Source organism: Sphingobium sp. CFD-1 (assembly GCF_024611115.1).
Taxonomy (GTDB): domain Bacteria; phylum Pseudomonadota; class Alphaproteobacteria; order Sphingomonadales; family Sphingomonadaceae; genus Sphingobium; species Sphingobium baderi_A.
Genome location: NZ_CP084398.1, coordinates 3247314 through 3360352, shown reverse-complemented (window position 1 = coordinate 3360352; position 113039 = coordinate 3247314). Strand labels below are relative to the sequence as shown.

General features: G+C 62.5%; 110 protein-coding genes, 1 tRNA gene, 2 riboswitches and 1 other annotated feature (2 of these 114 cut by a window edge). Of the genes, 59 read left to right on the top strand and 52 right to left on the bottom strand.

Annotated features, from left to right (window positions below; all coding sequences use genetic code 11):
• The 3 genes in view from LDB26_RS16890 to hemC are tightly spaced (at most 28 nt apart) and all read right to left on the bottom strand, a layout consistent with a single transcriptional unit that may run on beyond the window.
• Positions 1-838: the 5' portion of a hypothetical protein gene (locus LDB26_RS16890; protein WP_062068320.1), read on the bottom strand. The gene continues 44 nt to the left of window position 1, outside the view; only the first 838 of its 882 coding nucleotides appear in the window; the start codon lies at positions 836-838; its stop codon lies off the left edge, out of view.
• Between the two features lie 28 nt (positions 839-866).
• Positions 867-1535 (bottom strand): uroporphyrinogen-III synthase, encoded by a 669-nt coding sequence (locus LDB26_RS16885; protein ID WP_257539286.1) that lies wholly within the window; start codon positions 1533-1535, stop codon positions 867-869.
• Entirely contained in the window at positions 1532-2458 is a 927-nt protein-coding gene (gene hemC, locus LDB26_RS16880) for a hydroxymethylbilane synthase (protein ID WP_257539285.1), read from the bottom strand. The genes LDB26_RS16885 and hemC overlap by 4 nt, the downstream gene beginning before the upstream one ends.
• 44 nt (positions 2459-2502) lie before the next feature.
• On the opposite strand from hemC, the gene tsaD reads away from it, so the two are divergent.
• The 3 genes from tsaD (at position 2503) to LDB26_RS16865 (ending at position 6065) form a co-directional block, all read left to right on the top strand.
• Complete coding sequence (gene tsaD / locus LDB26_RS16875; protein ID WP_062061866.1) at positions 2503-3537, top strand: tRNA (adenosine(37)-N6)-threonylcarbamoyltransferase complex transferase subunit TsaD; 1035 nt, start codon at positions 2503-2505, stop codon at positions 3535-3537.
• Complete coding sequence (locus LDB26_RS16870; protein ID WP_257539284.1) at positions 3534-4505, top strand: NAD(P)H-dependent glycerol-3-phosphate dehydrogenase; 972 nt, start codon at positions 3534-3536, stop codon at positions 4503-4505. The genes tsaD and LDB26_RS16870 overlap by 4 nt, the downstream gene beginning before the upstream one ends.
• A gap of 69 nt (positions 4506-4574) precedes the next feature.
• The gene (locus LDB26_RS16865; RefSeq protein WP_257539283.1) at positions 4575-6065 is read left to right on the top strand and encodes a lipopolysaccharide biosynthesis protein; all 1491 of its coding nucleotides are present in this window, start codon (positions 4575-4577) and stop codon (positions 6063-6065) included.
• A 1-nt stretch (position 6066) separates the two neighbouring features.
• On the opposite strand, the gene LDB26_RS16860 is transcribed toward LDB26_RS16865, so the two are convergent.
• Positions 6067-7068: an adenosine kinase gene (locus LDB26_RS16860; RefSeq protein ID WP_257539282.1), complete on the bottom strand. Its 1002-nt coding sequence runs from the start codon at positions 7066-7068 to the stop codon at positions 6067-6069.
• A 122-nt stretch (positions 7069-7190) separates the two neighbouring features.
• Between LDB26_RS16860 and LDB26_RS16855 the strand changes: the two genes are divergently transcribed.
• Entirely contained in the window at positions 7191-7859 is a 669-nt protein-coding gene (locus LDB26_RS16855; RefSeq protein WP_062061855.1) for an EI24 domain-containing protein, read from the top strand.
• The gene (locus LDB26_RS16850; protein ID WP_257539281.1) at positions 7856-8230 is read left to right on the top strand and encodes a hypothetical protein; all 375 of its coding nucleotides are present in this window, start codon (positions 7856-7858) and stop codon (positions 8228-8230) included. The genes LDB26_RS16855 and LDB26_RS16850 overlap by 4 nt, the downstream gene beginning before the upstream one ends.
• Positions 8231-8356: 126 nt before the next feature.
• On the opposite strand, the gene queG is transcribed toward LDB26_RS16850, so the two are convergent.
• The gene (gene queG, locus LDB26_RS16845; protein WP_257539280.1) at positions 8357-9403 is read right to left on the bottom strand and encodes a tRNA epoxyqueuosine(34) reductase QueG; all 1047 of its coding nucleotides are present in this window, start codon (positions 9401-9403) and stop codon (positions 8357-8359) included.
• Positions 9404-9427: 24 nt separating this feature from the next.
• Between queG and LDB26_RS16840 the strand changes: the two genes are divergently transcribed.
• From LDB26_RS16840 to msrB, 3 genes are read left to right on the top strand one after another with little or no spacing between them, the layout of a single operon-like run.
• Positions 9428-10393, top strand: a complete 966-nt coding sequence (locus tag LDB26_RS16840) for an ABC transporter ATP-binding protein (protein WP_062061846.1) — start codon at positions 9428-9430, stop codon at positions 10391-10393.
• A complete protein-coding gene (locus LDB26_RS16835; protein ID WP_062061843.1) occupies positions 10390-11583 on the top strand; it encodes an ABC transporter permease in 1194 nt (397 codons plus the stop codon). The genes LDB26_RS16840 and LDB26_RS16835 overlap by 4 nt, the downstream gene beginning before the upstream one ends.
• 9 nt (positions 11584-11592) lie before the next feature.
• Positions 11593-12069 (top strand): peptide-methionine (R)-S-oxide reductase MsrB, encoded by a 477-nt coding sequence (msrB, locus tag LDB26_RS16830; RefSeq protein WP_257539279.1) that lies wholly within the window; start codon positions 11593-11595, stop codon positions 12067-12069.
• A 122-nt stretch (positions 12070-12191) separates the two neighbouring features.
• On the opposite strand, the gene purH is transcribed toward msrB, so the two are convergent.
• The gene (gene purH / locus LDB26_RS16825) at positions 12192-13793 is read right to left on the bottom strand and encodes a bifunctional phosphoribosylaminoimidazolecarboxamide formyltransferase/IMP cyclohydrolase (protein WP_257539277.1); all 1602 of its coding nucleotides are present in this window, start codon (positions 13791-13793) and stop codon (positions 12192-12194) included.
• 129 nt (positions 13794-13922) lie between these two features.
• On the opposite strand from purH, the gene LDB26_RS16820 reads away from it, so the two are divergent.
• A complete protein-coding gene (locus tag LDB26_RS16820) occupies positions 13923-14381 on the top strand; it encodes an acetyltransferase (protein WP_062061834.1) in 459 nt (152 codons plus the stop codon).
• Here the strand turns inward: LDB26_RS16820 and LDB26_RS16815 are convergent.
• The 5 genes from LDB26_RS16815 to htpX all read right to left on the bottom strand — a co-directional run bounded on the left by LDB26_RS16815 (position 14365) and on the right by htpX (position 19720).
• Positions 14365-16149: a heparinase II/III family protein gene (locus LDB26_RS16815; RefSeq protein WP_257539275.1), complete on the bottom strand. Its 1785-nt coding sequence runs from the start codon at positions 16147-16149 to the stop codon at positions 14365-14367. The two genes, LDB26_RS16820 and LDB26_RS16815, sit on opposite strands and share 17 nt — an antisense overlap.
• Positions 16146-16808, bottom strand: a complete 663-nt coding sequence (gene rpe / locus LDB26_RS16810) for a ribulose-phosphate 3-epimerase (protein WP_062061828.1) — start codon at positions 16806-16808, stop codon at positions 16146-16148. Before rpe ends, LDB26_RS16815 begins: the two co-directional genes overlap by 4 nt.
• A gap of 78 nt (positions 16809-16886) precedes the next feature.
• On the bottom strand, positions 16887-17372 hold the full coding sequence (locus LDB26_RS16805; protein ID WP_257539274.1) for a diguanylate cyclase: 486 nt from the start codon (positions 17370-17372) through the stop codon (positions 16887-16889).
• Between the two features lie 23 nt (positions 17373-17395).
• Positions 17396-18688, bottom strand: coding sequence for an RsmB/NOP family class I SAM-dependent RNA methyltransferase (locus LDB26_RS16800; RefSeq protein ID WP_062068318.1), 1293 nt, complete (start codon positions 18686-18688; stop codon positions 17396-17398).
• A 96-nt stretch (positions 18689-18784) separates the two neighbouring features.
• The gene (htpX, locus tag LDB26_RS16795; protein ID WP_257539273.1) at positions 18785-19720 is read right to left on the bottom strand and encodes a zinc metalloprotease HtpX; all 936 of its coding nucleotides are present in this window, start codon (positions 19718-19720) and stop codon (positions 18785-18787) included.
• 87 nt (positions 19721-19807) lie between these two features.
• On the opposite strand from htpX, the gene LDB26_RS16790 reads away from it, so the two are divergent.
• The 3 genes from LDB26_RS16790 to LDB26_RS16780 all read left to right on the top strand — a co-directional run bounded on the left by LDB26_RS16790 (position 19808) and on the right by LDB26_RS16780 (position 21584).
• Positions 19808-19981 (top strand): DUF1674 domain-containing protein, encoded by a 174-nt coding sequence (locus LDB26_RS16790; RefSeq protein ID WP_082635075.1) that lies wholly within the window; start codon positions 19808-19810, stop codon positions 19979-19981.
• 173 nt (positions 19982-20154) lie between these two features.
• A complete protein-coding gene (locus LDB26_RS16785; RefSeq protein ID WP_257539272.1) occupies positions 20155-20592 on the top strand; it encodes a hypothetical protein in 438 nt (145 codons plus the stop codon).
• A gap of 92 nt (positions 20593-20684) precedes the next feature.
• Complete coding sequence (locus LDB26_RS16780) at positions 20685-21584, top strand: UTP--glucose-1-phosphate uridylyltransferase (protein WP_257539271.1); 900 nt, start codon at positions 20685-20687, stop codon at positions 21582-21584.
• Between the two features lie 290 nt (positions 21585-21874).
• On the opposite strand, the gene ssb is transcribed toward LDB26_RS16780, so the two are convergent.
• From ssb to LDB26_RS16755, 5 genes are all read right to left on the bottom strand, one after another.
• On the bottom strand, positions 21875-22456 hold the full coding sequence (gene ssb, locus LDB26_RS16775) for a single-stranded DNA-binding protein (protein WP_306812040.1): 582 nt from the start codon (positions 22454-22456) through the stop codon (positions 21875-21877).
• Between the two features lie 60 nt (positions 22457-22516).
• Positions 22517-24379, bottom strand: coding sequence for a ferrous iron transporter B (locus LDB26_RS16770; RefSeq protein WP_062061817.1), 1863 nt, complete (start codon positions 24377-24379; stop codon positions 22517-22519).
• A complete protein-coding gene (locus LDB26_RS16765) occupies positions 24376-24633 on the bottom strand; it encodes a FeoA family protein (RefSeq protein ID WP_062061814.1) in 258 nt (85 codons plus the stop codon). The genes LDB26_RS16770 and LDB26_RS16765 overlap by 4 nt, the downstream gene beginning before the upstream one ends.
• An 80-nt stretch (positions 24634-24713) precedes the next feature.
• Positions 24714-25370: a COQ9 family protein gene (locus LDB26_RS16760; protein WP_257539270.1), complete on the bottom strand. Its 657-nt coding sequence runs from the start codon at positions 25368-25370 to the stop codon at positions 24714-24716.
• Between the two features lie 47 nt (positions 25371-25417).
• A complete protein-coding gene (locus tag LDB26_RS16755) occupies positions 25418-26275 on the bottom strand; it encodes a DMT family transporter (RefSeq protein WP_257539269.1) in 858 nt (285 codons plus the stop codon).
• A gap of 146 nt (positions 26276-26421) precedes the next feature.
• Here LDB26_RS16755 and LDB26_RS16750 point away from each other — a divergent pair, with 146 nt between their 5' ends.
• Positions 26422-27465 (top strand): alkene reductase, encoded by a 1044-nt coding sequence (locus LDB26_RS16750; RefSeq protein ID WP_306812070.1) that lies wholly within the window; start codon positions 26422-26424, stop codon positions 27463-27465.
• Positions 27466-27468: 3 nt separating this feature from the next.
• Here the strand turns inward: LDB26_RS16750 and ribH are convergent, their stop codons facing one another.
• The 9 genes from ribH to LDB26_RS16705 form a co-directional block, all read right to left on the bottom strand.
• Positions 27469-27891 carry a 6,7-dimethyl-8-ribityllumazine synthase gene (ribH, locus tag LDB26_RS16745; protein ID WP_062061806.1) on the bottom strand — a complete coding sequence of 141 codons (423 nt, stop codon included), beginning with the start codon at positions 27889-27891 and terminating at the stop codon, positions 27469-27471.
• A 2-nt stretch (positions 27892-27893) separates the two neighbouring features.
• A complete protein-coding gene (ribB, locus tag LDB26_RS16740; RefSeq protein ID WP_257539267.1) occupies positions 27894-29195 on the bottom strand; it encodes a 3,4-dihydroxy-2-butanone-4-phosphate synthase in 1302 nt (433 codons plus the stop codon).
• 74 nt (positions 29196-29269) lie between these two features.
• Complete coding sequence (locus tag LDB26_RS16735) at positions 29270-29884, bottom strand: riboflavin synthase (protein ID WP_257539266.1); 615 nt, start codon at positions 29882-29884, stop codon at positions 29270-29272.
• A 210-nt stretch (positions 29885-30094) separates the two neighbouring features.
• A complete protein-coding gene (gene ribD, locus LDB26_RS16730; RefSeq protein ID WP_257542175.1) occupies positions 30095-31048 on the bottom strand; it encodes a bifunctional diaminohydroxyphosphoribosylaminopyrimidine deaminase/5-amino-6-(5-phosphoribosylamino)uracil reductase RibD in 954 nt (317 codons plus the stop codon).
• Between the two features lie 56 nt (positions 31049-31104).
• Positions 31105-31560: a hypothetical protein gene (locus tag LDB26_RS16725; protein ID WP_231746370.1), complete on the bottom strand. Its 456-nt coding sequence runs from the start codon at positions 31558-31560 to the stop codon at positions 31105-31107.
• An 81-nt stretch (positions 31561-31641) separates the two neighbouring features.
• Positions 31642-32334: an energy transducer TonB gene (locus tag LDB26_RS16720; RefSeq protein ID WP_062061797.1), complete on the bottom strand. Its 693-nt coding sequence runs from the start codon at positions 32332-32334 to the stop codon at positions 31642-31644.
• A 154-nt stretch (positions 32335-32488) separates the two neighbouring features.
• Positions 32489-33754, bottom strand: coding sequence for a DUF445 domain-containing protein (locus tag LDB26_RS16715; RefSeq protein WP_257539264.1), 1266 nt, complete (start codon positions 33752-33754; stop codon positions 32489-32491).
• A 58-nt stretch (positions 33755-33812) separates the two neighbouring features.
• Positions 33813-36977: an efflux RND transporter permease subunit gene (locus LDB26_RS16710; protein WP_062061779.1), complete on the bottom strand. Its 3165-nt coding sequence runs from the start codon at positions 36975-36977 to the stop codon at positions 33813-33815.
• A gap of 64 nt (positions 36978-37041) precedes the next feature.
• Positions 37042-38214 carry an efflux RND transporter periplasmic adaptor subunit gene (locus LDB26_RS16705; protein WP_062061776.1) on the bottom strand — a complete coding sequence of 391 codons (1173 nt, stop codon included), beginning with the start codon at positions 38212-38214 and terminating at the stop codon, positions 37042-37044.
• A gap of 193 nt (positions 38215-38407) precedes the next feature.
• Here LDB26_RS16705 and LDB26_RS16700 point away from each other — a divergent pair, with 193 nt between their 5' ends.
• Positions 38408-38656: a GlsB/YeaQ/YmgE family stress response membrane protein gene (locus LDB26_RS16700; RefSeq protein ID WP_062061773.1), complete on the top strand. Its 249-nt coding sequence runs from the start codon at positions 38408-38410 to the stop codon at positions 38654-38656.
• Between the two features lie 92 nt (positions 38657-38748).
• Here LDB26_RS16700 and LDB26_RS16695 read toward each other — a convergent pair whose 3' ends face one another.
• The 3 genes from LDB26_RS16695 to LDB26_RS16685 all read right to left on the bottom strand — a co-directional run bounded on the left by LDB26_RS16695 (position 38749) and on the right by LDB26_RS16685 (position 39885).
• Entirely contained in the window at positions 38749-39003 is a 255-nt protein-coding gene (locus LDB26_RS16695) for a GlsB/YeaQ/YmgE family stress response membrane protein (RefSeq protein WP_062061769.1), read from the bottom strand.
• A gap of 185 nt (positions 39004-39188) precedes the next feature.
• Positions 39189-39488, bottom strand: a complete 300-nt coding sequence (locus LDB26_RS16690) for a DUF1153 domain-containing protein (protein WP_062061767.1) — start codon at positions 39486-39488, stop codon at positions 39189-39191.
• A gap of 61 nt (positions 39489-39549) precedes the next feature.
• Positions 39550-39885: a hypothetical protein gene (locus LDB26_RS16685; protein ID WP_373886127.1), complete on the bottom strand. Its 336-nt coding sequence runs from the start codon at positions 39883-39885 to the stop codon at positions 39550-39552.
• Positions 39886-40030: 145 nt separating this feature from the next.
• On the opposite strand from LDB26_RS16685, the gene mnmA reads away from it, so the two are divergent.
• The 19 genes from mnmA (at position 40031) to LDB26_RS16590 (ending at position 58882) form a co-directional block, all read left to right on the top strand.
• Entirely contained in the window at positions 40031-41137 is a 1107-nt protein-coding gene (gene mnmA / locus LDB26_RS16680; RefSeq protein ID WP_257539260.1) for a tRNA 2-thiouridine(34) synthase MnmA, read from the top strand.
• A 41-nt stretch (positions 41138-41178) separates the two neighbouring features.
• Positions 41179-41841: an ATP phosphoribosyltransferase gene (gene hisG, locus LDB26_RS16675; RefSeq protein WP_062061758.1), complete on the top strand. Its 663-nt coding sequence runs from the start codon at positions 41179-41181 to the stop codon at positions 41839-41841.
• Positions 41831-43120: a histidinol dehydrogenase gene (gene hisD / locus LDB26_RS16670; protein ID WP_062061755.1), complete on the top strand. Its 1290-nt coding sequence runs from the start codon at positions 41831-41833 to the stop codon at positions 43118-43120. Before hisG ends, hisD begins: the two co-directional genes overlap by 11 nt.
• A gap of 33 nt (positions 43121-43153) precedes the next feature.
• The gene (gene nusB / locus LDB26_RS16665) at positions 43154-43600 is read left to right on the top strand and encodes a transcription antitermination factor NusB (protein WP_062061752.1); all 447 of its coding nucleotides are present in this window, start codon (positions 43154-43156) and stop codon (positions 43598-43600) included.
• Positions 43601-43654: 54 nt separating this feature from the next.
• A complete protein-coding gene (thiL, locus tag LDB26_RS16660; protein ID WP_257539258.1) occupies positions 43655-44569 on the top strand; it encodes a thiamine-phosphate kinase in 915 nt (304 codons plus the stop codon).
• Between the two features lie 229 nt (positions 44570-44798).
• The gene (locus LDB26_RS16655; protein ID WP_257539256.1) at positions 44799-46922 is read left to right on the top strand and encodes a sodium-translocating pyrophosphatase; all 2124 of its coding nucleotides are present in this window, start codon (positions 44799-44801) and stop codon (positions 46920-46922) included.
• A 129-nt stretch (positions 46923-47051) separates the two neighbouring features.
• The gene (locus LDB26_RS16650) at positions 47052-48176 is read left to right on the top strand and encodes an 8-amino-7-oxononanoate synthase (protein ID WP_062061744.1); all 1125 of its coding nucleotides are present in this window, start codon (positions 47052-47054) and stop codon (positions 48174-48176) included.
• On the top strand, positions 48173-48793 hold the full coding sequence (bioD, locus tag LDB26_RS16645) for a dethiobiotin synthase (RefSeq protein WP_062061741.1): 621 nt from the start codon (positions 48173-48175) through the stop codon (positions 48791-48793). The genes LDB26_RS16650 and bioD overlap by 4 nt, the downstream gene beginning before the upstream one ends.
• A 130-nt stretch (positions 48794-48923) precedes the next feature.
• Positions 48924-50978 (top strand): M13 family metallopeptidase, encoded by a 2055-nt coding sequence (locus LDB26_RS16640; protein ID WP_257539254.1) that lies wholly within the window; start codon positions 48924-48926, stop codon positions 50976-50978.
• Positions 50979-51082: 104 nt separating this feature from the next.
• Positions 51083-52903: a sodium:proton antiporter gene (locus tag LDB26_RS16635; RefSeq protein ID WP_257539252.1), complete on the top strand. Its 1821-nt coding sequence runs from the start codon at positions 51083-51085 to the stop codon at positions 52901-52903.
• On the top strand, positions 52900-53523 hold the full coding sequence (locus tag LDB26_RS16630) for an OmpA family protein (protein WP_257539251.1): 624 nt from the start codon (positions 52900-52902) through the stop codon (positions 53521-53523). Before LDB26_RS16635 ends, LDB26_RS16630 begins: the two co-directional genes overlap by 4 nt.
• A gap of 32 nt (positions 53524-53555) precedes the next feature.
• Positions 53556-54851 (top strand): adenosylmethionine--8-amino-7-oxononanoate transaminase, encoded by a 1296-nt coding sequence (locus LDB26_RS16625; RefSeq protein ID WP_062061734.1) that lies wholly within the window; start codon positions 53556-53558, stop codon positions 54849-54851.
• 57 nt (positions 54852-54908) lie between these two features.
• Positions 54909-55127, top strand: coding sequence for a translation initiation factor IF-1 (gene infA / locus LDB26_RS16620; protein ID WP_003049127.1), 219 nt, complete (start codon positions 54909-54911; stop codon positions 55125-55127).
• 6 nt (positions 55128-55133) lie between these two features.
• Complete coding sequence (locus LDB26_RS16615) at positions 55134-55706, top strand: nucleoside triphosphate pyrophosphatase (RefSeq protein WP_062061731.1); 573 nt, start codon at positions 55134-55136, stop codon at positions 55704-55706.
• An 8-nt stretch (positions 55707-55714) separates the two neighbouring features.
• Positions 55715-56704, top strand: coding sequence for a hypothetical protein (locus LDB26_RS16610; RefSeq protein ID WP_062061728.1), 990 nt, complete (start codon positions 55715-55717; stop codon positions 56702-56704).
• Positions 56694-56888 (top strand): DNA gyrase inhibitor YacG, encoded by a 195-nt coding sequence (locus LDB26_RS16605; RefSeq protein ID WP_082635074.1) that lies wholly within the window; start codon positions 56694-56696, stop codon positions 56886-56888. The genes LDB26_RS16610 and LDB26_RS16605 overlap by 11 nt, the downstream gene beginning before the upstream one ends.
• A 53-nt stretch (positions 56889-56941) precedes the next feature.
• A tRNA-Phe gene (locus LDB26_RS16600) sits at positions 56942-57017 on the top strand.
• Positions 57018-57211: 194 nt separating this feature from the next.
• Positions 57212-58462: an integrase arm-type DNA-binding domain-containing protein gene (locus LDB26_RS16595; RefSeq protein ID WP_257539250.1), complete on the top strand. Its 1251-nt coding sequence runs from the start codon at positions 57212-57214 to the stop codon at positions 58460-58462.
• A 246-nt stretch (positions 58463-58708) separates the two neighbouring features.
• Positions 58709-58882: a hypothetical protein gene (locus LDB26_RS16590; protein WP_257539249.1), complete on the top strand. Its 174-nt coding sequence runs from the start codon at positions 58709-58711 to the stop codon at positions 58880-58882.
• Positions 58883-58929: 47 nt separating this feature from the next.
• Here LDB26_RS16590 and LDB26_RS16585 read toward each other — a convergent pair whose 3' ends face one another.
• On the bottom strand, positions 58930-59550 hold the full coding sequence (locus LDB26_RS16585) for a DUF4145 domain-containing protein (protein ID WP_257539248.1): 621 nt from the start codon (positions 59548-59550) through the stop codon (positions 58930-58932).
• Positions 59551-59564: 14 nt separating this feature from the next.
• Positions 59565-60398: a hypothetical protein gene (locus LDB26_RS16580; RefSeq protein WP_257539247.1), complete on the bottom strand. Its 834-nt coding sequence runs from the start codon at positions 60396-60398 to the stop codon at positions 59565-59567.
• Positions 60399-60526: 128 nt separating this feature from the next.
• Here LDB26_RS16580 and istA point away from each other — a divergent pair, with 128 nt between their 5' ends.
• Both istA and istB read left to right on the top strand, forming a co-directional pair.
• Positions 60527-62020 carry an IS21 family transposase gene (istA, locus tag LDB26_RS16575; protein WP_257541944.1) on the top strand — a complete coding sequence of 498 codons (1494 nt, stop codon included), beginning with the start codon at positions 60527-60529 and terminating at the stop codon, positions 62018-62020.
• Positions 62017-62784, top strand: a complete 768-nt coding sequence (gene istB, locus LDB26_RS16570; RefSeq protein WP_213500153.1) for an IS21-like element helper ATPase IstB — start codon at positions 62017-62019, stop codon at positions 62782-62784. The genes istA and istB overlap by 4 nt, the downstream gene beginning before the upstream one ends.
• A gap of 745 nt (positions 62785-63529) precedes the next feature.
• On the opposite strand, the gene LDB26_RS16565 is transcribed toward istB, so the two are convergent.
• The 4 genes from LDB26_RS16565 to LDB26_RS16550 form a co-directional block, all read right to left on the bottom strand.
• Positions 63530-64348, bottom strand: coding sequence for an SDR family NAD(P)-dependent oxidoreductase (locus tag LDB26_RS16565; RefSeq protein WP_257539246.1), 819 nt, complete (start codon positions 64346-64348; stop codon positions 63530-63532).
• 83 nt (positions 64349-64431) lie between these two features.
• Complete coding sequence (locus LDB26_RS16560; RefSeq protein WP_257539245.1) at positions 64432-66804, bottom strand: TonB-dependent receptor; 2373 nt, start codon at positions 66802-66804, stop codon at positions 64432-64434.
• Between the two features lie 62 nt (positions 66805-66866).
• The gene (locus LDB26_RS16555; RefSeq protein ID WP_257539242.1) at positions 66867-67979 is read right to left on the bottom strand and encodes a DUF1214 domain-containing protein; all 1113 of its coding nucleotides are present in this window, start codon (positions 67977-67979) and stop codon (positions 66867-66869) included.
• A gap of 59 nt (positions 67980-68038) precedes the next feature.
• On the bottom strand, positions 68039-69319 hold the full coding sequence (locus LDB26_RS16550; RefSeq protein WP_257539241.1) for a sulfotransferase: 1281 nt from the start codon (positions 69317-69319) through the stop codon (positions 68039-68041).
• Positions 69320-69437: 118 nt separating this feature from the next.
• Here LDB26_RS16550 and LDB26_RS16545 point away from each other — a divergent pair, with 118 nt between their 5' ends.
• Complete coding sequence (locus tag LDB26_RS16545; protein WP_197413654.1) at positions 69438-70073, top strand: TetR/AcrR family transcriptional regulator; 636 nt, start codon at positions 69438-69440, stop codon at positions 70071-70073.
• A gap of 45 nt (positions 70074-70118) precedes the next feature.
• On the opposite strand, the gene LDB26_RS16540 is transcribed toward LDB26_RS16545, so the two are convergent.
• The 3 genes from LDB26_RS16540 to LDB26_RS16530 form a co-directional block, all read right to left on the bottom strand.
• Complete coding sequence (locus tag LDB26_RS16540; RefSeq protein ID WP_257539240.1) at positions 70119-71330, bottom strand: cytochrome P450; 1212 nt, start codon at positions 71328-71330, stop codon at positions 70119-70121.
• 147 nt (positions 71331-71477) lie between these two features.
• Entirely contained in the window at positions 71478-71849 is a 372-nt protein-coding gene (locus tag LDB26_RS16535) for a carboxymuconolactone decarboxylase family protein (RefSeq protein WP_062061707.1), read from the bottom strand.
• Between the two features lie 88 nt (positions 71850-71937).
• Entirely contained in the window at positions 71938-73077 is a 1140-nt protein-coding gene (locus tag LDB26_RS16530) for an aromatic ring-hydroxylating dioxygenase subunit alpha (protein ID WP_257539239.1), read from the bottom strand.
• A 417-nt stretch (positions 73078-73494) separates the two neighbouring features.
• Here LDB26_RS16530 and LDB26_RS16525 point away from each other — a divergent pair, with 417 nt between their 5' ends.
• Together LDB26_RS16525 and LDB26_RS16520 are read left to right on the top strand one after the other, a co-directional pair.
• Positions 73495-74289, top strand: a complete 795-nt coding sequence (locus LDB26_RS16525) for an SDR family NAD(P)-dependent oxidoreductase (RefSeq protein ID WP_373886126.1) — start codon at positions 73495-73497, stop codon at positions 74287-74289.
• A gap of 89 nt (positions 74290-74378) precedes the next feature.
• Positions 74379-75071 (top strand): TetR/AcrR family transcriptional regulator, encoded by a 693-nt coding sequence (locus tag LDB26_RS16520; RefSeq protein ID WP_257539238.1) that lies wholly within the window; start codon positions 74379-74381, stop codon positions 75069-75071.
• A 75-nt stretch (positions 75072-75146) separates the two neighbouring features.
• Here the strand turns inward: LDB26_RS16520 and LDB26_RS16515 are convergent, their stop codons facing one another.
• From LDB26_RS16515 to LDB26_RS16505, 3 genes are all read right to left on the bottom strand, one after another.
• Positions 75147-77612 (bottom strand): TonB-dependent receptor, encoded by a 2466-nt coding sequence (locus tag LDB26_RS16515; protein ID WP_257539237.1) that lies wholly within the window; start codon positions 77610-77612, stop codon positions 75147-75149.
• A 116-nt stretch (positions 77613-77728) separates the two neighbouring features.
• Complete coding sequence (locus LDB26_RS16510; protein ID WP_257539236.1) at positions 77729-78289, bottom strand: VOC family protein; 561 nt, start codon at positions 78287-78289, stop codon at positions 77729-77731.
• 13 nt (positions 78290-78302) lie between these two features.
• Positions 78303-78731, bottom strand: coding sequence for a nuclear transport factor 2 family protein (locus LDB26_RS16505; RefSeq protein WP_257539235.1), 429 nt, complete (start codon positions 78729-78731; stop codon positions 78303-78305).
• A gap of 520 nt (positions 78732-79251) precedes the next feature.
• Between LDB26_RS16505 and LDB26_RS16500 the strand changes: the two genes are divergently transcribed.
• The 3 genes from LDB26_RS16500 to LDB26_RS16490 are packed head-to-tail and all read left to right on the top strand — an operon-like array spanning position 79252 to position 81652.
• Positions 79252-80532 (top strand): aromatic ring-hydroxylating dioxygenase subunit alpha, encoded by a 1281-nt coding sequence (locus LDB26_RS16500; RefSeq protein ID WP_257539233.1) that lies wholly within the window; start codon positions 79252-79254, stop codon positions 80530-80532.
• Between the two features lie 11 nt (positions 80533-80543).
• Positions 80544-80897 (top strand): hypothetical protein, encoded by a 354-nt coding sequence (locus tag LDB26_RS16495; protein WP_257539231.1) that lies wholly within the window; start codon positions 80544-80546, stop codon positions 80895-80897.
• A 50-nt stretch (positions 80898-80947) separates the two neighbouring features.
• Positions 80948-81652: an EthD domain-containing protein gene (locus LDB26_RS16490; RefSeq protein WP_257539229.1), complete on the top strand. Its 705-nt coding sequence runs from the start codon at positions 80948-80950 to the stop codon at positions 81650-81652.
• A gap of 55 nt (positions 81653-81707) precedes the next feature.
• Here the strand turns inward: LDB26_RS16490 and LDB26_RS16485 are convergent, their stop codons facing one another.
• Positions 81708-83189, bottom strand: coding sequence for a SulP family inorganic anion transporter (locus LDB26_RS16485; RefSeq protein WP_257539227.1), 1482 nt, complete (start codon positions 83187-83189; stop codon positions 81708-81710).
• A gap of 73 nt (positions 83190-83262) precedes the next feature.
• Positions 83263-83318, bottom strand: a sequence feature (sul1 is cis-regulatory element that is thought to sense ions involved in sulfur or methionine metabolism; They are found in Alphaproteobacteria).
• A gap of 307 nt (positions 83319-83625) precedes the next feature.
• Between LDB26_RS16485 and LDB26_RS16480 the strand changes: the two genes are divergently transcribed.
• Both LDB26_RS16480 and LDB26_RS16475 read left to right on the top strand, forming a co-directional pair.
• Positions 83626-83817 (top strand): hypothetical protein, encoded by a 192-nt coding sequence (locus tag LDB26_RS16480; protein ID WP_257539225.1) that lies wholly within the window; start codon positions 83626-83628, stop codon positions 83815-83817.
• 120 nt (positions 83818-83937) lie between these two features.
• On the top strand, positions 83938-84954 hold the full coding sequence (locus LDB26_RS16475) for an alcohol dehydrogenase catalytic domain-containing protein (protein ID WP_062061661.1): 1017 nt from the start codon (positions 83938-83940) through the stop codon (positions 84952-84954).
• A gap of 69 nt (positions 84955-85023) precedes the next feature.
• Here LDB26_RS16475 and LDB26_RS16470 read toward each other — a convergent pair whose 3' ends face one another.
• The 5 genes from LDB26_RS16470 to LDB26_RS16450 form a co-directional block, all read right to left on the bottom strand.
• The gene (locus LDB26_RS16470; protein ID WP_062061658.1) at positions 85024-86097 is read right to left on the bottom strand and encodes an LLM class flavin-dependent oxidoreductase; all 1074 of its coding nucleotides are present in this window, start codon (positions 86095-86097) and stop codon (positions 85024-85026) included.
• Between the two features lie 89 nt (positions 86098-86186).
• Positions 86187-87269, bottom strand: coding sequence for a phosphotransferase family protein (locus tag LDB26_RS16465; protein ID WP_257539224.1), 1083 nt, complete (start codon positions 87267-87269; stop codon positions 86187-86189).
• A gap of 26 nt (positions 87270-87295) precedes the next feature.
• Positions 87296-88213, bottom strand: a complete 918-nt coding sequence (locus LDB26_RS16460) for an NADP-dependent oxidoreductase (protein WP_257539223.1) — start codon at positions 88211-88213, stop codon at positions 87296-87298.
• Between the two features lie 145 nt (positions 88214-88358).
• Positions 88359-89123: a GntR family transcriptional regulator gene (locus LDB26_RS16455; protein ID WP_257539222.1), complete on the bottom strand. Its 765-nt coding sequence runs from the start codon at positions 89121-89123 to the stop codon at positions 88359-88361.
• Positions 89124-89235: 112 nt separating this feature from the next.
• Positions 89236-90048: an SDR family NAD(P)-dependent oxidoreductase gene (locus LDB26_RS16450; RefSeq protein WP_062061646.1), complete on the bottom strand. Its 813-nt coding sequence runs from the start codon at positions 90046-90048 to the stop codon at positions 89236-89238.
• Between the two features lie 313 nt (positions 90049-90361).
• Between LDB26_RS16450 and LDB26_RS16445 the strand changes: the two genes are divergently transcribed.
• From LDB26_RS16445 to LDB26_RS16435, 3 genes are read left to right on the top strand one after another with little or no spacing between them, the layout of a single operon-like run.
• A complete protein-coding gene (locus tag LDB26_RS16445) occupies positions 90362-90796 on the top strand; it encodes a nuclear transport factor 2 family protein (RefSeq protein ID WP_257539221.1) in 435 nt (144 codons plus the stop codon).
• A 37-nt stretch (positions 90797-90833) separates the two neighbouring features.
• A complete protein-coding gene (locus LDB26_RS16440) occupies positions 90834-91283 on the top strand; it encodes a nuclear transport factor 2 family protein (RefSeq protein WP_062061639.1) in 450 nt (149 codons plus the stop codon).
• Between the two features lie 60 nt (positions 91284-91343).
• Positions 91344-92441, top strand: a complete 1098-nt coding sequence (locus LDB26_RS16435; protein WP_019052766.1) for an IS630 family transposase — start codon at positions 91344-91346, stop codon at positions 92439-92441.
• A 91-nt stretch (positions 92442-92532) separates the two neighbouring features.
• Here the strand turns inward: LDB26_RS16435 and LDB26_RS16430 are convergent, their stop codons facing one another.
• From LDB26_RS16430 to LDB26_RS16415, 4 genes are all read right to left on the bottom strand, one after another.
• The gene (locus tag LDB26_RS16430; protein WP_257539220.1) at positions 92533-93345 is read right to left on the bottom strand and encodes a hypothetical protein; all 813 of its coding nucleotides are present in this window, start codon (positions 93343-93345) and stop codon (positions 92533-92535) included.
• A 134-nt stretch (positions 93346-93479) separates the two neighbouring features.
• Positions 93480-94205, bottom strand: a complete 726-nt coding sequence (locus LDB26_RS16425) for an EthD domain-containing protein (RefSeq protein WP_062061633.1) — start codon at positions 94203-94205, stop codon at positions 93480-93482.
• 11 nt (positions 94206-94216) lie between these two features.
• Entirely contained in the window at positions 94217-95041 is an 825-nt protein-coding gene (locus tag LDB26_RS16420; RefSeq protein ID WP_257539219.1) for an SDR family NAD(P)-dependent oxidoreductase, read from the bottom strand.
• A gap of 403 nt (positions 95042-95444) precedes the next feature.
• The gene (locus LDB26_RS16415) at positions 95445-96128 is read right to left on the bottom strand and encodes a CbtA family protein (protein WP_257542173.1); all 684 of its coding nucleotides are present in this window, start codon (positions 96126-96128) and stop codon (positions 95445-95447) included.
• Between LDB26_RS16415 and LDB26_RS16410 the strand changes: the two genes are divergently transcribed.
• A complete protein-coding gene (locus LDB26_RS16410) occupies positions 96039-96251 on the top strand; it encodes a hypothetical protein (RefSeq protein ID WP_257542232.1) in 213 nt (70 codons plus the stop codon). The two genes, LDB26_RS16415 and LDB26_RS16410, sit on opposite strands and share 90 nt — an antisense overlap.
• Before the next feature lie 44 nt (positions 96252-96295).
• Here the strand turns inward: LDB26_RS16410 and LDB26_RS16405 are convergent, their stop codons facing one another.
• Positions 96296-96523: a CbtB domain-containing protein gene (locus LDB26_RS16405; RefSeq protein ID WP_062061625.1), complete on the bottom strand. Its 228-nt coding sequence runs from the start codon at positions 96521-96523 to the stop codon at positions 96296-96298.
• A 31-nt stretch (positions 96524-96554) separates the two neighbouring features.
• Positions 96555-96718, bottom strand: a riboswitch (cobalamin riboswitch).
• A 60-nt stretch (positions 96719-96778) separates the two neighbouring features.
• Between LDB26_RS16405 and LDB26_RS16400 the strand changes: the two genes are divergently transcribed.
• The 5 genes from LDB26_RS16400 to cobO all read left to right on the top strand — a co-directional run bounded on the left by LDB26_RS16400 (position 96779) and on the right by cobO (position 105358).
• Positions 96779-97288 (top strand): histidine phosphatase family protein, encoded by a 510-nt coding sequence (locus tag LDB26_RS16400; protein ID WP_257539218.1) that lies wholly within the window; start codon positions 96779-96781, stop codon positions 97286-97288.
• Positions 97289-97370: 82 nt separating this feature from the next.
• A riboswitch (cobalamin riboswitch) is annotated at positions 97371-97622 on the top strand.
• Positions 97623-97809: 187 nt separating this feature from the next.
• Entirely contained in the window at positions 97810-99786 is a 1977-nt protein-coding gene (locus LDB26_RS16395) for a TonB-dependent receptor plug domain-containing protein (protein WP_373886212.1), read from the top strand.
• A gap of 210 nt (positions 99787-99996) precedes the next feature.
• Positions 99997-101031: a cobalamin biosynthesis protein CobW gene (gene cobW, locus LDB26_RS16390; RefSeq protein WP_257539214.1), complete on the top strand. Its 1035-nt coding sequence runs from the start codon at positions 99997-99999 to the stop codon at positions 101029-101031.
• Entirely contained in the window at positions 101031-104750 is a 3720-nt protein-coding gene (gene cobN / locus LDB26_RS16385; protein WP_257539212.1) for a cobaltochelatase subunit CobN, read from the top strand. The genes cobW and cobN overlap by 1 nt, the downstream gene beginning before the upstream one ends.
• A 2-nt stretch (positions 104751-104752) precedes the next feature.
• Positions 104753-105358 carry a cob(I)yrinic acid a,c-diamide adenosyltransferase gene (gene cobO / locus LDB26_RS16380; RefSeq protein ID WP_062061612.1) on the top strand — a complete coding sequence of 202 codons (606 nt, stop codon included), beginning with the start codon at positions 104753-104755 and terminating at the stop codon, positions 105356-105358.
• Between the two features lie 40 nt (positions 105359-105398).
• Here the strand turns inward: cobO and LDB26_RS16375 are convergent, their stop codons facing one another.
• The gene (locus LDB26_RS16375; protein ID WP_062061609.1) at positions 105399-106229 is read right to left on the bottom strand and encodes an ABC transporter substrate-binding protein; all 831 of its coding nucleotides are present in this window, start codon (positions 106227-106229) and stop codon (positions 105399-105401) included.
• A gap of 556 nt (positions 106230-106785) precedes the next feature.
• On the opposite strand from LDB26_RS16375, the gene LDB26_RS16370 reads away from it, so the two are divergent.
• The 7 genes in view from LDB26_RS16370 to uca are tightly spaced (at most 39 nt apart) and all read left to right on the top strand, a layout consistent with a single transcriptional unit that may run on beyond the window.
• Complete coding sequence (locus LDB26_RS16370; RefSeq protein ID WP_257539211.1) at positions 106786-107868, top strand: putative urea ABC transporter substrate-binding protein; 1083 nt, start codon at positions 106786-106788, stop codon at positions 107866-107868.
• A gap of 39 nt (positions 107869-107907) precedes the next feature.
• On the top strand, positions 107908-108723 hold the full coding sequence (locus LDB26_RS16365) for an ABC transporter permease (protein WP_062061600.1): 816 nt from the start codon (positions 107908-107910) through the stop codon (positions 108721-108723).
• Positions 108720-109517, top strand: a complete 798-nt coding sequence (locus LDB26_RS16360) for an ABC transporter ATP-binding protein (protein ID WP_062061597.1) — start codon at positions 108720-108722, stop codon at positions 109515-109517. Before LDB26_RS16365 ends, LDB26_RS16360 begins: the two co-directional genes overlap by 4 nt.
• Positions 109514-109966, top strand: a complete 453-nt coding sequence (locus tag LDB26_RS16355; RefSeq protein ID WP_062061594.1) for a CopG family ribbon-helix-helix protein — start codon at positions 109514-109516, stop codon at positions 109964-109966. The genes LDB26_RS16360 and LDB26_RS16355 overlap by 4 nt, the downstream gene beginning before the upstream one ends.
• Positions 109963-110787 carry an urea amidolyase associated protein UAAP1 gene (locus tag LDB26_RS16350; protein ID WP_257539210.1) on the top strand — a complete coding sequence of 275 codons (825 nt, stop codon included), beginning with the start codon at positions 109963-109965 and terminating at the stop codon, positions 110785-110787. The genes LDB26_RS16355 and LDB26_RS16350 overlap by 4 nt, the downstream gene beginning before the upstream one ends.
• A gap of 17 nt (positions 110788-110804) precedes the next feature.
• Positions 110805-111440: an urea amidolyase associated protein UAAP2 gene (locus LDB26_RS16345; RefSeq protein WP_062061588.1), complete on the top strand. Its 636-nt coding sequence runs from the start codon at positions 110805-110807 to the stop codon at positions 111438-111440.
• Positions 111437-113039, top strand: partial view of an urea carboxylase gene (uca, locus tag LDB26_RS16340; protein ID WP_257539208.1) — the start only. Its footprint extends 1994 nt past the window's final position; the window shows 1603 of its 3597 coding nt (coding positions 1-1603); it begins with the start codon at positions 111437-111439; its stop codon lies beyond the right edge, outside the window. Before LDB26_RS16345 ends, uca begins: the two co-directional genes overlap by 4 nt.

Sequence of the window (113039 nt, the reverse complement as noted above, 5' to 3'; positions counted from 1 at the left end):
TTCCACGCAACTGGCGCGGTTCCAATATGGCCGCCGTTTCGATAAGATCGAGCGCCCGGCGCGCCTCCAGATAACGTCGCGCCAGTTCGATCCACCGATCCGCGGTGGCGCGGTCGGGCATGCGCTGCACTTCCAGCAGCGCCGCGTCGACGCGGCCCGCATCCATATCGTGAATGGCGCGATCCATCGCCGCCTGCGGACGCGGCGAAGGCGTGGATGCCTTGCGAATGGTGATCAGTTCGCGCGCTTCATGTTCCAATGCCTGCCACCAGCTTGCGTCGCGCGGCGGGGATGTCACCTCGCCAGCGATGCTGGTCAGGCCGCCGCGCAGGTCGCCCAGCGTCACCGGCTCCCGCGCGGCATTGATGATCGTGGCGACGGCGCGCGGTTGCGCCTGTCCGAAACGCAGGCGCAACTGGCCCTCGATATAGCCGAGCGGCGCGCCGTTATCGAGCGCCCGCCGCGCCGCGAAGGCGACCAGCAGCCCCTCCGCGCGGGTCGCATTGCCGGACGCGGCCTGCGCTTCCACGGTAATGCGGTTCAGCCTTTCTTCCAGTTGCACCACGCGGCTGTCGAGCATCTGGGCGGCATCCGCGCTCAAGGGCCCCATGGCGGTCGCGGAGGACAGGGCCGGGCCGCCCGGCAGCGATGCGGCCGCCTGAAGCTGCGCGGTTGGCGTCATCCAGCGTTTCTGGATCAGCGGCATCGTCCAGATGGTCAGCGCGACGCCAATGGCGAAGGCCAGCAGCAAAAGGATCAGCATCAGCCATGGAACCCGACCACGCGCCTGCGGCGGGGGTGGCGGAGGGGCGATCACGACGCTTTCCGGTTCGCTCATCGGCGGCTTTTCTTCCATGTCGGGCAGTTCATTCGCACAATCGGCGGGCAAGAGCCAGCATCCTGTCATCATCGGGCCGCTCGGCCGCCTGAACGCTGGCCCAGCCCTCGCCGCAGGCTGCCAGCGCCGCGTCACTGATGGCGACAATATGCAGCCTTCCGCGCCGCTCTTCCGCGATCAGCGCGGACAGCCGCTTTCCCGCGCGCGGTGAATGGACCATCAGAACCGCTTCTCCGCCGGTAAGCCCGTTCAGCCCGTCCGCCGCCGTTTCGATCATGGCATAGACGGCGATCGCGTGAAGGGTGAGCGGCCCCGGCTCTATGGACGCGGTGTCGACCCCACCGGGATGGAGCACGGTTCGATAGCCATCCGCCGCGATCCGCGCGGCAATGGCGCTGCCATCGGTTTCGCCCGCCGTCACGGCGTCGAAGCCCGCCGCCTCCATCGCCGTCGCCGTTGCGCCGCCCACGGCATAAGCGGGCAGGGCGCGATACTGGTCCAGTTGCGGACCGGCCATCCGCACGGTTTGCGCGCTGGTCAGCAGCAAGGCGTCGAACCGCCCCGGCGACGGCGCCGCCCAATCCAGCGCCCGCGCCTCGAAAAGAGGGCAGGGATGAGCGGTCAGGCCCATGCGCGCGGCTCGCGCCGCCGTCCTGCCCGCCCCCGGTTCGGGCCGCAGGATGATGAGCGGCCTCACGCTTCGAACAGGGCGCGCAGGGTGGGGCTGGCGCGATCCAGCAGCGCCCGGCCCATCGCTTCCCCCGCTTCCTGGTCGCCGCGTGCGATCCGTGCTTCTTCGGCCACCCTTTCCTGCCCGTCCGCGCTCAATATCTCGGCACGCAGGTGAAGGGCGGCTCCGTCCACCACGGCCAGCGCCGCGATGGGGGAATGACATGTGCCGCCCAGCCCTTTCAGCACAGCGCGTTCCGCCATCACGCAGTCGAATGTATCGCTATCGTTGATCGCGGCGAGCAGATCCAGCATCGCCCTGTTGTCGCTCAGCGTTTCGATCCCCACCGCGCCCTGCGAAGGGGCGGGCAGCATGATGTCGAGGGGAATGAGAGCGCCCACATCGCTCTGCCCCAGCCGGTCCAGCCCGGCGGCGGCCAGCAGCGTCGCATGGGCCTCCCCCGCCGCCAGCTTGCCAAGGCGCGTGGCGACATTGCCCCGGAACAATATGATCCGCGCATCGGGCCGCAATCGCCGGACCTGCGCGGCGCGGCGGGGGGAACTGGTGCCGATCACCGGACCGGCGGGCAGCGCGTCGAAACTCTCCGCGCCGATCAGCTTGTCGCGCACATCCGCGCGGGGCAGCATGGCGGCGATGCGGATGGCGCCGGGGCGGATCGTCTCCACATCCTTCATCGAATGGACGGCAAAGTCGATCTCGCCCTCCACCAGCGCCCGGTCCAGTTCCTTGGTCCACAGCGCCTTGCCGCCGATCTCCGCCAGCGCCCGATCCTGAATCCGGTCGCCGCTGGTCTGGACGATCACCGTTTCGATCGCCTGCTGCGGCCAGCCGGAATGGGCGCATAAAGCCTGCGCCGTCATGCGCGCCTGCGCCAGCGCGAGCGGGGAGCCTCTGGTGCCGAGGCGCAATGGTCGATCACTTCCTGTCATATGCGGCTTGCTCTAATGGCCGGGCGCATTAGATGGAAGCGGCAATGACGATCATCCTCGGTCTGGAATCAAGCTGCGACGAAACCGCGGCGGCGCTGGTGACGGCCGAGGGGAAGATCCTTGCCCACCGCCTCGCCACGCAGGAGGACGCACATCGTCCCTATGGCGGCGTCGTGCCCGAAATCGCGGCCCGCGCGCATGTGGAGGCGCTGGCCCCCCTGGTGGAGGCCGCGCTTGCCGATGCGGAACTGACGCTGGACGATGTGGACGTGATCGCGGCGACGGCGGGGCCGGGCCTCATCGGCGGGGTCATGGTCGGCCTCGTCACCGGCAAGGCGCTGGCCCATGCGGCGGGCAAGCCCCTGGTGGCGGTCAACCATCTGGAGGGTCACGCGCTCTCCCCGCGCCTTGCCGATCCGTCGCTGCAATTCCCCTATCTGCTGCTGCTGGTGTCGGGCGGCCATTGCCAGTTGCTCCATGTGCGCGGCCCCGGCGATTATGCGCGCCTTGCCACCACCATCGACGATGCGGCGGGCGAAGCCTTCGACAAGACGGCGAAGCTGCTCGGCCTGGGCTTTCCCGGCGGCCCGGCGGTGGAGAAGGCGGCGGCAAAGGGAAATCCCCGCGCCGTGCCGCTGCCGCGCCCGCTGCTGGGCACGGACGATCCGCATTTCTCCTTCGCGGGCCTCAAAAGCGCCGTCATGCGCGCCGCCCAATCGGGCCAGCACAATTCGGAGGATATCGCCGCCAGCTTCCAGCAGGCCGTGGTCGATTGCTTGATCGACCGCACCCGTCGCGCTTTGAAGGCCAGCCCCGGCATCACCGCTCTGGTCGTCGCGGGCGGGGTCGCCGCCAATCAGGCGGTGCGCGGCGCGCTGACCGCGCTGGCGGGCGAGTTCGACCTGCCCTTCGTCGCGCCGCCGCTCTGGCTTTGCACCGACAATGCGGCGATGATCGCCTGGGCCGGGGCGGAGCGTTATGCGGCGGGTTTGGTGGACGATCTTTCCATTCCGGCCCGGCCGCGCTGGCCGCTCGACCCGGATGCGGAAAAGGCGCGCGGCGCGGGGGTGAAAGCATGAAGGCAGGCGTGATCGGTGCGGGCGCATGGGGCACGGCGCTGGCGCAATTGCTGGCCGCCGATGGAGCGCATGTGCGGCTCTGGGCGCTGGAGCCGGAAGTCGTGGAGGCGGTGAACCGCGACCGTGCCAATCCGCTCTATTTGCCCGACATCCCGCTGAACGCCGGGATCGAGGCGACCCGCGACATGGCCGACATGGCCGACCGCGATCTGCTGCTCGTCGTCTGCCCCGCCCAGCATCTGCGGAGCGTCGTGGCGCAGGCGCCTGCGGGCGTGCCGCTGATCCTCTGTTCCAAGGGGATCGAAGCGGGCACCCATTTGCTGATGTCGGAGGTTGCGGCGCAGGCGCAGCCCCGATCGCCCATCGCCGTGCTCTCCGGCCCGACCTTCGCCAGCGAAGTGGCAAAAGGCCTGCCCACGGCGATCACCCTGGCCTGCGCGGATGCGGCGCTTGCCGCGCGCATCGCGGCGCGGATCGCGCGCCCGGCCTTCCGCCCCTATCTCTCGGACGATGTGATCGGCGCGGAGATCGGCGGCGCGGTCAAGAACGTCCTCGCCATCGCCTGCGGCGTCGCGGAAGGAGCGGGGCTGGGCCTTAACGCCCGCGCCGCGCTCATCAGCCGGGGCTTTGCGGAAATGACGCGCTTTGGCCTTGCGCGCGGCGCGCGGGCGGAAACGCTGGCGGGGCTTTCCGGGCTGGGCGATTTGGTGCTGACCTGTTCTTCTACCAACTCGCGCAACTTTTCTTTGGGCAAGGGATTGGGCGAGGGGCAGCCTGCCGCCGCACTGCTCGCCCATCGGCGCACCGTGGCGGAAGGGGCGTTCACCGCGCCCGTGTTGCGGGAAGCCGCCCGCGCATCGGGCGTCGAAATGCCGGTGGTGGAGGCGGTTTGCGCCCTGCTGGAGGATGCCGCGCCCTTGCCGCAGGTGATCGACGCGCTGCTCGCCCGCCCGATCCGCGCGGAATAAGTTCGCCGCGCTGCCTTTTATCTTTTATATCCGGCGCCAATGACAAGACGACAGGGGGATCATAATAATTTGGCGGCCGACGCAGCCCCTTCCGCACCGCAGGACGACATTGCGGCGCTTGCCAAGGGCGGGCGCACCAATATCTTCGGTTTTCTGCTGCGTCTGGCCGCGCGCCTGCCGTTCCTGTTCATCGCCGGGCGCTGGTATGGCGCGGATGCGCTGGGCCGCTTCGCTTATGCCGTGCTGGTGGTGGAGTTCATCGCGCAGCTTGCGACGCTGGGCCTGAAACGCGGCCTTGCGGGCGCACTGGCCCAGACCAAGCGGCCCCATTCCCATGTCGTGACCGACGCGATGGCAGTGACGTTGATCGCTTCCGTGGCGGGGGCGGGGCTGCTGGTCGTCTTTCCGCAGGCCATGTTTCCCAATAGCGGCATCAACGGCCTTGACCGGCTGCTGGCGTTGATCGTCATCGCGGTCGCCGGATCGGACGTGGCGCTGGCCGCCTGCGCCTATCGCTTCGACATCGGCGCGACCGTGCGCGCGCGATCCATCATAGAACCATGGGCGATCAGCATCGGGGCGTTCGCCTTCGCCTTCTATTCGACCCGCGACGGCCTCATCCTCTCCTATGTGGTGTCGATGATCGCCGCGCTGGTCGCTTCGATCATTCCCATGACCCGCCATTATGGCATTCCCTATGGCTGGCGGCCCGATGTGGGGCGCCTGTGGCGGCTCGCGCGCCGCAACCTGCCGCTGGCGGCGGCGGATGGCGTCGAATGGGGATCGCGGCGGCTGGACATGGCGATACTGGGCCTCTTCGTGAGCCCGGCGGTGATCGGTATCTATTATGTCGCGCAGCAGGTCGCCTCCCTGCCGCAAAAGCTCAAGACCAGCTTCGATCCGATCCTTGGCCCGGTCATCACCCGCAATCTGGCGGAAGGCAACCTGACCGCCATCGCAAAACAGGTGAGTCAGGTCGGCTTCTGGATCATCGCCGCGCAGGCGGGGATCGCCTTGGCGCTCGGCATCCCCGGCGAAGCGGTGATGGGCCTTGTCGGCCCGCATTTCGTCGGCGGCACCGGGGCGCTCGCCTTCCTGCTGCTGGCCGAAGTCGTCGCGGCCACCGCCGTGGTCAGCGAATCGGCGCTGGTCTATATCGCGCGACACCGGAACCTGATGATTTCCCTGTTCATGATCGCGCTTCAGGCGGGATTGAGCTTCATCCTCATCCTCGTGGCGCGGCGGATGGGATGGTCCGACATGGTCACCGCCGCCGCGCCCGCGCTGGCCCTGTGCATGGCGCTGGGCGTGGGCGCGCTGGTCAAGGCGCGGCTGCTCTCGCACCTGCTGAACGCCCCGATCAATGCATGGCGATGGCCGCTGCTGGGCGCATCCGCCATCGCCTGCATCGTGGGTGGAGCCTTCGTCGCGCTGCCGAGCCATTTCGAATGGGTCGAACTGCTGTTCGGCATCCCGGCGATATTGGGCGTCTACGGCCTCGTTATCTGGCGCTGGGGCTTCGGCCCGGACGACCGGGCCTTGTTCCGCAAGGCCGCCTGATTCAGCCGAACAGCTTCGCTCGGATCAGCTTCAGGTCTTCCTCCGGCCGCGCACCCCAGTGGGAAATCACTTCCGCCGCCGCCGCCGCGCCCAGACGCAGGCAGTCTTCCACGCCCATCCCGTCGATATGCGCGGCGAGGAAACCGGCGGCGAACAGGTCGCCCGCGCCCGTCGTGTCCACGATCTGCGACACCAGCGCGGCGGGCACTTCGTAACGCACGCCGTCGACCACCGCGATCGCGCCCTTTTCGCTGCGCGTCGACACCAGCACCGGCACCTTGGGCGCGATGGCGGCGACGGCTTTCTCGAAATCGTCGATCTGCGCGAGCGACTGAATCTCGCCCTCATTGGAAAAGAGGATGTCGATCTGTCCCGCGTCGATCAGAGCGGCGAAATCCGCCCGGTGCCGGTCGATCACGAACGTGTCGGACAAGGTGAACGCCACCTTGCGCCCCGCGCCCCGCGCCGCGTCGATGGCCGCGCGCATCGCCTTGCGCGGCTGTTCGGGATCCCACAGATAGCCTTCCAGATAAAGGATGCCCGCCGACCGGATCAGGTCCAGGTCCAGCGCCGATTCCGGCAGGAACTGCGATGCGCCCAGAAAGGTGTTCATCGTCCGCTGCGCGTCGGGCGTCACCAGGATCAGGCAGCGCGCCGTCGGCACATCGCCCTTCACCGGGGGCGTGTCGTAATGGATGCCCAGCGCGCGAACGTCATGGGTGAACACCGCGCCCAGCTGATCGTCGCACACCTGCCCGATGAAGCCGCATGTCTTGCCGAGCGCCGCGATGCCCGCCAGCGTGTTGGCGGCCGACCCGCCGCTGATTTCCTTGCCCGCGTCCATGTCGGCATAAAGCCGCTCTGCCATGTTCGCGTCGATCAGTTGCATCGCGCCCTTGGTCAGGCTGCGTTCGGCGAGGAAGCCGTCATCGCTGCGGGCGAGCACGTCGACAATCGCATTGCCGATGGCGATAATATCAAGCGCGGGGGCGGAAGCGGTCACGCGGAATCCTTGTCTGATGGAGGAGGAGGGAAAGGATGATTGTGCGTTCGTCTCTACCGGCGTGGCCGCCCGCGTGCAACGGCGCTGATTGACGGCGCGGCCGGGACGGGGGATAGCGGGCCATGGTCATAGTCGCCGCCCTGCGCGCCTTCCCGATCCTCTTTCACGCCGCGACCCGCAGGCTGCTCGCCAAATCGCTGGCGCTGACGCTGTTGATCTTCGTCGCGCTCGGTGTTGCGCTCTGGGCGGCCTTCCATGCGGTGCGCCTGCATTTCGGCTGGGGCGGCGGGGGGCTGGCCGAAGCGGCGGCCACGGCCATCGCCATGATCCCGACGGGCTGGCTGCTGTTCCGCGTCGTCGCCATGGCGGTCATGGGCTTTTACGCCGACGACATCGTGATGGCGGTCGAGCAGGGCAGCTACCCCGAAGCAGCGCGCGAAGCCCGCCCCGTCGGCCCGGCCCGCAGCCTGCGTTTCGCGTTGGCCTCGCTGGGCCGGACGCTGGGCTGGAACCTGATCGCCTTGCCCGCCTATATCGCCCTGCTGGCGGTGGGTTTCGGCACCATCGGCCTGTTCCTGTTGCTCAACACCTATTTGCTGGGCCGCGATCTGGCCGACCTGGTGGAGCCGCGTCACCCGGCGCGCCCGCCCATCCCGCGCGGCAGCCGGTGGCTGCTGGGCCTCGTTTCGACGCTTCTCTTCATCGTCCCCTTCGTCAACCTGCTTGCGCCGGTGTGGAGCGCGGCTATGGCGGTGCACATGCTGCATGGCGTCAGAAGGAAAAGCGCATGAACCCGACCCGTCTCTTGCTGACCGGCCTGCTGTCGCTGCCGCTCGCCGCCTGCGGGGCCGGGACGGTGGTGCCCCAGACGCGCCAGCCAGCCCCGCCTGCCGGTCCGCCCGCCAGCGCTTTCATGAAGACCGGCCCGCTCATGGGCATGGACGCGAAGCATCTGACCGGGATGTTCGGCACGCCGCGGCTCGACATTCGCGAAAGCAGCATGCGGAAGCTGCAATTCGGCAATGGCCGCTGCGTGCTGGACGCCTATCTCTATTCGCCGGGGCGGGGGAAGGAACCGGTCGTGACCCATGTCGACGCCCGCGCGCCTTCGGGCGCCGACGTCGATCCGGCGAGCTGCGCTACATCCTTGCAGGGACGTTAGGGCCGATCGCCAATTCAGTTCTGGCGGGCTGCAAATGCGGTCTTTCCGTGCTTCTGGTGTTCACGGACTTGGTGTCCGCTGCGCGCCGGGTCACGCAATTCCACCATCTCCTGAATGGCATTGGCCCTAGGCCGAAAGCCGCGCGATCGCCCATGTCGCCGCTTCGGCCACGACAGGATCGCCATCGCTCGTCAGCGGTCGCAGCTTTGCGATCAGGCGCGGCTCGCCGCTGTTCCCGGCGGCGACGGCGGCGTTGCGGACCATGCGGCCGCGCCCGATCCGCTTGATCGGCGAGCCGGAGAAAATCTCCCGGAACGCCGCATCGTCCAGCGCCAGCAGATCCTCTATCGCGGGCGCGGCCAGTTCCGCCCGGCCCAGAAAGGCGCGGTTCGCCGCGGCGGCATCGGCGAACTTGTTCCACGGGCACACCGCCAGGCAATCGTCGCAGCCATAGACGCGATTGCCGATGCCGGGGCGCAACGTTTCCGGGATCGGCCCCTTATGCTCGATGGTGAGGTAGGAAATGCATCGCCGCGCATCGACCACATAGGGCGATGGGAAGGCGTCGGTCGGACAAGCGGTCTGGCAGGCGGTGCAACTGCCGCAATGATCGTGTTCCCCTTCATCCGGCGTCAGCGCGATCTCGCTATAGATCGCGCCCAGGAACAGCCAGCTTCCATGGGTGCGGCTGACAAGATTGCTATGCTTGCCCTGCCATCCCAGCCCCGCCGCCATGGCAAGCGGTTTTTCCATGACCGGGGCGGTGTCGACGAAAACCTTGAGCGCGCTGTCCTGCTGTTCGACCAGCCAGCGCGCCAGCGCCTTCAGTCCCTTCTTGACGGTGTCGTGATAATCCTTGCCCTGCGCGTAGACCGAAATCCGCGCCCGGTCTCCCGCCTTCGCCAGCGCTAGCGGATCGCGCCCCGGCGCATAGCTCATTCCCAGCATGATGACGCTGCGGACATCGGGCCACAGTCCCCGAGGCGATCCGCGTTGCTCCGCGCGCTCCTCCATCCACAGCATGTCGCCATGATGCCCCGCGTTCAGCCAGTCGCGCAGCCGCCGTCCCGCCATGGGCGCGGCGTCCGCCGAGGCGATCGCGCAGGCGGCAAAGCCCAGTTGCGCGGCCTGTCTTTTCAGGCGCTGTTCCAAGGTTTCGATTTGCGTTGGCATCGGCTGTCACTATTTGGGGAGCATATGACCGCTGATATGCCAACCCCGCAACCCGCCTATGCCGTCGAAGCCCACGGGCTTGTCAAGACATTCGGCGATTTTCGGGCGGTGGACGGAATCGACATCGCGGTGCCCGCCGGGACGATCTACGGCGTGCTCGGTCCCAATGGCGCGGGCAAGACCACCTTGCTGCGGACGTTGCTCGGCATCGTCGATCCCGACGAAGGCGAACGCACATTGCTGGGCGATCCGCAACCGCTGCGGCAATCGCGCCTCATCGGTTATCTGCCGGAGGAGCGCGGCCTCTATCCGTCGATGAAGGCCTTTGATGCCATTGCCTTCATGGGCGCGCTGCGCGGCCTGCCGCTCAAGGTCGGGCGGGAACGCGCCCGCGCCATGCTGGAGGCGCACGGCATGGGTGCTTCCGCCGACAAGCCGATCCGCCAGCTTTCCAAGGGCATGGCGCAAACCGTTCAGCTTTTCGGCACCATCGTCCACGAACCGCGCCTGATCGTCCTCGACGAACCCTTTTCCGGTCTCGACGCCATCAATCAGGGCAAGCTGGAGGTGTTGATCCGCGAACAGGCGCGGGCCGGGGTGACGGTGTTGTTCTCCACCCATGTCATCGCCCATGCCGAACGATTGTGCGAGCGCATCGCCATTGTCGCGGGTGGCCGCATCCGTTTCGAAGGGTCGGTCGCCCGCGCGCGCGACCGGTTGCGCCCGCAGGTGACGCTCCGCACGCGAGCGAGCGACGGGCCATGGCGGCGCGCCTTGCCGCCCGAAACGTTGGCGCAGGACGGAAACTGGCATTTCGCGCTGCCCGATGGCGGGATAGAACCGCTGCTGCGCGCCTTGCTGGACGGCAATGCGGGGATTGAAAGCCTGTCGATCGAACGGCCCGGCCTGCATGACGCTTTCGTTGCCATCGCCGGGGAATCGGTCGCCCGCCAGATGACGGAAGATCGGACGCGGGAGGACGCGGCATGAAGGATATATTGCGCGCCGCCATGGTGATTGCGCGGCGGGATTTTTCGGCGGTCATCTTCACCCGGACCTTCCTCTTTTTCCTGCTGGGGCCGCTTCTTCCGATCCTGATCGGCATGGCGTTCGGCGGCCTCAGTGAAAAGATCAGCACGGACAGCCTGCGTCCGGCGGCGGGGCTGTCGATGTCGCCTGACGAAACCGCCCGGATGCTCGCCGCGCGCGAAGCCGTCGCCCGCCGGATCGGCGCGGATCACATTTCCGCGCTGGAAAAGGCGCCATGGCCGGTCGATCCGCGCAGCCTGCTGGCGCATAGCGACGCGGGCTATGTGGCGGTCGTTTCCGGCTCGGTCGACCGGCCGGTCCTGACGGGGCAGCCGTCCGATATCGACCGGCTGGAAGGCGATGTCCGGTTGATCGCCAGCGCTGCCAAGACCCGCGCCGTGCTGCCCGAAGTGGATGTCGAACGGCATCCGGTCGCGCAAAGCGTCAGCGGCCAGACGCAGGCGCGGCTGACCATGGGGCGGGCGGCGCAAATCCTGATATTCCTTCTCACCATGCTGTTGGCGGGCATGGTGCTGTCCAACATGGTGGAGGAAAAGAACAACAAGGTGATCGAGATACTGGCCGCTGCCGTCCCCATCGACGCCGTATTCCTGGGCAAGCTGATGGCGATGCTGTCGATGAGCTTCATCGGCATCATTTTCTGGGGCGGCTGCGCGGTGGCGGGCTTGGCGCTTCTCGCCGGGCCGGGCTTTGCGCTGCCCACGCCCGCGGTTGGCTGGCCGGTCTTCATCCTGCTTGCGGTGCTCTATTTCGCCATGGCTTATTGCCTGCTCGGCTCGCTGTTCCTCAGCATCGGGGCGCAGGCGGCGACGGTGCGGGAAGTGCAGACGCTCAACATGCCCGTCACCATGGCCCAGATGGTCATATTCTTCTTCGCGACCTATGCCGTCGATCATATGGGGTCCGCGCCGGAAATCGCGGCGGCGGTCTTTCCCCTCTCATCCCCCTTCGCGATGATAGCGCGGGCGGCGCAAGATGGCGCGATCTGGCCGCATGTTCTGGCGCTGCTGTGGCAGGCGATGTGGGTCGGGCTCATCATCCGCATGGGCGTGTGGCTGTTTCGCCGCCATGTGCTCAATTCCGGTGCGAAGCGCCCGCTGTTCAGGCGCCGCTCAGCTCCGCGCGCTTAGCTTCGCTGCATGAACCGGCGGCAGTTCCTGAGCGGCGGCGTGACAGGCGCCGTGGCGCTCGTGTTATGGCAGTTCGGTCCGGGCCGGGCGGAAGCCGCCTATCCCTTCACCCTGTCCGACGCGGAATGGCGCAAGCGGCTGTCCCCATGGGCCTATAAGGTGCTGCGCCAGCGGGCGACCGAGCCGCCCTTCTTCAGCCCTCTCGATCGCGAGCATCGCGCGGGCACTTTCGTCTGCGCGGGCTGCGCGCTGCCTCTGTTCAGTTCAAAGACCAAGTTCGACAGTGGCACCGGCTGGCCCAGTTTCTGGGCGCCGCTTCGCAAGGCGGTGGGCACGTCACGCGACTTCGATCTGGGCACGATCCGGACCGAAGTGCACTGCGCGCGCTGCGGCGGGCATCTGGGCCATGTCTTTGACGACGGCCCGCGACCCACCGGCAAACGCTATTGCATGAACGGCGTCGCGCTGCGCTTCCAGCCCGCCTGATTGGGCGAGCCGACCGGCTTCTTCGCTTACCCTGTTCGCCCTGAGTCTGCCGAAGGGCGCACGCTAATCGCCGATTCATGGGGAAGGAGCTTCCGCTTTCACGGCAGCACGGCCATGATTGCTCAATGCCGGAAGTGGCGCATCCCGGTGAACACCATCGCCAGCCCGGCTTCGTCCGCCGCCGCGATCACTTCCTCGTCCCGGATCGACCCGCCCGGCTGGATCACCGCGCTCGCGCCCGCCTCGACCGCCGCCAGCAGCCCGTCCGCGAAGGGGAAGAAAGCGTCCGAAGCCACCGCTGAACCGATCGTGCGCGGTTCGGCCCAACCGGCCTTGTCCGCCGCATCCTTTGCCTTCCACGCCGCGATGCGCGCGGATTCAAGGCGGTTCATCTGCCCCGCGCCGATGCCCGCTATGCTGCCGCCCTTGGCATAGACGATGGCGTTCGACTTCACATGCTTGGCAACGGTCCAGGCGAACAGGCAGTCGGCCAGTTCCTGCTCGGTCGGCGCGCGTTTGGTGACGACTTTCAGCATGTCGCGCGTCACCCGGCCATTGTCGCGGCTCTGCACCAGCAGCCCGCCCGCGATGCTCTTCATCATCAGTCCCTCGCGCGCCGGATCGGGCAGGTCGCCGGTCAGCAGCAGGCGCAGATTCTTCTTCTTCGCGAAGATCGCCTTGGCGTCCTCATCGGCGGAGGGGGCGGCGACGACTTCGGTGAAAATGCCGCTGATCGCCTCCGCCGTGGGGCCATCGAGCGGCCGGTTGACCGCAATAATCCCCCCGAACGCCGAAACGCTGTCGCAGGCGAGCGCCGCTTCATAGGCTTCGATCAGCGTCGCGCCCGTCGCCACGCCGCAGGGATTGGCGTGCTTCACGATCACCACGGTCGGCGGGCCATCGCGAAACTCGCTCACCAGTTCCAGCGCTGCGTCGGCGTCGTTATAATTATTGTAGCTCAGTTCCTTGCCCTGCACCTGGCTTGCCTGCGCGATGCCGTTCGCGGTCGGCCCCACCGGCAGGTAAAGCGCCGCCGACTGGTGCGGATTTTCGCCATAGCGCAGCGTCGCGCCCAGCTTGCTCGACACGGCCAGCGTTTCGGGAAATTGCACCCCTTGATCGGCAAAGGCGAACCAGCTCGCGATCATCGAATCATAGGCCGCCGTCGCCGCATAGGCCTTGGCCGCCAGCATCCGCCGGAAATCATAGCTGGTCGCGCCGCCCTTTTCCGCCATTTCGGCGATCAGGCGCGCATAGTCGGCGGGATCGGTGACGATGGCCACGCTTTCATGATTTTTCGCGGCGGAGCGCACCATGGACGGCCCGCCAATGTCGATATTCTCGATGATCTCGTCCCGGTCCGCGCCCCGCGCCACCGTCGCGGCAAAGGGATAGAGGTTGACGATCACCAGGTCGATCGCGCCGATCTCATGCTCCTGCATCGACGCCACATGCTCGGCATTGCCCCGCACCGCGAGCAGGCCGCCATGCACCTTGGGATGCAGCGTCTTGACCCGCCCGTCCATCATTTCGGGAAAGCCGGTGAGGTCGGAAATATCCTTCACCTCCAGCCCCGCGTCGCGCAGCGCCTTGGCCGTGCCGCCGGTCGACACCAGTTCCACCCCATGCTTCCCCAGCGCCTGCCCCAGTTCGATAAGGCCCGCCTTGTCGGACACGGACAGAAGGGCGCGCTTGATGGTGACGTCTGCGGGTGAAGGGTTCATGGAGATGGGCTTTCCTGCTTTTCGGACTCGTCGGGACGATTTTGCCCAGCGCCTTAGTGCGGAGCGGGAGAAAAATACAGCCCCGTGGGCACTCTTCCCCGCCAGGCGGCATCGGGCTATGCCCGGCCCATGGTGAGAATAAGGGAATCGAGGGCAGAAGATGGCGCGCGCATCATCGCTATCTGGCGCGAAGCGGTGGACGTCACGCATGATTTCCTGACGGCGGCCGACCGCGCCGCGATAGAAGAGGAAGTGCGGGCCTTCCTCCCGTCCGCGCCGCTCTGGCTGGCGGTGGACGGTCAGGATCGTCCTCTCGGCTTCATGCTGCTGGATGGCGCGCAGATGGAAGCGCTGTTCATCGATCCGGCTTGTCGCGGTCAGGGCATTGGGCGCGCGCTGGTGGATCATGCCCTGACGCTCCATTTAGCGGTCACGACCGATGTGAACGAACAGAATGGGCAGGCTGTCGGCTTCTACGAGCATCTGGGCTTTGTTGCGACGGGCCGGTCGGACCGGGACGGGCAGGGGCGACCCTATCCGCTCATCCATTTGCGGATGGATGGCCGGGGTCTCACCCCACCCGCTTGAACAGCCAGCCGATGCTCGATCCGCCCGGCAGCGCCTCGCCGGTCACGACAAGCTGTTGCGTGGAATGCGGGCGTCCATCGGCATCAACCCACAGGCTTTCCTCGACGCTCAGCTTCCCCGCGCTCGCGCGGAATTGCCACAGCGCCCCCATGTCGATCCGCAGCAGCGCGCCCATGCCGTCCGCTGTCGTCGTCGGCTCCACGCCCGGCGCCAGATGGAACCGCAGTTGCAGGGGCAGGCGGGAGGGTTTCTTGCGTCGTTCCGCCGGGGTCAGCATATCCTCGCCCCGGATTTCCTTGCCATCCGCGCTCATCAGCAGCAGGCGGCGGTGGATATAGCCCATGCGCCGGACATAGCCGTCATGGCTCAGGTCCACGCGGCTGCCATTTTCCAGCTCCTGCCGGTTGAGTTCGACTTCCGTCACCCCCCGACCCAGCGTGCCGTCGGGCAGCAGCGCGGTCGAATTGCAGTCGTTCAGGATCAGCGTGCTGTGCGCCGCCGTGGTCCGCAGGCCCTGCGCCAGATCGCGGGTGATCCATTGCCCCTCCAGCGCCGCGCCGCCGCAATTGACGACCAGACGGTGGGGGCCGTCGCTGATCTCTATCGCGCCGGTCGATCCGCACCCCGCCTCCGCCAGCCGCGCGACGGGCGGCGGCGCGGCGTCGATCTGGGCCACGGTGGTGCCAGCCGCCAGCCGCTGATACCCCCATTCGCGTGCCTGCCGCAGCGGGCGGGTCCGCACGCGGCTGGCCTGGACCACGGCCTGCACTTGACCGGGCGGGATCGCGCCCGCGCCCTGCCAGTTGCCAAGGCCGCCGTCGCCATGGGTCAGCCCCAGCAGTGCGGGAATGGCGCGGGCCAGCCCTTCATGCAGGAAAGCCGGGGCCTGTTCGCGCCGCACGTCATAGACCGACGCGACCATCGACAGCAGCATGATGCCTTCCAGCTGGTCGATCGGCGAACGGGACACGATGCCGCCATCGCCGTGGAAGGCGCTGTCGATCGCGCGCTTCAGGCCTGCTTCGCCGAACACCTTGCGCGCCGCGCCGCCGGGGATCAGCATGGATGCGGCGACGATGGCGCCCCATGCGACCAGACGGGGGAGGCCCACGGGCGTCTTGTCCGCGATCTGGTCCAGATGGCGGGCCGTCCGCGCGATGCAGTTCAGCACCAGCGAGCGATAGACCAGATCGCTCGACGACAGGATCAGCGGCGCATGGGTCGTCCAGAACAGCAGCCGCCAGCCCGCATTGTCCGCCCGCCATGCCGGTTCGCTCGGCACGTCGGCATGGGCGGCCAGCCATTTACGCATCACATTTTCCGCCACCGGCGCGCCCTGTTCGCGCGTCGCGACGCTCGACAGGTCGCGCAGCCAGCGGAAGCTTTGGATATGGTCGACAAAGCCGGGGGTCAGGTCCAGCCGGGCGAAATCCAGCGTGTCCACGGGCTGCTTCATGCCCCGGAACAGGAAATATCCCGCGCGGATGGATTGCCCCGCCTGCTGGTCGCCGGGGATCTCATCCTCCGGCACCGCCAGCAGCTTCAGGGGATATTTGCCCTTCAGCCGGCGGCCATGCAGCGGCGTCTTCCAGCTGAGCAGATAGAAACGATTGGCGATCCGCTGGGTCAGCGACAGCCCCTTGTCATCCGCCAGACGGATGAGACGCTTGCCCTGCTCGATTCCGTCTTCCTGCTTCTCGGCCTCGAAATCCTCGGTTCCGGCCGCGTCGGAAGCGGAATGGGGGGGAAGGCGCTTGCGGTCCTTCACCCGCCCCTGAGCTTTCGGATATTGTCGGCATAGGCCGCCGCGCCGCCGCGGAAGGTCGCCGTGCCTGCCACCAGCACGTCCGCGCCCGCCGCGATGGCGCGCGGCGCGGTGGTGAAATCGATGCCGCCATCGACCTGCAAGCGGATGTCGCGCCCGCTCTTGTCGATCATCTTGCGGATCGCTTCGATCTTGCGAAGCTGGTTCTCGATGAAGCTCTGCCCGCCGAAACCCGGATTGACGCTCATGACGAGGATCAGGTCCACGTCATCGATCAGATAATCCAGCATCTTGGCCGGCGTGCCGGGATTGAGCACCACGCCCGCCTTCACGCCCAGGGACTTGATGTGCTGGACGGAGCGGTGGATATGCGGTCCCGCTTCGGGATGCACGGTGATGATGTCCGCGCCCGCCTGCGCGAAGGCGTCCAGATACAGGTCCACCGGCGAAATCATCAGATGGACGTCGAACGGCTTTTTCGTGTGCGGGCGCAATGCTTTCACCACGCCGGGGCCGATGGTGATGTTAGGCACGAAATGCCCGTCCATCACGTCGATATGGACCCAATCGCATCCCGCTTCGTCGATGGCGCGAACCTCCTCGCCCAGGCGGGCGAAGTCGGCGGAGAGGATGGAGGGCGAAATGAGGATTGGACTGGTCATTAACCGTTCGCCTTAGCGGCGGGAAAAGGGCAGGGCAACGCATCATTTGGCCTGTGCGCGCTTTCCACGGCCGTGACGCTAGAGCAGGTTGAAGGTCATCGGGTTCAACCCGCGCGAAGCCGCCGCGCCCTTTGGCAATATCTGTTTCACGCCATGCAGGGCGGTGACGGCGTCGTCGGCGATGATCGGCGCGGCGATCAGCCGCATCGCGCATTGCCCGCCTTCGGCCCCGTTGATGTCGACATCCAGCGTGAAACCGCGCCGGTAGCGAATCGCATAAGCCCGCAGCCTTTCCATCGCCTCACGCGAATCCGACACGTAAAGCGAAACGGTTTGTGAACGGACGAGCGGGCTATGCCGTTCCAGCCCGAAAATGTCGAAAACCCCGGCGGTCCAATTGAGCTTTTCGGTCGCAAGGTCGCAATGCCACAGGCCGATCCCGCGCTCCGCCAGCGCCGCGTCACTGCGGGCGATGCCGTCGTCCAGCGTCAGCGGCGCCAGATGGTCCCGCAATTCGTAGAGCGGCCAGCTATGATGCAAGGGAAGAGGCTCGATAGGGCGCATTGCGAAAGCCTATATATCAGGGGTTAAACTCTTGTTGCCGTCCGCTCCAGTCTGGCCACGAAAAATCCGTCCGCGCCGCCTTGCGCGTCCAGCGCGCCGGGCAGGGTGCGGACCCATCCGTCCTGCGTCGGCGCGATCCCGGCGGGCAGTTCGGCCACCAGCGCGGGGCGGGTCGCGAAATCCGGCCGCCGATCCAGGAAAGTCGCGATCTGTTCCTCTCCCTCCGCCTGCTCCAGTGAACAGGTGGCGTAAATGATCGTTCCGCCCGGCTTCACCCAGTCGGCGCAGCGGTCCAGCAATTCCGCCTGCAATTCGGCCAGTTCCGCGATTTGGCGCGGGCCGATGCGGTGCAGCACGTCGGGATGGCGGCGATAGATGCCGGTGGCGCTGCACGGCGCGTCCAGCAGCACCGCGTCGACAGGGGCATCGGGCTTCCATTGCCGCAGGTCGGCCTGCACGATATCGGCGGAAAGACCCGTGCGCTCCATATTCTCGCGCAGCCGCTCCAGCCGCTTCTTCGACTGGTCCACCGCGCTTACCCGCCATCCGGCGGCGGCGAGCTGCATCGTCTTGCCGCCCGGCGCGGCGCACAGGTCCAGCGCCGCGCGCCCTTCGCCTGGTCCCAGCAGCCGCGCCGGGCAGGATGCCGCAATATCCTGCACCCACCAGGCGCCCTCGCCAAAGCCGGGCAGGTCCGTGATCGCGGCGCCATCGGGCAGGCGGACATGGCCGGGCGCAAGGCTGATCCCCCCCAGCCGCTCGGCCCATCTATCGCTATCCCCCGCATCGCGCAGGCTGACATCGACCGGTGGCCGCACGGCAAAGCTTCGCGCCGCCGTTTCGGGCATGGCCTCGCCCCATTGCGCCGCCCAGCGCGCCGCCACCTCCGGCGGGAGGGTCGGCGGATCGGGCAGGACCGGCTGCGCCCGCGTCACCGTGCTGAATACCCCATGGACCAGCTTGCGCGGCCCGCCATCGACCAGCGGCAGCGCCGTCGCAATGGCCGCATGGGGCGCCGTGCCGAGCGCCAGCACCTGCACCAGCGCGATCCGCAGCACCATCCGCGCCTTTGCGTCATCGGGCAGCGGCTGCCGGGTCGCCCCGTCGATCAAGGCATCCAGATCGGGCAGATGGCGCAAAGTCTCCGCCGCGATGGCATGGACCAGCGCCCGGTCGGCAGACGGCAGACCCTGCGCCGCGCCATGCAACGCCAGTTCCAGCGGATCGCCTCGCCGCAATACGGCATCGAGCAGCCTGAGCGCCGCGCGTCGCGCGGGCAGGCCGGGAATATCATCGGGTCGGGGGGATCGTGCCATCATTCGCGCCTAGAGCATTTTCAAGGCAGGTGGAATGACCTGACGCGCAGGAAATGCGGAAAGCAGGGCGCTGTCCCGCCCCGGTGCAAAGCTGCTTCAGTCCCGCCGCAAGGGATCGAGCGCGCTCGACCGCCTGCGCGTCGGCGCGGAAACCGGCGACAGCGCTGAAGCGCGGGCGGCGGGTGCGCTGACCACCGGCGCGCCCATTTGCGCCGCCATATCCTGCAAGGCCGCGATGCGCTTTTCCGTCGCGGGGTGGGTGGAAAACAGCTCGCTCACATGCGTCGGCACAATGTAAAGCTGCGCGGCGGCGGGGTTGCGCTCCGCCACCGGATTGGGAATCCGCTGCGCCTGTCCCGAAATCTTCGCCAGCGCGGAAGCCAGCGCGCGCGGATCGCCGCTGATCTGCGCGCCCGCCGCGTCCGCGCCATATTCGCGCGTGCGGCTGATCGCCATCTGCACGATCATCGCGGCAAAGGGAGCGACGATCACGGCCAGCAATCCGGCCAGCATATTGCCCTGCCCGTTCCCGCTGTTCCCGCGAAAGAACAGGCCGAAATTCGCCAGCATCGAAATCGCGCCCGCAATGGTCGCCACCATCGTCATGATGAGCGTGTCCCGGTTCTTCACATGGCCCAGTTCATGCGCCATCACGCCCGCCACTTCCTCGCGCGTCAGCATCGACAGCAGGCCGGTGGTCGCCGCCACTGCCGCATTGTCCGGGTTGCGCCCGGTGGCAAAGGCATTGGGATGCGGCTCGTCGATCAGATAGACGCGCGGCATCGGCAGCCCGGCTCTTTGCGACAGATCGCGCACCAGTCCGACGAATTCGGGCGCGCTCGCCTCATCCACTTCCCGCGCATGATGCATGGACAGGACGATCCTGTCCGCGTTCCAGAAGGTGAACAGGTTCATGCCAGCCGCCGCCAGCAGCGCGATCACCGCCCCGCCGCTGCCGCCCAGCGTATAGCCCAATGCCATGAACAGCGCCGTCAGCGCCGACATCAGCATCACCGTCTTGAAACCGCTCACTTGCACGATCCTCCTTTGCCGCCCAGAGTGCAGGCATGATAGGAATATGGGGTCGTCGCCGCTTCCCCGCAATCGAAAGGCCCATCCATGGGAAACTATAATGGTCAGCGTCCCGCGCATGTGAAGGCGCCCGCGCACCTCTCCAAAAGCCCGCCGGTGCCTCAGCCGGACCCGCTCGACAAGCCCTCCATCCAGACGGAGCAACTCAGCCCCACCCGTTATGGTGATTGGGAGAAGAAGGGTATCGCCATCGACTTCTGACGCCCGTCATTCACGGCCCGCCGATGATTTGGCACGGTTAACGATGATCCGTGCCCCCGACACGGGGGAGCGTCTGCCCCCACTCTAGCCATGGCTGCTTCCCTCCGTGCAGGGTTTCCCTTGTAAAACAAGGGTCGGGGTCACGGGTTTTGAATCTGGTTGCGGACGTTCAGGTGAAAACGGTTTCGGAATATGCGCCCGAGGACGCGGCGCTGCTGTGCGGTGTCGGGCGGCTGGTCTGCGCCTGGACCATGTTGGAACAGAGCCTGGAAAAGAAAATCGCGATGATGCGAAAGGCGATGGGCGATATTCGCACCGTGGGCACCCGCAACCGGCCCAGCATGGCCAAGCTGATGACGGAATTGCGGACCATGGTCACCATGCGCGATCGCCGCAACGCGACGGCGCTCAACGAAATTTCGGCGATCGAACGCGACATGCAGCGTGTCGATCGTTTCCGCGCGCTCATCATCGGCGGATTTCAGGAACCCGCGCCCGGCGGCTTCACCTGTCGCGATCCCCGGAACCAGCAGGTGCACATATCGCTTGAACAACTCGACGCGGAAACAAGCGCGCTGGAACAGATGGCGCAGCGCCTTCTGGAAGTCTGATTACCCGGAATAGTTCAGGAGTGGGATGCTTGACCTTTTCCGCGTGCGCGGCAATGCAAAGTCGTGCGCGCCGATAGCGAGAATGGAGAGTCATGTCGAATAAACCGATTCGCAAAGCCGTCTTTCCCGTCGCGGGGCTTGGCACGCGGTTCCTGCCCGCCACCAAGACCGTGCCCAAGGAATTGCTGCCGGTCGTGGACCGCCCCTTGATCCAATATGCGGTCGATGAGGCGCGGGAAGCAGGCATCGAGCAGATGATCTTCGTCACCGGGCGCGGCAAGGGCGCGATCGAGGATTATTTTGACATCGCCTTCGAATGCGAAGTCACCCAGCGCGAACGGGGCAAGGATCTTTCTGCGCTGGAAGGCACCCGGCTCGATCCCGGCAACGCCGTGTTCCTGCGGCAGCAGGAGCCGCTGGGCCTTGGCCACGCCATCTGGTGCGCGCGCGACATCGTGGGCGACGAGCCCTTCGCTATCCTGCTCCCCGACGAATTTATGAAGGGCGCGCCCGGCCGGGGCTGCATGAAGCAGATGGTCGACGCCTATGACAAGGTCGGCGGCAACCTCGTCTGCGCGCTTGAAGTGCCGATGGAGCAGACGCCCAGCTATGGCGTGATTGATCCGGGCGCCCGCGACGGCGCGCTGACGGAAGTGAAGGGCCTTGTCGAAAAGCCCGCGCCGGGCACCGCGCCTTCCAACCTGATCCTGCCGGGCCGTTACATCTTGCAACCCGATGTGATGAAGATCCTGGAAACGCAGGAAAAGGGCGCGGGCGGCGAAATTCAGCTTACCGACGCGATGGCTTCCCTGATCGGCCGGCAACCCTTCCATGGCGTGACCTTCGACGGCCGCCGCTTCGATTGCGGGTCGAAAGCCGGTTATATCGAAGCCAATCTGGCGTTGGCGCTGGACCGCGAAGACCTGAGCGACCACATCCGCGCCTTCGCGACCGCCGAACTGGGCCTGGCCAAGGTCGCGGCGGCGGCCTGACGACCCGCCCTGCCCCCTCCCGCGTGCGGGAGGGGGCAGGCGTGCCTCTCGGAGCCAACGGCTCTCCGCTCGTTTGAAGCGCCGCCGGGAAACCTGATGTCGCGCTGTCCAGCGCCGGGCGATGGCATGGGATGGGTAGCGGACAGGGTTCTCTGGCCGAAACTGGCCGCATGGCACCCCGTGCCAGCGGACCAATGGCCCGCAACGAACGCCGCCCCGCCGCCCGGCAAAAAGGGCAGGGAAGCCATCGCCGCCCCGCCCTTCAAAAGGCTTTTGCGCTGTTCGGATCGTCAGAACGGCACTTCATCATCCAGATCATTGTCGAAATTCGGCCCACCTGCGCTGCCCCGGCCGCCACCGCTGCCGCCCTGCGAACGACCGCCGCTCGCGCCGCCACCGCCAAAGTTTCCGCCGCCGCCGCCGAAATCGTCATAATCGCCGCCGCCAAAGCCGCTCGAACCGCCGGACCAGTCGCTCCCGCCCTGCGAACGGCCACCGCCGCCCTGACCGCCGCCGCCTGGCGCGCCGTCCAGCATGGTCAGCACCGCGCCCGGTCCTTGCAGCACCACTTCGGTGGTGTAGCGGTCGTTGCCCGACTGGTCCTGCCATTTGCGGGTTTGCAGCTTGCCCTCGATATAGACCTTGCTGCCCTTACGCAGATAGCGTTCGGCTACGCCTGCCAGCCCTTCGGAAAAGATCGCGACGCTGTGCCATTCGGTGCGCTCCTTGCGCTCGCCCGAATTGCGGTCCTTCCATGTTTCGGAGGTCGCGATGCGGATGTTGCACACCTTGCCGCCATTCTGGAAGCTGCGGACTTCCGGGTCCGCGCCCAGATTGCCGATCAGAATGACCTTGTTAACCGAGCCCGCCATGATCCCTCCGAAGCGTATAAAGCGGTCCTTATAGAGCGCGGCGCGAAGCCGTCTACTCCCCTATGACAGGCCGAGCGCGGTCGCCGTCCAATATGTCGCGCCCGCGGCCAGATAGGCCAGCACGAACAGATATCCGACCATGAAGGCGGGCCATTTCCACCCATTGGTTTCCCGCCGCGTCACGGCGATGGTGGAAATGCATTGCGGCGCGAAAATGAACCAGGCGAGGAAAGCCAGCGCGGTCGGCAGCGACCATTTGTTCTTCAGCCGCTCGCCCAGGCTCTGCTCCAGCTTCGCCTCATCGTCGCCCGCGTCGATGGAATAGACGGTCGCCAGCGCCGACACCGCCACTTCCCGCGCCGCCATCGCCGGGATCAGCGCCAGCGAAATGTCGCGATTGAAGCCCACCGGCTCCAGCACGACGTTGAGGCCGCCCGCGATCCGTCCCGCGATGCTGTGGTCCACCTGGCTGGCGGGATTGCCGTCGGGCACGCGGGGGAAGCTCAGCAACACCCACAATATGACGGTGGAGGCAAAGATGATCGTCCCCGCGCGCTTCAGGAAGATGATCGCGCGCTGCCACAGGCCCAGCGCGATGTCGCGCGGGCGCGGCCATTGATATTTCGGCATTTCCATCAGGAATCCGCCGCTTTTCCCCTTGGTCACGGTCATGCGTAACGCCAGCGCCACCAGCATCGCCCCGATGATTCCCGAGACATAGAGCAGGAACAGCACCAGCCCCTGCAGGCCGATGCCCCATCCAACGTCCCGCGCCGGGATGAAGGCGCCGATGATGACGGCATAGACCGGCAGCCGCGCTGAACAGGTCATCAGCGGCGCGATCAATATGGTCGTCAGCCGGTCTTTCGGATCGGAGATGGTCCGCGTCGCCATGATCCCCGGCACCGCGCAGGCGAAGGAGGAGAGCAGCGGGATGAAAGCCCGTCCCGACAGGCCGACCTTCGCCATCAGCCCGTCCATCAGGAAGGCGGCGCGGACCATATAGCCCGTCGCCTCCAGCATCAGGATGAAGAAGAACAGGATCAGGATCTGCGGCAGGAACACCACCACCGATCCCACGCCATTGATGACGCCGTCGACCAGGAAGGACCGGAATATGCCGCTGGGCAAGGCATCGCTCACGATATTGCTCGCCGCTTCGGCCCATCCCTCGATCATCGCGATGGGCGCTTCCGACCAGGCATAGACCGCCTGGAACATGACGAACAACAGCCCCAGCAGCAGCAGCAGTCCGAACAACGGATGCAGCGCCACCCGGTCCACCGCCGCCGTCAGCCGCCGCGACGGCGTTTCCCGCACGATGGCCGCCTGCGCGATCCGCCGGGCTTCATGTCGCAGCAGATCGAAATCGCGTCCGACGATGACGGCGCGCGCGGCCATCGCCGGCCCGTCGATCAGGCTTTCGAGATCCTTGAGCAGATGGTCCAGCCCGCGCTTCCGCACCGCGACAGTGGGGATGACCGGCACGCCCAGTTCGCGCGACAGCACCGCCGCATCCAGTTCCAGCCCGTCCCGCGTCGCCAGATCGACCATGTTGAGCGCCACCACCGTGGGCAGCCCCAGCGCGATCAGTTCCAGCGCGAACCGCAGATGATTGTCGAGATTGGAGGCATCGACCACCACCACCAGCGCGTCGGGCCGCTTTTCCCCATCCTGCCTGCCCAGGACGACGTCGCGCGTGACTTGTTCATCGGGGCTGGCCGGGGACAGGCTGTAGGTGCCGGGCAGGTCGACCAGCTCCACCGGCCGCCCATCGGACAACGACAGTCGCCCGGCCTTGCGCTCCACGGTGACGCCCGGATAATTACCCAGCTTCTGCCGCGCGCCCGTCAGCGCATTGAACAGCGCGCTTTTTCCGGCATTGGGATTGCCGACCAGCGCGACCAGCGGCATGGCGCTCATGCGACCGTTCCTTCCGGTCCGGTGCGGACGGTGATCGCTTCGGCATGATTGCGCCGCATCGCGATGGTCATGCGCCCGACCTTGCAGGCAATGGGACCGCGCCCGAACAGGCCGCCATGGTGCAGCGCCTCCACGCTGGCGCCTTCGCACAGGCCGAATTCGCGCAGCCGCTGCCCTTCCGTCGCGGAAAGGGCGTTCCAGTCGATAATGTCCACATAGGCGGGTTGTCGCAGCGGCAGGTCGGTCAGGCGCAAGGAAGGGCACTCGTCACAAGGTTTTGCGAGTGACTATCAATTACTATTGGACATGGCCAGTGCGAATCCGTCCCCGGCGCTCAGACTACGGGATAGCGCAGCCGCCCGATGAACCGCGAAAGGCTGAGCCGTTCGCCGCCGCCCGCTCCCTTGAAACGGGCCTTGGATCGCTCGAACCGCATCACCTCTTCGATGCGCCGGGCCAGGAAGGCGCGGCTTTCGGTGTGATCGTCGCTCTCATCGTCCAGAAATACCAGCAGCGTGGCGGCATAGACGCCCCCCAGCGTCATGCGCTTGCTATAATGGGCGAAGTCGGTCGCTTCGTCGCCCGCCGCGCGCCACATCGCATCGGCGGCGCGCCAGCCCAGCTTTGCTGCGCGGAGGCCGTTGCGGGGCATGGCCATGATCGCGATGGCCCGGCGTAACGCTTCCCGGTCCGGCGCAAGCAGGGCAAGACGCGCTTCGACCAGAGCGGTGATCCGCGCGCGGATGGACAGGGCGGCGAGCGTCTGGGCGGAGAGGGAATCGGTCATCCGCGTGTCGATGCTGGCGAACCAGGCGTCGATCATATCCATCGCCCCGCCCGGAAAGGCGAGCGCCGCAATATCCGGGTCTATGCTCTTTTCAGCCGCCGCCATGGCGATGGCTTCATCCTTCCAGCCATCGAACGCGGCGTGGCGCGGGAGCAGGGGCGCAAGGGCGGCCCGCATTTCGTCAAGGGTAAGGTCGGCGGTCATGGAACCGCTTTAGAGCATTGGCCCGACAAGTGGGAACCCGTTTTTCGCTAGGGCTGGTCCCTGACCCTGGCCGACCAGGGAAGCCGCACGAGGATCAATGCCGCGGCAATCGCCATCATGCCGACCAGATCGGTCACGCTCATCCGCTCATCGAACAGCAGCCATCCGACGACGGCTGACACGGCGGGCTGGATCATCAGGCTCAATCCCAGCACCAGCGGCGAAAACCAGCCGATCGCATAGGTCAGCAGCCCCTGTCCGATCAGTTGACTGGACAGCGCGAGGGCGATCAGCGGCGTCCAGTCCGCCGGCATGACCTGCTCTCCCGCCGCGATGGATATGATCAGCAGCGGACCCGCGCCGGACAGGCTGGCGATGGCCAGCACCGACCAGCTGTCGAGCCGCTGCCGCACATCCTGCACGCTGATCAGATAGCCGGTGTAGAGCAGCCCCGCCATCAGGCAGAGCAGGTCGCCGCGCAAATAGCGGGGCGACAGTTCATAGCTTCCCCCCATCAATATCCCGCCGCCGACCAGCGCCAGCAACAGTGCCGCAAGCTGAGGCCGGTGCAGCGCCTGGCGCAGGATCAGCAACCCCCATAAAGGCAGCACCAGCGCACTGATATTGCCGAACATGGTCGCATTGGCGACTTTCGTATGGTGGATGCCCGCATGCCATGTGGCGAGATCCGCGGCGAAGAAGAGGCCCGCCAATATCATCAGGCTCCATTGCCGCTTGCCCAGCGACGCGGTTCGCAGGCGGGGCAGGGCGAGGAGGAAGAGGAAGGGGGTGGCCAGCGCCAGTCGCCAGAAGGCCGCCGCAATCGGCCCCACATCGCTCAGGCGCACCAATACCGGACCCATCGCCAGAAAAATATTCGCAAGGACAAGGGCGGGAAATGCCATGGGCGGCACATGTTTTTGCATCATGGGCATTGAACCGGCCATGGCGGCTCCCTAGCTGGCTTCGGCACCCATGTCCCGTTTCAAATTGAAACTGTATGAAGGGAATATCCATGCCGACCCTGTTCGATCCGATCTAGCTTGGCGCCATAGCCGCGCCCAACCGAATCCTGATGGCCCCGCTCACTCGCGCGCGGGCCACGCGCGACCATGTGCCCACGCCCCTGATGGCGGACTATTACGCCCAGCGCGCGCAGGCGGGGCTCATCATCAGCGAGGCGACCGGGATTTCGCGTCAGGGGCTGGGCTGGCCCCATGCGCCCGGGCTCTGGACGGAAGAGCAGGTGGAGGCATGGAAGCCCGTGACCGAAGCGGTGCACAGGGCAGGCGGCAGGATCGTGTCGCAGCTCTGGCATATGGGCCGCCTCGTCCATTCCAGCATGTCGGGGCAGCAGCCCCTGTCCTCCAGCCCGATCACTGCGCCCGGCGACGCCCATACGAATGCAGGCAAGCAGCCCTATGAAACGCCGCGCGCGCTGACGGTGGATGAAATCCCCGCGCTGCTGGATAGCTATGCGGCGGCCGCCCGCAACGCCATCGCCGCCGGGTTCGATGGGGTCCAGATCCATGCCGCCAACGGCTATCTGATCGACCAGTTCCTCCGCAACGGCGTCAATCATCGGGACGACGACTATGGCGGCAGCCCGGAAAACCGCGTCCGCCTTTTGCGCGAAGTGACGGCCATCGTCGCCGATGCCGTCGGCGCGGATCGCACCGCTGTCCGTCTTTCGCCCAATGGCGAATCGCAGGGCACCGATGACAGCGACCCCGCCAGCCTGTTCCCGCTCGCGGCGCAGGCGCTCGACCGGATCGGCATCGCCTTTCTGGAACTGCGCGAACTCCATGCGAATGGCAGCTATGGCAGCAGCGACGTGCCACGCCAGTCGCCGCTGATCCGCCGGCATTTTTCCGGCCCGCTGGTGCTCAACAGCGATTATGACGCGGCGCGGGCGCAGGCGGATCTGGACAGCGGGCTGGCCGACGCCATCAGCTTTGGCCGCCCCTTCATCGCCAATCCGGACCTGCCGCTGCGCCTGCGCCGGAACGCGCCGCTCAATGCGTGGGACATGGAGACATTCTACAGCGGCGGCGCGGAAGGTTACGTCACCTATTCCGCGCTGGAAGCCGCCTGAATATCAGCCCTCGAACCGTTCCCGCAACTTCAGCATGGCGATGGCGGCCTTGGCCGCCTCGCCGCCTTTGTCCTTTTCGGTGCGGCGGGCGCGGGTGAGGGCCTGCGCTTCGTTCTCGACCGTCAGGATGCCATTGCCGATGGCGATGCCGTCCATGCTGAGCGCCATCAGGCCGCGCGCGCTTTCGTTCGACACGACTTCGAAATGATAGGTTTCGCCGCGGATCACCACGCCGATGCCGATAAAGCCGTCATAGCGCCCGCTTTCCGCCGCCAGCGCGACCGCGCCGGGGATTTCCAGCGCGCCGGGCACGGTGACGACATCATATTTATGCCCCGCTTCCTCCAGCGCGGCGCCTGCGCCTTCGATCAGCAGGTCGTTGAGATGGTCGTAGAAGCGCGCCTCGACGATCAGGAACTTGGCCATGCTTAATTATCCTCCGGAAGCGTGATGGAGCGTTGGCCGACGACGGCCAGGTCATAACCGTCCAGCGCCACCAGACTGCGGTGGCTGTTGGTGAGCAGGATCATGTCATGCACGCCCAGTTCGGCAAGGATCTGCGCGCCCACGCCATAATCGCGCAGTTCATCGTCCATGCCTGAAGGAGCCTTGCCCGCATGGCGCTCCAGAAAGCGCGTAATGAATTCCGATGTGCTGCCCCGCGCCGTCAGGACGACGATGATGCCCGCGCCCTCTTCACCGATGATCTCCATCGAATGCGACAGCAGGTTGCCGCGCGCGCCGGTCGCGCCATAGATATCGTCCAGCATCGACATCTGATGCATCCGCACCAGCGTGGGTTCGTCCGGAACGATATGTCCCTTTTGCAGCACGAGCTGATCGGTCTGGGTCGCCTTGTTGTAGAAGCTGATGGCTTTCCAGTCGCCGCCCCACCGGCTGGTGAAGGTCGTTTCCGCGCGCCGTTCGACCATATGATCGTGGCGGCGGCGATAGGCGATCAGGTCACGGATCGTGCCGATCTTCATCCCATGCTTCTGCGCGAAGGGGATGAGGTCGTCGAGGCGCGCCATGGTCCCGTCATCCTTCATCACCTCGCAGATGACGCCGGAAGGATTGAGACCGGCGAGCCGGGCCACGTCGACCGCCGCTTCGGTGTGGCCCGTGCGGACCAGAACGCCGCCATCCTTGGCGACCAGCGGAAAGACATGCCCCGGCGTCACGATGTCGTCGCGGCTTTTCGAACCGTCGATGGCGACGGAAATGGTGCGGGCGCGGTCGGCGGCGCTGATGCCGGTGGTGACGCCCTCGCGCGCCTCGATCGACACGGTGAAGGCGGTTTCATGCCGCGTGCCGTTGTTGCGGCTCATGAGGTCCAGGCCCAGCTCGTCCACCCGGCTTTTGGTGAGCGCCAGGCAGATGAGGCCGCGGCCATGCGTCGCCATGAAGTTGATCGCATCGGGCGTCGCCATCTGCGCGGGAATGACCAGATCGCCTTCATTTTCCCGGTCCTCGTCATCGACCAGGATGAACATGCGGCCGTTGCGGGCTTCGTTGATAATCTCTTCCGGGCTGGCCAGCGCCGTGCCGCCCGCGCGCCGCTGGAGATAGGTTTCCAGCTTGCCCAGCGTCTCGGCCGTAGGGTTCCAGTCCGTCTCGCCCAGACGGCGCAGGCTGTTGGCGTGCAGCCCGGCGGCGCGGGCAAGGCCCGACCGGGACATGCCCCCATCGGTGACGAGCGAACGAAGGCTATCGATTAATGCGGCGGACATGGAAAGCGACTCCTCGCTCGGAATGACATGATGAGTCATATTTCACACTGCAATGTGATAATTGCAAGTGGAAATCACATTGAGCGGTCGCGAAGAGACTGCATGCGGTCCAGATAACGGGCCAGCACATCAATCTCCAGATTGAAGGCGCGGCCTTCCGGCAGGGTTTCCAATGTCGTGGCGGCGGCCGTGTGGGGAATGATATTGAGGCCGAAATGGGTCGAGCCGTCCGGCTGATCCTCCACGCTGTTCACGGTCAGCGAAATGCCATCGACCGTGATCGAGCCCTTGGCCGCGAGCGATGGCGCAAGTTCGGCGGGCGCGCGGATGACGAGGCGGATGGAATCCCCTTCCGGGGTGGCCGACACCAAAATGCCCACGCCGTCCACATGGCCCGTCACGATATGCCCGCCCAGTTCGTCGCCCACCTTGAGCGCGCGTTCCAGATTGAGCTTGCCGCCCTGCCGCCACAGGCCCGGCGCGGTGCGCGCCACCGTTTCTGCGGACATGTCGACGGCGAACCAGTCCGCGCCTTTTTCCACCACCGTCAGGCAAGCGCCCGAACAGGCGATGGAAGCGCCGATCGCGACGCTTTCCATGTCATAACCGCAATCGATGACCAGCCGCAGGTCGCCGCGCTGCTCGGTGGAGCTTATGGTGCCGATGTCGGTGATGATGCCGGTGAACATGGGTCGATGGTCCTGAACGTCGAAAATCGGAAACTGTGAAACGCGACTTAGAACAATGCGCGGTAAAGCGAAACCACCTCCATTGCCCTGAGCGCCGCCCATAAAGCCGAACGGTCGGTTTTCGGCCAATGGCCGCCACCCCACCTCCGTTCAGGGCGAACGGAGATGGGAATAGCAGACAGTCCACCTTCCACCCAAACCGGCCAGCCACTATGCCCCGCGCGCTGCCGCGTAAACCTCCAGCCGGTCGACGCCCAGCCGTCTTTCGTCGGTCAGCGTCCATTTCCCATGCGCCTGAGCCAGGTCGGCAAGGCCGATGTCGCCCAGGGCCGGCAGCCCGTCGCCGATCAGGATCGGCGCGCGATAAAGCAGCAGCCGGTCGACCAGCCCGGCCCGCAGGAAAGCGGCCGCCGTCTGCGCGCCGCCCTCCACCAGCAGATGATCGACCCGGTCCAGCGCGGCAATATCCTCCGGCCGCCTGATCCGCTCCCAGCCGGAAGGCGCTTCGCCCCGGCTGAGCAGGATGCGGCGGGGCGAGCGGCTTTCCATCCCCGGCAGCCGCACATCGAGCCGCGGCGCATCGGCGCGCAGCGTGCCGCCGCCGACCAATATGGCGTCATGCCGCGCCCGCTCCAGATGGGCGTGCGCGCGCGCGTCCGGCCCGGTGATCCAGCGGCTCGATCCGTCGGGCAGCGCGATCCGGCCGTCGAGCGACAGGCCCAGCTTCAGCGTGACGGCGGGCCGCCCCAACGTCTGTCGCAGCACGAAACCGGCCATGGCGGCGCGCGCCTCGGCCTCCATCAGTCCCATTTCGACGATGACGCCATGATCGCGCAGCCATGCCGCGCCCTGGCCGTCCGTGCGTGGATCGGGATCGCGCAGGGCGATGACGATGCGCCGGATTCCTGCGCGCGCCAGCAGGTCGGCACAGCGCGGGCCGCGTGGGGACAGGTGAAAACAGGGCTCCAGCGTCACATAGGCCGTCGCGCCATGCGCCCGGTCCATGGCCTGTTCCAGCGCCTGCGCCTCGGCATGGGGGCGTCCGCCTTTCTGCGTCCAGCCGCGCCCGACGATGCGTTCGTCCCTGACGATCAGGCAGCCAACATTGGGATTGGGGGTGGAAAGGCCGCGTCCCCGCCCGGACAGGGCGATCGCCGCCGCCATGAAGCGCCGGTCGGCGGCGGGATCGGCTTTGCCATCGGCAGGCGGCATCATGGCGCTCAGGGCTGGGCCGCTCCCGTTGCGGGCTGTTGCCCCGCTTCGGCCTTGGCAAGCCGCGAATCGAGCTGGGCGTTGATCTGTTTCAACGCTTCCTGGCGGCGGGAACGGTTGCGCGCTTCATCCTCGCGCCAGTCGATGCCGAACATGTCGGCGACATGCTGCATTTCCTTTTGTTTCGTCTCCAGCGCCGCTTCCCTTTTGGCCAGTTCCATCTTCTGTTGCAGGATGATCGCGGCATCCGACCGGTTGGTATCCCAACTCTGCACATAGATGATCTGGTTGCGCGTCGGCATGGTGTTGGTGTTCGCGTCCAGCACGAACACCCATATGATCAGCCAGGTGATCGCGACGGACAGGCCCAATATCGGCCATTTATGCGGACGTTGCGCGCGGAAATAGCTCCACAGGTCGTGGAGCGCGCTCCTTGGAGAAGCCGGACGGGGGAAAATCGCCATCGCGCTCATATAGGACAGGAGCGGCCCGGATGCAAAAGGCAGTGAAACCGGTTTTTGCATCCGGGCGGCATCGCGTCCCGTTCAGTTGTTCTGCAAGCGGAAATGCACGGTCAGCACCTTGCTGCTGGCGACTGGGACGCCATCGCGAGTCGCCGGGGCGAACCGCCATTTCCGCAGGGCATGGCGCTGCGTCGCCAGCCAGAAGGCGTCGTCCGAGGCGGAAAGCCGCTCGATAGCCGTCACCCGGCCGTTCGCGCCGATCGTCACCCTGACCTTCACCGATCCTTCGATCCCCTGCCGGATCATCGTGCCCGGATAATCGGGCTGGAAGGCGGCAAGCGCCTTTGGATCGATGGCCGCATCGACGAAAACGGGCAGCGCGGGCGGGTCGGCGGGCGGATTCATGCCACCGCTCACCATGCTGCCGCCGTCCCCTTGCGACGGGCCATCCGTTCCGGTCAGGGCGTCGTTGAAACCGCCCAGCGGGACAATCGTCTCCGGCGCGGTGGGCCGTTCCATGGTGGGCTGACTAGGCTTGATGTCCGTCTGCTCCGGCGGCGCGATTTCGGGTGGCGGCGCATCCAGGGGAATGTTGGTTCCCTGCAAGGTGGTGGGAATGAATGTTGTTATCATCTCCCTGGGCATCAGCAGGATCGCGCCCACGACGATCGCATGGACCGCGATGGCGCCGCCAATGCCGATGGGTGATCGCCTGCTGCCGCGATAGCCGGACATGGTTGCGCCGCTCGCCGGTCCCATTGTAATCGAACCCATGACTGCATCCTCTTCACTCGACATGCCTCTTTTTGAGACTGTGTAACATTACACCATACCATAATGATATGTTGCAACATTAATTTTCGGTCGAGCGACTGAAACCGCGTTCCCTTCTATGACTCCCTCTGGACTTCACACAACCAAGGCTCTGCTAGAACAGACTGTCGATGGCGTGGATCGCCAGCCCCACCAGCCCGCCCACCAACGTGCCGTTGATGCGGATATATTGCAGGTCGCGACCCACGGCATTTTCCAGACGGCTGGTAACCGTGCCCGCGTCCCAGCCCCGTACCGTTTCGCTCACCAGCTTGACGATCGAATCGCCATAGCTGGCCGTGGCGCCGACCGCTGCCCGTCGTACAAAGCGGTTGATCGGTCGCCGCAGCCGCTCTTCGCTCTGAAGCGTCTCGCCAAGTTGCTTGAGCGCCTCGCCCAACCGCCCTGCCATGGCCTTGCCCGGATCGCGCACCGCCCGCAGCATCCCGGCGCGCGCCTGTTCCCACATGCCGTCGATCCAGCGCTGCATGGCGGGATTGTCGAGAATCTCGTCACGGACGCGAGCGACCTTCGCCTGCATCCCGATATCGAACTGCAGGTCGGCGGCCAGCTTTGCCATGCCTTCCTCCGCCTTCAGGCGCAGACCGTGGCCCGGATCGTCCGCCATGTCGGCCAGCAGCTTTCGCAGCCCGTTCAATATAGCGCTGGCAAGGTTTTCATCCAGTCCGGTCCAGCGCATGATCTTGCCTGCGCGTTCATGCACCATCTGGCGGATGAGATGCTCATTCCCTTCCAGCGTCCGGTCGGCCCATCGGATGATGCCGTACATCACGGGCGCGTGCCGCCCGTCGCGCATCGCCGCTTCCAGTGCCTGTCCGATCAGAGGGGCAAGGTTGACCGCGCGCAGCCGCTGGCCGATCGCGCCCTTGACCATGCCGCCCAGCCGTTCCTGGTCCAGCGTCTCCAATATCTCGGCCGCCAGCCGCGACGCGCCTTCGCGCAAGCGTCCGTCCCCACCGGAGGGACTGGCAAGGAATCGTCCGGCCGCCGCCGCCACATCCAGCCCCCGCATCCGCCGCGCCACGACGGCGGGGGTCAGGAAATTGTCGCGCAGAAAGAGGGCCAGCGTGTCTCCGATCCGGTCCTTGTTGCGGGGGATGATCGCAGTGTGCGGGATCGGCAGCCCCATCGGATGGCGGAACAGAGCCGTCACCGCGAACCAGTCGGCCAGACCGCCGACCATGGCCGCTTCGGCGAACGCCTGGACGAAGCCGATGGCGGGATGCAGGTGGACGCTGGCGCGGGCGGCGAGGAAAAGCGCCGCCATGAGCAGCAACATGCCCGTTGCGACCAGCCGCATGTTGCGGGCCGGATGGGCTGGCATATCGCTCAGGGGCCGGGTCACGCGGAGCAGCTTCATGGCTCTCCAACGGTTACGCCACCGTTTCGTTCAGGCAAGCCCTTCTTTTTGTATCCGTTCACTCGGCTGGCTGGGTCTGGCCGGCATGGGCCTTGTCGTCGCCCGTTTTATAGGTCAGCAGCCGTCGGCTCAGGCGCGGGCCGATCCATTGTTCCGCGCCCAGCGCCAGGCTGAACGTTGCGGGCACGATCACCAGCGTGAGCAGTGTCGAGAGCAGCAGGCCGCCGATCACGGTAACGCCCATGGGCGCACGCCATGCGCCGTCGCCGCCCAAGGACAGGGCCGTGGGCACCATGCCGGCCACCATCGCGACAGTTGTCATCACGATCGGCTGCGCGCGCTTGTGGCCCGCGTCCACGATGGCTTCGAACTTCGGCACGCCCTTTTCCATTTCCTCCAACGCGAAGTCGATGACGAGGATGGAGTTCTTGGCGACGATCCCCAACAGCATCAACAGGCCGATGAACACCGGCATGGATAGTGGATTGCCTGTCAGATGCAGCGCCAGCGCGCCGCCCAGAGGCGCCAGCAGCAGCGATCCCAGATTGACGAAGGGCGGCATGATCCGCTTGTAGAGCAGGACTAGCACCGCCAGCACCAGAAGGATGCCGGACACCACCGCGATGACGAAATTCACGAGCATTTCCGCTTCGAACTTGCTGTCGCCCGCGTTGATTTTCTGCACGCCCTGAATCTTGCCCTCCAGCACGGCCTTCATGGTGGGCAGGGCATTGATCTTCGCCGTGGCCTGGCTGGTCACGATGCCCGGCGCCAGATCCGCGCCGACCACGACGCGGCGGATCTGGTTATAGCGCCGGATCTGCGTCGGGCCGGAGCCGAATTCGATGTCGGCGACGACCTTAAGGGGGACCGAACCGCCGCTCACCGTGGGCACAGGCATGTTCGCGATCGTGGCCATGTCCCGGCGGCTGCCCTCCTGCACGGCGACGCGGATCGGGATTTGACGGTCCGACAGCGAGAATTTCGCGGTGTTCTGGTCGATTTCGCCAATGGTGGCGACGCGGATGGTGTTACTGAGCGCCGCGGTCGTCACGCCCATGCTGGCGGCAAGGTCGAAGCGTGGCTTGATGACGATTTCGGGCCGCTGCATGTCGCCATGGACGCGCGGTGCGCGGATTTCGCGGATGCCCGCCATTTCCGAAACCAGCTTGTTGGCGGTGTTCTCAAGCAATGCGGGATCGTCGCTGCCCATCATGATGACGATGTCGCGACCGAAACCGCCCCCCGACTGTGACTGGAAATTGACGCGCGCGTCAGCGATCTGCTGGAATTTGGGCGCGACCTTTCGTTCCCATTCGACCGACGATATTGGCCGGTCCTTCCGCAGGGTGAGGAAGATTTCCGCCTCGGTCGTTTCGATATTGGCAAAAGCCGCTTCGACGACATCCTTGTCTGCCGCCAGCATGTCCGCGACGCGGCGCGCGACCGCGGTGGTCTGCTGCAAGGTGCTGCCGGGCACCGTTTCGATCTGCACCTGGCTGAAGTCGGTGTCCATCGTGGGTTGGAAGGCCATGGGCAGCGTTCCGAAAGCGACAATCGTCGATAGCAGCGCCAGCAAACCGATGGCGACGGTCCAGAGGCGATGATCGCGCAGCCATGCGGTATGACGCGCCATGCCGCCCTTGGCGCGATGGGCTATGGCGCGCCGCTGATCCAGCGACCAGCGCAGCACGGCCATATAGCGATCCATCAGCCAGCCCTCGCCATGGCTTTCCTCGCCATGGGCCTTCAGGAAATAGGCGGCGATCATGGGCGTGACCAGACGCGCCACGGCAAGGCTGAGCAGCACCGCGACCACGACGGTGAGGCCGAATTGCTTGAAGAACTGGCCGGACAGGCCCGGCATCAGACCGACCGGGAGGAATACCGCCACAATCGCCATCGTCGTCGCCAGCACCGCAAGGCCGATCTCGTCCGCCGCGTCTATCGCTGCCTGATAGGCCGTCTTGCCCATGCGCATGTGGCGGACGATATTCTCGATCTCCACGATGGCATCGTCGACCAGCACGCCTGCAACGAGGCTCAGCGCCAGCAGCGAAATGCTGTTCAGCGTGAAGCCCATCATGTCCATGAACCAGAAGGCCGGGATCGCCGACAGGGGGATGGCCAGCGCGGATATCATCGTCGCGCGCCAGTCGCGCAGGAACAGGAACACGATGACGACCGCCAGCACGGCGCCTTCGATCATCGCCTGCATGGCGGAATGATACTGGTCCTTGGTGTAATCGACGCTAGTGTAGAGCTGCTTGAAATGGACCTTGGGATTTTCCTTTTGCAGCGTGTCGAGAATCTTGATCGCTTCGTCATAGACGGTGACGTCGGACGATCCCTTGGCCTTTTCCAGACGGAAGCTCGTCACCTGCCGTCCGTTCATCAAAGCGAGCGAGCGTTGTTCGGCATACATGTCGCGCACTGCGGCCAGATCGGCCAGCTTTACCGTCCGTCCGCCCGAAATGCCGATTTGCGTTTGCCCCAGCGCGTAGGCATCCTTTGCGTTGCCAAGCACGCGGATGGCCTGCTCTGCGCCAGCGATTTCGGTGCGGCCGCCCGCGGCGTTCAGGTTTACCTGCTGTAATTGCTGGTTCACCTGAGCCGCGGTCACGCCGTGCGATTGTAGCTTGGCGGGGTCGAGTATGACCCGGATTTCCCGGCTGACGCCCCCGCCGCGCGTGACCGCCGCCATGCCTGGTACAGCCAGCAATCGCTTTGCCACGGTATTGTCGACATACCAGGACAATTCTTCCAGCGTCATGTCGGTGGCTTCCGCGCCGAAATAGGCGATCGGGCCGCCATCGATGTCGACGCGTCTGACCTGCGGTTCCAATATGCCTTCCGGCAGGTCGCTGCGGATTTGATCCACGGCGTTCTTCACGTCGTTGACGGCGCGGTCGACCGGCGTGCCGATCTCGAACTGCACATTGGTGAGCGATTGACCTTCCGACACTACGGAGGTGATTTCATCGACCCCGCTGATGGCGCGGACGGCCGCCTCCACGCGTTGCGTGACCTGCGTTTCCAGTTCGGTCGGTGCGGCGCCGGGCTGAAGCACCGTGACGCTGGCCATCGGGAAGCTGATGTCAGGCTGCTGGTTCACGTCCATGCGGCTGAAACTGACGAGACCCGCCAGCAATAGCGCCACGAACAGCACGATCGGCGATGTAGGGTTGCGGATAGCCCAGGCGGAGATGTTGCGAAAACTCATGACGGCCTTTCTCGCCGGACTGATCCTGCTGTCGGACAGCGGTTTGCGAACCGCCGCCGCTGTATCACTGTGTCTTGCGGAATTCCGGCTTCACCTTCTGCTTCGGGGTCAGGAAGGCGCCCGCCGTTTCCACGATCCGTTCACGGCCCGTCAGGCCGCTTTTCACCGACACGCCCGTATCGGATACTTGGCCCACGATGACATTGCGACGTTCCACCTGATTCCTGCTGTCGATGATATAGACGTAATTGCCTTTGTCGTCGCTTTGCACCGCCGATTCGGGGAGAAGGGGGGACTGACCCGATCCGCTCACGATCGTGGCGGAAGCGAATCCGCCGGGACGGATCGCGGCATTATAGGCAACGGCGATGCGGGCGATGCCCTGCCGGCTTTGCGGATCGATCACCGGCGATACCTGCCAGACCCGCCCAGCGAACTGCGCGGAGCCGCCAACTGGCTTCACCATGGCGCTGTTGCCCGGCCGCAGCGTCGCCAGATCGTCCTCGCTGACCTGCGCCAGCATTTCCATTTCGCCGCCCTTGGCCATGCGGAACAGCACGCCGCTGCCCGCGCCGACGATCTGGCCCGGCTCTACGTCCCGCGTCAGCACCAGCCCGGCGGCGGGCGCGCGAATGTCCAGCCGTCCGTTGCGCGCGCGCTGTTCGGCCAGTTGCGCGACAGCGACGTTCACGCGGGCCTGCGCGGCATCGCGGGTGGCCGTGCGCTGGTCGATATCCGCCTGGCTGATGAAGCCGCGCGCCACTAGCGCCTTGGCACGATCCAGTTGTGCCTGGGCGAGCTTAGCGTCGGCGCGCGCCACCTCTATCTGCGCGGCCAGCGAACGCGCCTGCTCGGTCTGCACGGAGCGTTCGATCACCGCGAGCGTCTGGCCCGCGCGCACCCAGTCGCCCGGTTGCACCAAAACCTGCCGCACTTCCCCGCCTTCGCCGATGACGCCGACCGGCATTTCGACGCGGGCCGCCAGCGAGCCGGTCGCGTTGACGGTGCGTTCGACGTCTGACGAACCCGGGCTGATGACGGTGACGGCTGGAATGGTCTGTGCAGCAGAATCGTCGCCTGCTGCCGGTTTTCCATGCATCGACAGCCAGAGCGCCAGAATGATGAGGGCGATGGCTGCGCCCGCTGCGATCGGCAGCCACCGGCGCCCGCCGGGCTGAATCGACCCATCGTCGACAAGCGCGGCGTCCTCGCTCGCCAGCGGAGTTTCGTAATTCATGCCGATTCCATCTCTCCGGCGCGGTGCCTGTTTCGGGGCGCTGTATTATATGAATATATCACTGGTCTCAAGCCCCAATATCATGGGATAAGAGCGGTCGGCAAAGCGATTCTCGACAGCGGCGGAACCTGCTCTTGCAAGAGGTCGCGGGCGTGATGCAATCGCTTTGGTGAAGGGGCGGATGGAGGCGCATATGGAATTGATGGGATGGATTCTCCTCGGCTTGCTGGCTGGAGCGGTGGCGCGGCTCATCATGCCGGGCCGCGACCCGGGCGGTTGCATCGTGACGATGCTGCTAGGGACGGCAGGCGCCCTTCTGGCTGGTTATGCCGGGCGGCTGGCGGGCTTCTATGGCCCCGACGAGTCCGCCGGTTTCATGGCCGCTATCGTGGGATCGGTCGTCATATTGGCAATCTATCGCCTGTTCGCGGCGCGCCGCTGACGGAGCGGAAGAGTGACGGGAAAGGGCCGCCCCATCCTCCTAAGCGGGGGATAGAGCGGCCCTTTTTTGCGATCCAAACAGGGTGCCTTTTTTTAACGCACCGATCCGCGTCTTATCAGATTCACGATCGCTAGCAGGATGATCGCGCCGACCAGCGAGACGAGGAAGCTGTATACGGTCAGTCCGTCATTGATCGACCCGCCGCTGAAGATGAGGCCGCCGACGAACGCGCCGACAATGCCGACCACGATGTTCAGCAATATGCCCTGTTGCGCGTCGGTCCGCATGACCATGCTGGCGAGCCAGCCGATGACACCGCCGACGATAAGCCACAAGATAATGCCCATATTTCTCTCTCCTTGCACCAGCGCCCCCAAGCGGGTTGGCTGATGCATTCAACGGAGAAAGCGGCTTTCCGTTCCTTGAGAAAAATTTCGCCTGAAAAACGATTCGCGCATGCCCGGAGCGCCTGACATAAAAAAGGCCGCAGGATGCTGTCCCGCGGCCTTTCTTTCCGGTGGAGAGCGCCTGCTCAGTAACGCTGCTGCCGTTCGTAGAGGGATTTATAATATTGGATGCGGGTGACGCGCAGGCCATGCATGCCCGACCGGTCGACCGCGCGCTGCCAGCTTGCGAATTCTTCCAGCGTCAGGTCATAGCGTTTGCACGCTTCGTCCACGCTCAGCAGCCCGCCATTCACGGCGGCGACTACCTCGGCCTTGCGGCGCACGACCCAACGCGTTGTGTTCGCGGGGGGCAGGCTGTCCAGAGTCAGGGGTTCTCCGAGCGGCCCGACGACCTGTGCAGGTCGGATTTTCTGGTTTTCAATCATTCTAACCCTCAAATAGCGGCACTGGCATTGCCGATTTTGGAAAGTGGTTCCCTTATGCGCGTCAGCCCTGAAGATCGGCTAAAGCGCCACGGTAAACACCTCTTTCATCATCCTTGCCTCCCCTTAACCGGCTTGCGACCAGCGGGTTGAAGCTGCCCCCAAGGTGAACGGCCTCGATCATGCCGCCGAAACGTGGCGCGAAGATTCCCGCCAGTTCCTGAACCCAGTCCTGCATTCCCTCCTGCCCCCGCAAAAGGCCCGCCACGGCCTGCGCCGTCGGGCTGGCGGCCTGCGCCGCAGCCGATGTGGCGCGAAGCAGGGGCCATACCGGCACATGCGGCAGGCTGACGGGTCTGGCGTTGGCGGAACTGAACCCGCCGCCTCGAATGAATCCCAAGTCCATGGCAGGGGATGTAGAGGGAAAAGGATAAGGCTCGGTAAACCCGCCAACGGTTCGTCGCATGTTTTGCGGGCATGTTTCCGTTGACTGCGAGTGGGAATCCCGCTGGAACCGGAGGGGAAGGGCGACTATATGCGTGCCCATGCAGCCAGAATTCCAGTTGCCCGAGCCGCTCGATGCGCGGCGCATCGTCGTTGCCATGTCCGGCGGTGTGGATTCGAGCGTGGTCGCCGCGCTGGCCGCGCGCACGGGCGCGGAAACCATCGGCGTGACCTTGCAGCTCTACGATCATGGCGCGGCGGTGGGCCGCACCGGAAGTTGCTGCGCGGGGCAGGACATCCGCGACGCGCGCGCGGTCGCCGACCGGATTGGCATAGCGCACTATGTCTTTGATTATGAAAGCCGGTTCCGCGATTCGGTGATCGCCGACTTCGCCGATGAATATATGGCTGGCCGCACGCCCATCCCCTGCGTCAAATGCAATATGGGGGTGAAGTTCACCGACCTGTTCCAGATCGCCCGCGACCTTGGCGCGGACTGCCTCGCGACCGGCCATTATGTCCGCCGGGTGGTCGGGGCGCAGGGCGCGCAGCTGCATCGGGCCGCTGATCCGGCGCGCGACCAGAGCTATTTCCTCTTCGCCACGACTCAGGCGCAACTTGATTATCTGCGCTTTCCCCTTGGGGGCCTGCCCAAGCCGCAGGTGCGGGAGATCGCGGCGGATCTGGGCCTGTCCGTGGCGTTGAAGCCCGATAGTCAGGACATCTGCTTCGTGCCCGATGGCGATTATGCGAAGATCGTCCGCAAGCTGCGCCCGGATGCGGATGAAGGGGGCGACATCGTCCATGTCGATGGCCGCATATTGGGACGGCACAAGGGCATGATCCATTACACGGTCGGCCAGCGCAGAGGGCTGGAGATCGGTGGCCAGCCCGATCCACTCTATGTCGTGCGGCTCGATGCCGAAGGGCGGCGGGTAATCGTGGGGCCGAAAGCGGCGCTGGCGGTCGACGCTGCGCGTTTGAGCGATATCAACTGGCTGGGTGGTGATTTTACCGGGCCACTCACTGCTAAGGTCCGTTCCATGGCGAAGCCCGTGCCAGCGCGGCTCGACGGTGATCGGCTGGTATTCGATGCGCCCGAATTTGGCGTCGCGCCGGGCCAGGCGGCGGTGCTCTATGCGGGCGACCGGGTGCTGGGCGGCGGCTGGATCGCGGCGACCGAAGCTGCAATGGCGCAGGCTGCATGAGTATTGTTTACTATGTGCCGCGCGGCTAAGGCGCGAACGTCATGACTCGTCCGCTCACATTCGCCATTCCCAAGGGGCGCATCCTCGAAGAAGCGCTTCCCCTGCTTGTCCGCGCCGGTATCGAGCCGGAGGCGGAGTTCCATGACAAGAAAAGCCGGGCGTTGCGCTTCGCCACCAACCGGCCAGACGTTTCGATCATCCGCGTGCGCGCTTTCGATGTGGCCACCTTTGTCGCGCATGGCGCCGCGCAGATCGGCATCGTGGGTTCCGACGTGGTGGACGAGTTCGATTATTCCGAACTTTACGCGCCGGTCGATCTCGCCATGGGCCATTGCCGCCTGTCGGTCGCGGAACCCGCTGGCCTTGCCGATGAAGATGAGGCAGCGATGAGCCATGTCCGCGTCGCGACCAAATATCCGCACCTCACCCGCAAATATTATGAGGCGCGCGGTATCCAGGCGGAATGCGTGAAGCTGAATGGCGCGATGGAGTTGGCCCCGTCGCTCGGCCTGTCACGCCGTATCGTCGACCTCGTATCGTCGGGCGCGACGCTGAAAGCCAACGGCCTGGTCGAAACCAACGTCATCATGCAGGTGTCGGCGCGGCTGATCGTCAATCGGGCAGCCTATAAGATGCGCTCGGCGGAACTCGCCCCTCTGGTAGAGGCCTTCCGCAGGGCCGTGGGAACGAAAGATGCCGCTTAGACTGGGTAGCCAGGATGCGGATTTCGCCGCTGCTTTCACCGCGCTGGTCGATGCGCGGCGTGAGGCGGACGAGGACGTATCGCGCGACGTTTCCGCGATTCTGAAGCGCGTCCGGACGGAAGGCGATGCCGCGCTGGCCGATTATACGGCGCGTTTCGACCGGCATGATTTGAACGTTAGCGGCTGGGCGGTGACGCCTGCCGAATGCCGCGCTGCGCTGGACGGCATTTCAACCGAACTGCGCGACGCGCTGGAACTCGCGACGGCGCGCATCACGGCCTATCATGAAAAGCAGAAGCCGCAGGACGCCGACGGCGTGGATGGCGCGGGCGTGCGCCTCGGCGCGCGGTGGAACGCGGTGGATGCGGCCGGCCTCTATGTGCCGGGCGGGCGGGCCGCCTATCCCAGCTCCCTGCTGATGAACGTCATTCCCGCCAAGGTCGCGGGCGTATCGCGCATCGCTATGGTGACGCCAACGCCGGGCGGGGAGATCAATCCGTTAGTGCTGGCCGCCGCCAGCATCGCGGGGATCGAGGAAATCTGGCGTATAGGCGGCGCGCAGGCGGTAGCCGCGCTGGCCTATGGTACGGACCGGATTAGGCCCGTCGATGTCATCACCGGCCCCGGCAATGCCTGGGTCGCCGAAGCCAAGCGCCAGCTTTACGGTGTGGTCGGCATCGACATGGTGGCCGGGCCGTCGGAGATCGTGGTCGTGGCGGACGCGAAGAATGATGCCGAATGGATCGCCGCCGATCTTTTGAGCCAGTCGGAACATGACCCGACCAGCCAGTCGATCCTCTTCACCGACGATGCGGCCTTTGCCGACGCCGTGGCGGATGCGGTGGAGCGGCAGATTCCCCAGCTTTCGACCCATGCCGTGGCTGAGGCGAGTTGGGCCGCCAATGGTGCGATCATCCTCGTGCGCGATTGGGAAGAGGCGATGCCTCTGGTCGATCGCCTCGCCCCCGAGCATCTGGAACTGGCCGTGGACGATCCCGACGCCCTGTTCGCGCAGGTGCGGCATGCCGGGTCGGTGTTCCTCGGTCGCATGACACCGGAAGCTGTGGGCGATTATGTCGCGGGGCCGAACCATGTGCTGCCGACCGGGCGGCGCGCGCGTTTCTCGTCCGGGCTTTCAGTGCTCGATTTCATGAAGCGCACCAGCTTCCTCAGCCTGGATCAGAGCGCGGTCAGCGCCATCGGTCCCGCGGCCGTCGCGCTGGCGCGGGCGGAGGGCTTGCCCGCCCATGCCGCGTCGGTAGCACTGCGATTGCAATAGTTTCCGTTCGTCCGAACGGCTATGGGAAGATACATGAACGAACGCTCCAAATCCCGCTCCGCTGCACGCCTTGCCGCGGTTCAGGCGCTTTACCAAATCGAGATGGAGGGCACGCCGCTCGCCGCGCTGCTGCATGAATTCCATCAGCATCGCCTCGGCGCGACCATCGAGGATGTGACCTACGCGCAGGCGGAGGAGGCGTTTTTCGATGACATCGTTTCGGGTGTGGACAAGCGCCGGGACGAGATTGATGGCCTGATCGCCGCGCGTCTCAGCAAAGGCTGGAGCCTGAATCGCCTGGACAAGCCGATGCGGCAGATCCTGCGCGCGGGGGCTTATGAACTGCTGGCGCGCAAGGATGTCGCGACCGCCACCGTCATCAGCGAATATGTCGATGTCGCCCACGCCTTTTACGACAAGCGTGAGGCGGGCTTCGTCAACGGCTTGCTGGATGCGGTCGCAAAGGATGTGCGGAAGTAAGGCGGAAGCAGGGAACGTCGCGATTTTCCCAGCGAGGGGAGTTAGGTGTCGCCCATGTCCGCTGAATCCCGCTTCCTGTCGTTGTTGCGCGCGGTCGCAACCGATCCCGCCGCGCGCGGGTTGGCCGACGACGTGGCGCTGCTGGAGATCGGCGGCGTTCGCCTGATCCTGACCAACGACACCATGGTGGAGGGTGTGCATTATCTGCCCGGTGATCCGCCCGCGGACATCGGATGGAAGCTGGCGGCGGTAAACCTTTCCGACCTTGCCGCCAAGGGCGCACGGCCCGCCGGCTGCCTGTTGAGCTATGCGCTGTCAGGGGATGAAAGCTGGGACGCGGCCTTTCTCACAGGGTTGAACGAGGCGCTGAATCGCCACGCCATGCCGCTGCTGGGTGGCGACACGGTGAAGATGCCGTCAGCTGCGCCGCGCAGCTACAGCCTGACCGCCATCGGTGAGGCGACCGGCCCTGTCCCGGCGCGAAGTGGGGCGCAAGCGGGAGACCGGCTCTATGTGACGGGGCCGGTAGGCGATGCGGGCGTGGGGCTGGAACTTGCGCTGGCTTCTGCTGTAGCTGCGGGGCCGCTGGTCGAAGCCTATCGCCGCCCGCGCCCCCGTCTTGCCGAAGGAGCGCTGCTGGCGCCGCATGTCCATGCGATGATGGACGTATCGGACGGCCTTTTGCTGGATGCGTCGCGCATGGCTGTGGCGAACGGGTTAGCCGTGACCATCGACCATATCCCCCTTTCTACCGCGCTGGAAGCTGTTCGGGGCGGCAGCACCGCAACGCAGATCGCCGCTGCGCGGGCGGGGGACGATTATGAACTGCTCTTTGCCTTGCCCGCCGCGATGAAGCCGCCGGTGCGCGCCATTCCCGTGGGCCACTTTTCGGTGGGAGCGGGCCTGACGCTAATGATCGACGGGGCGGTATTACCTTTGCCCGATCGGCTCGGCTGGGAGCATGACTGAATTTCGGGTCATATCATAACGGGTTGACGCAGCCTTTCCGCTCTGTAGCTTCGCACGATCCTGTTTTCAGCCCGGTTGGACTGCCTGATGTGCGCGACCCTGATGCTGAGTGATGCGGTGCCCGATGCCGGACATGTCTGTTTCCGGCCGCCCGCCTTGACGTTCTTCGCCCGTCCGTCATCCCTGCGGAGCGGCCGATGCATCTCATAATAGGGGGAGAGGAACATCCATGCAGATTGTCTATATCGCCATAGGGTGCGGCCTGCTGGCCGTGCTCTACGGCCTTTTCACCAGTCGTCAGGTATTGGCCGCATCACCCGGCAATGACACCATGCAGGCCATAGCGGGCGCGATCCAGGAAGGGGCTAAGGCCTATCTCGGCCGTCAATATACGACCATCGCGCTGGTCGGCATCGTTGTCGCGGCGCTGGTCTTCTTCTTTCTGGGGACCACATCGGCCATAGGCTTCCTCATTGGTGCGATCCTTTCGGGGGCAGCGGGTTTCATCGGCATGAATATTTCCGTGCGCGCCAATGTCCGCACCGCTGAAGCGGCGCGGGGCACGCTCCAGCAGGGATTGACCGTCGCCTTCCGCGCCGGGGCTATCACCGGGATGCTGGTGGCGGGTCTCGCCTTGCTCGCGATCAGCGTCTTCTACTGGTATCTAACCGGACCGGCGGGCCATGCGCCCGATGACCGGCTGGTGATCGACTCCCTGGTGGCGCTGGCGTTCGGCGCCTCGCTGATCTCCATCTTCGCGCGTCTGGGCGGCGGCATCTTCACCAAGGCGGCTGACGTGGGCGCGGACCTTGTCGGCAAGGTGGAAGCAGGCATCCCGGAGGATGATCCACGCAACCCGGCCGTGATTGCGGACAATGTCGGCGACAATGTCGGCGATTGCGCGGGCATGGCGGCGGACCTGTTCGAAACCTATGTGGTCACGGTCGGCGCGACCATGGTGCTGACCGCGCTGCTGATTAGCGGCGTGGACAATGCCTTCCTTCACAAGCTGATGGCCTTGCCGCTGATCGTGGGCGGCGTGTGCATCATCACGTCCATCATCGGCACCTATATGGTGCGCCTCGGCGCCAGCCAGTCGATCATGGGGGCGCTCTACAAGGGCTTCTGGACCACCGCGATCCTGTCGATCCCGGCGCTGTATTTCGTGACGCAATATACGCTGGGCGATCTCAACAAGGTCTTCGGTGCGGATCTGGACGGCAATGGCGGTTATACCGGCATGGCGCTGTTCTGGTCGATGATGGTGGGTTTGGCCGTCACGGGCCTGATCGTGTGGATCACCGAATATTATACCGGCACCAATTACCGCCCGGTCCGCAGCATCGCGCGGGCGTCCGAAACCGGTCACGGCACCAACGTCATCCAAGGCCTCGCCGTTTCCCTTGAAGCGACCGCGTTGCCCACGCTGGTGATCGTCGTTGGCATCATCGTGGCCTACAGCCAGGCGGGCCTGATCGGCATCGCCTTTGCCGCCACGGCCATGCTGGCGCTTGCCGGGATGGTGGTCGCGCTCGACGCTTATGGCCCGGTGACGGACAATGCGGGCGGGATCGCGGAAATGGCGCATATGGACGACAGCGTCCGGGTCAAAACCGACGCGCTCGACGCCGTGGGCAACACGACCAAGGCGGTGACGAAGGGCTATGCCATCGGTTCGGCGGGCCTTGCCGCGCTGGTGCTGTTCGGCGCCTATACGGAGGATTTGAAATTCTACAACACCGCGCTTGGCCTCACCGAGCCGGTCGATTTCAGCCTCTCCAACCCCTATGTCATCGTCGGCCTGCTGCTGGGGGCTTTGCTGCCCTATCTGTTCGGCGCGATGGGCATGACGGCGGTGGGTCGCGCTGCGGGCGATGTGGTCAAGGACGTGCGCGATCAGTTCGCCAATGACAAGGGCATCATGGACGGGACTTCGCGCCCCAACTATGCCCGCACCGTCGACCTCGTCACCAAGGCCGCGATCAAGGAGATGATTGTGCCCAGCCTGCTCCCGGTGCTGGCGCCGATCGTCGTCTATTTCGCGATCAGGGCGGTGGCGGGGACGGCCAACGGCTTTGCGGCCCTGGGTGCGTTGCTGCTGGGCGTGATCGTCTCCGGCCTGTTCGTCGCCATTTCGATGACCTCGGGCGGCGGCGCATGGGACAATGCCAAGAAATATATCGAGGATGGCCATCACGGCGGCAAGGGCAGCGAAGCCCATAAGGCCGCGGTGACGGGCGACACGGTGGGCGATCCTTATAAGGACACGGCGGGGCCCGCCGTGAATCCGATGATCAAGATCACCAATATCGTCGCGCTACTGCTGCTGGCGGCACTGGCGCACGGCGTCTGAATAGGGGCGGCCAAGGGGCTGCCGGACTTTCCAGTCCGGTGGTCCCTTGCTGCGCCGCGCTTTCGTGTCCTGAGGGGCGCGTCACGCTATTCTTGCTCCCATAGGGACCGACGCCTATAGGCTCCGGTCATGAACAGCGAACCCCATCGCTCGCAACTGGCCGCGCTGGAATCGCGGGGCCGCCTGCGCCGCCTGATTTCCCGATCTGGTCGCGACTTTGCCTCCAACGATTATCTCGGCCTCTCCTCCGATCCGATCATAGGGCAGGCGGTGGCGGATGCCGTGGGCCGGGGCGTGCCGGTGGGATCGGGGGGATCGCGCCTGCTACGAGGCAACGCGCCCGAACATGAAGGGCTGGAGGCGAAGGCCACCGATTTCTTCCGCACCGAGGCCGCGTTGTTTCTGGCCAACGGGCTGCTCGCCAACATGGCTTTGCTGTCCGCTTTGCCGCAGCGGGGCGACCTGATCGTTGCGGATGAGCTGATCCATGCCAGCGTCCATGACGGCATCCGCCTGTCGAAGGCCGCCGCCGTCTTTGCGCGACACAATGACGCGCAAAGCTTCGCTGACCTCATCGCTGCCTGGCGCGTCGAGGGCGGCAAGGGCCGTGTCTGGATCGCGGTGGAAACGCTCTATTCCATGGATGGAGACATGGCTCCATTGTCCGATCTGGCCGAAATCGCAGCGCGGCACGACGCCATGCTGTTGCTGGACGAAGCACATGCGACCGGCGTCTTCGGCCCGGTGGGCAGGGGCCTTTCGGCCGGGCTGGATGGCCTGCATAATGTCATCAGCCTGCACACTTGCGGTAAGGCGATGGGGGTGGAGGGCGCCTTGATCTGCGGCCCGCGCCTCTATGTCGATTATCTGGTGAACCGTGCGCGGCCCTTCATCTTCTCGACCGCGCCATCGCCGTTGATGGCGGTCGCCGTATCGGCGGCGCTCGACCGGATCGAGGCTGCCGATGACCACCGCCAGCGCCTCGCCGTGTTGCGGCAGGACGCGGCGGAGGCGATCTGCGCGCCGCTGGGCCTTCCGACGCCCCGCAGCCAGATCATCCCGGTCATATTGGGCAAGGACAGCCGGACCATGGAGATCGCGAGCGCGCTGCAACAGGCTGGTTTCGACGTGCGCGGCATCCGCCCGCCGACCGTGCCGCCGGGCACCAGCCGCCTGCGTGTTTCGCTGACGCTCAATGTCGGGCGCGCCGACGTCGTGGCGCTGGGTGAGGCGTTGCAGCAGGTGTTGGCATGAGCGTGTTCGTCGTGACCGGCACCGATACGGGCATCGGCAAGACGGTCTTTTCCGCCGCGCTCGCGGGCGCGCTGGGCGGCTATTACTGGAAGCCGATCCAGGCGGGTATCGATCCGGAGGGCGACAGCGAAACGGTGGTGCGGCTCTCTGCCCTGCCTGCCGATCGCGTCTTGCCCGAAGCCTATCGGTTGAGCACGCCTGCGTCGCCGCATCTGGCGGCGCGGACCGATGGGATAGAGATCGGCCTCGATAGGCTCGCGCTGCCCCGCGTCGATGGCCCGCTAGTGGTGGAAGGTGCGGGCGGCGTGCTTGTGCCGATCAGCGAGACGCTGCTGATGGCCGACCTGTTCGCGCATTGGGGCAAACCCGTAATCCTCTGCGCCCGCACTGGCCTCGGCACGATCAACCACAGCCTGCTCAGTATAGAGGCGCTACGGGGAAGGGGTGTCCCGATTGCGGGAATTGCCTTTGTCGGTGATCCCCATGCGGAAAATGAGCGGATCATCCCTGCGCTGGGAAAGGTTATGAACCTTGGCCGTCTGCCGCACATTCCACAGCTCGACCCGGCCGACTTGGCGGCCGCCTTTGCAAGCGGGATAAAATTGCCCGGCGTCTGATCTCCGCCGAACTGCAAGTCGCAAGCTACTGCTATTTTTCGACAAACGACATGGACAACGGGTTCACCGGCGTTTCAAGTCTCTTGCATGTCGGTCGCCCGAGCGCGGCCTTCAAGCAAGGGAAACAGGCATGAAAAATCTTCTTTTCGGTGCGGCGATGTCGGCGCTGGCGCTGGCTTCTTCGGGTGCGATGGCTGATCCGGCCCCGCAGGCGGCGGGCAACGCCGCAACCGCTGCCGAGACTGGCAAGGCGACCTATGGCAGCTATGGTTTCGACACAGCGGGCATGGACCAGTCGGTAAAGCCCGGCGACGATTTCTACGACCACGCCAACGGCACATGGGCGAAAAACACGCCGATTCCGGCGGACAAGTCCAACTATGGCGCGTTCAACACGCTGGACGACCTGTCGCGCGAACGCACGCGCGGCCTATTGGAAGCGGCGCAGGGCGACCCAGCAAGCAAGATCGGCGCGGCCTATGCCAGCTATATGGACGCCGCCGCCGTGGAGGCGAAAGGCCTTGCTCCGATCAAGCCGTGGCTGGCTGAAATCGGCAAGGTGAAGAACAAGGCCGATTATGTCGCGTTGGCCGCCAAGGCAGCGCGCGCGGGGGTTTCCGGCCCCTTCGGCATCTATGTCGGACAGGACGACAAGGACCCGGAAAGCTATATCCTGACTCTGCGCCAGGATGGCCTCGGCCTACCCGACCGCGACTATTATCTGGAGCAGGACGGCAAAATGGCGGCGATCCGCACCGCCTATGTCGTCCATCTGGAAAAGATGCTGACGCTGGCCGGCGAAGCCAATGCCAAGGCGCGGGCAGAGGCGTTGATGGCGTTCGAAACGGAAATCGCCAGGATCCACTGGAGCCAGATCGACAGCCGCGACGCGGACAAGACCTATAACAAGATGACGCTGGCCGAACTTCAGAAGGCCGCGCCCGGTTTCGACTTCGCGGCCTTTCTGGCGGCCAACAGGCTGAAACCCGAAACGCTGATCGTGTCGCAGCCTAGCGCCTTGACCGGCGAAGCAGCGCTGATCGCCAAGGCACCTATCGGCGTGCTCAGGGATGCGCTGTTGCTGCGGAGCCTCCATGCCTATGCGGATTATCTGCCCGACAGCGTGGCGAATGAGGATTTTGCGTTCTATGGCACCACCCTGTCCGGCACGCCGCAACGGGAGGACCGATGGAAGCGCGGCATCGACTTCCTTAAGGAATCGCTCGGCGAGGAAGTGGGCAAGGTCTATGTCGCGCAATATTTCCCGCCGGAAACCAAGGCGGCGATGGATGCGCTCGTCAAGAATGTGATCGCCGCCATGGCCCGCCGGATCGACGGCCTTGCATGGATGAGCGGGGAAGCCAAGGCCCGGGCCCACAAGAAGCTGGCCGCCTTCACGCCCAAAATCGGCTATCCCGAAAAATGGCGCGATTATGCGGGTCTGACGATCGAGCGCGGCGACCTGTTCGGCAATGCAGAGCGGTCGAACGAGTTCGCCTTCGACTATGAAATGAACAAGCTGGGTAAACCGGTCGACCGGCAGGAATGGTTCATGACGCCGATGGAGATCAACGCCTATGCCAATTTCGGCATGGTGGAGATCGTCTTTCCTGCCGCCATCCTGCAACCGCCCTTCTTCGATCCCCATGCCGACCCGGCTGTGAACTATGGCGGCATCGGCGCGGTGATCGGCCATGAACTCAGCCATCATTTCGATGATCAGGGCGCGAAATATGATGAGACGGGCAAGCTCAATCAGTGGTGGACCGATGCCGATGTCGCTGCCTTCAAGGGGCTGACGGACAGGCTGGTCGCACAATATGACGCCTATGAGCCTTTTCCCGGCGCGCATGTGAAGGGAGCCTTCACGCTGGGCGAGAATATCGGCGATCTGGCGGGGTTGGCCGTGGCGCTCGACGCCTATCACGCCTCGCTGGGCGGAAGGCCTGCTCCGGTGATCGACGGGACGACCGGCGACCAGCGTTTCTTCCTGGGCTGGGCGCAGGTGTGGCGGCGTAATTATCGCGAGGCGAACCTGCGCCAGCGACTTGTCACCGATCCGCATGCGCCGTCGCAATATCGCGCCGATATCGTGCGGAACTTCGACGGCTGGTATAATGCGTTCAAGCCCGCGGCGGGCGGCAAGATCTATCTTGGACCCAAGGATCGGGTCAAAATCTGGTAAAAGCGGAAAGGAGCGGCGGCTGCCCGGCGCTCCTTTTGTTTCCCCTTTGTAAAGAGGCATTTTTGGGGTGACGCGTTCGAGCCAGTCGGGCTAGCGTCTCCCGCATGGAACATCAGGCCCTTGTCATCGCGCTTATCGGTATATTGGGGATTGGCGCGCAGTGGATCGCCTGGCGTACGGGTTGGCCCGGCATCGCGTTGATGCTGGCGGCTGGCGTGATCGCCGGACCTGTCACGGGCCTCATCAATCCGGAACATACGTTCGGCGAACTGCTGGAGCCGATGATCTCCATTGCCGTCGCGCTGATCCTGTTCGAAGGGGGGCTTAGCCTCAATTTCCGGGAATTGCGTAAGACGGACGGCGCGGTGACGCGTCTTGTCCTGCTGGGTGCGCCGGTCGGTTGGGTGCTGGGCGCGCTGGCCTGCTATTATGTAGCGGGGCTGGTATGGCCGGTTGCGATCCTGTTCGCGGGCATTCTGGTGGTGACGGGACCGACCGTGGTCCTGCCATTGCTGCGTCAGAGCAATATCGCAGCCCGCCCACGCGCCATCCTGAAATGGGAAGCCATCGTCAACGACCCGGTGGGCGCGCTTCTGGGTGTCGTCACCTATGAATATCTGCGTCGCATCGGAGAGGGCGGAACGCTGGCAACGGTCGCCGTTTCGCTGATCGCGGCGGCAGTCATAGCAGGGCTGATCGGCTGGCTGGCGGCGCGCGCGGTGGCCTGGGCCTTTCCGCGCGGGCATGTACCGGAATATCTGAAAGCCCCGGTGCTGCTGGTTGCGGTGATCAGCGTATTCGTGCTGTCCAACGCCATCCAGCAGGAAACCGGATTGCTGGCGGTGACGGTGATGGGCATCGCGCTGGCGAACATGCGGTTCGATTCCCTGCGTGATATCCATCCATTCAAGGAGAATATCACGGTCTTGATGATTTCCGGCGTGTTCGTGCTGTTGTCGGCCTCGCTCGACCTTGCCGTGCTGCGGCAGTTCGAATGGCGCTTCGGGGCGTTTCTGCTGGCGCTGTTGTTCCTGGTGCGGCCAGCGACGGTGCTGCTCAGTCTCGCCTTCAGTCCGGTGCCATGGAATGAGCGTCTCTTCATCGCGTGGATCGCGCCGCGCGGTATCGTGGCGGTTGCGATTTCAGGGCTGTTCGCGCTCAGGCTGGACCGGCTGGGCTATGCGGACGGATCGATCCTCGTCACCTTGTCCTTCGCGGTGGTGGTTGCGACGATCCTGGCGCATGGCTTTTCGATCCGGCCGGTCGCGCGCCTGCTCAAGGTGACGGGAGCCAGTGATCGCGGGCTGCTGATCGTCGGTGCGACGCCGTTCAGCCTGAGCCTCGCCGATCAGCTGCGTCAGTTGGACGTGCCGGTAATGATCGCCGACAATAGCTGGCAGCGGCTCGCGCCCGCGCGGCAATCGGGTATCGCTACCTATCACGGCGAAATCCTGGCCGAGGCGACCGAGGAGCGGCTGGACTTGACCCAGTTTCAGGTATTGGCCGCGGCGTCCGACAATGAAGCCTATAACGCCCTGGTCTGCAATGAGTTTGCGCCGGAGGTGGGCCGCGACAATGTATATCAGTTGGGCGACGCGAGCGACGATGAAGACCCTCGTGCCCTGCCTGAATCGTTGCGGGGACGTGCGCTCTTCGGCTCGGGCCTGGGCGTGGAGGATATATTGAATCGGGAGGCGGCGGGCTGGACTTTCCGCAAGACGCGGATCAGCGAGCAGTTCGGTTTCGAAGACGCAAGGGCCGATCTGCCCGACGGGGCGGACATGCTGTTGTTGCTCCGCAAGGCCGGCGCGCTGCGCTTTTTCACCCATGCGTCGCGGCCGACGCCGCAGGTGGGGGATACGATCCTGTCCTATGTGCCACCGGCGCATGGCGTCCATGAAAACGGAAAAGGAGAGGAAGCATGACGATCCGCGCCCTGCTGCCTGCGCTGACCCTGTGTCTGGCTGCGGCGGCTTGTGAACAAAACGGGCCGGAAATCCCCAATTCGGCGCAGGCCGCTGCCGAAAATGCAGCTGTGACCGCCAATGAGGCCGACAATGCCGCCCAGGCGCCACGGTCAATACTGCGTCCCGAGGTTGTTACTGAGCCGGAGGAGGAAAAGGTCGAACCGGTGCATGCGGCAATCGGCTTCGGTACATCGGGCCTCAAGCTCGACGATGTGGGACGCGGCGCGTTGGATGCGCTGTTGGATGCGCCTGCCATGAAGGCGGGTGGTTCGATCACCCTGCGTGGCCATAGCGATACGCGTGGCTCGGACGGCGACAACCGTGTCGCTTCCCGCATTCGTGCGGAAGCGGTGCGGGATTATCTGGTGAAAAAGGGCGTGGCGAAGGATCGCATCACCCTTGTCGCGCTGGGCGAAACCCGACCGATAGCGCCCAACGCGCATGAGGATGGCACCGACGATCCCGAAGGGCGCGCAAAGAACCGGCGCGTCGAAATCGACATCGCGTTGCCGCCGGACGATAGCCCGCCGCCGGTCGTGCCGACGCTTCCTGCCGAAGCAAAGGCACAGAAGGAATAGCCATGGCCGCGCGGCTGCACTAAAGCGCGCGCATGACTTCTCCTGTCTGGCACCCCTTCCACCAGCATGGCCTTGGTGAGCCGATCCCGCATGTCGTGCGGGCGGATGGCGCCATCCTTCATCTCGCTAGTGGCGGGACGCTGATTGACGGCATTTCAAGTTGGTGGGTGACGACGCACGGCCATTGTCATCCCCGCATCGCCGCCGCCATCGCGGAACAGGCCGGGCGGTTGGATCAGCTCATCTTCGCGGGATATACGCACGGACCGGCGGAGGAAGTGGCGCGTGGGCTGATCGATCTGGCGCCCCGCGCGGCGGATCGTGATCCGCTGGCCCATGTCTTTTTTTCCGACAGCGGCTCCACGGCGGTTGAAGTCGCGCTGAAAATGGCGCTCGGCTATTGGCATAATCTGGCGCTCGATGGGTTGGCGCAGCCCCGGCATCGCATCCTTGTTCTTGAACATGGCTATCATGGCGACACGATCGGCGCGATGTCGGTGGGGGAGCGGGGGGTCTATAATCAGGCATGGAGCCCGCTGCTGTTCGATGTCGGCACCATTCCTTATCCCGCTCCGGGGCGGGAGCAGGCTACGCTCGATGCGCTGGAAGCTGCATGCACCGCGCCGGAACTGCCTGCCGCTTTCATTGTCGAGCCGCTGATATTGGGCGCGGGCGGGATGCTGGTCTATCCGGCGCATGTCCTGCGCGATATGGCGGCGATATGTGCGCGCCATGACGTGCTGTTCATCGCGGATGAGGTGATGACCGGATGGGGCCGCACTGGAACGCTCTTCGCCTGTGAGCAGGCTGGCGTTGTGCCGGATATCATGGCCGTGGCGAAGGGCATTACCGGCGGCGCGATCCCGCTTGCGGCCACGCTCGCCACGCCGCGCATTTTCGACGCGCACAAATCGAAGGATCGCGCGCGCCTCTTCTATCATTCGTCCAGCTATACCGCTAACGCCATCGCCTGCGCCGCGGCCGTCGCCAATCTCGCCATCTGGCGGGAAGAGGATGTGTTAGGCCGAATCGCGACACTGTCCGAAGGAATGGCGGCGCGGCTGGCTGAACTGACGCGCCGCCCGGCTTTTGCCAATGCCCGCCAGTTGGGCGCCATCGCCGCCATCGACCTGATCGCGCCGGATGCCGGTTATCTGTCCGATCTCGCCCCGCGCCTGCGCGCCTTTTTCCAGGAACGTGGCCTCTTGCTGCGTCCATTGGGCAACACCATCTATCTGATGCCGCCTTATTGTCTTGATGCGGACCAGCTCGATCGTGTCTTTGCAGCGCTCGCCGATGCGGGCGAACGCTTCGGCGTGCGGAGTTGACTTTCATTTTCTACATTTTGGCGCTATGGCGGCGCGATTTTTCGACATTGGGATATTATGGCCAAAGAAGAACTGCTTGAAATGCGCGGACAGGTTGTGGAGCTTCTCCCCAACGCCATGTTTCGCGTCCGGCTTGAGAATGATCACGAAATTCTCGGCCACACCGCTGGAAAGATGCGTAAGAATCGCATCCGTGTGCTGGTCGGCGACGAAGTGCTCGTCGAGCTGACCCCTTACGACCTGACCAAGGGTCGGATCACCTACCGCTTCAAATAAAGCCCGATGCGGCTCATCCTCGCTTCCGCCTCTCCCCGCCGCCTTGCGCTGTTGGGGCAGATTGGCGTCGTGCCCGCAGCGGTGGACCCGGCTGACATTGACGAACAACCGCGCAAGGCTGAACTGCCCCCTCATTATGCGGCGCGGGTCGCGGCGGAAAAGGGGGTGCTGGTGGCGGCGCGCCATGCCGATGCTTTGGTCCTTTCCGGTGATACGGTCGTGGCAGCCGGTCGCCGCATCCTGCCCAAGGCGGAAAGCGAGGAGGAAGCGCGTGCATGCCTCCAACTGCTTTCGGGCCGCCGCCACCGCGTGTTGAGCGCGGTTACGCTGATCGATGCGGACGGCAAGGCGCGCCATCGCCTTTCCACCAATATCGTCATTTTCAAGCGGCTCGATCGGGTGGAGATCGACGCCTATCTCGCCAGCGGAGAATGGCGTGGCAAGGCGGGTGGTTACGCGATTCAAGGCCGCGCCGCTGGCTTCATCTGCGACATTCAGGGCAGCCATAGCGCCATCGTGGGCCTGCCCCTTTATGAAACGCGGGCGTTGCTGCGCGCCGCCGGTTATCCTTGTGATTGAGGTGCCCCATGGCTGAATGGCTGTATGAAGAAGGCATTGGTGAGGCGCGGGCCGCACGGATCGAAAAGGGGCGCCTGGTCGAGGCGCTGGTCGAACGCGAAGGCGAGGCCGTGCGCGCCGGAGCTGTGGCGCAGGGGCGCCTGATCCGCACGGTCATTCCCAAGAAGCGGGGTATCGCCCGTCTCGTATCGGGTGAAGAAGTGCTGATCGAACCCATCCCTCCCAAGATCGCGGAGGGTGCGACGGTGCTCATCGACATTCAGCGGGAGGCAATCCCCGAAGAGGGCCGCCCCAAGCTGGCCAAGGGTCGCATCGCGCAACCCGGCTCAAAGGCGCAGCCCGGTCCCACTTTGCTGGAGCGTTTGCACCAGACGGGCATATCCATCGTCCCCTGTCCCGCGCATGAGGAAGATCGGCTCGAAGCTCACGGCTGGAGCGAATTGATGGAAGAAGCGATGGCGGGCGAAGTCGGCACCGAAGCTGCGGCGCTGCGTATTTTCCTCACGCCCGCCATGGTGCTGATCGATGTCGACGGCAGCCTGCCGCCCGCCCAGCTTGGCCCCAAGGGCGCGAAACTGGCGGCGCAGGCGATTCGCCGCATGGGCCTTGTCGGCTCGGTCGGCATCGACCTGCCGACGATGAACAACAAGGATGAACGCGTCATTGCAGCCGCGCAGATCGACAAATATCTGCCGCTGCCTTTCGAGCGCACGGCCGTCAATGGTTTCGGCTTCATCCAGATCATCCGTCGCCGTGAACGGGCGAGCCTGATGGAGATATTGCGCGCCGATCCGGTCGAAACGGCAGTGCTAGCGCTGCTGCGGCGGGCGGAACGGCATGGCAATGGCGGCAGCGTCACGCTGACGGCGGCCCCGGCCATCATCGATCGCTTGCACAAGGCGCCGCACTGGGTCGAGCAACTGGCACGGCGCCGGGGCGGAGCGATTACCTTGCGTGCCGACCAAGCAGTCTCCATATTGGCTGGCCATGTCGCCTAAAGCCTCTTCCTGCCCGATCTGTGGCCAGCGGCCCGCCCCCGAAACTCGCCCCTTCTGTGGAGAACGGTGCCGGGATCGCGATCTTTTGCAATGGTTGGGAGAGGGCTATCGCGTGCCCGGCGCTCCGGCTTCCGGGGCACAAGAAAAAAGCGGCGATTATGGGGTGGACAGCGACCCCGATTGATGCCTATAGGCACGCCTCTCTGACGGCTGGTGTGAATAACATTGGCCTCCCATGCCCGGGTAGCTCAGTTGGTAGAGCATGCGACTGAAAATCGCAGTGTCGGCGGTTCGACTCCGTCCCCGGGCACCATTTCCATGTTCGCCAAGTCCCGCGAATGATTGAGAAAACCCCAGAAAACTGCTAAAAATGCCCACGAAATGGCCGGGTCTGTTCGGTCATGTTCGCCAGCAATCACGCTCTTTTGGGGGTGTCGCAGGGGGTGGACGGCAAACTGGCTGATCGAAATACCCCCAGATTGTGGCGATGATTTGGGGGTGGCCAAAATGGCGCTGACAGATACCACGATCAAAAACGCGAAGCCGAAGGCAAAGCCTTACAAGATGGCGGACGAAAAAGGGCTGCATCTGCTGGTGCAGCCTTCCGGCGGCCTGCTGTGGCGGATGAAATATCGAGTGGATGGCGCGGACAATCAGGGCCAGCCGAAGCGAATCGAAAAGCTGCTGTCGTTCGGTAGCTATCCCGAAATCAGTTTGAAGGGTGCGCGGGCGCTGCGCGATGACGCCCGGAAGAAACTGGCCGAAGGTTTTGATCCCGGCCAAGCGAAGAAGGAGGCCAAGATTGCGACCATGTTGGGCGCGGCCAACAGCTTCGGAGCGGTGGCAGAGGAATATATCGCCCGCATGGAGCAGGAAGGCCGGGCGCAGGCCACTATGGACAAGGTGCGCTGGCTGTCGACGCTGTTGATCCCTGCTATCGGCGCGCGTCCGGTCGCTGAAGTGACGCCGCATGAATTGCTGGCCGTGCTGAAGAAGGTGGAGCAGGCCGGAAAGCGTGAGACGGCGGGGCGGATGCGCTCCTTCGCCAGCCGCGTTTTTCGCTATGCAGTTGCGACCGCGCGGGCCAGCAATGATCCGGCGCACATGCTGCTGGGCGCGCTGGTGCCGCCCAAGGTGAAGCATCACGCGGCCATCACCGATCCCAAGGCTTTGGGGGAACTGCTGCGCGCGATGGATAGCTATCAGGGTCAGCCTGCGACGCTCTACGCCTTGCGTCTGACGCCGCACATTTTTCAGCGACCCGGTGAAGTGCGGCAGATGGAATGGTCGGAAATCGACTTCGACAACGCAGTCTGGACGATCCCGGCCAGCCGCATGAAGATGCGCGAACCGCACCATGTCCCCTTGTCCAAGCAGGCGCTTGCGATCTTGCGCGACATGCAGGCTTTGACCGGACGTGGCACCTATGTTTTCCCGTCTATCCGGTCGGCGTCGCGGCCTATGTCGGAAAATACGATCAACGGGGCACTGCGGCGGCTTGGCTATGGCGGCGATGAAATGACCGCCCATGGCTTTCGATCGACGGCCAGCTCGCTGTTGAACGAAACTGGCAAGTGGAACCCGGATGCGATCGAGCGCGCCTTGGCGCACCGCGAAGCCAACCAGGTGCGTGCGGCCTATCATCGGTCAATCTATTGGCCTGAGCGGGTGCAGATGGCGCAATGGTGGAGCGATCATCTGGATATGCTGCGCCAAGGGGGCGAGGTAGTAAGGTTTCCCAAGACCGCCAGTGTGTGAATGCCGGGTATGTTCGTTAAGGTTCGCTAATGCTTGCCGCATTTCCCTGCTGCGTTAACGTGCCCGCATGGATGATAAGTGGATTAGCGCGGCTGAAGCATACGACCGCGTGGGAAAGGTTAATCCGTTTCGGGCGGCGGAGGCGATATGCAGCCGGGCGCATGACGGGATCATCACAGCACGAGCGCACATGTTGATCTTGGGTGACAGGCGCATCGAAGATGCAAATGTTCCTGCGGATTTTTGGTGGGCGAGGGGACATATGGTATCAGCGCAGCTATTGCATCCGGCAACGTTCGCCCTGAAATGGTCGAGGCAGTTGAAGCGATCATGCACCGCAAGGCCGTCTATGAAGATGGCGCAGCAACCATTGATGGCAAGAGCATCGCTGACTTTGCAATGGGCTACTTCACACAATGAAACGCTGACGCTGGATGAAGAACAAAAGCGCCTTAAAGATGCCCAACCTAAGACAGTTTCAGTTTTCGTAGAATCGGCTGAACCGTCTTCGACAGTTCATAGAACCGAAGAGCATCCAGTCTCGTAACGGCTTTGGCATGGACTGCGGCATTTCTAACATGCCGCATTTCATCTAGCAGTTCTGCGAAGTTACTTGGGACCAGCCCTTGTTTGACCAATTGCTTTCCGAGTTGCGAAACGCCAATGGGCCGCAACCCTGAAACAGTGATGGCCATTTGCGATGCAACCTCTTCCATCGCCTGCTCAATATTACGCCATATATCTAAGATCGCGAGGGCCGGTTCAACATCGAGCAACTGTTCAAAGCGCAGGTCGGGATCATCTGGATTGTCAGGCGTCAGGTTCGACCCTTCTAGGTCAATATGCCCGATTGAAGCAGCTACTTGCTGTCCGGTCTGCTCCGCTTCTTCAAGCTGCCGATCTATGGTGATCGAGCCATCGCCCCAACTGGCTTGCTTGATGTTGTTTATGAGCGCCGTGAGTGGCGTCCTGAACATCAAAAAGACCAGACCGACGACTACCGGCCAAGCCAGTGATCCAACAAGCGAGGAAACAAATTCCATCCATCCAATGCCCTGATCCGGCGCACCGTTGAAGCTGAAATTCACGTTCACGCTCCAAGTTAGCGAAGGAAAAGTGCTGCGATTGCAGCAGCGGCAGCCAACCAGATTGGCGTCGTTAGCTTGTTCACTGCGCTTTCAAGCCGCGTGATGGCATTGAGCGTCTGCGTATGCTCAATAGGCGGCTCAGGTGGCAACAATTCGGCTTTGCGCCGTTCCATCCTGCGCTGAGATTTCCGCGTGTCAAAGTCTGGTGACCAATCGTTGTTTCTCCACACGATAGTCGCGCCAGTGACCGGAAGCTGGCCTTTTCCATCCCATTGGATAGAACGGCCAAGCGTCTTCTGTTCAACGCTGCCTTCTGGAAAATCCACGCTCAAACCGATGTTGAATGTCGGCTTCTCCTTGGAAAGCATCTGCTCGCGAACCAAGTTGAAATTATCCCGGCCAATTCCAACCCAAGCCGTTACCGTGGGGCGGTCATCATTCACCACACCATCTGAGGTTTTTACCGGAGGGTAATAGTTCAGGCGTCCAAGGATCGGTTCGCCATCATTTCTTGCTGCGCTTTCAGAAAGCCATTTTTCATCCACCGGATATAGCGTGAACATGATCGGACAGTCGGTCAGACGCCAGCCAATTTCCTCTTCCCTTTCCCGGTCATCCTCTTCCTCGTCGTCAAGCAGCGGGACTAGATGCTTCTCTTCGCCGATAGTGATGTGCAGGGAAAAAAGAGTGGCGAAGCTGGACCACGAACATTTTAATTCAATGCTAATGCCGTCCAGCCTTTCGGGAGAAGCGCTGCTAACAAAAACCCTACCCCCAGATGGGCTAAGTTCCAATTCAACATTGCGGGCCATCGCACCGATAAATTCTTTCATTTCTGCGTCGGCCATAAATCCCCTGAGAACGGCGGAGCAATATTCGACCACGCTAGCGGCGGGATAGTCCTGCTGCGGGCGGCGTAAAAGTCGTCCACCTTGAAGCCTTTCTGCCAAGTCAGGGAGGTGTGGGGATCTACAGCGTGGAACTTTATCTTCAGGTCCGTTTGGCTTGCGCGGATGGCATGAGCCAGCGGGCGGCGGCGAAGCGTTTCAATGTGTCGCGCGACACGGTGCGCAAGATGCTGTCGTTTTCATCGCCACCGGGTTACCGGCGTCAATCTGTCCCGCAGCGCCCGAAGCTGGACGGGTTTGTGGCGATCATTGATGGATGGCTTGAAGGGGACCGCTGCGTCCCGCGCAAACAGCGCCATACGGCGAAGCGGGTATTCGACCGCTTGCGCGCCGAGCATGGTTTCACCGGCGGCTATACGATCATCAAGGATTACATCCGCGAGCGTGAGCAACGCAGCCGGGAGATGTTCGTGCCGCTGGCCCACCCGGCGGGGGATGCGCAGGCCGATTTCGGGGAAGCGCTGGTGGAGATCGGCGGGGTGCAGCAGAAGGCCTACTTCTTCGCACTCGATCTGCCGCACAGTGATGCCTGCTATGTGCGGGCCTATCCGGCGGCGGTGGCGGAGGCTTGGGTTGACGGACACGTTCATGCCTTCGCGTTCTTCGGCGCGGTGCCGCGTTCCATCGTTTACGACAACGATCGCTGCCTTGTGGCGAAAATCCTGCCAGACGGCACGCGCAAGCGTGCCACGCTGTTCAGCGCTTTCCTGTCGCATTATGTGATCCGCGACCGCTATGCCCGTCCGGGCAAGGGGAACGAGAAAGGCAATGTGGAAGGGCTGGTAGGTTACTGCCGCCGCAATTTCATGGTGCCGATCCCGAAGTTCCCGACCTGGGAGGCCTTCAACCTATGGCTGGAGGAGCAATGTCGCAAGCGCCAGCAGGAGAAGGTGCGCGGGGAGAGCGAGACGATCGATGAGCGCTTGCAGCGCGATCTGGCGGCCATGCAGCCTCTGCCCGCTACACCCTTCGAGGCCTGCGATCAGACGAGCGGGCGGGTCTCCTCGCAATCTCTGGTGCGCTACAGGACCAACGATTATTCGGTTCCGGTAGTCTGGGGCCATCAGGAGGTCTGGATCAGGGCCTATGTCGATGAAGTGGTGATCGGATGCCGCAGCGAAGTTATCGCCCGTCATTCTCGTTGCTATGCCCGCGAGGAGGTTATCTTCGCCCCGCTCCACTATCTCCCGCTGATCGAGCAGAAGATCAACGCATTCGACCAGGCCGCGCCTTTGCAGGGCTGGGATTTGCCCGAAGCGTTCACGACACTGCAGCGGTTGATGGAAGGCCGCATGCACAAGCATGGCAGGCGTGAATATGTACAGGTGCTGCGCCTGTTGGAAACGTTCACCCTCGCCGATCTCCAGGCGGCGGTGGAACAGGCCATTGATCTTGGCGCCATCGGCTTCGATGCCGTCAAGCACCTCGCCCTGTGCCGGGTCGAACGCGTACCGCCCAGGCTGGACCTGGACGTCTATCCCTTCCTGCCACGCACAACGGTCGAGAAGACCTTTGCCAGAGCCTATCTGAGCCTGCTCTCCGACCAGCAGGAGGCCGCATGAGCGATCAGACCCCGGAGCTTCTTCTCGCTCACAATCTCAAGGCACTCAAGCTGCCTACGTGCCTGCGAGAGCACCACAAGCTCGCCCGGCAATGTGCCGCTGAAGGCGTCGATCATATCCGCTTCCTCGCCCGCCTTGTCGAGATGGAGATGATCGACAGGGAGCGTCGTATGGTCGAGCGGCGCATCAAGGCCGCGCGCTTCCCCGCCGTCAAAAGCCTCGACAGCTTCGACTTCACCGTCATCCCCAGGCTCAACAAGATGCAGGTGCTCGAGATGGCGCGCTGCGAGTGGATCGAGCGGCGTGAGAACGCCATCGCTCTGGGGCCATCGGGCACCGGAAAGACGCACGTAGCGTTGGGGCTCGGACTGGCAGCATGCCAGAAAGGGCTGTCGGTGGGCTTCACCACTGCGGCGGCGCTGGTCAGCGAAATGATGGAGGCGCGCGACGAGCGGCGTCTCCTGCGCTTCCAGAAGCAGATGGTCGGATACAAACTGCTCATCATCGACGAACTGGGCTTCGTACCGCTCTCCAAGACCGGCGCCGAACTGCTGTTCGAGCTGATCTCCCAGCGTTACGAACGCGGCTCCACCTTGATCACCAGCAACCTGCCCTTCGACGAATGGACCGAAACCTTCGGATCCGAGCGTCTCACAGGCGCGCTCCTCGATCGCCTGACCCATCACGTCAGCATCCTCGAGATGAACGGCGAAAGCTATCGCCTCGCTCACAGCCGGGCCCGCAAGGCCAAAATCAGACCCTGAAAAGCAAGCCAATGCCGGGGGGAGTGGCCCTCGGGCTACGCCCTCACGCCACTCCCCCCGGCGTGTAACACGATGGCCTGGTTTTACGCCGCCCCATGGCCGACTTTTGCTCCGCCGTTGACAATCCCCCTTTGATTTGCCTTTCTTAGCAGCCGACCAGCCCGTTTCCAGCCTCTAGCTAAATACTTCGCATCGGTTGGGCCGTGTGAAACGCGGCAGGGCCGCACCCTAGATATTCGCGCGACCTTTCGTGGCTTCCAGCAGGGGCTTTACGACAAGCCAGAATCACGAAAAATTCGGGGCAGAAAAGAACGGTGGGGGTGCATTTGGGGGTAGATTTAAAATCTACATTTAGAAAATGTAATTATATCAACATATTACTGGAATAATTTGGCTCCGTCCCCGGCACCACCTTGATGTTCGCCAAGCCCCGCGAATGATTGAGAAAACCCCAGAAAACTGCTAAAATACCCGCCGGTCGGACTTATTCGGCCATGCGAATGCTTCGCGTCGACGAGGAAGGCGACCTGTCGGCTATCGTTTCAAACCGCATGCGGTTAACAGCGAGAAGGTGGCTTATGGCGACCGCGCTTGATTAACGCTTAATGATGCGCTTACCAGCGGTTTGAAGCGAGAGCGAGGCGCATCGCAGCGCCCCTGCCAGAGGATCAATCATCCGTCATCCGCTGGGGATGGAACTCCTTCCCCCCCAAAAACCGTGACGCGGCATGATCTCAACCAGTGCTCACGCGGACATGATCTCCGTATAATCGGGATATTGCACTTTGGAGAGTGCGCCGCCTTCCACCGGAATATTGGCGCCAGTGATATAGCGGGCTTCGGGCGACGCAAGAAACAGCGCCGTAGCGGCCACATCGGCATATTGTCCTACGGAACCGATCATCGTCGTGCGGCCGACAGCGCGATCGAGCGCATCGTGATCGAAATCGGCGGGCAATGTCGATACGTCGTCTTCGTCCGGCCGCACGGTGCCCACCACGATATTGTTGGCTCTTATGCCATGGGCCGCATAGTCGTTCGCCAACTGGCGTCCCAGCGCGTCCATTCCCGCCTTCGCCATGGCATAGGCGCCCATGTTGGGAAGCGCGCGCGTGGCTGGCATCGCCGAAATGTTGAGGATTATTCCATAACCACCCTCAACCATGTGAGGCACAGCATATTTGGAACACCAGAAAGCGCCGAAAAGTCCTATACGCATGGTCTGCTCGAAAACGGCGCTGGGCAGACTATGCAAGGGGCCGAAACCAAATGCTTCAGCGGCGGGCCCGGCATTGTTGACCAGGATAGAGATGCTGCCAAATTCGTCGACGGTGGCGTTGACCAGCGCGCGCACATCCTCCTCCCTTGCAACGTCCACGGCCATATATTTCGCCGCTATGCCGATGTCCCGGAGCGCCTGTTCCGCTGCTCTGCCCGTATCGCGATTGCGGCCTGAGAGCATGACGTTGGCGCCGGCCTCGGCAAAGCGCCGCGCAATGGCAAAGCCGATGCCCGACGCGGAACCGGTGATCAGTGCAGTCTGGCCTGACAATGGCATGGTCATAGATGATCCTTCGCATGGTGCAGGAAAGGAATATGGGCGGAGTGCCAAAAAAGCACCACCCGTCAGATGCCTGCCGTGCCCCATCACCAGTGGAATGTCGCCGTTGCGCCGTATGTCCGCGGCGCGCCGGGGAAACCCATGGCCGGACCGAACGAGGTATAGAAGGTGGAGACGACGTTCAGATAGCGTTTGCTGCCCAGATTGCGTCCCCAGAGCGCGATTTCGACGTCGGGCCGGTTCAGCCGCAGCGCGACCTTGCCGTTTATCAGGCCATAGGCGGGGACAGTGCCGAATTTGTTCGCCTGTTGGTAGACGAGCTGGACATCCGCGGGCTGCAAGGGGGATGCCGTGTCCTGATAGAAAGCTCTTGAGGCGACATAGGCGTAGTCAGCGTGCAGCGTAACCGTGCCGATCGGAATATCCAGGGTCTGCGTGGCGCTCGCGCTGAATGTATATTTGGGTGACTGGGGCACTGTCTCATCCGTGCGGTCGACGATGACCGGCACGCCGTTGACCAGCTGAGTGCCAAAGAAGGACGTATAATTTGCGTGGAGATAGGCGCCGGTTCCACTCAGCTCCATGCCTTTCCAGGGGACGAGCGTCGCCTCGACTTCCAGGCCGTAGGTGCGCGCGCTGCCTGCATTCTGCACATATTGGGTGATGCTGTTGAAAACCGGGTCGAAAGCGTTGACGATGCGCTGGACCTTTTGCTGCCATGAATAGAAGATCGCGGTGTTGGTACGCAGCTTGCGATCGAACAGGTCCATTTTAAAACCGGCTTCGACGTCGCGCACATTTTCGGGATCGAATGCGGGAGAGATTGTGTCGCGGATGTTCCAGCCACCAGCCATCGAGGCACCGCTCGTCTTGGCGTAGATGAACAGATTGTCGGACGCCTGATAATCAAGCCCGAAAGTCCAGGCCGGATAGTGGAAACTGCGATTGCGCGTTTGATTGCAGGGGCCGCCGGGCACATCACGGATGACTGTGCAACTCTCCGGGTCGTCCCGATCCGCCAGGCTGTGGATGACCACTTTTCGTCCATCCCAGGTATAGCGGAAGCCGGCGGTGACCCGCAGTTTATCGGTCAGGTGATAGTTCGCCTGAGCATAAAGCGCGGTCGAGCTGTTGCGTACGTTGCCGTCGGTTCCCGTCGTCACGACTTGCGCCGCCGGTCCTGCGGGATTGAGGAAGCCGAACGATTGGGAATGGTTGATCTCCCTGCCGCGTTCGATGAAATAATATAAGCCACCGATCAGGTCGAGCTTGCCTAATGTCGTGGAGAAATTGGTTTCCTGGCTGAACTGCTTCTGCGCGAAGCGACCGTCGAACGCGACCAGATTGGCTGGAATGCCGCTGATATCCTGGGCGTCGCGGATCAAGCTCTGACGATAAGCGGTGATCGACTTCATATGGATGTCGCCGAAGTCGACATCGAGATTGGCCGATAACCCCTTCGCGCTGCCGATATCGTATGGCTCGTCGAATTCCGGTTTTCCGGTGTTCGCATAGCCGAAATATTGCCGGAAATTTTCCTTCGTCGTCACATAGTCGGCCGGGTTGATGCCGACCATGCCCAATGCGTCGCCTATGGTGAAGCCGGGCGCCAGCTCAAATCCGGAGTTGAAGCCAAGCAATGTCTGCTGCTGGCCGCTGTCGCGATAATGGGAATAATCGCCGGAGATGATCAGCGTCAGCGGAACCGCGTCCGGGGACCAGCGTATGGCCGCGCGGCCATAATAGTCGCCTTTCACGTCGCCCGCAGGCCGGTCGTCAAGGCGCGGATAGCTGCCATAGCCATCATGCTTCTGGAAACGGAATACCCCCCGAACAGCGAGTTCGTTGCTCAACGGCACGTTCAACACGCCCTCGACCAGCCGCTGGCTGTAGTTGCCGACGCCGAGGCGCAGCAATCCTTCGAACTTGTCCGATGGTTTGTTGGTTGTAACGCTGAGAGCGCCGCCAATCGTGTTGCGGCCAAAGAGCGTGCCCTGCGGACCACGCAGGATTTCCACGCGATTGACGTCGAGCACATCGACGTTCGCAGCAATCGGACGCGCGATGTAAACGCCGTCGACATAGACACCCACGGCGGGGTCTGAATTCGTGCCGGGGGAATTCTGCGCTTCTCCGCGAATGGCGAGTTGGGCTTGCGTTGGCGCGCTGGTTCCACCCACGCCGATGGACAGGTTCGGTGCGCGGCCCTGAAGATCGCTTACCCCCATGACCTGCTGGCGGGCGAGCGATTCCCCGCCCAGGGCGGTAACCGCGACCGGCGTCGTCTGCAGGCTTTCATCGGTTCGCCGGGCCGTTACAATGATATCTTCGACACCGGTGGAGGTGGAAGCCGACGTCGCGTCGCCAGTCCGGGTCGCTGGCGCGGTGTTCTGCGCCCACGCCGGCGTGACAACCAACGCGGCCGCCGCCGCCCCGCAAAGCAGGTTCATCGTTTTCATCCCTCTCTCCCATTATCTCGCGGTCTTTGCCCGTGTTTGTTCAAAGCATTGTAATAATTACGTCATTCCGGCCACCGCCGCGTCAGCGCATCCCAATCGGCGTCCGCAAGGCGTATGACCTTGGTTTGGGGCAGGACTAGTTTGGCGGGATGAATCCAGCGCGACATCATGTGGCCTTGGACATGCCCCAGCGTTTCGAGCCAATTGCCCGCAGCGGGTCGTTGGTCGGACACAACGAGCGTCATGCTGCCGTCTGCATTCGCGATGGCCTGATTATTGTTGAGGAGGATACGGCCCTTCGTATAGTCGAGGGACTCGAGCCAGAAATTGTAGAGACACAGGTTCCATGCTTCATGCACCGGTACCTCGGGCCACTGGATGGCCAGCGCCTCACCTTCCGCAAGGTCGAATGACCCCCAGAAATAGGCGTAATTGGGATCTCCGCCCAACGACAGCATGAAATCCTGATCGACGCGGGGAAGCGTGTTGGGCTTCCTCCGCATCGCGGCCGCCAGGTTGAGAAAAGTACGCCCGGTGTTCTCGAAGAAGGACTGCGCCTGCTCCGACCGGGCCAAGGCTTCGGTCAGGAGAGGAGGAGCCTGCATGATTTTGCCGATCGGCGCGATTTTGAAGGACATCTCCCTTTCGCTGGAACGGTCGGCGAAGGTTTGCCGCACCATCACGCTGTTGGTTTCGGGGTCCATATGGACGCCGTTCGCTTCTAGATTTTTGCTGCTGAGAACGACTCTGAAATTTCCGTCGGCGTCGGTCTGAACATCGGGACCGTCCAGCACGCCGGTGATTTCATACTTGGCGTTCAACGACATCTTCGCCGTGGTGAAGTTGAAATAGTTTACGCTGCCGACATTGCCGACAATCTCATATTCTCGCGTCCCGTCCACATATGCGAGCGCGTAGAGACTGTCGGGATTGTCCAGGCCCCATTTGAGATGTTCGTTATATACATTCGCGAGAAAGGGGTCTTGCGGATCGGAATATTCGACGAACTTCTCGATCCCGCTCCGCAGTAATCGTGTTAGATAACGCAGCCCCTCTGCCTGCGAGACGGCGTCGGCCTGTTCCGCGGTCATCAATATGTCCCGCCCAGCGTGCATAAGCCCGGTGCAGAAGGCATCCCACCGCTTGATTGCATCGCCGATTGCAAGTTTCGTCATGGCTTCGCCCTAGGCTTGGATCGGCCGAAACACATGGCCAATCAAAAATATGTTGATGATTACTCGGAAATTTCAGGCATTACGCCGAAAAATGCCTCATATCGTGCGTAAACATTTCTTTCATCTTGGACGACGTGATGAGGTGTTAGCTCATATTCATGTTTACCGAACTTACCTTTCGTCTTTTGTTCCAAAAATTGGAGCATATTCTGCTCGACTTCTGGCAAAAGCTGCATATCGAGATCATCGTAGATCTTTCTGATCGACGCCATGGGATCGGTCATGAATTCCGCATAGTGAAAATTGGCGAAGCGGCCGCGCGGCAGATCGCCGCTTTCGATCAGGGCGATCACTTCGTCCCAAGCCGCAGCGCGATCCACCGCCGAAGATAGCGACCAACTTTCGCGTCCGCCATTGCCCCAGGGATTGTCGGTTCTCAGCCAGTATAATGTGCCCATGACGCTCACGACGGAGTCTGCCGTCACCAGGGGGTCCCGATGCGTAAAGATCACGCGCATGTCGGGAAAGACCTGCAGTATCTTGCGAAGGTGAGGGAGGTGCGATGGGCTTTTCATCAGCCAGTGGCGCCCCTGATGCTGCGATTGGAGAACTTGCAGCGTGAGCTTCTGCCACTCCAGTGTCTGGGTCAGATCCTGCGTCTTCAGATAACGAGCATATGACGGAATCTGAAAAGCGATCGTGAAGACGTCGGACAGGAAGGCCGGATATTCAGTTTCCAGACTCTCCACCGGGAGTTCCGCGCCAGACTTGTGGGCTGACTTGAATTCGGGGGTCATTTCTTCAAGCAGGTCGTTGTAAGAGGCAGCGCGCGCGTTTCGGTCCTCTACGTCAGTGCTTCCCACCTCTGACGGTGCACAGGGAAACAGCGCCTCCGATTTGGTGACGACCTGAAACTGCGGATCCTGCGCCAGCACCTCGAACAGTATCGTCGTACCCGAACGCGCATAGCCGGTGATGAACAGCGGGCGGTCGATCGGCCTCTGCACGATCTCGGGCGACGTCTTGGCGGCCGCGACCATCCGCAACCGGGCCTGAAGATACATCAGCAATTCGCATCGAGTCAGCAATCTGCCGGCGAAATGGAGATCGGCCTCGTCATCCAGGGCATGCGCCAGAACCTCAAGATGCTGCCGCCAATCGCCTTCGCCGAAATCTTCAAGACCAGTGGATTCAATCGCTTGGGCGATCAGGGATTCTGGCTTTAGCGGAATGATCGCCCTGACATCCAGGCCTTCGCCAAGAGCGTTCAGCTTCGCCATCCATTCAGGGCGCGGCGCCGGCTTCCAGGCCTCGCGCCGGTCATAGGTTTCCCCGTGCATTCCTCATCCCGCTTGTTTCTAATTATGGGGGACGTTATGCATAATTATAGGAGTCAACTCCAACGGCATTTGTTGACCTCGAGTCAACCTGCAGGCTGGAATGTATGAAACGGACGGAATGAAACGCGACAGCGCCGTGACGATCGCCCGCATCCTGGACGCGGCGGAGCAGGAGTTTTCGGCTCATGGCTTGCTTGCAGGTCGGGTGGATGAAATTGCCCGGCTTTCCGGCTGCAGCAAGCAGCTCGTCTACCGCTATTTTGAGAGTAAGCATGGCCTTTATCAGGCGGTGCTGGACGATATTTCGCGACGTCATGAAGCCCATTTGATCAGGCAGGATTATGATAGCCTGCCGCCCATTGACGCGCTGTCTCTGTTCGTCAGCCGCCTCTTCGATATACAGAAGCGCAACGGCGGGCATGTCATTCTGGACCTTGCCCAGCAACAGGAAAATGACGAACACCCAATCTATTACAAACAGTGGCCGCAACTGGTTGGCAAGATTGTGGCATGCTTGGAAAAGATCATCGAACGGGGGCGCGAAGCTGGCGACTTTTCGGACGATATCGAAACCGACGATCTCTTGATACTGATCAATGTCATGACCAACGGTTCGATTTCCTTCGGGCGTTTCATAGCAAAGATGATGTCAAAGGACATGACGCAGGATCAGGCCGGACATTATATGGAAGAGCTTGGTCTCCTTTTCATCCTCAAGGCCATGCGCAAGATGCCGGTCACGGTGGATGCCTGATCCGACTGCAACGACGCGGCACACACCGCCCATGGCCAAATAGTGTCACCAGACGAGCCGCAGTTGCTCCACATGAATGACATTGCCCAGGAAAAAGGGAACCCTGAAGCCGGGCTCTATGGAAAAGGACGGGATCGCGGCCAGGAATTCCTGCATGGCGATCTGAAGCTCTCTGCGCGCGAGATGCTGGCCGAGGCAACGATGAATGCCGAAGCCCAAGGTCAAATGGGAAGGCTTGCGGTCCAGCCTCACTTCGTTGGGCTGATCATATAGATCGGGGTCGCGGCCAGCCAGCGGGGTTGACATGGCGACATAATCGCCGGGCATGATCGTCACCCCATCCAGAGTATAGGGATTGCGGCATATCCGCAGGGTGGTGACGGCTGGATAGGCGCGAAGCAGTTCCTCGATGGCGACGACTACCTTCGAGGGCTGGGCGCGCAGCATCTCCTGATCTTCGGCATGGGTGGCGAGATGATGAAAATGCAGACCCAGATTGGCGGTCACGGTATCCAGGCCGCCCAGATAGAGATTCATGCAATGGCCGAACACTTCCTCATCGGTCCAACGCCGTCCATCCACTTCCAGTTGGAGCGTCTTGCTGATCAGATCGTCACCCGGATTCTTCTTTCGATCGGCGATCGCTTTCAGCAAATAGGTTTTGACCGCCCGCACGGTGATCGCACGGCTGCCATTGTCGTTGCTACGCAACAATATATTTTCCCATTCCAGGAACTGGTCGATTTCGGCCAGCGGAAAGTCCAGCAAATCCAGAAAGATCGTGACCGGAAAGGGAATAGCGAAATCCTTCACGAATTCGCAATGGCCCTTGTCCTTGAACCTGTCGACGTAATGGCGGGCGCGTTCACGAACGCGTCCATCCAGAGCGGCCATTCTCGCAGGCGAAAAGCCCGGATTGAGAGCCGTGCGGAATCCCGAGTGGCGGGGAGGATCCAGTTCGGTCGGGATGATGTCCCAATTTTCACCGATCAAGCTCGCGAGTTGAGTATTCCCCTGCTTGTAGAAATTTTCCGTGTCGTTGTAGATCGCGCGAATATCGGCAGCGCGACGAATGACCCAGCCGGGCACGGGCCCTTGCAGCACGTTGCGCGCATAGAATATGTCGGGGCCTGCGTGGATCTGCGGAATGACCGCATCATAGGGATTATCGTATGTGATTTCACGGTCGAAGAGACGGCATTCACGCACTCTCTCTGACGGAATATGCGCGGGTATTGCCTGAGCAGTGGTAGCCATTTGATCCTCCGTCCTGACGCTGCTTGTCTCCCCGCTGCTGCGGGGCGGCGGGCATTTGTCGTCGGACATTAATCTCAAGTCGTGGATATTCAATATACTTATAAGAATAAGTGATTATTCTTATATAATGAATAAATGGTAGAGCGACTAGCTGCCATGCTCGGCAATAGCATTGTCGATGATGCGTACCAAAGGCGAAATACGAGGAAAGCCGACATAAGGCAAAGCCGTCAGGAGGACGGCTTGCAGTTCATCCGCGTTCAACTCCCCGTTACGCAACGCTGATTTGGAGTGGATTTCAAAAAGAGAGGAATCCGCGCCCAATCCGGCGATGATGCCCAGGACGATCAACCGTTTGTCACGAAAGCTGAGTGTTTCATTGCCCCAGATGTCGTTGAACATCTTCATGGCCAAGCCGGACAGAGCCTTGCTCTCGATAACGGGAGGCGGTGCAATAACGTCGCCATAGCATTTTTCGAAAATCTCCTTCCCACGCGCAATCATTTCATCTTCAGTCATCGCTCATCCTTCTCGATCAATGCCGCCGCCAGCCATTGCCGTAGTGATTGGCGCTGGCGGGGCTTGTCATACCATGGGAGGGGAACGCTCAGGCCTCGGACGTAGAGGTCAGTGCTGGAATTATCCTCAGCTCTTCAGGAATATGTTCTGCGCCTATCCTGCGATCAATTTCCTGATGATACCAATATAACGCACGCTCCTGACGTCCCATTAATACTCCCGGCATCAGGCCGCTTGCCGCCGCGCGCTGCAGGCTGGCGAAGAGTCGCAGATCCTCCGCTAGGATCGCTTCGGTATTGCGGCGCATGTCCTGCCAGAAGTCTGCGTCGGCCTTCCCGTTGCTCTTCCAGCCGAACAGTGGCGCCTCCATAACGCTCGTGTTCGGACTCACCGGCCAGAAAGTCTGCCAGGCAAATCCGACGGGATCCAGCGCCGTAAAGCCATTTGGGAAGAAGGGCAGGCCCATGGTTGCTTCCCTGAATTGCTGAGCGGTTTCTCCGTCGGCGGTCCTGTCGGTCTGGAAAACGGTTTCACCCTGCTTCTTGCGGGTAAGGAAACGGGCATGGCCATTGCGTAGCAGGGTCACATCGAAGCTTTTGGAATCAAGATAGGGTGCCAGCGATACGGCGTGCACCGTGTTGACGTGATAAATTTCCAGGAAATTGTCGTAGGCGACCTTCCAGTTGCATGGCATCTCGACAGTGATCCACTGCTTGACCTCCATTTCCTCAAGGGGGAAATCTTCCATCTGCGCTGCCATCGGCGCTAGAAAATCCGCCAGAGGTTCTGCGCGCTGGTCCAGATTCAGGTAGATCATGCCGCGCCAGATCTCACACCGCACAGGGATCAGCCCATGCTCCGCCTTGTCAAGGCAGGGGAAGTCCTGCTGCTCGGGCACGGACTTCAGCCTGCCTTCAAAATCATAGCCCCAGGCGTGATAGGGGCAGACGAACCGGCGAGCGTTTCCTTTGGGCTCCAGCAACAATGCCGACCCGCGGTGCCGGCAGATATTATGGAACGCACGCGCCTCGCCATCCCCGCCACGACTGATGATGATCGACAGGCCGACCTTTTCAAAAAGCTTGTAGGAGCCGTTATCAGGCAACTCGCTGACATGGCCGGCATGCAGCCACGTCCTTCGCCACAGATGTTCCATTTCCAGATCATGGAAGCGTGGATCAGTATATCGACCGGCGGGCACAGGCCGCATCGCGGCAATCTGGTCCATCGACCCAGATCGTGTTCCATTGGAAGTCGCGGGGGTGTCCTGGCTTGCATGAGTGCCGTTCATCGCTTCTCTCCCTTGATCAACAGATAGTGGATCGACTCTCGCATCGTTTTCAATATCATATATGTCATCTATGATTATGCATAGCATGATCGGTTGATGCCAAAGCTAGGCGTAGTATATTCATATATCAGGATTATTTTTCATTCAGATCGATCAGGGGCAATCCTGTCAGGACCGCTTCATCAAAGTCATCGCTGCAATACAGCTTTAGGCTTGATGTGGTATATCATGCACGATAGCCTGAAATTGCATGAATGATGATGCGCCTCGATGTTGTCTGCATATGGCTGGCAAGCGCTCCGCGCCATTCCTCGTTCTGCAACATGCAAAAGAAAAATTGAGAAGGAAATGCCTGTGGAGCGTTTGGACGGACGGGTAGCGATCGTGACGGGCGGCGGCGGTCGCATCGGAGCCGCGACTGCGCGAAGGCTGGCGAGCGAGGGCGCGAAAGTGATCGTCGCCGATCGGTCGCGAGAAGCGGCCGAAAGCGTGGCCAGAGACATTGGCGATTGCGCTCTGCCCTTCATATTCGATGCCGGAGAACCGGAATCGATCCGGGCCATGGTCGAAACGACAGTCCAGCGCTTCGGCCGGATCGACATTCTCCACAATAACGCCGCCTTGCTCGACGTAGATTTCCTGAACAGCGACACCGATGTGGTGAACATATCATTGCCGGCTTGGGACAAGACCATGGAAGTCAATGTCCGCGGCTATGTCGTCGCATGCAAACATGCGATCCCCCACATGCGGGCAGTGGGTGGCGGCGTCATCATAAATACTTCGTCAAACGCGGCCCTGGCCGGTGACAGCGCGCGGATCGCCTATGGCGCGTCGAAGGCTGCGATCAACGCGCTAACGCGGCACATTGCAACCCAGCATGGCCGCGAGAATATCCGCTGCAATGCGGTGTCGCCGGGCCTCATCACCGATCCCGAACTGGAGGCGCGCTTTCCAGATTTGCATGCAGTCAGCGCGCGTCACACCCCATTGCCGCGCTATGGGCGAGGCGAGGATATGGCGGCGCTTGTCGCATTTCTTGCTTCGGATGACGGATCGTTCATCACGGGTCAGGTCATATGCTGCGACGGAGGCATGTTAGCGCATCAACCCACTTATGCGGATATCATCGAAAATCCGTCTCTCTAGCGGGAAACCTTGCTTGGATGTTGGAGATTTGCGGCCCTCCGCTTGCACTGCGGCTATAGCTCTTATCTACGAAGACCTGTTACAATCCCGTGATCGAAGGGACGGGTAAAGTGAACTTAGTGAAATCGAGGGATTTGGAAAGCGGCGGCATATCCCTGGAAAAAAGAAAGCCGAACCGGCGGGGGCGACCGCGGATTGAGGACGGGCCGGTGCTTGATCGCGAAAGACTGGCCGCGACCTTGCTGGACATCGCGCGCCACGAAGGCGTGACGGGTCTTCAGATGCGACCCGTGGCATCGGCTTTGGGCGTGTCCCCGAAGGTTCTTTACGGTCATGTGACTGACAAGCAGGGCATGCTCGAAATTCTGGTCGAAACGATTCTGGACGCCTGCATGCCCGACGTCCGGGACAAGCCATGGGACGAGACCTTGCGTGCGATGGCCGGCGCGTTGCACCAGGCATATAAGCCGTTTCCAGGTGTGCTGGATGTAGTTCTGGCGCAAGGCTGCGACGTACTGCAGCAACCTTATACGAAGTGGTTCCACGCCACGGCCCATGCTGCGCTGACAAATGCCGGCATACCGCAGAAAAAAGTCTATCACGTCTTTGTTCGATTTGCCGTCATCGTGATGGGCAGCGTGCTTTACGAGGAGAGCAATGCACGCAGCGCCGACCCGTCAGAATCCCAGGAATCGTTAGATCAGTGTTTTGAAGAAAATGTCGAAATGTTCCTGAAAGACGTTGAACGCATGGCAAGCGACTGCGCCGGAACCGATGGATAAGCCGCAGGCCGGCACATCATCGCTTTCCGGTAGGAACATCGCTGCCGCCACCCACCGGGTGGCGGCATTCTTCAATCAGAATCGCACCGTCACGGTGCCGCCATAGGTGCGCGGAGCACTGGGGAACTGCTCGCTGGACCCCAAGCCCGTATAGCTGTTGAAGGCGTTGCTGAACCATTTCTCGTTGGCCAGATTCTTGCCCCAGATTGCAAATTCGATGCCCGAATCCATCTGTAAGGAAATCTGGCCGTTCACTAGAGAATAAGCCTTATTTCGCGCAGATTCATTACCGATCGCAACCGCTGCCGCCTGTGCCGGATCGCCAGTGGTAAAGTAATCGAAATAGCGTGCCGCAGTATAGGCATAATCGATATGGAACGCCAGCTTGCCGCTATCGATGTCGAAGGTCTGCGTTGCGCCAGCGTTCGCGGTATATTTGGGCGCCTGGGTTACAGGCTCCCCCGAACGATCGACCGGAACAACCAGACCGTTGACAAGCTGGTTCTCCGTGCGACTGCCCCTGACATACGCCGCGTGCAGATAGGCGGCGCTGCCGGTCAACTCCATGCCCCGCCACGGGATCAGCGTGCCTTCAAACTCGACGCCATAGGTGCGAACCTTGCCGGAATTGCTGACAAACTGGGTCAGCTGGGTCTGCCCGTCGCCGTCGACAAATGTTGTGGTGACGATGCGCTGGACCTTCGACTGCCAGGCATGGAAAAACGCAAGGTTGGTCCGCAGCCGGCGGTTAAGAAATTCGCCCTTGATGCCAACCTCAACGTCCTTGACATGCTCGGGGTCGAAGGCGCTTGAATATTCCGGTGGCACGGGTCGGCCATTATAACCGCCTGACATCGACGCTCCGCTGGTCTTGGCATAGACAAAAATGTCCGGTGACAGCTTATAATCAATGCCTGCCGTCCATGCGGGATACTTGAATTTCACCTTGTTGGGGTCGTCGCAGGGAGCAACGCTCGCCGGCAGCCCGGCATTGATCCCGCCGGAACAGATTGGATCTGCGGCGCGATAATCGTCAACGCCATGACGATTTATGAAGCGCGTATCCCAGGTGTACCGTATGCCTCCCGTGATACGCAGGGAATCCGTGGCATTGTAGTTCACCTGTGCAAACACACCCTTGGACTCGGCATAATAGTTGGCGAGGCTACCACGGAAATTCTCTGCGGGAGTATTGTACAGGATCGCCGATTGGGTTTCCTCCGTACCTGATTCACGGAAGTAGTAGATGCCGCCAATATAATCGAGACGGCCCAGACTCCCGGAAAGCTGCAGTTCCTCGCTGAACTGATGATTGTGGTAGATGCTCACAAAGCCACCCACGCCGGTTGGCGTTCCCGACAGATCCTGGCTGTTGGCGCTGTGCGACTTGCGATAGCCCGTGATCGACTTGATCGAAACGTCACCCAGATCGATGTCGAGATTCGCGGTAATCGAACCCGCCTTGGTCAGGCTGAAGGGGTTGTCGATCTTTGGGTCGCCCGTTTGGGGCGCGCCATAGACCGTGCGCCAGCTGTTCGACAGGAGGAATTGACGCTGATCGGCAGGCACGAATTGCGGATTCAGATATTGGGTAATCGGCCCGGCATTGCCGAAGTTGAAATTCTCATAACCCGGTGTTCCCGCCTGGGAAAGGGCATAAAAGGACGCGAGCGCGCCGTCGGGGTTGATGGCGACGGTGGAAACGCCAGCGCCATGATCCCGATAATGGGTATAATCTCCGATGATGTTCAGCGTCACCGGCAGCGACGTCGGTTCCCACTTCAGCGATCCGCGGAGATAATATTCGCCATCGACATCGCCCTGCCGGCGTCCAAGGAAGGGATTTTTGAAATAGCCGGCATGACGGTCGTATCGACCCGCGAAGCGGGTAGCGAGTTCATCCGTCAAGGGAATGTTGACAACGCCTTCGACAAGCCGCTGGCCATAATTGCCCGTGCCCAGCTTTGCATAACCTTCGAAACGGTCGGTCGGTTTTTGCGATGTGAGGTTGAGGGCGCCGCCCGTGGTATTGCGACCGAACAGCGTCCCCTGCGGGCCGCGCAGGACTTCGGCGCTCGCCATGTCCAGAAAACCCAAATTGCCCACTACCGGGCGCGCCACGTATACGCCGTCGATATAGATTCCAACCGATGCGTCGGAAAAGGATGTTGGGCTGTTCTGAGCCTGACCACGGATCGCCAGGAAGACCAGCGAGCCGGGACCGGTGCCGCCGCCGCCCACGCTCAGGCTGGGCGCCGTGCGGCCAAGATCCGAGACCGAGGCGATCTGGCGCTGTACAAGGCTTTCGCCGCTAAGGGCTGTCACTGCCACAGGCGTGGTTTGCAGCGCTTCACTTGTGCGCCGCGCCGTGACCACGATATCCTGGAGTTGGTCTTCAGATGCAGTCGATGTCGCCTGGGGCGTTGCGGTCGAAGTTTCTCCCGCCGCTTGGGCGGAGGCCGATTCCGCCATCGCCAATGCGGTGATCGCTACCATGGCGGAGCCGGACAGGAGGCGCTTAAACAGTCTGTTATGCTGCATGTTCAAATTCTCTCTCTCTCTCACTCATTTTGACAGAGGCCCAGCCGTTTTCACGGGAGCTCTGTTCTCGTTGAAGTCGTCATAGAAGCGATGGCGGCTTGGCTTTGCCGGCTCGATCAGCCCGCCAAGAGTGCTTCGATGGAGCGAAGTGGCTCCTCGCCATTCCAGTTCAGATGCAGCGCGTGAAGCCGTTCGGTAATAGCGTCATATGCGATGCGATCGAACTCGAGCACTTCCAGAAAACAGCCGATCGTATCGCGCGCGTCGAAGAATGCGTTTCGCCCCATTCCGGGTAAGTGCAGGGAGAGCGCTTCTACAAATCCGCTCGCTCGATACGCCTCGCACTGGGCGTCATAGGCCGCGGCATCCAGCGGCTTGATGCTTGGGTAGATGTGATGCAGCGCGCCTTCGCCCTTCACGTCCAGCACTTCGCGAATGATGGACGGTGCAGCGTTCGCTGGTTGCAGCAATTCAATTAAAGTCGTCCCTAGGAAACCGATCGCGGACCGAAACGCATCCTCGGCCGGTTCGCCCCGGTAGCGGTTCCCTGGACTTGGCTCGAACGCCATGACGATGAACGGACCCGCGCCGGTAGTCTTTGCCCACCGGTCGACAGCGGCCTCGATATTTTCCGTGACGAAGCAGATCTCCGTCACGCTCCCGATCGGCACTGGCATGGACTTGTCCTGACTAAATCGGTTGCTTGGCAGCGGTTTCGATCTTGCGCTCGTAAAGGTCTCCACCGAAGACCTGCCGGACGTAGAAGGTATCGAAATATTCGTGCAGCCTGATGATACGGTCGCCTTCGAATTCGACGACATGGTGATAAGTATTGCAATAGGTTCGGCCGTCGGGGAAGGCCATGTCGCCCCGGAGTTCGACGGCAACCTTGTTCCCTTCAGCGACCGTTCCCATTACGCGCAGGTCATGCTTGGTTAATTGACCTTCCGTCTCGGTCGCCAGAGCGCGGACTCGGGCATGTGACAGTTCGCCTTGTCCGATGATCCACCATGTGGCGTGCGGATGGAAAGCTTCGTCTGCATCGACCCACCGATTTTCGGCCAGCGCGATCATAGCGTCACATGCGCGCTTACGGAGAAATTCAAGCCTGTCGTCCATAATCCGCTCCTTGTTGACCTGGGGTGTAGATTGTCGTGCTGTTATACTTCAGCGCTGCAGGATATGATGGCTCAATACAACGAAGCCGATATTGGCGGTGAGGAGGCTGATACCGCTTGCGAACAGTGTGAGCGCGATTGTGAGAGCGCCCAAGACCGCTATGAACCGGCGCCACAGAGGCCAGGCGGGGAAGCAAACAATCCGATGATAACCAGCGCCGCGCCATCCAGGCCCAGGAGGCGGACCGCTTGCTTCCCGCGCTGACTGACGACTGACTTGCATGAAACCCACTCCGTCGGCTGTTCACGCTTCTATGGCGCGACTCGCATTCGTTGGACCTCAAACTTCTCCTTCGTCGGCCGGAATGCAAATTAAAAATAATACCTTGTTTCCTTTTTATAGTGGAATATTATGCATAGATTAGGAATCGAGGCCCTGAAGGGATGGCGCTTGGAGAATCCTGCGCTGCCGTGCATCCTGACGGAAGTAGCTCGTATAAGTGACACACACAGGAGTGAGGATGATGGAGCTGGATGTGGAGAAGGCCCTGGCCGAATTCGATGTCGGCTTGGGCAGGATGCACCCCGATGAAGATATAATCCGTACGGGCAAGGTTGCTTCGGACACCTATTTGTCGAAAAATCGCTTCGATCAGGAAATGGAAGTTTTCCGTCGCGTCTGGCTCAATGTTGGCCTGGAATCCGACGTGCCGAAACCTGGCAGCTGGATCGTCCGGGATGTCGAAGCCGGAAAGGCGTCGATACTCATAGCCAGGGGCCAGGACGGGATCATCCGCGCTTTCCATAATGTCTGCTCCCACCGCGCGCTGAAGCTGGTTTGGGGCGAGCAGGGATGCGACTCCCAGTTCGTCTGTCCCTATCATGCCTGGAGCTATGCGTCGGATGGTCGTCTTCGCGGCGTGCCTGACCGGGCCGCTTCCTTCCCTGACCTGGATTTTGCAACCTCCGGCCTGACCCCGATTGCGATCGAAGTCTGGAAGGGCCTCATCTTCATCAATCTCGATCCCGAACCCGCGCAAACCCTGCGCGATTTCCTCGGTGGGGTCATGGATCTGCTCGAGGATACGCCTCTCGACCGGTTCCGCTATACCGCCCGGCTTTCGGGCGTGGTCCAGTCCAACTGGAAAGCGGGGTTCGACGCCGCCAGCGAGGGCTATCATGTCCGGGCGCTGCATGCCGACAGCGCCAAGGATATGGTGTGTTCGCAGAAAAATCCGCACGTTCATTTCGTCTCGCTCGACGTTTATGGCCCCCACAGGCGAACGTCCAACACGCGAAACCCGGATTTCGTCGTGCCGGAGAGCAAGCCCATCCAGAAGCTGATATTCGAGGCCGTGCCGCAGGTGACAGTCGCCGATGCGGCGGAACGGGGGGCTTTCGACGTCGCCGGCCTCAACCCGACGCAGGATGAGGATTGGAGCAACGAACAGATATCCATCTTTCCCAACTGTATCCTCAGCCTTGCGATGCACGGGTTCTGGACGATGCATTACTGGCCGATTTCGCCCGACAGCTTTCGCTGGGAGGCGCATTACCACTTCGCCAAGTCTCCGCAGACATGGACCGAGCGTTTCGGCATGGAAGCGAGCGTCGCGTTCAACCGGGACATCTCCAGCGAAGATATCGCCTGCACGGAAAAGCAACATACGGCGATGGAGTCAGGCGCGAAGCCATTCATCCAGTTCGGGATTTACGAGATGATCTGCCGCCACCAGGCCGCGGTGCTGGAAAGCATCGTCAATGGCAGCCATGCGACCCCCATGGTCCTGGCAGCGGAATAGGAGCGCAACTCATGGCCAATTTCAACCAGGCGCTGCCCGCAGCCTTTGCCGATTTGCAGTCTTTCGTCCCGATCTGGGGTTCGCTCGAAACGGCGGAAGCGCGCTATCTCCAACGGCAGGCCTCCCGTCAGGAAGAGCTGCGCGCCTTCTATGACGCGATGGAACCCAGGATCAGGGATATCCTTTCCTATCTGGATGACTTTCCTGCCGATCATGATCTTCCGGCGTCCGAACATGCGCTGTTTCAACTGGCGCTTGGGCTGACGGAGGCGGCGGCCGCCATCGAGGTCTATGGCGCGCCTTGCGTGCCTTTTGTCGATGCTCCACACCATGTGAAGATCGACTGGAACGATGGCGTCATCTGAGGCGAGGTCCACTTGGAACCTCGGATAATAATGAGAATTGGGTAGAGATCATGGCCAAACTGATGACGTTGATAAAACGGTCGCCGGACGTTTCCGCAGAGCAGTTCCGCAGTTATTGGCGAGACATCTTCCTTCCCCAGCTTCGTGCACTACCGCTTTGTGCCGATTCCTTGTCCCGGGCTGTTCATCATCATGTCGTGCCGAAAGACGTCCGTAGCGGAGAGGGCTTCACGCCGCAGGATTGGGCGGGCGTCGGCTGTTACTATTTCGACAATCATGATGATCCACAGACATTGCTGTCGACTCCCGCTTTTCACGATTTGTTCGCGGATTCATCACATATTGCCAAAGCCACCCATCTGATCGTCGATGAAATCTGGATGTATAATCGCGACAAGTCCCATCTGCCGCTTAAGATGTTTTCCTTCTTTAAGCGACTGCCGCGCTTTACGCGCGCGTTCGCCCATGAATATTATCTGACGCTGCACGCCGATGTTGGGGCGTCGATCAACAAGAACCGGACTGTACGTTATATCCAGAATCACGTGCTTCAGACCTACCGCAATCCCGACGCTGAATATGATTTCGATGCCGGTCCGGAAATCTGGTTCAAATCGATGGAGATAGCCGACGATCTTTTCGCGGATGCCGAAGGGATGGCCATCCTGAGCGCAGACGAAGAGCGCTTCTGCGACAGGCCCTATAATATATTCTTCATGACTGATGAGCAGCAGGTCTTCTCACGCGATAATTAGGCGGCGTAAAAAGACCCGCAATAGCCGCTTTCCCCAATGCCTCTCGGACTGTCCGTTACGGGATGGCTCCGCCGACATTGGGAGCGAGACGATCGACCAATATGGCGCTGGCCTCGTTCAGGCCGACCACCTCGACAGCAATGCCATGGTGTCTCATCTTGGTCACAACGTCCTCGAGCGCGCCAACGGCGGTGACATCCCAAAAATGGCTGGCGGTCAGGTCAATTCGCACGCGGCGCACGGTATCGCGCAGATCGAATTGATCCGCGAAAATATCGGCGCTGGCGAAGAATATCTGGCCTGACACCGTATAGGTTCGCGTGTCGGCTTCCTCATCATGGTGCGATGTAACCCGCATCAAACGCGTCACCTTGAAGGCGAAGAACACGCCGCTGAGCAACACGCCGACCGCGACGCCGGCCGAGAGGTCGTGGGTTGCGACTGTTACAACCACCGTTGCCAGCATAACGACGCCTGAAACCTTGGGATGGAGCGCGAGGTCGCGGAACGACCCCCAGGAGAAGGTGCTGATCGACACCATGATCATGATCGCTACCAGCGCGGCCACGGGAATCTGCGCCACCCATGGGCGGAGCGGCACCATGATGACAAGCAGGAACAGGCCCGCGACCAGCGTGGAGAGCCGCCCGCGCCCACCATAGCGGACATTGCCCACCGTCTGGCCGATCATGCCGCAGCCAGCGATGCCGCCGAACAGCCCCGCGGCCACATTGGCAAGGCCCAGGCCGGTGCATTCCTGCGCCTTTGAACTGGTGGTTTCAGTAAGATCATCGACGACGCTGGCGGTCATCATCGATTCAAGAAGGCCGACTGCTGCCATGGCAAGGGCATAGGGGGCCACGATTTTGAGCGTTTCCCATTCGAACGGAATCGCCGGGAGCGTGAAGGAAGGCAATGAAGCGGGCAGGCGACCAAGGTCCGCAACGGTGTGGATCGGCATAGGAAAGACCAGGCTGATCGCGGTCAGTATGACGATGCAGATGAGAGGCGAGGGAATGACGGTTGTCACCCTTGGCACCAGATAGATGATCGCGAGACCGCCCGCGATCATGGCATAGCTGTGCCAGCTGACATTCAGCATCTGGGGCACCTGTGCCGAGAAGATGAGGATCGCAAGCGCATTGACGAAGCCGGTGCGTACGGATCGCGAGACGAAACGCATCAGCACGTCCAGCTTCATGAGGCCGAAGGCGATCTGCAACAGTCCGGCAAGCAGGGTGGCGGCCAGCAGATATTGCAGGCCATGACTGTGGACCAGCGCGGCTGCGACCAGCGCGACTGATCCGGCCGCGCCGGAGATCATCGCCGGGCGCCCTCCCGTGAAGGCGATCACGATACCGATCATGAAGGAGGCGAACAGTCCCACTTCCGGGTCGATGCCTGCCACGAAGGAGAAGGCTATAACTTCTGGAATCAGCGCGAAGGTGGCGACCATTCCGGCCAATATGTCGCGGCGTGCATTGCCCGCGCCGCTAAACCATTGGGCGCGGTAACGTGAAAGAGATTGTGCATTCATCAGGAGGGACCAGCCGAAAATTCAGGCATGTCGCGAAGAGATGTGGCGGTATGTCATCCGGCCATGCGACGCACGTTGTCCGGCGGATCGGCGGCCGGAATAGCCACCCGGAATTTCACCGGGTCCATACGAATCCGCTTCACCTAATACAGGCGGCACCAGCGCACAACCTTGTCATAAGGTGAAGGGATGGCCGGCTTGGGGATGGAGCCAGTGCATATTCGTTCCGCACATCAAACAAGGACATATGCGGCACCCCGTAAATTTGGCCGATGCGACTCGGCTGGCCGAAAGGCGGGAGGTTGGGAGGGTTTCGATGGCAATTTCACTGATTCAAAAGCCCACCGGCGGCGAGCGTGCTCAGCGGCGCCTCGTCACTCCATCGCCGGAACCGCACGTTGCCCCGAATGGTTCAGCTTGCACAAGGAGAACAGAGATGAAGATGCGTGGAATGAATGTCGCGGTTATCGCGACGCTGGTGCTGACGGGCGCTTCGGTATCGGCCTGCCGTGACGGACGACCGGGCTATAACAGCGATCGGCGTCATGGCCATGACCGGGACCACAGGCATGATCGGCACGACCGCCATGGTCGCCATGATAGAAATGATAGAAGCTGGTCCCGCTGATCGGCCTTCTCTTGACCGATAACTGGAGGATGGCCGGTTCTGCGGATTTGGCGATCTACGTGGCATGAGACACCGGTAAGTCCTATAACGATGATGGATTCTGGCCGGAAGGAAGCCCCAATGCCCAATATGATCGCGATGGCGGTGCCGCATGCGGGCGGCAAATTCGAACGTATTGAGCGTGACATTCCCAACCCGGCTCCCGGCGAACTATTGATCGAGGTTCATGCCTGCGGCGTATGCCACAGCGATGCACTGACGGTCGAAGGTCATGTTCCCGGCATCGCATATCCGCGCGTTCCGGGACATGAAGTGATTGGAATTGTGGCTGCCGTTGGAAGCAATGTTGGCGGCTGGCAGGTCGGCGACCGTGCCGGGGTGGGCTGGTTCGGTGGCTCTTGCGGCCATTGCGTTCGCTGTCGCCGGGGCGAAGCCTTCGCATGTGAGGTCATACAGGCCGTTACCGGCGTCACCCGTGATGGTGGCTACGCGACCCACCTTGTTGCCGATGCCACCGCCGTTGCCCATGTCCCCACCGATCTCGACCAGATCGAATCCGCACCGCTCCTCTGTGCCGGGATCACTACCTTCAATGCGTTACGCAATTGCGGGGCGGGGCCTGGCGATCTCGTTGTCATTCATGGCGTCGGTGGGCTGGGTCATCTGGGCATTCAATTCGCCCGGCGGCTTGGCTTTTGCACCGTTGCGGTTAATCGCGGCCGCGGCAAGGAAGAACTCGCGCGGAAGCTGGGCGCCCATGACTATATCGACAGCGAGGATGGCGATGTCGCGCAGATATTGCAGCAGATGGGCGGCGCACGCGCGATCATTGCAACCGTTACCAGTGCGGACGCCATGCGGGCCATCGTGGGAGGGCTGGGCCCTAACGGCGTGATGATGGTGATCGGGGCAGTCGGAACCTTCCCGGTCGATACACTGGATCTGCTCGGCAAGCGCGCGGCGGTGAAGGGCTGGTATTCGGGCGTGGCCGCGGATTCCGAGGACACGCTCGCTTTCAGTAAACTCAACAACGTGAGTTCAATGAATGAAATCTTCCCGTTCGAGGAAGCCCAGGCGGCCTATGATCGCATGATGAGCGGCAAAGCCCGATTTCGCGTGGTGCTGAAAATGCGCTGATAATATCGGCAGTGGTTGGACGGCCGGACCGACGTCATCTTCGTGACCAGCAAGGAAGTTCGATCGGCCCTAGCGTGCGGCGGCGGCCTTCTGTTCCTGCGAACTGTCCACATCCCAGGCATGCAACGTGGGGAGGACTGACGAGGCGAACAGGCGAATAGCCGCTTCCTGCTGTGCGTGCGATCCGATCGTGAACACCAGATCGGTGACGCCGACGCCGCAGTCGCGCAGCGTCGCGAAGCGATCAATCACCGTTTCCGGAGACCCCAGGAAATAGGGCTGGAGGATCAGGGGAACGACCGGAGGGCCGCCCATGGTCTTCGACTGAATTCTCGACTGCTGCTCTGCCATTGCACCGAAATGTGCTTTCATGTGCTCAGCAGCCTGCTCGTCTGTCGGCGCGACATAGGCAAGGCCGCGATAGATCACATGGTCGGGCGTCGGCGTCCATCCGGCAACGGCCGCCCGTGCGTGATAGAGTTCCACCCAGTTCTTCACCACCTCGGGCGGAGCAAAGGAGAAGGCGATCCCTAAGCCGCGCTCGGCGGCGAAGGCGATCGACTCTTCACTGTTCCCCGATCCGTAGACCACCGGATGCGGTTGCTGTATCACACGAGGCCAGGTCGATATGGTGCTGAAATTATAGTGCTCGCCTTTCCAGGCGAACGGCTCCTTCTCGCGCCAGGCTTTCAGGATAAGGTCGATGCCCTCCTGGGTCATCCCACGGGTCTGGTCGGACGGTGTATCGTAAGTGCCATGTTCATTGGGGGTGCCGCGCAGGAACAGGGTCACCAACCGCCCGCCGGTGAGGATGTCGAGCATCGCCAGCTCTTCCGCCAGCCGCACTGGATTGTTGAGCGGCACGAGCGGGCCAAGAAGTGCGATTTTCGCGCGCTTGATGCGTTGGCTGGCGGCCGCCGCGAGCACAACGGGGTTAGGCGTCATCTGATAGGGTGCGTAATGATGCTCGGAAAAGCTGATCCAGTCGAAGCCCAAATCCTCTGCCAGGCAGCACAAATCCAGCCATCGTTCCACCGATGCCTGTGCCACCGATGGATCGCAATAGCTCGGAGAAGCGGGCCAAATCTCTATTCCTGGAGCCGGGCCGTCATAGGACGTCATCCCCAGAAATGAAACCTTCATCGCCGCTTCTCCCTACTGCTATACAATCGACCTATCACCTCAGATCGTCAATGTCGAACATAATTATGCATTATCCTTGAGGCAGTCCCTCATCGTTGATTCATGGCTTGAACCATGCCCATATAGTGATCCATGCGCCCGTCATGGGCAATGCCCAGCAGGCCAGCGAGCATCGACGCCGCCGGATTGTAGACTGCCACCTGATTGTCTGCAGGAAGAGCGCCCGCCTCGATGAGGATGTCCGCCGTCCGCGCTATGACGAGCGCCATCCGCAGAGCCGCCAGCACTTCAAAATAGGCTAGTTCGGCGACCGGACGGCCAAGGGCCCGTTCAAATATCGCAACCTGCTCATCCCGGTTCGGCATGCCCGCCGGGAGCGGATTCCCGGCGGCCAGCATCCGGTCCACCACGAACCACCAGCCCAGGTCAATTTCAGCGGGGCCGACGGATGCTGCTTCGAAATCCAGCGCTGCCGTGACCGACCCGTCCGGCCCAAACAGCAGATTGCCGGGATTGGAATCGCCCCAGAGCAGGCCGATGTCCGCCACGGGCGGCCGATTGTCTCGAAGGAAGGCCATCGCCTGATCGATGACCGGATGCGATTTTTTGCACGCCAGATTCCGCCATGCAGCGATCCAGCCCAGATAATGCTCCAGTCCCGGCGCGCCGTAGGGCGGTGACAGAAGGAAATCGAAGCCGTCGCGCCAGTCCAGGCGATTGATCTGCGCCATCGTCTCGAGCGATTGGCGCCATGCGCGGGCGCGCTCCGCCGGGTCCAGCTCGATCAGCAGACCGGCCACATGATAGCTGGGATATTGCGGCAAGGATGCGCCGTCCGTCTTGCACATCACCAGGAAAGGCGCGTCGAGAACCGTGCCTTCTACATCCCATCCCAGGATATCGGGCACCGGGACGCCTCGCTGGGCCAATGCCTCCATCATCCGGGCCTGTCGCTCGATCGAAGCGTCGAGAAAGATGTTCCTTCCCGGATGCTCGATCCGCAAGACGATATCCGCCGCGCCTTTTTCACTCTGAACGGACAGGAGCAGGGTATCTGCGGAAAAGCCGGTTTTCGGCTGCCCGATGCTGACGATATGACAGTTCGCACCAAGTTGCGTGTGCGACGAAAGCCACGCGTCCAGCCGCGACAAGTCGCGCCGCGTTTGAGCCATGCCTACCTCTTGCGTTCCGGCTGCGTTCAGCCGATTTTGACGACAAGTTTGCCGACCACCTCGCCCGACTGGCTGACGGCCAGTGCCTCACTGACGGCGTCGAGCGAATACTCTCCCGCGATCGGAATCTGGACCTGGCCACTCGCAACAAGGGCGGCCACGCTCCCCAGCGCTTCTGCGGTCGGGTGTCCGAAGACCATCATTCCCCGCACGCCGAGCGCTTGGGCATGTTCCTCGGACGGGGGCTGAACCAGGCTGACCAATATGCCGCCTTTTGCCAGCACGGGCCAGGACGCTTCCTGGGTAGCGCCTCCTACGCCGTCCAGCACGACATCCATCTGCCCCGCCTGGGTCGCCCAATCCTCTTCACGAACCAGCGCGATGTCGGCGCCAAGGCCACGAACATGGTCCTGCGTGGCCCGGGACGTCACCGCCGTAACATGGGCTCCGCGCGCTTTCGCCAACTGGATCGCCAGGCTGCCGACGCTGCCGGCCGCCGCGTGCACCAGAAGCCGCGTGCCAGCCTTTACTTCTGCCGTATCCAGCGCAACCGTCGCAGTGGCGGCGGCCACTGGCAGCGCGGCTGCCACGACCAAGGACATCCCATTTGGCACGCGGGCAAGCTGATCGACCTTGAGCAATGCGAACTCCGCAAAGCCGCCGGTTATGCCGGGTGACCCAAAGACCGCGTCGCCTATTGAAAGGCCTTGAACGTCCGCGCCCAACGCTTCGATTGTCCCAGCGGCATCATTTCCCAGCGTCGCGGGAAAGGTCAGCGGGGCCGCTTCTGCGAGATAACCTTCCCTGATCTTCCAATCGACCGGATTGACGCCAGCGGCCGCTACCTTCACCAGCACCTCTCCGGGCCCCGGACTCGGGATGGGCACGTCGACTATCTTCAGGACATCTGGCCCGCCATAGGCAGAAATCTGCGCTGCCCGCATGATCTTATCCTCTCAAATCCCCGCTCTTGGCCCGAGGCTATGAGGCGCGCACCGAAGGGTCAAGCGCATAATCATGCATGAACCCATTAATTATTTTCGATGGGCGGTCGGTCACGCCAAGGCGGCGAACTGCCGCATGCCGGCATCAGTCAGTCTGGATCGCTCTGGCAGGGCGACGCGGCGTTCTTTTCGGTTTTATCGAGGCATTGGGCTGCCGCGCCGTTGCCGCCGGGGCTTGAGGCTTTGGTGGCGAAGTCTCGTGAATCTGTTCTTCGATGAACTGGGACACTTTCTCGTAATTCTCAACGCTGAGCGCGACTACGCGATCAACGTCGCGGGCGAGGACGGCTTTCAATATCTGCTCATGATGCGGATTGAGGTCGAGCTCGAATTTCGCGAGCGACATATAGATCTGCCGGTATCTTGCATTTTGCGTATATAGAAGGCGCCAGGACCAGAGCAGCCATGGATTGTCGGCAGCCGCCAGCAGGGCTTCGTAAAAAGCCAGGCGTTCATTGGCGTAGGAATTGAGTTCTTCCTTGCCCTCCACCACCAGTTCCAGCGTCCGAAGGGCGCGGTGGTAGGCTGCGATCAGGTTGAGTTCCCATTCCAGATCGCCATTGACGATGGCGGCCCGCAAGCATGGCAGTTCGATCGCCATCAGCGCTTCTGTCAATTTGCGGAAGCCGGTCGTCGAGACCTGGGAAACCCGAAAGCCGCGATTGCGCTCGATTTCTACCAGCCCTTCGGCAGCCAGGCGCGAAAGCGCCTCTCGCACTGCAGCCTGGCTGAGCGTCAGCTTCTTTTGAAGCTGCGAGATGTTCAGCCGCACTCCGGGCGAGAGTCGACAGGAAATGATATCGGATCGCAAAATTGAATATGCGCGTCCGGTGATGCTGCTGTCTTCCATCCCATCGCCTTAGATCGAAGGCAAAAGGAGTTCAAGGGTATGCATAATATGCGGATTTCACGCGGATGGCCGACGGCGCGATCATCGGCCGTCCGCGTGAAGCGGTTCCTGCCTATTCGATGACGTCGCCCCGCCCGCTGGCTTCCAGAGCGATCATGTCGGCAAGTTGGGGCTGATGCGCGAGATGGCCGCCATCGCACTGAATGGTCTGCGCGGTGATGTAGCTGGACTCGTCGGCCGCCAGGAACGCTGCCAGCGCGGCAATATCTTCCGGTTCGCCCAGGCGCGGCGTGACGACGTGCCGATGGATCGTTTCCGCAAGGACCGGGAAGCCCTTCATTTGTTCGGTCAGGATGACGCCCGGGGCAATGGCGTTGCAGCGAATGCCCTGGCGACCGTGCTGAACGGCGATATATTTGGTCAGCGTGATCACGGCGCCTTTCGACGTGCCATAGGCGATACGCACATTGTCCCCGGCAAAGCCGGAATCGGATGCCGTGTTGATAATCGAACCCGTGCCGGCCTTTATCATGTGGGGGATGGCATAACGGCACCCGACCAATATGCCGCGCACATTGATCGCCATCGTCTTGTCCCACACCTCCAGCGGGATATCGATCGACGTTCTGTCCTGTACGTGCATCTTGTGATCGGTCAGCGCCGCATTGTTGAACAGAATGTCGAGCCTGCCGAATTTCTCGACCGTTTTGGCGATGGCGGCTTCGATCGAGGAGTCTTCACTTGCGTCATAGAACATGCCCACGGCATTGGGGCCAAGGGCATCGGCGACTGCCAGCGCCCGGTCTTCGAACAGATCCGCGACGACGACGCGCGCGCCCTCTGCAATGAACCGCTTTGCGCTCGCTGAGCCGAGCCCCCCGGCGCCGCCCGTTATGATCGCAACCTTGCCTTCAAGCCTGTTCATCTTCCTGCTCCTTTTTCTTTCTGAACCGTGAGTTGCAACCATCGGGTCGATTGCCGATCCGAAATGCAGCTATCCAATAAAGCCCAACGTGCCGGCTGCATGCACGAAAGGGATGATGCCCCTCTATATCCATTGCGCGGTCACTGGCGATTATGACGTTCCAAGCAGCCGGAAGGGCCGTGCGGAACGGTTGACATCATGCATAACAAATTTCATCATGCAATATACCGATAAATGCAGAAAAACCGGCAACAGGGAATGGCGGCGGTCCGGCAAGCCAACCGATGTTGAAAACGGACGCAAGGAGGCAAGGATGACGATAGCGCATGAGGTGCATGTGAAGGCATTTCTGGACGGCTTTCACGAGGGCCGGCCGGACTTCAAGAAGCTCCTCGATACATATTTCAGCGATGATGCTTTCTACCAGCCTTTGGTGCCCATGCGCGTGCCTTCGCGTGGTCGTGAGGCAATCCGGGCCGAACTGGAACGGCAATATGAGTTCTACAGCGACTGCGACTGCATCATCCATGCAATGGGTTCCAGCGATTCCCATGTCTTCACCGAGCGGACCGACACGGTCACGCTGAATCATGATAGCAGGCGTGTCGAAACGCGTCTGAATGCCGTGTTCGATATAGACGCCAATGGCAAAATCTGCGGCTGGCGCGAATATTATGACTCGGGCGATCTCATCAAGAAACTGGGTGTCACGATGGATCAGTTCGAGCAGATCATGGCGGCTGCCTGACCGCAAGAAACATACTGCACGGAAATGGAAGACGATCATGGGTACACAAGAGAATAAGCAGATCGTAACCCGTTGGCTCGAAGCCGTGAACAGCGGTCAGAATGAGAAGATCCTCGACCTGTTGACGGAGGATTTTCTATTCAAGACCATGGCGCGCAGCCCGGAATGGCTCAAATATCGTTGGAACAAGGAGCAGTTCGCTGCGGCGCCAGAGGCGCAGTCGACCTTGCTGGAATCGCCGATCAGGATGGAACAGGTAAATCTTATCGGTGACGGCGATCTTGTCGTATTGGAAGCGCAAACCGATGCCTATCTCAAAAACGGCAAGCATTATGACAATGCCTACAGCCTGATCTTCCAATTACGCGACGGGAAGATCGAGGAGGTGCGCGAATATAGCTGCAGCCACCTGGTGGTCGAATGTTTCGGTGAGTTCAATCCCGATAATCCCGCGGCGGCCCGGGCTGGCAAAGCGCTCACGGACTAGTCACCTGGAACTGAAGTAAGCTACATTGTATATGCTTCTTGTTGAGCGCAGGAGGCATGGATGGTCGGGCGTCAGGCGGACAAGTTGGTTTTGAGTGCAGCTGATCGCATGTTCCTGGAATCGCAGGTTCGGCGTCATAAGGCCCCGCGTTCACTATCGGACCGCTGCCGGATGGTACTGCTGTGCGCGGACGGGCTGCAGAGCAAGGAGGTTGCCGAGCGACTTGGGGTTCACGAGCATACGGTCGGCAAATGGCGTCGCCGTTTTGCGCAAGCCGGGATTGAAGGCCTGACCGACGAGTATCGGGCGGGCCGTCCGCGCACGGTGAGCGACGCGCAGGTGGCGCAGGTGATCGAGCGCACGCTGAACACCACGCCCAAGGACGCGACGCATTGGTCAATCCGTTCGATGGCAGCCGAGGTCGGACTATCGCACACCACCATCCGGCGCATCTGGGGCGCATTCGGTCTGCAGCCACATCGGTCGGAGACGTTCAAGCTGTCGAGCGATCCGCTGTTCGTCGACAAGGTGCAAGACATTGTCGGTCTTTACCTGTCGCCTCCGAACCGCGCGGTGGTGCTATGCGTAGACGAGAAATCGCAGATCCAGGCCCTCGATCGCGAGCAGCCGGTCCTGCCCATGGCGCCTGGTGTGCCCGAGCGGCGCACCCATACCTACGTCCGCAACGGCACGACATCGCTGTTCGCCGCGCTCGATATTGCCACCGGCGCCGTGATCGGAAAATGCTACAGGCGACATCGCGCGACCGAGTTCCTCGACTTTCTCAAGCAGATCGATGCAGCCATGCCTGAAGGCCTTGAGGTCCACCTCGTGATGGACAACTATGCCACTCACAAGACGCCCAGGATCAAGGCCTGGCTGGCACGCCGCCCGCACTGGCACGTACACTTCACGCCGACGTCGGCATCGTGGATCAATCAGGTCGAGCGCTGGTTCGCCGAGTTGACGCGCAAGCAGTTGCAGCGAGGCGTCCACCGATCAACGGCCGAACTCGAAGCCGATATCGTCGCTTTCATCACCGCTCACAACGAAAGACCCAAGCCCTACAAGTGGGTCAAATCCGCCGACGATATCCTCGCCTCGGTTAGGCGCTTCTGTCAGAAAACAATGAGCCGAACTTCGGATTCAGGTGACTAGGGGATAATCGACATTCTATTCCGGCGGGGTTGGAAATGGCGTTGGAGTGGGCATTTGCCTCGCTCCACAAATGCCTGAATGTCGATGCCTCCTAAATCCCCTTCAACTCCTGATCGGCCGATGCCGGATAGAGAGTGATCGGGACATTGTGGAAAGACGAGCCCAGATAATAAGCATGCCCGCCCGACCGCAATGCGCGTTCGCTGAGTGAGAATCCTGACTTTTCAAGCATGGCCCGCTGCCGTTCAACATCTTCGTAGATAAGGTCGATCGATGCCAAAGGTGGGTGGAATTCTGCATGAAAGGGGGAATGGCCCTCCACCAGTCGGACACGATGGGCGCCGCTCAGTCCGGCAGTGCCCAGACCCATAGGATCGCAAGGCACGAAGGTCATATCGAAAAAGCGTTCGAGATCCCGCGCGGTGTCCGCCATATTTTCCACCACCAACGTCACCGCGCCCACTTTGGGCAAGGGCGCCAATTCCAGTTCGGCGAATGGGCCCTGTTCGCGCATTTGCATCTCATTGTCGCCTGCCGTGCAGACCATCAGCGGAATATTATGAAAATCCCTGCCGAACAGATATTCGTTCGCCGCCGGCGCGGGCAGGAAATTGGTGACCACCGGCTGATAGCCCCCTGCAACAAGTCTGTCCGTAGTCGCATCGGCGCTGGTTACGTCCATGGCGACTTCAATCAGCCGCCCTTGACTTGCAAAGGGTAATTCCTCGTGCGGTTGAATGCCCATCAGGCCATGTTCGCCAAAGGCCACGCTGAACGCCGTGAATTGCTCGTCCAGCTTCGGGCTCACGAAATGGAGGCCCAACAGCGCCGCCGCGTCACGGGTGAAGGCATCAAGATCGTCGACCACCACCGCAATCCGGCAGAATTTTGGAACATAGGTCATATGCTTCCCTCTCCCAGCGCGTCACCGCGCGGCTTTGATCGTGGCCGCGCCATATTTATCTTACCGGGCGCGGCTTCTGAAGGGCTGGATGGGCAACTGTCCGGCCGTTTCAGTCTCAATATACAGCCGGCTTTTCAACCCACCAACAGGCGTTCCTCGCCTGTCACGAAGCTCAGCATTTCCCCCGGGCGCGAGAATTTTTCCTCATCCGGCCGTATCACGGCGAGATAATCCTCGTGGGTATACATGGCGATGAAGTCCTCCGCGTCGGCAAAGCCCATGTCGGCGGCCATCGGCACGAAGCGATATTGCGCCAGCCAGTCTCCCATCTCCAATGTCGGAGTGGGTCTGCCGTGAAACTGCGTATAGCGCGTCAGCATGTTCCACGTTTCCGGCACGGTCTGGGCCACGACGGGATGCACATTGGCCCAATAGCTCTGCGCTTCTTCCAGCGTCAGCGTGTCGACAATGTCGCCCGCTGCCAGAAATTTGACGACCGATCCCGAATCCGGTTTCGATGGCACGACCTTGGCCAGCCAGGCGACCCCATCTGCGGCGGAAACGATGCTCGCGGCGAGCGAGCGCAGCGCTGTATCCTGCGACAGCGCCTTCATCGCAGCCGCGGCATCTTCCGCCGTATCGAACCAAAACTCCGCCATGCCATCGAACTGAGGCGGAAAAACCGCTCTTACCTTCTCGCTCAGCGCCGTTGGCGGCACGTCGAGGATCAGTTTCCGCAATGTCCCCAGGTTCTGCAAAGCGTCCCTGATCGCAGGGACCAGTTCATCCTGCCAGCGCCGGGAAAACTGCGCCTCATCGAGCGCGCTCTGCCGGTTCACAAGTGTCGTCACTCTCCACATGGGGCTTATCCTCAAATCGACCGGTTGGCGGGATCGGCGGCGAAATTTTCCAGAACCTCGGAGAAATAGGGCATATGGTCGGTGATGCCACCATCGACGACCATGACCTGTCCAGTCATGAATCGACCATCGTCGGAGGCCAGAAATGCTACCGCGGCGGCGATGTCGCGCGGCGCGCCCAGATAGGGTGTCAGCTTGTGCTTTTCGATTCTGTCGAGTTGTTCCTGGGAATTGCTTTCGTAGACATTGGGAGTCACGACCAGGCCCGGCGAGACGACGTTGCACCGGATGCCCTGTTTGCCATATTGCGTCGCCGTATACAGGGTGAGGCAGTTGATCGCCGCCTTCGAAGATGCATAGGCCGGGCCATAGAGATCCCCGCGCAGCGCGGCGCCCGAACTGGTGTTGATGATCGACCCGCCGCCATTTTTGAGCATCAGCGGTATGCCGTGCTTTATCATCAGCATGGTGCCGCGCGTATTCACCAGAAATGCGCGATCCCAAATCTCCGCTGGCATGGCGGTTATGCCCATATCCAGCGCCATCTGCTCGCCGCGCGTATCGGCCGCATTATTGTGCAGGACATCCAACCGACCATGCTCAGCCTCAATCGCGGCGAAGAAGGCGATGATGCTCGATTCCTCGGCAAGATCAAGGTGGAGCGCGGTTGCCTTGCCGCCATCTGCAACAATGCTTTGGGCGACCTTGTTCGCGCTGGCGGTGTTGACGTCGCCTATGACGACTTGAGCGCCCTCGGCCGCAAGACGCCGGGCGCTGGCCTCACCGATGCCGCCCGATCCGGTGACGACCGCCACCTTGTTTGCCAAACGGTTCATGCTTTTCCTCTCCAGTCCACTTGCAGATCGCCTTTTGCGCGGTGTTCCTTTGCTTTACCGACATCCACCAGCCGTCCGTGTTCGGATCGTCATTCAATATGGTCGATGCCCCTGCCGATCATGCCAGTAAAAGGTCGCGGCATGGCTTTGGGGAAGTATGAAGATAATCTGCAACATACTCAATAGTGCATATTGGTGGTATTTTTGCTTTCTGAGTATCGCATTTATGAAATGCCGTGCGGTCGCTGACCGGATGCTGCGAACAGGCAGCAGATGCTCCCATGACCTTGCGCTGGATGCGGCATGACATGCCGGACCCGGCTCGTCGAACTGCCGGGCGCGGATGCTGGATATGGCCTTCGGGATCAAAGGCGGAAGAATGGGCCTTGATGGCCGCCGCGGGTCATTGTTCTTTCCGCAGCACAGATTCCGCCATCATGCCAAAGCCCACCCCGATGATCGACCAAAGAACCCCTTGCATGGCTATGGAGGCGACCCGAAAGTCCCATAGCACGGTCGCCGGGAAATCATTGGGCACCTCGTTGATCTCCGGCAAAACGGCCTGGGCTATGAAAACCGTCACGATATAAATGACGACGGCGCCGATGCTGCCGTTGAAGCCTCCGAATTTTTCGGCAAGGCCACGCCCAAGGCTGAAGGCGATGGCGAGAGCTGCCAACGACAGTCCGATTGCTGCAAAAAAAGCTGCGGTACGAAAGCCGACCGTTTCATGCAGGCCCACCGCTGGCGGCGTCGGTGGATATTTGAGCGCGGGCACCAGGGCGACGGCAAAAAATGCCGCGATGGCGAGCAACAGGGACAGGGTGCGTGGCCCGATCATGCCGATACGGCCGTAGGCGGCAGCGAAGACGAGTGAGAAAATACCCCCTACTGCCGCGCCGTAAAGCGTTATCGCCGTCAGGAGGCCCAGGCCTTTCTGTGTCGCGCGGCTGACCAACTCAGCTTCTTCCGGCACGCTCATGCTCGCCATGTCCGCATGCGCCATATGTTCGTGGGCAGTTGCGAACCCTATGGCCAGATCGATCGATGGCTCAGCGAAGGCGCGGGCGAACAGGGTGACAAGCACGGCTGCGATGATTCCCGCGATCATGCCGCGGATGAGAAGGCTTCTGCTCATGACGAATTCCGCCTCAAAGCGATGCCCAGGCGATCGGAATCGATCGCTGATCGGGAAATCGCGGTAAAATAGGGAATAGATGCGGCCGATCTGATGCAGTCGGATCGCAAACCGCTCTAGTGGCAGGGGAAGCCCAAAAGATGCCGACCGTCATGCACGAATTCGTGCACATACATACCCTTGAACAACGAAAAGGCGCCTTGTTCGGTGCTGACGAAATAGAGGAAGATCAGCGCCAGCAGCGTACCGAATATCGCCCAGGGCAGGATTTCGCGCAGTGGTATGGTGCTGCCGCCCTGCAGGGGGATGAAGATGTCTTCGGCAAATAGCGTCGTGGTGGCCATGATGATGCTCCTTTCGGGATTTTCGCGTCCCGCCGGTGTCCGTTCGCCCGAGGAAGGTCTGACTTTCACCCGCCCCCTCTCGACAGAGATAGGCAGCGGACGATAACAGTGGCGCGACCGTGCCGGAATCTCACCGGCTTCTTCCTCGACCTTGCCCGCACGACATAGGATGGAACCGGGCGCAGCGTCAACGTCTCCCGGGAGGATCGACTGATCAAGCGCCTGAACCTGCTCTGCCACGCGGCGACGCCATCTATGCGCGAAGGCGGTTTTCCGGCGCCCGGCGAAGCCGTCGATGAAGGAGGATCGCGCGCGACCGCTGGATTGCGCCTGCCCCGCCCAACCCCCAGGACTATCGTCACGAGTCCGATGGCTGCGGCGCAACAGACGGCCGATCTTTTGGGAGTGGCCGCGCAGGTCGAGCCGGCACTGCGGGACATCGATCATGGCGACTGGGCGGGACGCAGCTTCGCGGACATTCACGCGCGTGATCCAGGCGCCTTCGCTCGCTGGCTTGCCGATCCGGCACCCGGCGCGCCGGGCGGCGAAACGATGGCAATGCTTTTGTCGAGGGTCGGAGCATGGATGGATGGCATCGACGGGGATGTGCTCGCGATCACCCATCCCATGGTCATCAGGGCCGCGATCGGCGTTGCGCTCGACCTGCCGCAGCAGGCATTATTGCGAATAGACATCGCGCCGCTTTCCAGTGTCACCCTGTCGTTCAACCGTGGCTGGCGGCTTCAGGCACTCCGCCCCCTTTGACTGTCCGTATCCGTGGCGCTTGCGATCCGCCTGCATCTGGCATATTGGCTGCGCGTCCTTGCGGAAGGCTCCGGCTGGAATCGGGGACAATGATCGCGCTGGTGGCCTTGTGAGAGGCCTTAAAAGGGAATGCGGTGCGGATGGATGCATCCATCCAATGCCGCGGCTGTCCCTGCAACTGTAAGTGGCGAGTGCGATGTACATGTGCGGACGGACATAACGACCCGAACCGCCAGCCACTGGGCCGGACGCTAAGTCATGCGAGGCCTGGGAAGGCCGTGCATCAAGCGATGACCCATGAGCCAGGAGACCTGCCGGCGTCTGGTCGCTCTTGCCCTGGCCCAGGGGATGGCCGTGGCACGGTGAACTCCGTCTGAGCGACGAACGCGCGGCAGGGGCCGCATCGGAGACGTGCGTCGGCCGCCCATTGGCGTCCGGTCGCCGCGCGTGCCGACCGTTCGTGAACGGCACGCCCCTGTCCAACGTCGATTGGACGCCGACGGGGGACTGTCTTGAACCATATCATCCTATCGCGGCTGGCTTTTGCCGCCGTTCTTTCTTTCACCGCGACACCGGCGCAGGCCGAAACCAGCGACGATGCGGACGGCATCGTCGTTACTGGCAAGAGCCTGGAAGAGCTGCTGCCCCAGCAACTGTCCCGCTATGGCAGCGATATCGAGACTGTTACGGACAAGCAGGTGCGCGACGGCGGATATGTCGATGTTGCGCGCGCGCTGCAGACGGTGCCGGGTCTCTATATCATGCCGGGTTCCGGGCCGTTCAGCTATGTCGATATCTCACTCCAGGGGTCGCGCACGCAGGACGTGCTGTGGACGGCCGACGGCATCCGCCTGAACAACCGGCTTTATGGCAGCACCTCGCCCAACGACACGCTGCCCGCCAGCATGATCGAGCGCATCGAGGTGCTGAAGGGTGGCGAGAGCCTCTTCTACGGCACGCAGGCGGCGGCTGGTGTCATCAATGTCGTGACGCGCAGCTTCACCGATTCCTTCAACGGACAGGTGAATGGCAGCGTCGACAGTCGCTCCGGCGTCAATCTCGACGGCTATGCGCGGGGCAGCATCGGCGATCACAAGTTCGTGGTCTATGCCTCCCGCAACCAGGCGGAAGGGTATCGCCCCTACAGCGTCATGCAGCCCAGCGCGACCGACCGGAAGCGCGGCTATCGCCTGTGGTCGGTAGGCGGCAAATATCAGTTCGATTTCACGCCAGACCTGCGTCTCAACCTGCAATATCAGCACACGGAAGCGAAACTCGACAATCTGAGCGCCTCGCGCGTCAACACAAGCCGCAACGACCGCAATGAAGAGATTGCGAGCGCTCGCCTCGATTATACCGGAAGCGACACGATCCAGTTCTTCCTCAAGGGCTATTTTCACGACTGGAAGACGGCCTATGTCCAGATACTCAATCCTATTCCAGCCGGACCGCCGATCGTGGTTTATCCGGCTGGCACCTTCTGGGGCTATCAGGACTATGGCGGCAGCGCGGTCGTAAAACTGCATCCGCACCGCGGCCTTGAATATCTGATCGGCTATGATTTCCAGAATTTCAACGGCCGCGACGACGTGTTGCTGATCGGCAAGATCAGCGAACAGGTGCATGCCGGCATCCTTCAGGTCCGTACCACCGATGAAATCAGTGACCGAGGCCGGATCGCGGCTGGAGCGCGCTATAATGAAAGCGGCGGTGCGAAGAAGACGATCTGGAACGTCAGCGGCCGTTTCGACATCAGCGACACCCTCTATGTCGAGGGCATTGGCGGCACATCCTTCATCCTGCCTGATGCATCGTCGCTCTATGGCATCGACCCGTGCTGTGAGATCGGCAATCCGAACCTGAGGCCGGAGCAGAGCCTGAACATCAATCTGACCGTAGGTGGAGTTTTTCCGCTGGCGGGTGGTGCGCTCAACTGGAAGACGACCTATTTCCAGCGCAGGATCACCAACCTCATCGACACATATTATGGTGATCCAGCCTTTCCCAATGGCACGTTCATCAATGTCGATACCCGCGTGAAGGTGCGCGGCGCCGAGTTCCAGATCGACGCGACGCTGGCGCAGGCCTGGCATATCAATGCGAGCTATACCTATACCCGGGCTCGCGACGGAGGTTCGACAACCCAGCGCGACAGAACGCCCCGGCAATATGCCAAGGGCGCTATTGCCTATGCGCCGGAAGACTTGCCCTTCGGTGCCAATGTCGCGGTGAACTGGGTCGGCGACGCCTATTCCTCGCCCTTTGGCTTCCCGCGCCAGAACTATGGCAATTACACGACCCTCGACATCGGCGCGCATCTTTATGTCGACGGCGCGGCGCGGCGGCATCGCTTCGGCGTGAATGTGGAAAACGCCACCGGCAAAGAATATGCGACGCGCGGTTTGGGATCGGCTCCCGCCGATGCGGGCGGGCGCTTTCTTTATTTCCTGCGCGGCGTGCCCCGGACGCTCCGGGTCAGTTACGGCCTGAGTTTCTGACGCTGTAATGCTCCGCTCGTTTCTCTTCCTCCATCGCTGGTCCCGCTTATTGCGGGGCAGCGGCGTCCCGCCACTTCCCGCTGCGGTAACCTTTGTCACAGGGATGGCGTTCGCAAGGCCGGGCGCAATTCCCGGGCCGAGCGCGGCAGGAGGAGACGCGAGCGGCAAATCCACCGTCACCCATGCCCCCATCCAACAAGGAGCGAATGCTTGAGCAAGATACCCACCACGGTGATCACCGGTTTTCTGGGCGCGGGCAAGACCACGCTCATCCACCATCTCCTCCAGAATGCGAAGGGCCGCAGGCTGGCGCTGATCGTCAATGAGTTTGGCGATGTCGGGGTCGATGGCGAATTGCTGCGCGGCTGCAATGAGGAAGCCTGCCCCGAAGACGACATCGTGGAACTGGCCAATGGCTGCATCTGCTGCACCGTCGCCGACGATTTTCTTCCGACCATGCAAAAGCTGCTCGACCGGCCCAGCCCGCCCGAACATATCATCATCGAAACATCGGGTCTCGCATTGCCCAAGCCGCTGGTGAAGGCTTTCCAATGGCCCGACATCCGAACTCGCGCGACCGTGGACGGCGTGGTGGCGCTCATCGACGCCGATGCCGTCGCCGCTGGCCGGTTCGCGACCGACGAAGCGGCACTGGCCCTCGCCCGCGCTGCCGATCCGTCACTCGATCATGACAGCCCGCTGGAGGAACTGTACGAGGATCAACTCGCCTGCGCCGATCTCGTCATTCTCAACAAATCCGACCTGGTCGATGACGATACGCTGAGCCGGATCGAGAGCGATATATCGTGCGACACCCGCGACGGCGTGAAGATCGTGCGGGCCGATCATGGCGCGGTCGATGCCAGCATATTGCTCGGACTGTTCGCTGGCGCCGAGAATGATCTGGAGGCCCGTCCATCGCATCACGATGCCGAGCCGGACCACGATCATGACGATTTCGATAGCTTCGTCGTCAGGGGCGGCGAGGTCGCCAGCATCGATCCGCTTCTCGCGGCCATGACGCCCCTGATCGCAGCTCACGACATCCTGCGCGTCAAGGGCATTATCGCGATTGAAGGCCGTCCGGCACGGATGGTGATCCAGGCGGTAGGCCCGCGTATTCAGCACCATTTCGACCGCGCGTGGAAGTCCGAAGAGGCGCGCATCTCGCAACTGGTCGTGATCGGCCAGAAGGGCCTCGACCAAGCCGCCATCGAAAACGCTCTGACGGCGGTGCTCCTCTGATGCACCTGCTGGCCGCCACGCCGGGAAGCGTCTCCAATGGCGATGAGGCGATCGACCTTGGGCAATCGCCCGGCGAGATCATAGTCCTGACGGTGGCGGACAGCGAACTGGCCTGCTTCGCCAAGGCGGCGTCCATGCTCGGTGGCGAGGCGCCGTCGATCCGGCTCGCCAACCTGTTGCAGCTCAAGCATCCCTATTCGGTCGATCTCTATGTCGAAAAGGTGATCGCCCACGCCCGCTTCCTGTGCGTCGTCCTGTTGGGAGGCAAGGCTTACTGGCCCTATGGCGTCGACGAGATCGCACGGGTCGCGCGTGAGAAAGGGATCGCCTTTGCCGCCATCGCCGATGGGCGCGAACCCGATCCGTCACTCAATGCCGCCTCCACGGTGCCCCGGGAGGTTAGCGAAAGACTGCGGGATTATCTGCGCCAGGGCGGCGTCGCCAATGCCGTCAGCTTCCTGCGCCATGCCGCGCGGCTGATCGGCCGCGACATCGGTCCGCCCGATGATCCCGTGCCCGTTGCCGACGCAGGGCTTTATCTTGCGGGTGTCGAACGTCCGACGCTGGACGATGTGCGGGCGGGCTGGACCGACGGGCGGCCGGTGGCGTTGCTCTGCTTCTATCGTGCGCTGATGATGGCGGGCACGCTCGATGCCGTCGATGCCCTGGTGGCCGCGCTGGCGAGCCGGGGGCTGAACGTCCTTGCGGTCCATGTCCGGGCACTGCGCGAACCCTTCGCGATCGACTGGTTGCGGGGCCTTATCGCGGCGATAAAGCCCGACATCATTGTGAACGCAACCTCTTTCGCGGCCTCGTCGCCCGGCGAAAGTCGTGTCGCAGGGATCCTTGAAGATGCCGACTGCCCTATCCTCCAAACGGTGTTCGCCGGTGTGGAGCAAGGCAATTGGGCCGACAGTCCCCGGGGTTTGGGGCCCCGCGATCTCGCCATGAATGTCGCGCTGCCCGAGGTGGACGGCCGCCTCTTCACCCGCGCTGTCGCCTTCAAGGCGGTCGAGCGGTTCGATGAAAGGACGCAATGCGGCATCGTGGTACCGCGGGTCGCGCCCGACCGCGTGGCTTTCGTTGCCGATCTTGCAGCCAACTGGGCCGCCCTGCGGCGCACGCCCGTGCCGGAGCGGCGCGTCGCGCTGGTCCTTGCCAACTATCCCAATCGCGACGGCCGGATCGGTAATGGCGTCGGCCTCGACACGCCCGCCAGCGCGGCCGCCATCCTCACGGCGCTTCGAGAAGCCGGATATAGCGTCGGTGACGCTCCGGAAGACGGCGCGGCGCTGATGGCGGTCATGATGGGTGGCGTGACCAATGCGCCCATATCAATGAATCGTCAGCACGAAGTCAGTCTGCCGCTCGCCGATTATCATGTTGCGTTCGACGCTCTGCCCGGTGAGGTCCGCGATGCCGTGACAGAGCAGTGGGGCGCCCCGCAGGACGACCCCTTCGTTCGCGAGGATGCCTTTCATCTGCCCGTTCATCGCTTCGATCATGTCGTCGTCGCGGTGCAACCGGCGCGCGGCTACCATGTCGATCCCAAGGCGACTTATCATGACCCGGCGCTGGTGCCGCCGCACGCTTATCTCGCCTTCCACTTCTGGCTCCATCGCGCATTTGGCGCGCAAGCCGTCGTTCATGTCGGCAAGCATGGCAATCTCGAATGGCTGCCCGGCAAGGCGCTGGCGCTGTCGGGCACCTGTTTCCCTGAAATCTGCGCTGGTCCGGTGCCGCAGCTCTATCCCTTCATCGTCAATGATCCGGGTGAAGGCACGCAGGCGAAACGCCGGATCGGCGCCGCCATCATTGATCATCTGACGCCGCCCCTGACCCGCGCCGAAAGCTATGGCCCGCTCAAGGCGCTGGAGGTGCTGGTCGATGAATATTATCTCGCCGCCGGGATGGACCCACGGCGGATCAACCATCTCAGGATGGAAATCCTCGATCTTGCCCGGTCGCAAGGCCTCGATGCGGACGCGGGCGCCGTGGGCGACGGTGACGCAGCGCTCGCGGCGCTCGACAATTATCTGTGCGAATTGAAGGAAATGCAGATCCGTGACGGGTTGCATATCTTTACCCGGTCGCCGGAGGGGCGGCTGCGCGCCGACCTTCTCATCGCCCTGTCGCGAACGCCGCGCGGTCATGATCATGCAGGACAGGCATCGTTGCTTCGTGCGATGGCGGATGATCTGGCGCTTGGTTTCGATCCGCTGGATTGCACCATGGGCGAGGCTTGGACCGGCCCCAAACCGGATAGATTGGCGCGCATGTCCGACGCCCACTGGCGCACGAAGGGCGATACGATCGAGCGCCTCGAACTGCTCGCCGTAACGTTGGTGGACGGTGCGCTGCCAACGGGTCCGGCGTCGGCGGCGGTCATGCGGTCGGTGCTTGGCGATCTGGCGTTGCGCGTCGATGCCTGTGGCGCGGCCGAGAAATCGGCGTTGCTGGCGGGCCTGGACGGGCGCTTTATCATGCCCGGCCCCTCCGGCGCGCCGACACGCGGGCGGCCCGATGTCCTGCCGACGGGGCGCAATTTCTACTCGGTGGACACTCGTTCGGTCCCCACCGCCACCGCCTGGGAACTGGGCCGCCGCTCCGCGCAATTGTTGATCGACGATTATCTCCAGCGCGAGGGAGAATATCCCAAGGCCATGGCGCTGTCCGCCTGGGGCACGGCAAACATGCGAACCGGCGGCGACGACATCGCCCAGGCGCTGGCTCTCATGGGCGTGCGCCCGCGCTGGGACTGGACGTCGGGCCGCGTGATCGGTTTCGAGGTCATGAAACTGGCCGAGATCGATCGCCCCCGCGTCGACGTCACCTTCCGCGTTTCGGGTTTCTTTCGCGATGCCTTTCCCGAGCAGATCGACCTGCTCGATTCGGCGGCGCGCGCGGTCATGGCGCTGGACGAACCGCAGGAGGATAATCCTGCCGCCGCCCGTCATCGCGCCGAGACCGCGCGCCTGATCGATGAAGGGAATGACGCGAAGGCGGCCGCTCTGCGCGCCGGTTTCCGCATATTCGGGTCGAAGCCCGGTGCCTATGGCGCGGGCCTCCAGGCGATGATCGACGAGAAAATCTGGCATGATCGGGCGGACCTCGCCAATGTCTATCTCGACTGGGGCAGCTATGCCTATGGTGCGGGCGTCGAGGGCGATGCGGAGCGCGAACTGTTCACCGCGCGTCTGACTGAGGCCGATGCCGTGATACAGAATCAGGACAATCGTGAACACGACCTGCTCGACAGCGATGATTATTACCAGTTTGAGGGCGGCATCGCCTCGGCGGTGGAGCATCTCTCGGGCAAGCGTCCGCGCGCCTATCACAACGATCACAGCCGTCCAGAACGCCCGGTAATCCGGACGCTGGAGGACGAAATCGGCCGTGTCGTTCGCGCCCGCGTCACAAATCCCAAATGGATCGCCGGCGTCATGCGCCACGGCTACAAGGGCGCGTTCGAGATCGCCGCGTCGGTGGATTACCTCTTCGCTTTCGCCGCGACGACCCCTGCGGTCCGCGACCATCATTTCGACGCCGTCCACGCCGCCTTTATCGAGGATGAGGCGGTGCGCGCCTTCATGGCGGAGGCCAATCCCGCGGCCCTTCGCGAAACCGCGGCCCGGCTCGCCGAGGCGCTGGAGCGCGGCATGTGGAAACCCAGATCCAACAGCGCGGGCCTGTTGCTCGCCAACCTTGCAGGAGCATGACGATGGTTGAACGCACCGAAGAGCGGCACGCCGAGAAGATGAAGAAGAAGCAGGCCGCGCATGACAAGATCGTCGCCGCCAAGACGATCGAGAAAGGCCTGCTGGTCGTCCACACCGGCAAAGGCAAGGGCAAGACGACGGCGGCGCTCGGCATGGTCGTGCGCGCCATTGGTCACGGCAAGAAGGTTGGCGTGGTCCAGTTCGTCAAGGGCGCGATGGCGACCGGGGAGAAGGCTGTATTCGACGCCTTCCCGGGGCATGTGGAATTCAAGCCGATGGGCGAGGGGTTCACCTGGGACACGCAGGACCGCGCCCGCGACATCGCCGTTGCGCGTGAGGCGTGGGAAGAGGTCAAGCGCATGATCCGCGACCCGGCCTATGATATGGTGCTGGCCGATGAACTCAACATCGTCCTGCGCTACGATTATCTGCCGCTTGACGAGGTTCTGGAGGTGCTTGGCGGGAAGCCGGAGATGACCCACGTCATCGTGACCGGCCGCAATGCGCCCGAAGCCCTGATGGAGGCTGCCGATCTCGTGACGGAGATGACCCTGATCAAGCACCCCTTTCGCAGCGGCGTGAAGGCGCAGGCCGGAATCGAATTTTAATCAACGCTTGCGTGGGGGGCGAAGAAGCGGACGGCCGGTTTTAATGGCGGTCAAGCTGCCGGGCCAGGCTTTGGGCGGCCATGACATAGGCCGGTCCCCCACATACCGTCCATGCCTGGGGCAGGTGCAATCGCTTGATCCCGTTCAGCGCGGGGTGATGGAGCATTTCGGTGCCGAGATCCGTCACCCTGTCGCTGGCATCCTCGATGATAATATAGTCCGGTCTTGCTGCGATCATTTCCTCCAACGACATCCGGGACAAGGCGGGCTTGCCCAGGCGGGTCGCAAGATTGACGAGCCCCATGCGCGCCATCAAATCGTCTACGAGTGTGCCGGCGCCTGTCAGATAACCCCGGCGCTGATAATAAGCGGCAACACCGCGAGGGCGCTTGGGAGGAAGCCGGGCGAGCGAAGCGTCCATATTGCGGATCAATGCCTCTCCGCGGTCCCCATGGCCAACGGCGGTGGCGATTTCCCTGACCTGACGCACAATGTCTGCATAGCTTTTGGCGGACGGCAATTCCAACAGGGGATATCGCCCCTTCAATGCCGCGCGGGTTTCCATCCGGCGACTTGGCGATGCGACCAGCAGATCGGGGTTCAGCGTAAGAACCTCCTCCGCCGATCCGCGCATGACAGGCAAGCGATCCGCGGCGGCGGCCCCGGCGGACATGGCCCGGTCGCGTGACAGATGTGTCAGTGCGGCGATTTGCGCCGGGTCGGCAATGGCCATCAGATATTGGTCAGCGCAAAGATTGAGGGAGACAATGCGCTGAGGTTTGTAGTGATGCTCGTTGGTGCCCTGCGATGCTACCGTGCTTGTCAGAAAGCATGAGATGAGAATCGCAATATAGCCCGAGCATCTTGACATGCTAACGATTCAAACCTCAAAATTTCCATCAGGAGCCAAGGCTCGAAGACTATCGGTCGGCCAGTTGGATCGTTGGCGTTGCGCTACCGGATCATATTGGCGTTGAGCAAGCTGAAACCGCTTTATCGCTCTCACGCCAATGTCGGCCACGGTTATGGCCAGCGTATAAATATGGCCGAGCGTAATGATCAAGGACGCATGGGTGGGGAAAAATATCTGCTGCGATGCGGAAAGCCACCCCTATGCGATTGCTACTTGGCGAAGCGCATAAGAGGAGGTGGGGTCATAGGTGCGCTTTGGCGACTGCATGCCCGGCTCAGCTATGTTTCCTCTGATTCACCAAGCCGCAGGGAAAGCCGATCTCGCCTTCATCCCCGGGAACGCTGAGCGCATGGGGTTTCATGACAGACTGCCCGCCACCTCGCTTTTGTGTCGGCCTGATCCGGCCGTGGTCCGCGATGACGGCATAAAGTATTACAAAATTTATTAATAGTAATATCTCACTAGACAAGGCCAAGAAATCGAACGATGCTGCGATGCGAAAAGGGGACGAATCATGGTCGGATCGATAAGCAGGGCAAGCAAGATCGCATTGATAGCCGGAGCGTTCCTGGCCGCGTCCTGCTCCCGGCAGCAAAATGGCCCAGCGGAGCAACGGCACGAATTCAATATCGGATGGTCGATCTACGCGGGCTGGATGCCCTGGCCTTATGCCCAGCAGGCCGGAATCGTGAAGAAATGGGCCGACAAATATGGCATAAAGATCAATATCGTTCAGGTGAACGATTATATTGAGTCCGTTAATCAATATACGGCCGGTAAATTCGACGGCGTGACCGCCGCGAACATGGATGCGCTCACTATTCCTGCCGCTGGCGGCAAGGATACGAGCGCCATCATCGTTGGCGACTATTCGAACGGCAACGATGGCGTCCTGTTGAAAGGCGCGGACAAGATCAGCGCCATCAAGGGGCGGCAGGTCTACCTCGTCGAGCTTTCCGTATCCCATTATCTGCTTGCGCGCGCGCTCGCTTCGAGTGGTCTGGCGCTCAAGGACGTCAAGACCGTGAACACGTCCGACGCTGACATTGTCGGCGCATTCGCAAGCCCCGACGTCACCGCGGCCGTCGCCTGGAACCCGCAGCTTTCCGTCATGAGGGGGCAGGCCGGGGCAGAACAGGTCTTCAGTTCCGCCGACATACCGGGCGAAATCCTCGATCTTCTGGTTGTCGACACTGCCACGCTCAAGGCCAATCCCAATCTGGGCAAAGCGCTTGCCGGTATCTGGTATGAGACGGTGGCTCTCATGAAGCGTCAGGACGCTAAGGGCAAGGAGGCGCGAGCGGCGATGGCGAAGCTGGCGGGGGCGAAGCCGGAGATGTTCGAAAATCAGCTGTCGACCACCTATCTCTATTCCGATCCGAAAGCCGCCGTGGCGGCGACCTCTTCCCCGGCGCTCGTCACGACCATGACGCGTGTGCGCGATTTCAGCTTTTCCAAAGGGCTGTTCAAGGGCGCATCGTCCGCCGATGCGGTGGGCATGGCTTTCCCCGGCGGCAAGACCCTGGGCGATCCCGGACGTGTGACGCTGCGCTTCGACGACAGCTATATGAAGCTCGCCGCCGATGGGAAACTCTGATCCTGTCCGACTTTGCTTGATTGAGGCGATGTGACGACCATGCGTTGGGTAAACCGTCAAATGCGGCGAAGCGACCGCCTGCTTCTCGGACTGGTGCCGATCCTGCTGCTGCTGCTCTTCTATGTGGTCATGGCCGCGCAGCGCCATGCCGCCAATCCGGCGGACAAGATATTGCCTTTGCCCAGCGGCATGGCGGAAGGCATGTCCGCGCTCCTCTTCGAAGCCGATCCCTTGTCTGGCCAGTTCCTGTTCTGGGCCGATACGCTGGCGAGCCTCCAGAGGCTGGGCATCGGCCTTGGCATCGCGACGCTGCTTACCCTTATAGTCGGACTGGTGCTTGGCACGCTGCCGCCGGTGCGCGCGACCTTCGGCCCGTTGGTGACGGGCATAGCCGTCATTCCGCCCATTGCCCTGCTCCCGATCCTGTTTATCGCCCTGGGATTGGGGGAAACGGCGAAAATCGCCCTGATCGTGTTGGGAATCGCACCCGTCATGGTCCGTGACATAGCGGCCCATGTCGCCGCCCTGCCGAGAGAACAGATCATAAAGGCCCAGACATTGGGCGCGGGCAGTTGGCAGATCATGATCCGGGTGGCTCTGCCGCAAGCGATGCCGCGTCTCTTCCATGCAATGCGCCTGGCCCTCGGTCCGGCCTGGGTGTTCCTCATATCGGCGGAGGCAATCGCATCCGACGTGGGGCTGGGCTACCGGATCTTCCTCGTTCGTCGCTACCTCTCCATGGACATCATCATCCCTTATGTCGCCTGGATCACTCTGCTGGCGATCCTGATGGACGTGGCGCTTACTTTCCTCAGCCGCCGCTCCTTCCCCTGGGCACATGGAGAAAGCCATTGAGTGCGCTCCTCAGCCTTCGCGACATCTGGGTCGAATATGGCGACAAGATCGTCCTCGAAAAGGTGGACCTGGATATTGCCGCCGGTTCGTTCGTCTCGATCGTCGGGCCTTCGGGGGCGGGCAAGAGCAGCCTGTTGCGCGTCATCCTCGGCCAGGAAGCGCCGACCCGTGGAACCATCCTTCTCGACGGGACGCCTCTTGCGCCGGAATGCGGGCCGGATCGCGGTGTCGTGTTCCAACGCTATTCGGTGTTTCCTCATTTGTCGGCGCTCCGAAACACGGTTTTCGGATTGGAGTGCGCGCAGGCTCGCTTTTCGGCACGTCTGTTCGGCAAGGCGCGCCGTGCGGCCCTGGACGAAGCGGCCGCGATGTTGGCGGCCGTGGGCCTGGGCGACAGCCTCCACCTTTATCCCGCGCAGCTATCCGGCGGTATGCAGCAGAGACTGGCGATTGCCCAGGCGCTCATCAAGCGACCCCGCATCCTTCTTCTAGACGAGCCGTTCGGCGCGCTGGACCCCGGCATCCGATCGGACATGCACGCGCTCATCACGCAGCTTTGGCGCGATTATTCCCTGACCATCATCATGGTGACGCACGACATCCGGGAAGCCTTTACGCTCGGCACGCGCGTCCTGGCGCTCGACAAGCGCCGTCACGATCCCCACGCCCCGCATCGGTTTGGCGCCACGGCGGTCTACGATCTTCACCTGAAGGACCGGAACGATCGCGCCGCGGACGAGGATAAAAGTATTACTATTGACAGTATTGGTAATAATGAAGAGGATGCGGCATGAGCTCCGAACCCCCTAGTCTCGCCCGGCTCAGCATGAGCCTTCCCGCAGAGCTTTTCCGGCAACTCGATATGATGGTGGAAGAGCGCGAACTGCCTTCCCGCTCGCAGTTGATCGCCGAACTGATCCGCCATGCCCTTGCCGAGCACGAAGCGCTCATCCGCCCGGACGAGATGCTCGCGGGCACGATCACGCTGGTATATCGGGGTGATCGCGGCCGCGTGCGGCATCAACTCGCCCAGATGCAGGCCGATTATCTCAAGGAAGTCATCTCCGCGCAGCATGTGTTCCTTGAAGACGACCAGTCGCTGGAGGTTCTTCTGGTGCAGGGCCCTGCCGTGCGTTTGAAGACTTTGTGCGACGCCCTTCGACGCGTTCGCGGCGTGCAGCAACTCCAGCTTGTCACCACGACCGCGCTCCTGCCACCGCTTTACGAGCAGGAGGCCGAATGAGCGAGCCACTGGCCAATCCCCTGGCGGCGCGCGATCATGCCCGCGCCATGGCGGGCACGGTGGTCGAGGCGATGCCGGTCCTTCCGCCGGTTGCCGCCGACCTTCCCCAGGACGTAGCCGCCGATGATCTGCTGTGGGAGGAAACGGTCGCGGCGGGCGGCTATGCATCGCGGCGGCTGGCGCGGGGATCGCGGCTGCGCCTCATCGACCTCAAGGGCGACGCCTGCGCTTCCCTGCTGATCTTCAACGCGGCTATGCCGAGCGAACGTCTCAACGTGGCGGACACGGTGAAGGTGCAGTGGAACGCCTATCTGGGTGCGGGCAAGCTGCTGCTGTCCGATATGGGACGCGTGCTGATGAGCCTGCTGGAGGATGGGGCGGGTACGCACGACGCCTTTTGCGGCACATCCAACGCGGCGACCAACGCCGAGAAATATGGCGAAGGCCGGAACAGCGGGGCCTTTCCCAACGGGCGCGACCGTTTCCTGCTCGGCGCGGCCAAACATGGGCTTCAGCGGCGCGACGTCCACCCGTGCATTAATCTGTTCAAGGGCTCGCGGATCGCGGCGGACGGGACGATTACACCGCTGGTCGGTCCCTTCGAGCCGGGCCGCGCCGTGCTCCTACGGGCGGAGATGGATGTGATCGTCGTGATCGTGAACTGCCCACATGTGCTCGATCCGCGCGAGAACTGGTCCGTGACGCCGCTGCGTGTTTCCGCCTGGCGCGGTCCGGTAGCGGCTGCCGACGACCCCATTCGCAACGCCACGCCGGAGGGCCTGCGCGCCTTCCAGAATGTCGAAGACTATTTCCGCCTCTAAGCGAGGAACATACCAGCATGAGCGCTGATCCCCATATCTCTGGACTTCCCGGCACCGTGATCCATGACGAGGTCGTGCCCGCGCGCGCTCCGTGGCTCCGCCATATCGGCGCGGGCCAGACGCTGCGTATCGTGGACCTGGAGGGCAATCAGGCCGTCGATTTCCTGCTCTATTCCGCCGCGGACGACACGGAACGTTACAGCGCGCAGGATACCGTCGCGGCGCAAGGCAGTCTGTTCCTGCGCGCCGGAACGGTGCTGCGGTCGAACGAGGGGCGGCCGATGATGACGATCGCCGCGAGCGCCGTCGACTATCACGACACCATCGGCGGGGCCTGCTCCTGTGAATCGAACACGCTGCGCTATGGCCATCACACCAAGTCCCAGCACGCCTGCGTGGAGAATTTCCTGGAGGCGAACCTCTCCGAAGGGCGCGGTAAGCGCGATATCGTCTCCAACATCAACTTCTTCATGAATGTGCCGGTCGAGGAGGATGGCGCGCTCGGCATCGTGGACGGCATTTCGGCGCCCGGCCTGACGGTCGACCTGCGCGCGGAAATGGACGTTGTCGTGGTCGTGTCCAACTGCCCGCAGGTCAATAACCCCTGCAACGCCTTCAATCCCACCCCCGTCCGCATGATCGTCGCCGCATGAGCTTCGACACGGTCCTGATCGCGAACCGGGGGGCGATCGCCACCCGCATCATCCGCACGCTGCGACGCATGGGATTGCGCTCGGTCGCCGTCTATTCTGAAGCGGATGCCGGTTCCCTCCATGTCGCCCAGGCGGACGAGGCGGTGTGCATCGGCGCGGCCCCGGCGTCGGAAAGCTATCTCAACAGCACCGCGATACTGGAGGCAGCGCGCATGACGGGCGCGGGGGCGATCCATCCAGGCTATGGCTTCCTGGCCGAGAATGTGGAGTTCGCCGAAGCCTGCGCCGCCACCGGACTCGTTTTCATCGGTCCCACGCCCGAAAATATCCGCACCTTCGGCCTCAAGCACAGCGCCCGCGCGCTCGCGGCAAGCCATGGGGTGCCCCTTGCGCCCGGCACCGGCCTCCTGACCGACGAGGAGGAGGCTGTCCATTCGGCGCATGAGATCGGGTTCCCGGTCATCCTGAAGGCGACGGCGGGCGGCGGCGGCATCGGTATGCGCGTCTGCGAGGACGAAGCAGCCGTGCGGCAGGGCTTCGCCGCCGTGGCGCGGCTGGGCGAGGGCAATTTCGGTGACGCGGGCGTCTTTCTGGAACGCTATGTCGGCCGCGCGCGCCATGTCGAGGTGCAGATTTTCGGCGACGGCGCGGGCCGCGTCATGGCGTTGGGCGAGCGGGACTGTTCGCTCCAGCGCCGTAACCAGAAGGTTGTGGAGGAAGCCCCCGCGCCGCTGTTGCCCGACGACGTGCGCGCCGACCTGATCGCGGCGGCCGTCCGGCTTGGCGAGGCGGCTCGCTATCGCTCGGCCGGAACGGTCGAGTTCCTCTACGATGCCGACCGGCGGCAGTTCTTCTTTCTGGAAATGAACACCCGCCTTCAGGTCGAACATGGCGTGACCGAGGAAGTGACGGGCATCGACCTCGTCGAATGGATGGTGCGCGGCGCCGCGGGAGACTTCACCTTCCTCGACGCGAAGCCGCCCATGGCGCGGGGCCATGCCATACAGGTCCGCCTTTATGCCGAAGACCCGGCGCTCGATTATCGCCCCACTTCCGGCACGCTGACTGCCGTCGATTTCCCTGCCGACATCCGCGCCGAAACATGGGTCATGGCGGGCAGCACGGTAAGCGCATGGTATGATCCGATGCTGGCCAAGCTGATCGTCCACGCTCCCACGCGCGCGCAGGCGGCGGCGGCGATGCAGGCCGCGCTCGATGCGAGCCGGGTGGACGGGATCGAGACGAACCTGCGCTGGCTGCGCGAGGTGGTCCGCAGCGCGCCCTTCGTCAGCGGAGAGGTTTCGACCCGTGTCCTTGACGGCATCGGTTATAACCCCCGCAGCATTCGGGTCATCAGCGGCGGCACCGCGACGACCGTGCAGGACTGGCCGGGTCGACAGGGTCTTTGGGCGATAGGCGTGCCGCCATCCGGCCCGATGGATGACGAATCTTTCCGTATCGGCAACCGGCTGCTCGGCAATGCGGAGGGGATGGCGGGGCTGGAGGTGGCCATGACGGGCCCGACCCTCCTGTTCAACACGCCGGCGCGCATCTGCCTGACCGGTGCGGACTTCGGCGCGACGCTGGACGGCATGCCGG

Bases quoted from the DNA above. Each gene is read 5' to 3' on its own strand.
- LDB26_RS16840 (WP_062061846.1), top strand. From the start codon at position 9,428: ATGACCGCTGATATGCCAACCCCGCAACCCGCCTATGCCGTCGAAGCC.
- ribH (WP_062061806.1), bottom strand. From the start codon at position 27,891: ATGGCCAAGTTCCTGATCGTCGAGGCGCGCTTCTACGACCATCTCAAC.
- hisG (WP_062061758.1), top strand. From the start codon at position 41,179: ATGACTCGTCCGCTCACATTCGCCATTCCCAAGGGGCGCATCCTCGAA.
- LDB26_RS16625 (WP_062061734.1), top strand. From the start codon at position 53,556: ATGACTTCTCCTGTCTGGCACCCCTTCCACCAGCATGGCCTTGGTGAG.
- LDB26_RS16430 (WP_257539220.1), bottom strand. From the start codon at position 93,345: ATGACCTATGTTCCAAAATTCTGCCGGATTGCGGTGGTGGTCGACGAT.
- LDB26_RS16715 (WP_257539264.1), bottom strand. From the start codon at position 33,754: ATGAAGCTGCTCCGCGTGACCCGGCCCCTGAGCGATATGCCAGCCCAT.
- ssb (WP_306812040.1), bottom strand. From the start codon at position 22,456: ATGGCGGGCTCGGTTAACAAGGTCATTCTGATCGGCAATCTGGGCGCG.
- LDB26_RS16735 (WP_257539266.1), bottom strand. From the start codon at position 29,884: ATGTTCACCGGCATCATCACCGACATCGGCACCATAAGCTCCACCGAG.
- LDB26_RS16450 (WP_062061646.1), bottom strand. From the start codon at position 90,048: ATGAACAGGCTTGAAGGCAAGGTTGCGATCATAACGGGCGGCGCCGGG.
- LDB26_RS16370 (WP_257539211.1), top strand. From the start codon at position 106,786: ATGGTCGGATCGATAAGCAGGGCAAGCAAGATCGCATTGATAGCCGGA.
- LDB26_RS16595 (WP_257539250.1), top strand. From the start codon at position 57,212: ATGGCGCTGACAGATACCACGATCAAAAACGCGAAGCCGAAGGCAAAG.
- LDB26_RS16870 (WP_257539284.1), top strand. From the start codon at position 3,534: ATGAAGGCAGGCGTGATCGGTGCGGGCGCATGGGGCACGGCGCTGGCG.
- LDB26_RS16365 (WP_062061600.1), top strand. From the start codon at position 107,908: ATGCGTTGGGTAAACCGTCAAATGCGGCGAAGCGACCGCCTGCTTCTC.
- LDB26_RS16350 (WP_257539210.1), top strand. From the start codon at position 109,963: ATGAGCGAGCCACTGGCCAATCCCCTGGCGGCGCGCGATCATGCCCGC.
- LDB26_RS16540 (WP_257539240.1), bottom strand. From the start codon at position 71,330: ATGGCTACCACTGCTCAGGCAATACCCGCGCATATTCCGTCAGAGAGA.
- LDB26_RS16710 (WP_062061779.1), bottom strand. From the start codon at position 36,977: ATGAGTTTTCGCAACATCTCCGCCTGGGCTATCCGCAACCCTACATCG.
- LDB26_RS16790 (WP_082635075.1), top strand. From the start codon at position 19,808: ATGGGAAACTATAATGGTCAGCGTCCCGCGCATGTGAAGGCGCCCGCG.
- LDB26_RS16580 (WP_257539247.1), bottom strand. From the start codon at position 60,398: ATGGCCGACGCAGAAATGAAAGAATTTATCGGTGCGATGGCCCGCAAT.
- LDB26_RS16725 (WP_231746370.1), bottom strand. From the start codon at position 31,560: ATGGCGATTTTCCCCCGTCCGGCTTCTCCAAGGAGCGCGCTCCACGAC.
- cobN (WP_257539212.1), top strand. From the start codon at position 101,031: ATGCACCTGCTGGCCGCCACGCCGGGAAGCGTCTCCAATGGCGATGAG.
- mnmA (WP_257539260.1), top strand. From the start codon at position 40,031: ATGCAGCCAGAATTCCAGTTGCCCGAGCCGCTCGATGCGCGGCGCATC.
- LDB26_RS16485 (WP_257539227.1), bottom strand. From the start codon at position 83,189: ATGAATGCACAATCTCTTTCACGTTACCGCGCCCAATGGTTTAGCGGC.
- nusB (WP_062061752.1), top strand. From the start codon at position 43,154: ATGAACGAACGCTCCAAATCCCGCTCCGCTGCACGCCTTGCCGCGGTT.
- LDB26_RS16560 (WP_257539245.1), bottom strand. From the start codon at position 66,804: ATGAAAACGATGAACCTGCTTTGCGGGGCGGCGGCGGCCGCGTTGGTT.
- LDB26_RS16820 (WP_062061834.1), top strand. From the start codon at position 13,923: ATGGTGAGAATAAGGGAATCGAGGGCAGAAGATGGCGCGCGCATCATC.
- LDB26_RS16695 (WP_062061769.1), bottom strand. From the start codon at position 39,003: ATGGGCATTATCTTGTGGCTTATCGTCGGCGGTGTCATCGGCTGGCTC.
- LDB26_RS16455 (WP_257539222.1), bottom strand. From the start codon at position 89,123: ATGGAAGACAGCAGCATCACCGGACGCGCATATTCAATTTTGCGATCC.
- LDB26_RS16470 (WP_062061658.1), bottom strand. From the start codon at position 86,097: ATGAAGGTTTCATTTCTGGGGATGACGTCCTATGACGGCCCGGCTCCA.
- LDB26_RS16850 (WP_257539281.1), top strand. From the start codon at position 7,856: ATGAACCCGACCCGTCTCTTGCTGACCGGCCTGCTGTCGCTGCCGCTC.
- LDB26_RS16480 (WP_257539225.1), top strand. From the start codon at position 83,626: ATGAAGATGCGTGGAATGAATGTCGCGGTTATCGCGACGCTGGTGCTG.
- LDB26_RS16405 (WP_062061625.1), bottom strand. From the start codon at position 96,523: ATGGCCACCACGACGCTATTTGCCGAAGACATCTTCATCCCCCTGCAG.
- LDB26_RS16420 (WP_257539219.1), bottom strand. From the start codon at position 95,041: ATGAACCGTTTGGCAAACAAGGTGGCGGTCGTCACCGGATCGGGCGGC.
- istB (WP_213500153.1), top strand. From the start codon at position 62,017: ATGAGCGATCAGACCCCGGAGCTTCTTCTCGCTCACAATCTCAAGGCA.
- LDB26_RS16445 (WP_257539221.1), top strand. From the start codon at position 90,362: ATGACGATAGCGCATGAGGTGCATGTGAAGGCATTTCTGGACGGCTTT.
- LDB26_RS16475 (WP_062061661.1), top strand. From the start codon at position 83,938: ATGCCCAATATGATCGCGATGGCGGTGCCGCATGCGGGCGGCAAATTC.
- bioD (WP_062061741.1), top strand. From the start codon at position 48,173: ATGAGCGTGTTCGTCGTGACCGGCACCGATACGGGCATCGGCAAGACG.
- ribD (WP_257542175.1), bottom strand. From the start codon at position 31,048: ATGGCGGCGGCGATCGCCCTGTCCGGGCGGGGACGCGGCCTTTCCACC.
- LDB26_RS16550 (WP_257539241.1), bottom strand. From the start codon at position 69,319: ATGCACGGGGAAACCTATGACCGGCGCGAGGCCTGGAAGCCGGCGCCG.
- LDB26_RS16780 (WP_257539271.1), top strand. From the start codon at position 20,685: ATGTCGAATAAACCGATTCGCAAAGCCGTCTTTCCCGTCGCGGGGCTT.
- LDB26_RS16755 (WP_257539269.1), bottom strand. From the start codon at position 26,275: ATGGCATTTCCCGCCCTTGTCCTTGCGAATATTTTTCTGGCGATGGGT.
- LDB26_RS16500 (WP_257539233.1), top strand. From the start codon at position 79,252: ATGATGGAGCTGGATGTGGAGAAGGCCCTGGCCGAATTCGATGTCGGC.
- LDB26_RS16460 (WP_257539223.1), bottom strand. From the start codon at position 88,213: ATGCGGGCAGCGCAGATTTCTGCCTATGGCGGGCCAGATGTCCTGAAG.
- LDB26_RS16720 (WP_062061797.1), bottom strand. From the start codon at position 32,334: ATGGGTTCGATTACAATGGGACCGGCGAGCGGCGCAACCATGTCCGGC.
- LDB26_RS16355 (WP_062061594.1), top strand. From the start codon at position 109,514: ATGAGCTCCGAACCCCCTAGTCTCGCCCGGCTCAGCATGAGCCTTCCC.
- rpe (WP_062061828.1), bottom strand. From the start codon at position 16,808: ATGACCAGTCCAATCCTCATTTCGCCCTCCATCCTCTCCGCCGACTTC.
- LDB26_RS16805 (WP_257539274.1), bottom strand. From the start codon at position 17,372: ATGCGCCCTATCGAGCCTCTTCCCTTGCATCATAGCTGGCCGCTCTAC.
- LDB26_RS16630 (WP_257539251.1), top strand. From the start codon at position 52,900: ATGACGATCCGCGCCCTGCTGCCTGCGCTGACCCTGTGTCTGGCTGCG.
- LDB26_RS16465 (WP_257539224.1), bottom strand. From the start codon at position 87,269: ATGGCTCAAACGCGGCGCGACTTGTCGCGGCTGGACGCGTGGCTTTCG.
- msrB (WP_257539279.1), top strand. From the start codon at position 11,593: ATGAACCGGCGGCAGTTCCTGAGCGGCGGCGTGACAGGCGCCGTGGCG.
- LDB26_RS16535 (WP_062061707.1), bottom strand. From the start codon at position 71,849: ATGACTGAAGATGAAATGATTGCGCGTGGGAAGGAGATTTTCGAAAAA.
- LDB26_RS16345 (WP_062061588.1), top strand. From the start codon at position 110,805: ATGAGCGCTGATCCCCATATCTCTGGACTTCCCGGCACCGTGATCCAT.
- LDB26_RS16605 (WP_082635074.1), top strand. From the start codon at position 56,694: ATGTCGCCTAAAGCCTCTTCCTGCCCGATCTGTGGCCAGCGGCCCGCC.
- LDB26_RS16510 (WP_257539236.1), bottom strand. From the start codon at position 78,289: ATGCCAGTGCCGATCGGGAGCGTGACGGAGATCTGCTTCGTCACGGAA.
- LDB26_RS16435 (WP_019052766.1), top strand. From the start codon at position 91,344: ATGGTCGGGCGTCAGGCGGACAAGTTGGTTTTGAGTGCAGCTGATCGC.
- LDB26_RS16375 (WP_062061609.1), bottom strand. From the start codon at position 106,229: ATGTCAAGATGCTCGGGCTATATTGCGATTCTCATCTCATGCTTTCTG.
- LDB26_RS16565 (WP_257539246.1), bottom strand. From the start codon at position 64,348: ATGACCATGCCATTGTCAGGCCAGACTGCACTGATCACCGGTTCCGCG.
- queG (WP_257539280.1), bottom strand. From the start codon at position 9,403: ATGCCAACGCAAATCGAAACCTTGGAACAGCGCCTGAAAAGACAGGCC.
- infA (WP_003049127.1), top strand. From the start codon at position 54,909: ATGGCCAAAGAAGAACTGCTTGAAATGCGCGGACAGGTTGTGGAGCTT.
- LDB26_RS16690 (WP_062061767.1), bottom strand. From the start codon at position 39,488: ATGATTGAAAACCAGAAAATCCGACCTGCACAGGTCGTCGGGCCGCTC.
- LDB26_RS16515 (WP_257539237.1), bottom strand. From the start codon at position 77,612: ATGCAGCATAACAGACTGTTTAAGCGCCTCCTGTCCGGCTCCGCCATG.
- cobO (WP_062061612.1), top strand. From the start codon at position 104,753: ATGGTTGAACGCACCGAAGAGCGGCACGCCGAGAAGATGAAGAAGAAG.
- thiL (WP_257539258.1), top strand. From the start codon at position 43,655: ATGTCCGCTGAATCCCGCTTCCTGTCGTTGTTGCGCGCGGTCGCAACC.
- LDB26_RS16410 (WP_257542232.1), top strand. From the start codon at position 96,039: ATGCGCCATATGTTCGTGGGCAGTTGCGAACCCTATGGCCAGATCGAT.
- LDB26_RS16505 (WP_257539235.1), bottom strand. From the start codon at position 78,731: ATGGACGACAGGCTTGAATTTCTCCGTAAGCGCGCATGTGACGCTATG.
- LDB26_RS16650 (WP_062061744.1), top strand. From the start codon at position 47,052: ATGAACAGCGAACCCCATCGCTCGCAACTGGCCGCGCTGGAATCGCGG.
- LDB26_RS16760 (WP_257539270.1), bottom strand. From the start codon at position 25,370: ATGACCGCCGACCTTACCCTTGACGAAATGCGGGCCGCCCTTGCGCCC.
- purH (WP_257539277.1), bottom strand. From the start codon at position 13,793: ATGAACCCTTCACCCGCAGACGTCACCATCAAGCGCGCCCTTCTGTCC.
- hemC (WP_257539285.1), bottom strand. From the start codon at position 2,458: ATGACAGGAAGTGATCGACCATTGCGCCTCGGCACCAGAGGCTCCCCG.
- LDB26_RS16800 (WP_062068318.1), bottom strand. From the start codon at position 18,688: ATGGCACGATCCCCCCGACCCGATGATATTCCCGGCCTGCCCGCGCGA.
- LDB26_RS16400 (WP_257539218.1), top strand. From the start codon at position 96,779: ATGCGCGAAGGCGGTTTTCCGGCGCCCGGCGAAGCCGTCGATGAAGGA.
- LDB26_RS16495 (WP_257539231.1), top strand. From the start codon at position 80,544: ATGGCCAATTTCAACCAGGCGCTGCCCGCAGCCTTTGCCGATTTGCAG.
- ribB (WP_257539267.1), bottom strand. From the start codon at position 29,195: ATGTCCGCCGCATTAATCGATAGCCTTCGTTCGCTCGTCACCGATGGG.
- LDB26_RS16635 (WP_257539252.1), top strand. From the start codon at position 51,083: ATGGAACATCAGGCCCTTGTCATCGCGCTTATCGGTATATTGGGGATT.
- LDB26_RS16610 (WP_062061728.1), top strand. From the start codon at position 55,715: ATGGCTGAATGGCTGTATGAAGAAGGCATTGGTGAGGCGCGGGCCGCA.
- LDB26_RS16440 (WP_062061639.1), top strand. From the start codon at position 90,834: ATGGGTACACAAGAGAATAAGCAGATCGTAACCCGTTGGCTCGAAGCC.
- LDB26_RS16545 (WP_197413654.1), top strand. From the start codon at position 69,438: ATGAAACGCGACAGCGCCGTGACGATCGCCCGCATCCTGGACGCGGCG.
- LDB26_RS16835 (WP_062061843.1), top strand. From the start codon at position 10,390: ATGAAGGATATATTGCGCGCCGCCATGGTGATTGCGCGGCGGGATTTT.
- tsaD (WP_062061866.1), top strand. From the start codon at position 2,503: ATGACGATCATCCTCGGTCTGGAATCAAGCTGCGACGAAACCGCGGCG.
- LDB26_RS16655 (WP_257539256.1), top strand. From the start codon at position 44,799: ATGCAGATTGTCTATATCGCCATAGGGTGCGGCCTGCTGGCCGTGCTC.
- LDB26_RS16700 (WP_062061773.1), top strand. From the start codon at position 38,408: ATGGAATTGATGGGATGGATTCTCCTCGGCTTGCTGGCTGGAGCGGTG.
- hisD (WP_062061755.1), top strand. From the start codon at position 41,831: ATGCCGCTTAGACTGGGTAGCCAGGATGCGGATTTCGCCGCTGCTTTC.
- LDB26_RS16770 (WP_062061817.1), bottom strand. From the start codon at position 24,379: ATGAGCGCCATGCCGCTGGTCGCGCTGGTCGGCAATCCCAATGCCGGA.
- LDB26_RS16615 (WP_062061731.1), top strand. From the start codon at position 55,134: ATGCGGCTCATCCTCGCTTCCGCCTCTCCCCGCCGCCTTGCGCTGTTG.
- LDB26_RS16425 (WP_062061633.1), bottom strand. From the start codon at position 94,205: ATGTGGAGAGTGACGACACTTGTGAACCGGCAGAGCGCGCTCGATGAG.
- LDB26_RS16555 (WP_257539242.1), bottom strand. From the start codon at position 67,979: ATGACGAAACTTGCAATCGGCGATGCAATCAAGCGGTGGGATGCCTTC.
- LDB26_RS16705 (WP_062061776.1), bottom strand. From the start codon at position 38,214: ATGAATTACGAAACTCCGCTGGCGAGCGAGGACGCCGCGCTTGTCGAC.
- LDB26_RS16640 (WP_257539254.1), top strand. From the start codon at position 48,924: ATGAAAAATCTTCTTTTCGGTGCGGCGATGTCGGCGCTGGCGCTGGCT.
- LDB26_RS16530 (WP_257539239.1), bottom strand. From the start codon at position 73,077: ATGGACCAGATTGCCGCGATGCGGCCTGTGCCCGCCGGTCGATATACT.
- LDB26_RS16490 (WP_257539229.1), top strand. From the start codon at position 80,948: ATGGCCAAACTGATGACGTTGATAAAACGGTCGCCGGACGTTTCCGCA.
- LDB26_RS16855 (WP_062061855.1), top strand. From the start codon at position 7,191: ATGGTCATAGTCGCCGCCCTGCGCGCCTTCCCGATCCTCTTTCACGCC.